The organism is Methylobacterium fujisawaense (assembly GCF_014138435.1).
GTDB lineage: Bacteria > Pseudomonadota > Alphaproteobacteria > Rhizobiales > Beijerinckiaceae > Methylobacterium > Methylobacterium fujisawaense.
In genome coordinates, this window is record NZ_JACJIM010000001.1 from 225,803 (window position 1) to 335,079 (window position 109,277).

A 109,277-nucleotide genomic window follows, 5' to 3' on the forward strand; every position below is an offset into this window, starting at 1 on the left:
GCCGGCCCTATCAGGTCGTGCTGTTCGACGAGGTCGAGAAGGCGCATCCGGACGTGTTCAACGTCCTGCTGCAGGTTCTCGACGACGGGCGGCTCACCGACGGCCAGGGGCGGACGGTCGACTTCCGCAACACGCTGCTGATCATGACCTCGAATCTCGGGTCCGAGTATCTGGTGAACCAGCCTGCGGGCGAGGACACCGACGCGGTCCGCGACGAGGTGATGGGCGTGGTGCGGGGCCACTTCCGGCCGGAATTCCTGAACCGGGTCGACGAGATCATCCTGTTCCACCGCCTTGCGCGGTCGGAGATGGGGGCGATCGTCGAGATCCAGCTCGGGCGGCTGCAGAAGTTGCTGGACGAGCGCAAGATCACCCTGGAGGTCGACGAGGAGGCCAAGACCTGGCTCGCCGACAAGGGCTACGATCCGGCCTACGGGGCGCGGCCGCTCAAGCGGGTGATCCAGAAGAATGTCCAGGATCCGCTGGCCGAGCTGGTGCTCTCGGGCAAGATCCATGACGGCGAGAAAGTGCCGGTTCGCCTGGGCGCGCTGGGCCTGATGATCGGCGACGTCACGGTCGGAGCCGAGCGGCGGCCGGTCAACGCGACGCTGAACTGATCCTGAGACAGACGATCGGGTGGCGCGCCCACACAGGGTGCGCCGCCTTTTCCGTCTCGGCTTCGTTCCACCGGCCCTCGCGACGCGATCGCGATCCCGAGTGACGACGCGTGCCGTATCGGCCGCCAGCGTCACGATGAGCTAGTTGCCTGGACAGCGCGGACGGGCCTGGGGATCCTGGCGGCATGCGTCGCGCCCACGCCGCCCTGATTCTCGCCGAACCCCGCGTCGCTGCGGCGGACCATCACCCGCCGCCCGTCGCGGCTGCCCTCGCCAGGGCCAAGGCCTCCTGCGGATCCGAGGCGGCAACGCACGAGCCCGATGTCATCACGCGGCGGGCCGTCAACGGCAGCGCTATGGCCGACGTCGTCCTGCGTTTGAGTGCCGTTCCGTGCGGTGATGACGCCGCATCGGACGGCGGCACCGCAGGCTGCGAGATGCGGGTCTCCGCATCGAAGAAGGACGAGTTCGTCGAGGCCGTCGATCCGATCGCCTTCTGGAGCGGGAGCACAGACAGCCGGATACGCTAGCGTGCAGCCGCGGGCCGCAGCATGTCGACGAGGCACTGCGCATTCGTTCAGCGGCATCCGTGCCGCATGGGGGCGTGCTCCGGTCCGGACAGCAGGCGAGCTCCGACCGCGATCGGTTTGCGGCCGCGGGCGTCACGCAGCCTTTGCCGGACGGCGCACGGTCGGCCAGAGTGGCATCGTGCTCGGCGGAGTGCCCCCTGACGGGAGACAGGCGAATTGATCCCATCGCATCTGATCTTAGCCGGAGCCCTGTTGGCCATGATCGCAGCCGCGCCGCCCCTGATGGCAGCCCCCGACGGCATCCGCGCCGTAACCCTTTCGAGCGGCGGCCTTGCCGAAGTGACCCTGGTTCATGCGGTCGACGGCGATACGACGATCGGGCTCAACGTCAGGCCAGAGCAGATCGACGACATCCTCAAGAGCCTCGTCGTGCGTGATCCGCTGGGCACCGTCGGTGCCCTGCGTCTGGACGGGGTGGATCAGGTCGACGAGACGCTGCGGACGATGCCGTTCACCGCGGACGATCTGTCCGCGCCGGCGCGCCTCGTGGGGAAGCTGCAGGGCATTCCAGTCAAGATCCAGAGCGCCGGGCGCACGCTCGAAGGCCGGGTGCTCGGCGTATCCGAGCGCAATGCCGGAACCGAGGCGGGCGAGGTCGCGATCCTGACCGTGCTGACCGGGTCGGGCACGCTCGAATCCGTGCCGATCGAGGACGGCGCGACCGTGACGATCCAGGATCCGGTCATGGCGGCCAGGATCGCCGCGGCCGTCGACGCGGCCGGCAAGGCCAAGGTCGGCGATGCCCACCGGGTCGAGATCGATGTCGCGGGACGCGGCCGGCGCGAGGTCCGGTTGACCTACGTCGTCGCCGCGCCCGTCTGGAAGACGAGCTATCGCATCGTCGACGGCGGCGAAGGCCGGGCGAATCTGCAGGCCTGGGCGGTCCTCGAGAATGCCCTCGGCGCGGACTGGAAGGGCGTCGACGTCACCCTGTCGTCCGGATCGCCGGTGGCGCTCCTCCAGCGCCTGCACCGGCGCTACTGGCGCACGAGACCGGAGGCGCCGGTGATGGTCGACGATGTCGGCATGCCCGATCTCGACCAGGGCACGGTCGCTCCGAAGACGCTGTCCCGTCTGCGTGCCCCCGCGGCGCCCGCTGCCGCTGTGCCCCTTCCGGCTCCGATGGCGCGCCTCGACGCGCGCCTGGACGCTGCGGAATCCGGCTACGAGGCGGCGGCCGCGACGGCGACTGCCGGGGCCAGCGAGGGAGATGTGTCGGCCAACTTCACGCTGCCGCATCCGGTCGATCTCCGCGCCGGCGGCACGCTGTCCGTGCCGTTCATCGATACCGAGATCGAGGCCGAGCGGATCGCCCTCTGGAAACCGGGTCAGGGGATCCATCCGATCGCGGCCCTCAGGATCCGCAACGGCACCGCCGCGATGCTGCCCGCCGGTCTCATCACCCTCTACGACCGCAAGGCCGGCTACCTCGGGGATGCGCGCCTGCCCGCGACCCCCGTCGGCGAGCAGCGGCTGGCCAGCTTCGCCGTCGACCGGAAGGTCGCCGTCCAGGCGGAGACGAAGCCGAGCGAGGCCTTGACCAAGATCACGGTGGTCGACGGCGTGGCGCGCGCGACGATGATTGCCCGTGAGGTCACCACCTACACGATCAAGGGTGCGCCGGACGCCGCCCGGGCCGTCATCATCGAGCATCCCCGACGCGATGGCTGGACCTTCACGTCCTCCGCCCGCGACAGCGAAACCCCCACGGCCTATCGTCTCAAGGTCGCGGTTCCCGCCGGCGGGTCGGCGGAGACCCAGGCCGTGTTCGAACGCGTTCAGATCGATGCCTACGATCTCGTCGATGCCGATGAGGCGCTGCTGGTCCGCTGGGCCTCCCTCGCCGCCGAACCGGACCTCGGCGGCAAGCTCAGGACCCTTTCGCAGGTCCGCGCGGAGGTTGCCGCGGCGACGCGCACCGTCGAGGAGATCGGCGAGCGCGCGGCGAAGGTGCAGGCCGAGCAGGAGCGCATCCGCAGCAATCTCGGCGCCGTCCCCAAGGACAGCGAACTGGCGCGGCGCTATCTCACCCGTATGGGCGCCCAGGAAGACGAACTGGCGAAGCTGGCCGCCGCCCGGGCCGGGGCCGAGAGCGAGCTGAAGGCCGCACAGGCGCGGATCCGGACGCTGATCGCGGCGCTCTGACCGCCCGTCCCGGATCCGTTCGCGGTCCGGGCCCGAAGTCCCGTCCGCGAAGGGCGTCCCGCGATCCGGGCGCCCGCCTCCGGGATGATGTCCTAGGCCCGGCGGATCGCCGCGGCCAGATCGGCCGCCTGATCGCGATCCCGACACACCAGCCAGAGATCGTCGTGAGCGGACAGCTCAGCGTCGAACAGGTCGACGAAGGCGGCCGGCGGATCCCCGAGGTCGGGCCAGTGATACAGGCCGAAACCCAGCGCCTCGAACAGGGGCAGGATCGGGCCCAGGTCCCACAAGCGGTTGTTGCTCAGGGTCGCGTCGAGGCGTCCCGTGGCCAGGAGCGCGGCATCCGAGATCGCGCCGCCCTCGCTCCAGGGGAACCAGCCGCAGCCGTAATCCAGGGTGTAGCGCTGCGCCGTGACCGACAGCCAGCCGACATGGCCGGTCCGGCGCTCCGGCCGGTGGAGCGGGCGCAACGCCGCAATCATGCGGCCGCCGCGGGTCGGCGCCCAGAAGGCCCGGCCCTCACTGGCCGCGAGCAGGATGCCCTCCGTCGCCTCCGCCGGGATGCTCCGGGCCGGCGCTGAGCGGTCTTCGTTCCAGGCCGGCAGGCTCATCACGCAGCTCCGGGGCCAGCCCGTGCGGCAGGCCGCAACCATCACGCCCCAGCCCGACAGGCCGCCCGCGAAGGGTCGGGTGCCGTCGATCGGATCGCCCACGAAGGTCCAGGCATCCCGGGCGAGCAGCGCCCGGGCCGCCGCCTGTCCCAGATCCTCGGCGGTCTCCTCCTCGATCAAATCAGGGCCGAACCGCGCGTGCATCAGCTGGCTGACGGCGAGGTCGGCCTCGGTCAGGGCCTGGCCGAGATCCGGGCCCTTGTTGGTCATGTCCAGGCCCGTCGCCCGCATGGTCAAGGCCAGGGGTGCGGCCTCCTCGGCGAAGGCCAGCATCTGCGCGAGGACATCGGATTCGGACGTGTCGGACGAGGTCATGCGGCGAACAAGTCGGGGCTTCGGAGCATCAGGGCCTGGACCAGGACCAGCGTCTTGAGATCGGGCAGGCGACCGGCACGGGCCTGATCGCCCAGCGTGGCGAGGGGCACTTCGAGGGCGAGAACCTGCTCGCCCTCTTCGTGGAGGCCGCCGCCGGATCCGACCCGGTCGGAGGCGCCGTAGGGCGCAAGGTAGAGCCAGAGCCGCTCCGAAGAGATGCTCGGCATGCTGTAGGCATGCACCACCGGCTCGAGATCCCGAAGGCGGACGCCCGCCTCCTCCATCGCCTCGCGGATCGCGGTCTCCTCCGGCGCGGCGCCGTCGAGGCCGCCCGCGGGCGCCTCGTCGAGATCGGCCGGCTCGCCCCAGAAAGCCGGGCCGACCCGCGCCTGCCGCACGAGCAGCGCCACGCGCCGAACGGGATCGTAGGGCAGCACGCAGGCCGCCTCGCCGTGATCCTCCAGCGCCCGCCGGACGGTGCTCCCGTCCGGCAGCGTCAGCGTGGCAATGCCGAAGGTGTTCCAGCCGCGGTGGATCACCTCCAGCGGCAGGGCAGGCGCGGCCTCGGTCATGTCCCGGTCAGCGCTTCGTGCTGGAAGCGGTCTGGCCGAACATCACCTTCTTGGCGTCCTCGCTCATGGTCTTGCCGTAGTCGGGATTGACCTCCGGGGCGCGGGCATAGGCCGCCTTCGTGGCCGGCCGCTCGGCGATCGCCGTGAACCAGCGCTTCAGGTTCGGATGCTCATCGAGGTTCTGGCCCTGCTTCTCGTAGGGCACGATCCAGGGGTAGCAGGCCATGTCGGCGATGGAATAATCAGGGCCGGCGACGAAGGCGCGATCGGCCAGGCGCCGGTCGAGGACGCCATAGAGCCGGTTGGTCTCGTTAACGTAGCGCTTGATCGCGTAGTCGATCTTCTCCGGCGCATATTGCGAGAAGTGGTGGTTCTGGCCGAGCATCGGGCCGAGGCCACCCATCTGCCAGAACAGCCATTGCAGCACCTCTGCCCGGCCGCGCAGATCCCCCGGAATGAAGCGCCCGGTCTTCTCGGCGAGGTAGAGCAGGATTGCTCCCGATTCGAACAGCGAGACCGGCGCGCCGCCGCCGGCCGGCTCGTCGTCGACGATCGCCGGCATCCGGTTGTTGGGCGCGATCTTGAGAAAATCCGGATTAAACTGCTCGCCCTTACCAATATTTACCGGGTGAATGCGGTAGGCAAGCCCCGCCTCTTCGAGAAACATCGTGATCTTATGGCCGTTCGGCGTCGGCCAGTAGTGGAGTTCGATCATCGGCTGGTGTCCCGTTATGCCCCGGCGGACGGGAAGTGGGTCGGCGCGGCGCTCCGGTCAAGCACGCGACCGGCGGCGCGGGCGAGCCGCGGTATCCCGGCGTGGCCTCATCCGCCGGCGCAGCCCTGGACCTCGACGTAGAGGGCATAGAGCGACTGGCTCGCCGCCATGAACAGGCGGTTGCGGTGCCGGCCGCCGAAACAGAGGTTGGCACAGCGCTCCGGCAGGCGGATGCGCCCGATCGGCCGGCCGTCGGGATTGAACACCATGACGCCGTCCAGGGCGTCGTCACCCATGCCCCAGCCGCACCAGAGATTTCCGTCGACGTCGCAGCGCAGCCCGTCCGGCGTGCCCGGCCCGGCATCGATCAGCACGCGCCGGCCCGAAAGGGCACGGCCGCCGGCCACGTCGTAGGCGACGATCCGCCGGGTCGGCCGCCCGCGCGACTCCACGAGGTAGAGCACGCGGCCATCGGGGGAGAAGCACAGGCCGTTGGGGCCGGCGAGGTCGGTGGCCACCGTCTCCAGCACGCCGGTAACCGGGTCGAGCCGATAGACGTTCTGCGGCAGTTCGGCCCCGGCGCGGGCGCCCTCGTAGAACCCCGCGATGCCGAAGGGCGGATCGGTGAACCAGACCGCACCGTCGGCGGCCGTTACGACGTCGTTGGGCGAGTTCAGCCGCCGGCCCTCGAACGCGTCCGCGAGCACGGTGATCGCGCCGTCATGCTCGGTCCGGGTGACCCGACGGTTCCCGTGCTCGCAGGTAACGAGCCGCCCTTGACGGTCGCGGGTGTTGCCGTTGGCGAAGCCGGACGGCTTCCGGTAGAGGCCGACCGCGCCGCTCTCCTCATCCCAGCGCAGGATGCGGTCGTTGGGGATGTCGCTCCACAGCAGGTAGCGACCGTCGCCGAACCAGACCGGGCCCTCGCACCAGCGGAAGCCGGTGGCGAGGCGCTCCACCGCCGTGTTGAACACCCGGTAACGGGCGAAGGCGTCGTCGAGGATCTCGACCGCCGGATCGGGATAGCGCGGGCTCGGTGTCCACACGGGAAGGTCCATGTCGCTCGCGGCAATCGTCGCGGTTTCGGCGCCCGCCGGCAAGGGTCATCAAGGGCCAACAACCGCCCCCGCATGGCCGAAGGCCCGACGGTGGCGACGAGGGCCGGTGTTCCCGGCGCGGCGATCCGTAACGCCCCATCCTCCACCCCCCAGTGATGGTGAACGCTGGTTCGTCAGCAGGGAGGCCCGGCCCTCGTCCCGAATCGGACGCTATCGCCCCGTGAATTGTCTGACAAGTCGGCCGGGCGCTGCAGGCGCGCCGGAAGCACGCAGGCGGGGGAATGGGCCACCGGCGCACCGCGCCTTGCGGGGGACCGGCGGAACCGCTACGGCATTGAGGCCGTGTGGCAGTCGGGGTGTAGCGCAGTCTGGTAGCGCACCTGGTTTGGGACCAGGGGGTCGTAGGTTCGAATCCTATCGCCCCGACCATTCGATCAGGAGCTTGTCGAGTCCGATGCCGAGCGCCCGCATCTTCCGTCCGTCTCGGGATGCCACGCAGTCGGGCCTCGCCCGGACCAAGCAGTGGGTTCTGGAATTCGACCAGACCAGCCCGCGCGAGATCGATCCGCTGATGGGGTGGAACGGCTCCTCCGACATGCTTCAGCAGGTCCGCCTGGAATTCGACACCGAGGCGGAGGCCGTCGCCTACGCGAAGCGCGAGGGCATCGCCTTCCGCGTCGAGCAGCCGGCCAAAGTGGTCCAGCGCAAGGGCCTGTCCTATTCCGACAATTTCAAATTCAACCGCACGGCGCCGTGGACGCATTGAGTCCGGCGAGTTCGGATCAGGCTGTCCGGCGCGCCTTCCAGGCCGGGTAAGGCGAATCGCCCGGCGGACGGATCTGGCTGATCCGCATCGGCTGCGCATCGAGGGGCTGGCAGAGTTCGGCGTAGATCGTCGCGCTGCCGGCACCGTAGGTCTCGGCCTCCTCAGCCGAGAAGGCGAAATAGCCTTCCTTGAAGCCGGCAAGCCGCATCGCCGCGTGACACATGGGGCACGGGCGGCCGCTCGCGTACATCACGCAGTCGCCGAGATCGCGCCGGCCGAGCAGGCGGCTGGCTTCGCGCAGCGCAACCATCTCGGCATGGGCGCTCGGATCGTTGGTGGCGTGCACGGTGTTGGCCGCGCGGACCAGCACGGTGCCGTCCTGCACGATCACCGCGCCGTAAGGGGCGCCGCCGGCCTCGACATTGGCCTCGGCGAGGGCGACCGCCTCGCGGATATGATCTTCGTGCATCCCCATGGACGATCCCCTCTGCGCTGGCGCGGCAACGCCGGGCGCGGCGGGAAGTTCAGCGACCGGGGCCTCAGAACGCGTAGCGCACGGTGCAGTAGGGCATGGCCTCGGCCAGCAGGGCCTTGAACCGGACGAGCCACCGGCCCTTCCAGCCGGCCCGGTAGCGCAGGTTCGTGCCCCCGCCCTCGGAAACCTTCGCCTCCTGAATGTCCGGCCGCCAGAGCAGGTCCTCGGCCTTCGGGTGCCAGCCGAGATTGACCGCATGCAGATCCGCATTGTGGGTCAGCATGATGATCTCGCACTTGAGCTGCGCCTTGGCGGCGTCGGACAGGGTCGCGTCGATCTCGGCAAACAGGGCCCGCCAGTCCGCCTCCCAGTCCTCGTACAGGATCACGGGCGAGAAATTGACGTGGACTTCGTAGCCGGCGGCCACGAAGTCGTCGATGGCGGCGATCCGCTCCGGGATCGGGGCGGTGCGCACGTCCACGATCCGGGCGATCCGCGCCGGCATGAGCGAGAAGCGGATCCGCGTCTTGCCTTGCGGATCGTAGGCCAGGAGATCGCGGTTCACGGCCTTGGTGGCGAAGGAGGCCTTGGCGTTGGGCAGGGTGCGAAACAGCGCGATCAGGGCGCGTACGCCGCCACTGACCGCCGCATCCACCGAGAGGTCGCCGTTCTCGCCGATGTCGTAGACCCAGTATTCCGGGTCGATCGGATCCGGCGCCGACAGGCGTCCCTGACGGCCGGCGTGCCGGGCGATCGCCGCGCAGGCCTGCTCGACGTTCACGAACAGCGAGATCGGGTTGGAGAAGCCCTTGCGGCGCGGCACGTAGCAATAGGCGCAGGCCATGGCGCAGCCGTTGGAGGTCGAGGGCGCGATGAAATGGGCGCTCCGGCCGTTGGGGCGCATCGCGAGACCCTTCTTCACGCCGAGGACCAGGGTCGAGCGCTTGATCCGCACCCAATCCTCCACCGATCCCGCATTGCCGTGGAGTTCCGGGATGTTCCAGTGCGACGGCACGACGATGCGCTCGGCGTCCGGGAAACGGGCCAGGATCTCCCCGCCGAGCGGAAAGTCGCGGACGGCAGGCTCGTGGTAGATCGTCCGGATATCGAGCAGGTCGCGGGTGAGGGCCATGGACGATCCGGGGCCCGGGAGCGGCCCGCGTGTCGATATGGTGCTTTCGGGCGCAACCGGAATGCCCCGCGCGCCGGCGCTTCTGCGCATCCGCAGCGCGAAAAGATCGAGATCGCTTGCGGTGGTCGATGATCGTTCAACGATATCTAACGATTCGCTGTCATGAGTCGCTCAGCTTTGAGTGGACATATGATGATCGCTTGGGACCAGGAGAGATCCGGGCCAGGCTCACCCGGCTCCGGTGAATCTCTCGACCCTGCGGATCCGAGGTGGGACGCGCTGGTCCGGCGGGACCAGCTCGAGGCCATGCGCGGGACCGTGCTGGCGGCCATCCCCGTCAACATGCTGCTCGGGCTGGCGAGCATCCTGGTCGCCTATCGGAGCGGGCACGGCGCCCTGGGGGCCGCCTGGTTTGCGGCATCGACCTGCGTCAATCTCCTGCGGATCGTGCTGTGTCGGATCCCCTGCCTCGGCCTCGCGCTGACCGCCGACATGACGCCGAGCCTGGCCGCGACCGCCGCGCGCTCCGTCGACCGGCACCTGCGCGTCTGCACGCTCGCGGCGTTTCTCTCCGGCCTGGTCTGGGCTTGCCAGCCGCTCCTGTCCGCCGGCTACACCTCGCCCGAGACCCTGTTCTATCTCACGATCACCTGCGGCGTGACCGCCGGGGCGGTGACGCACGGGATTGCCTATGCGCGCATTCCGATCGCCTTCATCGCTCTGCCGCTGCTGTCGGTCTCCGTCTGCCTGACCTATGCGGGTGACTTCGACCGTAACTGCCTTGCGGCCTGCGTCGCCCTCTATCTCATGGCGCTGACGCACACCGCGTTCCGGAGCCAGGCCGTGTTCCGCCAGGCAAGCCGGCTCAAGAACGAGGCCCATGCCCTCGCCCGGTCGCGGGCCGAAGCGCATGCCAGCGCCAGCGCCCTCGTCGACGAGATGCGGTGGCGCGCCACGCACGACGACCTCACCGGCCTGCTGAACCGCGCGGGATTCCTCCAGGCGGCGGAAAGCCGGCTCCACAGCGGGACGCTCAGCCTGCTGCTGCTCGACCTCGACGGCTTCAAGTTCGTCAACGACGTCTACGGACACAAGGCGGGCGACCGGGTGCTCGTCGAAGTGGCGCGCCGGCTGAGGGATGCGCTGCCGGAGAACGGCCTTGCGGCCCGGCTCGGCGGCGATGAATTCGCCGTGCTTTACGATCCTGCCACCTCCGGTCTGGCCCACGACGTCATGGCGGCCAACTTCATCACGGCCGTGGCACACCCGTTCGACGGTTTCGACGCGGGCCGGCTCGGGGTCAGCATCGGCGTCCATGCCGGTCCGGAGCCCAGTCTGACCGAGATGCTGAGCTGCGCCGACGAGGCCCTCTACGCCGCGAAGGCCGGAGGCCGGAATCGCTTCCGGGTGTTCGATGCGGGCCTGCGCGAGGGCCTGCAGATGCGGCGCGACCTGGAGCGCGACCTGTCGCAGGCCCTGGTCGAGAACGCGCCCAGGGTCTGGTTTCAGCCGATCTACGCCGCGGATGGCCACACGCTGGTCGGGCTGGAGGCGCTGATCCGCTGGGAGCATCCGCGGCTCGGCTGGATCGCCCCGCCGGACCTGATCGCCGCCGCCGCGATGGCGGGCCTGACCGAATCGCTGCTCCGCTACATCCTTGAGCAGGTCTGCGCGATGCTGGAAATCCTGCGCAGCCGTGGCCTCGATGGGGTCCGCGTGGCGATGAACGTCTCGCCCCGGGAGATGGCGCAGGTTCCGGTGGACGAGATCGTCATCGAGCGCCTGGGCCTGCTCGACCTGCCGCCCACCATGCTCGAGATCGAGATCACCGAGGAGACCGCCCTCGACATCGGCGCGGTTCAGGGGAAGCTGCAGGCCCTGTCGCGCGCCGGCATCCGGATCACTCTGGACGATTTCGGCATCGGCTACTCGTCGCTCTCCTCCCTGCGGCAGCTCAAGGCGGATCGGATCAAGATCGACCGAAGTTTCGTGACCGGGCTCGGCACATGCGACGACAAGCGCGGGCTCGTCCTCGCCGTCCTGGGCCTCGGGCGCCTGCTCGGTCTCGACGTCGTGGCGGAGGGCGTGGAATCGGTCGACGACCTGCACATCCTCCAGGCGATGGGTTGCCCGTTCCTGCAGGGCTATTATCTCGGCCGTCCGATGCCGGTGGAGGCCATGGAAGACACGCTGCTCGTCACGCGCATCGCGGCGGCCTGAAACCCGCAGTCGCCGCGGAGCTTCCGAACCGGATCAGAAGCGCTTCGCGCCCGCCGGCCGGCGGCGCAGGAACCGGCGCGTCGCCACGCGCCACAGGCGGTCGGGAATTCCGTAGAGCCAGACCAGCCCGGCGACCACGGCGACCGCCAGCAGGAACAGCCACGCCAGACATTCGAGGACGGGACCCGGTGCCGGCCCGGACTCCGCCCGGTCATACCAGAGGGGATCGGTGTCCCAGGGCGGATCGTTCTCGTCCACGATGAAACCCTCCACCACGGCGCCGCCCCGCTGACCCGGATGTTCGCACGGTGATGGCCGACGGATCGCCGGCCGCCCAGGCTTACAGGGCCTTTGGATCCGTTCCGCGCACCGACCCGAACGACCGGCACCGAACCGGCCCGGTGAGTGGACGCTACTGCCGGGGTCCGATTCCATCGAATACTCAATTCGGACGACACCCCGCGCCGGAACATCCTGTTCTGACCGGATCAACCCGTACGCTGTCGTCCCGCCCGCGTGACACGTCCCCTCGGTGGCCGGAATGGTCGCGGATCCTGCGAGATGCGACGACCGTGCGGCGGTCGATGGCGGCCGTGGATGGCGGCTCTGTCGGCCGCCTGTCTTGCGCGCCCGCGAGCCGGTCCCGAACCGGGCGGTGAACGCGACGCCCGACATCCGCCTCCCGCCACAAATCGGGGCCCGAAACCCGGCCCCCCTCCCGGGCGGCAAAGCTGGCCCCGTCTCGGGCAGCGCGCGGACGTTGCTGATCCACAGCCATTTATATTTGCACCGATACCGTATTCGGGACGGCACTTACCGTAACAGCCCAGCACGCGGGGTCACGGAGACCGGATGTGTCACCTTAATGCCCCAACGCCGGACTTTCCGCCGCCATCCCTAAGCCGGGGCGAGCCAAAGCGCCCGGTTTGCGCTAAGCGTGACGGTGGGGCGGGCTTGATCGGAGACGAGCGAAACGCCGTACCTTGGCCGTTTTCGTCTCGGACATCCGAACCGAAAGAGACCGCAAGGGCTTGTTCATCGTGACACGACGTCCACAAGCGAGTTGCTCGACATTCCGTTTGGTCGGGATGGTCTCCGGGCTCGCGATTCTGGCAGCGATGCCGGCGTCTGCCGAGACACTCGAAAGCGCGCTCGCGAAAGCCTATCAGGGCAATCCAAGCCTCAACGCCAGCCGCGCCGGCGTGCGCGCGACCGACGAGAGCGTCGCGATCGCGCAGTCGGGCTATCGCCCCCAGGTCAATCTCGGGGCGCAGATCGGCGTCCAGTACCTTCAGACCCGCAGTTCCAGCACCGCCGCGGCAGCGGCAGGCTCGGCCAGCACCGGGACGTCGGCGACCGGCACAGCCGGTCTCGGGGGCACCACGGGCGGCGTTACGGGCGGCACCGGGATCGGCGTCGGAACGAGCACGACGGGTGTCGGCACGACCGACATCGGGGCGGGCTCGTCCGGCGTGGCCGGCACGTCGGCGACCAGCGGAGCCGGGGCGACATCGAGCACGGCTGAGATCGCCTCGGCCCAGACCATCACCTCCAAGCGGACTGTCCGGACCACCTACCTGCCGAGCACCGCGAGCCTGACGGTCTCGCAGACGCTGTTCAACGGCTTCCAGACGGACAACCTGACCCGCCGCGCCGAGTCGACCGTGTACAGCCAGCGCGAGACGCTGCGCTACACGGAGCTGACCGTGCTCTACAACGCCGTTCAGTCGTACATGAACGTGCTCAGCAACACGGCGACGCTGGAACTCAACCGGAACAACGTCGAGGTCTTGGAGGAGCAGCTGCGCCAGACGCGCGACCGCTTCAACGTCGGCGAGGTGACGCGGACCGATGTCGCCCAGGCCGAGGCCCGTCTCGCGGGCGCCCGCTCGCAGGTGAGCGCGGCGGAATCGGCCCTGCGGACGAGCATCGGCATCTACCGGCAGAATATCGGTGTCGAGCCGCGCCAGCTTGCGCCCGGCCGGCCTCTGGACCGGTTCGTTCCGCACAGCCTGGACGCCGCCATCGCCATCGGCCTGCGCGAGCATCCGCAGATCGTGTCGGCGATCCACGCCGTCGACGCGGCCGAATCGCAGGTGAAGGTGCTGGAAGGTCAGCTGGCGCCGCAGGTCAGCCTGCAGGGCTCCCTCAGTCAGGTCTACGACCAGACCGGCCCGAACCAGAGCTTCTTCGTCGGATTCGTGGGCGGCCGGCTGAACATCCCGATCTACGAGGGCGGCCAGACCTACGCGCAGATCCGGCAGGCGAAGGAGACCGTCGGCCAGACGCGCATCCAGGTGGATCAGGTCCGCGATCAGGTCCGCGCCCAGATCGTCGATTTCTGGGGTCGCCTGGAAGCCGCCAAGGCCCAGGTCATCGCCGCCCAGGCCCAGGTCCAGGCCAACGAGGTGGCGCTGAACGGCGTGCGCGAGGAGGCCCGCGTCGGCCAGCGCACCACCCTCGACGTGCTGAATGCGCAGCAGGAATTGCTGAACTCCCGCGTGAACCTCATCGTCGCCCAACGCGACCGCGTGATCTTCTCCTACGGCGTGGTCCAGGCGATCGGGCAACTCACCGCGCGGTTCACGGCACTGCCGGTCGAATATTACAGCGCCAAGGTCCACTTCGATCAGGTCAAGGATCTGTGGTTCGGTCTGCGCACGCCGGACGGCCGCTGAGGGCTTTTCCACGGGGAGTGTGTTGCGGGCACGCTTGCCGCCACGAAACGGCATGGAATACTGATTGAACAACGATCCGATCGGGTCGCGTTCCAGTCTCCCATGCCCGAGTGCGCCTGCCGATGAGTGCAGCAAGCCCAAAGATCCCGGACACGAAATTCCAGGACAAGGCTGCCGATAAGGCGCACGAGCCTTCGATGGAAGAGATCCTCGCGTCGATCCGCAGGATCATCGCCGACGATCAGGCCGCCAAGCCCGCCGAGACGACGGTCGCGCCGGAGCCCGATGACGTGCTCGACCTCGCTGAGGTCGCCGAGCCGGTGACGCGCCCGCGCGTGGTCGAGCCGGAGCCGGAGCCGGAACCTGCTCCGGACCTGCTCGATTTCGACGCGATCGACTTCGAGGACCCGGTCGCCGCGGCACCGGAGCCCGATCCGATCCCGGAACCGCCGGCACCGCCGCGGCCGCAGCCCGTGCTCCAGGCCGTGCGCGCGCCGGAGCCGGAGCCGGAGCGGGAGGCCCTGGTCTCCCCGGCGACCGACGCCAGCGTCAGCGGCGCGTTCAACCTGCTGGCCCATACGGTGCTGACGCAGAACGCCCGGACCCTGGAGGATCTCGTCAAGGAGATGCTCCGGCCGATGCTGAAATCCTGGCTCGACGACAACCTGCCGGCCGTGGTCGAGCGCCTCGTGCGCGCCGAGATCGAGCGGGTCTCGCGCGGCCGCTGAGCCGGCGGCCTGGGTACGGTGGCCGCGAGCCGCCGTCCGCGTGTTGACGGGAGCGGCGTGACGGTCGAAAGCGGGGCCAACCCCGTTTGGACAAGCGCCGGCCCGTACCCGCGATGATGGACAAGACCTTCGAGCCCACCTCCGTCGAGGCGCGGATTTCCGCCGCCTGGGCCGAGGCGGACGCCTTCCGCGCCGGCCGGCCCGAGCGCGCCGGGGCTCCGCCGTACTGCATCGTGATCCCGCCGCCGAACGTGACGGGCTCGCTGCATATGGGCCACGCCCTCAACAACACCCTGCAGGACATCCTCTGCCGCTTCGAGCGCATGCGCGGCAAGGACGTGCTCTGGCAGCCGGGGACGGACCATGCCGGCATCGCCACCCAGATGGTGGTCGAGCGGCGGATGATGGAGCATCAGGAGCCCGGCCGCCGCGAGATCGGCCGCGCGGCCTTCGTCGAGAAGGTCTGGGCCTGGAAGGCGGAATCCGGCGGCGCGATCGTCAACCAGCTGAAGCGGCTGGGCGCCTCCTGCGACTGGTCCCGCGAGCGCTTCACCATGGACGAGGGCCTGAGCCGGGCCGTCCTCAAGACCTTCGTCGACCTGCACCGGCAGGGCTTGATCTACCGCGACAAGCGGCTGGTGAACTGGGACCCGAAGTTCCAGACCGCGATCTCGGACCTGGAGGTCCAGCAGATCGAGACGAAGGGCCATCTCTGGCACTTCGACTATCCGGTCGTCGACGAGACCGGAACCGAGACCGGGGCGGTCATCACGGTGGCGACCACCCGTCCCGAGACGATGCTGGGCGATACCGGCGTCGCGGTCCATCCCGAGGACGAGCGGTATACGGCGCTGGTCGGCAAGCGCGTGCGCCTGCCGCTGGTCGGGCGGCTGATCCCGATCGTCGCCGACACCTACTCGGACCCGGAAAAGGGGACGGGCGCGGTCAAGATCACCCCCGCCCACGACTTCAACGATTTCGATGTCGGCCGCCGCCAGGGGCTCGGCGTGATCAACGTCCTCGACCCCGAGGGGCGGATGCTGCTCGAGGGCAATGCGGCCTTCCTCGACGGGACCTCGCCCGAGCCGGAGGCCCTGGCGCTCCACGGCCTCGACCGGGCGCAGGCCCGCAAGGCGGTGGTCGCGCTGATGGAGGCGCGCGGGCTCCTGCGCGCGACCGAGGCGAACACCCACGCGGTCCCGCACGGCGACCGGTCCGGCGTGGTCATCGAGCCCTACCTGACCGACCAGTGGTACGTGAACGTCAAGCCGCTCGCGGAGCGCGCCCTCCAGGCGGTGCGCGACGGGCAGACCAAGTTTGTGCCCGAGAACTACGAGAAGATCTTCTTCCAGTGGCTCACCAACATCGAGCCCTGGTGCATCTCCCGCCAGCTCTGGTGGGGCCACCAGATTCCGGTCTGGTACGACGCGGAGGGCAGCATCTTCGTCGCCGAGAGCGAGGCGGAAGCGCTGGAAGCGGCCGAGGCGAAGCACGGCCGCTCCGTCGCGCTGACCCGCGACGAGGATGTCCTCGACACGTGGTTCTCCTCGGCCCTCTGGCCGTTCTCGACCCTCGGCTGGCCGGATTCGACCCCGGAACTCGGCCGCTTCTACCCGACCAACACCCTGGTGACCGGCAAGGACATCCTGTTCTTCTGGGTCGCCCGGATGATGATGATGGGCCTGCACCTCACCGACCGGGCCCCCTTCGACACGGTCTACCTGCACACCCTGGTGCGGGACGCGTCGGGGGCGAAGATGTCGAAGTCGAAGGGCAACGTCGTCGATCCGCTGGAGCTGATCGATCAGGTCGGCGCCGACGCCCTGCGCTTCACCCTCTGTGCGCTGGCCGTCCAGGGCCGCGACATCAAGCTGTCCACCGACCGGGTCCAGGGCTACCGCAACTTCGCGACCAAGCTCTGGAACGCCGCCCGCTTCGCCGAGCTGAACGGCTGCCGCCTGGATCCGGCCTTCGATCCGCGCTCCGCCACCGGCGCGATCAACCGCTGGGCGCTCACCGAGGCCGCGCGCGCAGTCGACGAGGTCACGGGTGCCCTCGAGGCCTTCCGCTTCAACGACGCCGCGGCGGCCGCCTATCGCTTCGTCTGGAACATCTTCTGCGACTGGTATCTCGAACTCGCCAAGCCCGTGCTCCAGGGCGAGGGCGTCGACCCCGCGATCCGGGCCGAGACACAGGCGAGCGTGGCGTTCCTGATCGATCAGGTCGCCAAGCTGCTGCACCCGTTCATGCCGTTCCTCACGGAGGAGCTGTGGGCGATCAAGGGGGCCGAGCTGCCGGAGCGGGGCCTTCTGACCCTGGCCTCCTGGCCGGACCTCGGCGGCCTCGCCGATGCGGCCGCGGAGGCCGAGGTCGGGTTCGTGGTCGATCTCGTCAGCCAGATCCGCTCGGCGCGGTCCGAGACCAATGTCCCGGCCGCCGCGCAGATCCCGCTGGTGATGGTCGGCGCGGCCCCGGAGGTCCGGGCGCGGGTGGAGGCATGGCGGGACACGCTGCTGCGCCTCGCGCGCCTGTCGGACATCACCTTCGCGGAGGCGCCGCCGAAGAACTCGGTTCAGCTGCTGGTGCGCGGGAGCGTCGCCGCACTGCCCCTGGAAGGCGTCGTCGATCTCGCCGCCGAGGTCGCCCGCCTGAAGAAGGAGCAGGGCAAGGCGCAGGGCGAGATCAAGAAGATCGACGCCAAGCTCGGCAATGCCGACTTCGTGGCCCGGGCGCCCGAGGAGATCATCGAGGAGAACCGGGAGCGTCGCGACAGCGAGGCGGCGCGGCTGGTGAAGATCGAGGAGGCTCTGGTCCGGCTCAGCGGGGACTGAGCGCCCGTCCCGGGCCGCTGAGGCCCGGGCTCGGCGCCCTGCGCCGGCGGGACCGGCAGCGCGCCGTCACCCGGACGGCCAAGCGTCAGCGGCGGGTGCCGAGGGTGCCGGTGAAGGCCCGCGGCCCGGCCCAGTTGGCGGCCGACGCGTCGTTCGGGCTCCAGAACCCGTCCTGCGACGCGGCCCGCGGATGCGTGGAATAGTCCGGCGGAACATAGCCGCCGGCCTGGTTCCAGTAGCCGGGCCGCAGGTGGGGCGCCGACTTGGCGGTGCGATCGTCGCCGGGGCGGCGCGTATCGACCCCGTATGTCCTCTTGGACCCGCCGCGCGGCGCGTGATCTGCCACGGCGGGCTTCGCGTCAAAGTAGTCGCGGTAATCCGCGTACGAGTCGGCCGCCAGCGCGCCGACAGTCGGCCCGAAGAACATGGCGGCGGCCAACAGCGTCTTCATTGCAATCCCCTCTGCCTGAACACTGGGATCGAGCAACGCCGAAACTTATGCCGGCCTGCCGAACTCAGCGGGATTTAAGGCCGACCCTCGGAAATCGCGGTGTCGGACAGCACAGGCCTGGGCCTGTCCCGTGCCGCATCGAGGCGTCGCACTCTTCCGATCGCAGGCCACCGCCGGGATCGCGATGGGGCTCCGCGACCGCTTGGCCACCTGTCCAAACGGTAATCTGACCGCCACGCCCGGGTCAGGCGGCGCTCTCTAGACAGATCCCATCGACGGCCGCGACCGCAGGCGTCGTCCCGATCAGTTTCGAGAGGTTGAGCCCCCATGACCGAGACCCGTCCCACTGGCCGCACCTCGCGCCGCGCCCTCGCCTCCGTGGCGGCGGCGGCGCTGATCGCCGGCGGTGCCATTGGCAGCGGCTATCTGCCGAGTGCGACTCCGGCCTACGCGCAGGCCCTTCCGAAATCCCCGATCGAGGCCCCCGAGCATCCGCCGGGCTCGTTCGCCGGCATCGTCAACAAGGTGAAGCCGGGCGTCGTCTCGGTGAAGGTCAAGCTCGACGACTCCGCGAGCAGCGACGACGATGACGGCCCGAGCCAGGGCCGCAACCTTCAGAATGTGCCGCCGCAGCTGCGCGAGTTCTTCAAGCGCTTCGGCCAGAACGGCCCCGGCGGGATGCAGCCCCAGCGCCAGGGTCCGCGCGGCGCGGTCGGCTCCGGCTTCATCATCTCGGCCGACGGCTACGTGGTCACCAACAACCACGTCGTCGATCACGCCAAGACCGTGCAGGTGACCCTGGACGACGGCCGCACCCTCGACGCGAAGGTCATCGGCAAGGATCCCAAGACCGACGTCGCTCTGCTGAAGATCACCGAGGGCTCGAACTTCCCCTACGTGCAGTTCGGCAAATCCGCGCCTCAGGTCGGCGACTGGGTTGTGGCGATCGGTAACCCCTTCGGCCTCGGCGGCACCGTGACCGCCGGCATCGTCTCGGCCCGCGGCCGCGACATCGGCGCCGGTCCGTACGACGACTTCCTGCAGATCGACGCGCCCATCAACAAGGGCAACTCAGGCGGCCCGACCTTCAACGTCAACGGCGAGGTCGTCGGCGTCAACACCGCCATCGCGTCCCCGTCGGGCGGCAGCGTCGGCCTCGCCTTCGCGATCCCGGCCGAGACCGTTCAGGCGGTGGTCGATCAGCTCCGGACCGACGGCAAGGTCGCCCGCGGCTACCTGGGCGTCCAGATCCAGCCCGTGACGCAGGACATCGCCGAGGGCCTGGGCCTCGACAAGGCCAAGGGGGCGCTCGTCGACCATGCCGAGAACGGCACCCCCGCGGCCAAGGCCGGGCTGAAGGCCGGTGACGTGATCGAGAAGGTCAACGGCGACACGGTGGACAGCGCCCGCGAGCTGTCGCGCAGGATCGCCGGCATGAAGCCCGGCGCCAAGGTCGAGCTGAGCTACCTGCGCGGCGGCAAGTCCGACACCGCCACGGTGACGCTGGGCACGATGCCGACCGACGGCACGAAGATGGCGAGCCGTGACGAGGATTCGAGCAACGGCCAGCCGCGGCTCGGCCTGCAGCTCGCTCCGGCCGGCGATGTCGGCCTGTCGGATCAGGGTGTCGCGGTGGTGCAGGTCGATCCCGACGGGCCGGCTGCCGCCAAGGGTATCGAGGCAGGTGACGTGATCCTCGATGTCGGCGGCCAGAGCGTGTCCCGTCCGTCGGATGTGGCGACGCAGATCCGGGCGGCCGAGTCGAGCGGACGCAAGGCCGTGCTGATGCGGGTGAAGAGCGGCAAGGGCCAGACCCGGTTCGTGGCGGTCTCGCTCAACAAGAAGGACGGCTGAGGCCGGCTCCTCCCGGCGCGGGGCCCCTCCCCCGCGCCGCCGCGTGGTGACCTCCGACTGGCGCCGGGCGAACAGGCCGGCGCCTTTTGTCGTCCCTCACGATGGTCCTGGCGCGCACTGGGAAGCGAGAAACCGGCCTGCTTCGCGTCCGCTGGCAGAAACGGGCTCTGACGTCTCAGCGCTCCGCAGCCGGTATTCCCAGCCCCGGTCCGAGCCGGGCGCGACAGCGTCCGAGCGACGCGAAGGCCGCATTGGAGTCACGGGCCAACCGCATCAGGTCCCCCAGCCGTGCCCGGCCGCGGGCGAAGGCGAAGAACACCGCCGCAATGTCGGGTTCGCCGTCCGCCGTGAGCGCCTGTGCGGCGAAGGCGGGCAGCGCCTGACCGGCCGGATCGCAGATCACGCGCAGCGCCGCGAAGGGCACGCCGTGCCGGCCCGCGAAGGACGCAGCCACGTGCGATTCCATGTCGACGGCGGCCGCGCCGGAGGTGGCCCGCAGATCGGTCTTGCCCTCGACGGAGAGCACGGCCGTATCGACACCGGCCAGATCGGCGGCGATCACCCGCGCGCCGGAACCGGACAGGAGATTGAGGAGCGCCGCCGAGAGGTCGAGATCGGCGGCACGCCGCCCGTCTTCGCTCACCACGCCGGTACCGACGACGACGTCACCCGGCTTGAGGGAGGGATCGAGGCCCCCCGCGATGCCGAAGCTCACAACCGCCCGGCAGCCGGCGGAGACGCGCGCGTCGAGGAGGTGACGCAGGCGATGCGGGTTGCCGCCGGCCCCCACCGCCTCGACCCCCTCCCCCGCCGCCATGCGGCGCTCGCGGGCGAGGCCGGTGACGGCCAGGACGGGTGCGGTAGGATCGATCATGGCCCGCTGGTGGACCAGTCCGGCCAGGTCCGCAAGCCGGCGCGGACGTCGCGGCGGCGTCTGGGCCGGCTCCGGCGCGGAACGCGGTTCGCCCGGTCCCGCGGGGTCGCTGTCTGAGGAGGCCACGTCTGGAATACCGGGCTCGCAGATCGGTCGTCGGAACGGTCGAACGCGCTGCGATCCGGCGAGGCGCGGCCGGCCCTGCGGGCCGGCCGCAGGCCGTCACATGCCGAACTGGACGCGCCGGCTGTTGCCGCGCTTGAGGTTGCGGAAGCGCGCCATCGCCCAGAGCGGGAAGAACTTCGGGTAACCATGATACCGCAGGTAGAACACCCGCGGGAAGCCCGTGGCCGTGTAGCGCTCTTCCTTCCAGAACCCGTCCGCGCCCTGCGTGCGGGTGAGGAAGTTGATGCCCCGGGTGACGGCCGGATCGTCGACCGCGCCGGCCGCCATCAGGGCGAGCAGCGCCCAGGCGGTCTGCGAGGCGGTGGACGAACCGGGCTCGAAGGCCGGGTCGATCTTGTACGAGGAAGCGTCCTCACCCCAGCCGCCATCCGGGTTCTGGATCCGGATCAGCCAGTTCACCGCCCGCTGGATGCGGGGATCGGCGGGATCGACACCCGCGGCGTTGAGGGCGCAGAGCACCGACCACGTGCCGTAGATGAAGTTCATGCCCCAGCGGCCGTACCAGGATCCGTCCTCTTCCTGGTCGTTCAGGAGGTAGTTCACGCCGCGGTCTAGGGCGCGGGAGGTCTCCCGGGTCTCGCCGAGCTGGGCCAGCATGCCGACCACGCGGGCGGTCACATCCGCGGTCGGCGGATCGAGCAGCGCGCCGTGATCCGAGAACGGGATGTGGTTGAGGTACATGTGGTTGTTGTCGGCGTCGAACGCCGCCCAGCCGCCGTCCTCCGACTGCAGCCCCTCGACCCATTCGCGGGCGCGGGCGATGGAGACCTTGTAGTCCGGCATGCCGGCGACCAGACCGTGCTGGCGCATGGCCCGGTCCATCGCCATCACCACCACGGCGGTGTCGTCGAGGTCGGGATAATGGGCGTTGGCGTACTGGAATGCCCAGCCGCCCGGCCGGACCTTCGGCTTGCGGGCCGCCCAGTCCCCGACGATGTCGAGCACCTGCCGGGGCTTCAGCCAGTCGAGCCCGGCGCGGGCCTGGGCCTCGGCCTCGGGGCCGCCGGCTTCCAGGAGCGCGTGGCTCGCCAGCGCCGTATCCCAGACCGGCGAGACGCAGGGCTGGACATAGGCCTCGTCGGCCTTCTCGACGACGAGCTTCTCGATGGCGTCGCAGGCGACGCGGACCTGCGGGTGATCGGGCCGGTAGCCCATCACCTCGTACATCAGCACCGAATTGACCATGGCGGGGAAGATGGCGCCCAGGCCGTCCTCGCCGTTCAGGCGCTCGCTCACCCAGGCACGGGCCATTTCCATGGCCCGCTGGCGGCTCTTGCGCGGCAGGTGGTTCTCGACCCGCTGGAGCACCCGGTCGATGAAGCCGAAGATCGGGGTCCAGGGCCAGGTGGCATGGGGCGAACCCGGCCACGAGCGGACGCTCTCCGGCGGCGTGATGAACAGCTCCTGCACGCTGATGCCCCGCGGGTTGCGGGCCCGGGGCTTGGTCGCCTGGAGCACGAACAGCGGCACCACGGTGGTGCGAGCCCAATAGCTGATCTTGTCGAGGTGGAAGGGGAACCACTTCGGCAGGAACATCACCTCGACCGGCATCACCGGCACGGCGCGCCACGGCACCTCGCCGTAGAGCGCCAGCATGAAGCGGGTGAAGACATTGGCGTTGGCCGCGCCGCCGCGGGACAGGATGCCCTCGCGCGCCCGGCGCATATGCGGCGCCTCGATGTCGTCGCCGATCATCTTCAGGGCGAAATACGCCTTGACCGTGCAGCTCATGTCGAACGGCCCCTCGTGGACGAGGGCCCAGCCGCCGTGACGGCCCTGGGTGCGCCGCAGGTAGGTGCCGATCTTGGCCTCGAGGTCGCCGGGGACCTGCGTGCCGCGGAAGTGGTGGAACAGGATGTACTCGGACGGGATGGTGGCATCCGCCTCGAGCTCGAAGCAGATATGCCCGTCGTCATGCGCCAGGTCGGTCAGCGCGCGCGTCGCCTGTGCCACGCCGCGCTCGACGTCCTCGAGCGCGATCCCCTGCGTCTTGGAGCGCTGCAGCGCCTCGACTTTGCTTACGGCCTCTCTCATAGTCCTCGCCTCGAACGACCGCCTCGCGGCGGACGCCATGCCTCAAGCTGCGCCGCGCGCTGGGGTTCCAGAGCGCACGACCGATGCCGCGCGCAAGGAACGCGCGGCCGTCTGGCCCGAACGGATCGCTCCCTCGATCGTCGATGGCAGGCCGGTCGCAGTCCAATCGCCTGCCAGGACGAGATTCTCGTAGGCGGTTTCGGCCCCCGAGCGCCGCGCGGCTTCTGCCGGCGTCGCCGCGAAGGTCGCACGCTTCTCCTTTACGATCTGCCAGCTGGGCAGATCCGGTGCAAGGTTGCACAACTGTGCGATCTCGGCCCAAATCTGCCGCGCGAGGTCTTCGCGGGGCACATCGAGAAGCCGGTCGGCACCGCTGATCGTGACCGAATACCGGTCCGGATAGGCGAAAAGCCACTCCGTGAGACTGTTGACGACGCCGAGGACGAGGGGGCTGCCGGGCTTCGGAGCGAGCGCGAAATGCGCGTTCACGATGGAGCGGAATTCCGTCGGGGCGAGGAGACCGGGCAACACTTCCCGGGCCACCCACGGGGGCAGCGCCAGCACGACGCCGTCCTCCGGGCCGAGGCTCTCGGCGCCGTCCGCGAACACGAGCTGCCCGACCCGGCCGTCCACGGTCTCGAGCCCGCGCAGGCGCCGGCCCAGGCGGATCTCGGAGCCGCGCGCGGTGAGATAGCGAATCGCCGGGTCGATGAAGGCGTAGGACAGGCCTTCCACGGCGACGAGGGGTCGGCAGGCCTTCCCGCCGGCGCCCAGGGTCTCGCGGAGGATCCGGGCCGCCAGCCCGACATCGCTGTCGCGGGGCTCGGTGTTGAGGGCGGCGAGCAGCACCGGATGCCAGAGGCGCCGGTAGAGCGGGCCCTCGCAGGCCATGTGCGCGCCGATGGTCCCGCCCGCGCCCTCCGCCTTGCCGGAGGCCGCCCGCAGGATGCCGAGGGGCGCCAGGTAGTCCCGCGCCCGGGTGCCGGGAACGCGGCGCGCCGGGCTCATCACCCACCAGGGCAGCCGCCCGGCGTTGGGCCGCAGGCGCCAGCGCTCGCCCGTCTTCAGATCGGCGAAATCGAACTCCGCCGTGTCCGGACCGGTCAGCGCATCGGCCGGGGCACCGACGGTCCTGAGGAAGCCCAGGGCATCGGCATTGCCGGACAGCAGCAGGTGGTTGCCGTTGTCGATGGTCAGGCCGAGTGCCGGATCGTAGTACGAGCGGCAGCGGCCACCCGCCTGCTTGGCGGCCTCATGCAGGACCACCCGGACACCGGATTCCGCGAGGGCGACGGCGGCGGAGAGGCCGGCCAGGCCGGCGCCGACGACGTGGACGGTGCCCATCAGATCAGGCCGTGCCGGAGGACGACGCCCAGCAGCGCGAGCTTGCCGGGCTTCACCCGCGCCCGGGGCATCGCCCAGCCGCGGTCGACGACCGCCTTGAGATAGAGATGATAGGCCGCCGCCATCAGCCGGGCGGCCTTGGTGGCCTTGCGGGGGCTGCGGCGGATGATCTCCCAGGTCGCCTCGTAATGCTCCTCCGCCTCGCGGGCGAGGGAGATGCAGACCTCGCCGATGCGCGGGTGGCTGATCGCCTGGACCGGCGTCGGCTCTGTGAGGCCGATCGCCTGGAGCTTCTCGCGCGGCAGGTAGAGCCGGCCGCGCTCCGCATCCTCGTCGATGTCGCGGAGGATGTTGGTGAGCTGGAGCGCCCGGCCCTGGTGCCACGCCAGCCGGATGCCGTCCGCCTCCGGCATGCCGAAGATCCGCACCGACAGCCGGCCGACCGCGCTCGCGACCCGGTCGCAGTAGAGGTCGAGGGTTTCGGCGTCGGGGGCGACGATGTCCTCGACGGCGTCCATGGCCATGCCGTCGATGACCGCCTGGAAATCCTCCCGCTTCAGGCCGAAGCGGCGCACGGGCTCCACGAGGTCGCGCACGCGCGGCGCGGGCCGGCCGGCGTAGAGCGCGTCGATATCGGCCCGCCAGCGGTCGAGCTCGGCCTGCCGCACGGCGCGGCTGCCGCCGTCATCGGCGACGTCGTCGACGGCGCGGCAGAAGGCGTAGACGGCATACATCGCCTCCCGCCGCTCCTTCGGCAGCAGGCGCATCGCCGTATAGAAGGAGGAGCCGGCGGCGGGCAGCGCCGGGGCGGCGCTCTCTGGGTTCTGGGCGGGCGTGGCGGTGGCGGTCACGAGCGGATTCCTTGAGCCGCGGCCCGGATCGTGCGCCCGCGGAAGGGCCGGCGTGCCAGGGTGGCGGCGACGCCACCCAGGGCCGTCAGGGCGAAGGCGGCCTTGCCGTGATGGACCTTCTCCGAGAGCGGGTCGCGCTCCAGCAGGCCCCGGCTCAGCACCACGGCGAGGCGGTGGATGGCGGCGATCTCCAGCGACAGGCGCAGGTCGTCGATCAGATCCGGCAGGACCGCGCCCTCGTCGAGGAGGTCGAGGCATCTCTGCGCCAGGTCGCGGATCACCGCCCGGAGTTGCGGCGGCGCCTTGGCCTCGCCGAGCATCGCCACCGTGGCGCCGTGCCGATCCAGGCAATCCTGCGGGAGGTAGACCCGGTCCAGGGCGGCGTAGTCCTTGCCGCAATCCTGAAGGTGGTTGATCACCTGAAGGGCCGCGCAGATGGCGTCGGAGGCCCCGTAGACCCGGGCCGGATCCTCGCTGTGCACGTCGAGGACGAAGCGCCCCACCGGCATGGCCGAATAGCGGCAGTAGTGGATCAGCTCATCCCAATCCGCGTATCGGCTCTTGCGGGCGTCCATGCGGAACGCGTCGAGGAGTTCCAGGGCGTGGCGGGGCGGCAGGCCGCGGGCGGCGAGCTCGCGCTTGAGCGGCTCGGCCTCCGGATCGGACGGGCCGGCGCCGGTCAGCGAATCGGCCAGGCTGTCGAGGAGCGCGATCTTGCGCTCCGGCGACAGCTCCGCGTGATCGGCCACGTCGTCGCCGGCGCGGACGAAATTGTAGAAGGCCAGGATCGCGCCGCGATGACGGGGATGGATCAGGTGCGAGGCGACGGGGAAGTTCTCGTCGCGGTGCCCCTTGCCGGAACGGGTCGCGGTGGCGGATTCGAGGGTGCTCATGCGAGGTACCCCGCTTCACGGAACCACGTGATCGCGTCCGACAGGCCCTCGCGGTAGGGCCGGGCCGTGTAGCCGAGTTCGGCGCGCGCCTTCCGATCCGAGAAGAACATCCGGTACCGCGACATGCGGATGCCGTCGATCGTCGCGAAGGGCTGGTTTCCGGTGACCCGGGCGGCGAGCTGGGCGAAGAACGCGACGGGATAGACCACGGCCCGCGGCAGGTTCACGGTCGGCGGCTTGCGCCCGACCATGCCGGCGATGTCGGCGAGCATCTGCGACAGGAACACGTCCTCGCCGCCGAGGATATAGCGCTCGCCCACCCGCCCCTTGCGGAGCGCCAGGAGATGGCCGTGGGCCACGTCGTCCACGTGAGCGAGGTTGAGCCCGGTATCCACGAAGGCCGGCATCTTGCCCAGCGCCGCCTCCTGGATGATCCGTCCGGTGGGCGTCGGCTTGACGTCGCGGGGGCCGATCGGCGTCGACGGGTTGACGATCACCGCCGGCAGGCCGTCCCGGGCGACCATCTCCTCGACCACCCGCTCGGCCACGACCTTGCTGCGCTTGTAGGCGCCGATGGCGGTCTCGGGCGTCAGCGGCATGGTCTCGTCGGAGGGCGTGACGCCGTCGGCCGGCGGCCGGATCGTCGCGACGCTCGATGTGTACACGACCCGCTCAACCCCGGCCTCCAGCGCCGCGCGCATCATCAGGCGCGTGCCGTCGCGGTTGGTGCGGACGATCTCTTCCATGTCCGGCGCCCACAGCCGGTAATCGGCGGCGGCGTGGATCAGGTAGCGCTGGCCGCGCATCGCCGCCGCCACGGCGGCCGGGTCGCGCATGTCGCCCTCGGCGATCTCCACGTCGGTCCAGGTGAGGTTGCGGCGCGGGCTCGACGCGCGCACGAGGATGCGCACCGGGAAGCCGGCCCGGCGAAAGACGTCGACCAGGGCTGAGCCGAGGAAGCCGCTCGCGCCGGTGATCAGCACGGGACCGACCTCGGAGGGGCCGGAAGATGGGGCCTCTGCCATCACGGATCTGGAGAATTACCGAACAACCAGCGCGGCCGGGGATCCCCAGCTGCGCCGCGCTTGTGTCATCGAACCGCCCGAGCGGCAAGCCGCGGTGCCCGTCGACGGATCCGGAGACCGATCGTGGCCGCCCCGCCGTCCGCTCGCAGAATCAGGCCCGGACGGCGCTGCCCCCGCGCGGTCTCCGGCACGAGCCCGGCCACGAGCCCGGCAGCGTGGCGCGCCAGATCCGAAGCCCGCTTCGACGCCGCACCGGGATGCCTGAAGCGCGCGGCGAACTTGCCAGAGCGGGAAAAACCGACTATGCGCCGCCCCTCGCGTTCGCTCCGGCCGGGGGCTGAACGGACAATGCTGCTTGCGGCATAGGGATCTTGTCGGATCCCGTCGTCCGGTGTCTCCGCCTTCGATCAACCGCTCGGGCCTGAAAATCGGCTCGAAGGGCTTGGCGCCGAGCGTCTCGCGAGATGAACCGGCCCGACTCAGCCGCCCTCCGGCGGCCGGGCTCCTTTTGACGATGAAAGGCCCGATATGCCTCTCTACGAGCATGTGCTCTTGGCCCGCCAGGACGTGACGTCCCAGCAGGTCGAGACGATGATCGACACCTACAAGGGTGTGATCGAGCAGAACGGTGGCCGTCTCGAGAAGATCGAGATGTGGGGCGTGAAGTCCCTCGCCTACCGGATCAAGAAGAACCGCAAGGCGCATTTCGCGCTCCTCAACATCGATGCCCCGCCGGCCGCCATCGCCGAGATGGAGCGCCAGATGCAGATCTCCGAGGACGTGCTGCGCTTCATGACCATCCGGGTCGAGGAGCTCGATTCCGAGCCGTCCGCCATGATGCAGAAGCGCGACCGCGACGACCGCAAGGATCGCGAGCGCGGCCGTCGTCGGGATGACGAGGGCTTCGGTGGTGGCGGCTTCGGCGGCGACCGGGGTGACCGCGGCGATCGCGGTGACCGCGGCGAGCGCAGCTTCGGCGGGGAGGGCTAACCCATGGCTTTCGGTGCTGGTGCAGGCGGCGGACGCCGTCCCTTCTTCCGTCGTCGCAAGACCTGCCCGTTCTCCGGCGCGAACGCGCCGAAGATCGACTACAAGGACGTCAAGCTCCTCTCCCGCTACGTGTCGGAGCGCGGCAAGATCGTCCCGTCGCGGATCACCGCGGTCTCGGCCAAGAAGCAGCGCGAGCTCGCCCAGGCGATCAAGCGTGCCCGCTTCCTCGGCCTGCTGCCCTACGTGATCAAGTAGGTCACCGAACCGACCGGCCCGGCTCTCGCCCGGGCCGGTCCTCACAGAGGGCGGCGCGCGCCGCCCGATCGTTGGGGCGTATCCGTGCCTCTAACCCTGCCGCACCGGCAGCGGGACAGCGGAATTCATGGCACAGCATATCGGCATCGGTATCGGCGCGGGCCTCGTCTCGGCACTCCTGTTCGGGGTGCTTCTGAAGGCGACCCCCCTCGCGATCCTGCTCTACCTCGTGGCACCGCTGCCGATCCTGATCGTCGGCCTCGGCTGGAGCCATAAGGCCGCCCTCGTGGCGGCGGCCACCGGCAGCCTCGTGCTGATCCTCGTGATCGCCCCGTTCATGGGGCTCGCCTTCGCGGCCTACATCGCCCTCCCCGCCTGGTGGCTCGCCTACCTCACGCTCCTCGGGCGCGAGACGCAAGCCGGCCTTGAATGGTACCCGACCGGCCGCCTGCTCGGCTGGATCGCCGCCACGGCCGCCCTCGCCTTCATCGCCATCGCGGTCCTGTCGTCGCCGAATCACGCGGCCTTCGATGCGCAGCTGCGCGGGCTCGCCCAGACGCTGGTGCAGACGCGGATGCCTGCAACCCGGAGCCCTGCCGAAACCCGACGCGCCGGTGCGCCGTCGACCGGCTCCGTCGCCGCCGGCCAGGACGCCGCCGGCCAAGGCACGGCCGGACAGGACGCGGGCGGACAGGACGCGGCGGCCGCGCCCGAGCCGGCGCCGCAGACCGGTGACGATCAGGCCGACGTGACGCGGACCGAGGTCGCGGATGCCCTCGCCCGAGTGGTGCCGGCCTTGGCGGCGAACGGTCTCGCGCTGCTGCTGGCCTTCTATCTCTGGGCCTCGGCCCGGATCGTGAAGATCTCGGGCCGCCTGCCGCGGCCCTGGCCGGACATCCCCTCCACCACGATGCCGCGCTCGACGCTCGCGGCGCTCGCGGCCGCCGTCGCGATGTGCTTCGCCCCCGGCTATGTCGGCGTCTTCGGCGTCGCGCTGGTCGGAGCCTTCAGCGCAGCCTTCGCCCTTCAGGGACTCGCCGCCTTCCACGACCGTTCCCGCGGCCGGCCCGGACGCGGGCTGATGCTGTTCGGCATGTATCTGATCCTGTTCGTGACCCAGGGTATCGCCCTGGTCGCCCTCACCCTGTTCGGCCTCGCCGATACAGCCCTCGATCGCCGGCGTCCCAAGGACAGCCCGGCGCCGTGAGACCCCGGCCTCAGCGGCCGACCACCTGAAGGAGAAAGACCATGGAAGTGATCCTGCTCGAGCGCGTGGCCAAGCTTGGCCAGATGGGCGAGACCGTGAATGTCCGCCCGGGCTTCGCCCGCAACTTCCTGCTCGCCCGCGGCAAGGCCCTGCGCGCGACGGAAGCCAACAAGAAGCATTTCGAGGCCCAGCGCGCCCAGCTCGAGGCCCGCAACCTCGACCGCAAGAAGGACGCCGAGGCCGTCGCCGAGAAGCTGAACGGCCAGAGCTTCGTCCTGATCCGCCAGTCGGGCGAGACCGGCGTGCTCTACGGCTCCGTCTCGACCCGCGACCTCGCCGAGGTCGTCTCGAAGGAGGGCTTCACGGTCGACCGCGGCCAGTTCACCCTGAACCAGCCGATCAAGACCCTGGGCCTCCACAAGGTCCCGGTTGTGCTGCACCCCGAGGTCGAGGTCGAGATCACCGTCAACGTCGCCCGCAGCCCCGAGGAGGCCGAGCGTCAGGCCCGCGGCGAGTCGGTCACCGAGCGCGAGGCGTTCAACCTCGACGACCTGGGTCTCGAGGTCGGCATGGCGCTGGCCGATGCCGGCGAGGGTGCCGACGACCGCGGCTGATTTCTTCCGCGAATGGTCCGACCGGCTTCGGGGCCGGTCGGGCGTGCGGGACATGGCGGGCCGGGTACCGGACCGGGCCACGCCCTAGGCCGAGCGCCGGACGCGCCGCGTTCGGGTTCGGCTGGGAACCGTGCCCAGCCCTGTATATCGGTGAACACTGGGGACGATTGCCCCCGAGACTTGACACGTTCCAGTTTTGTTCCAGCATGGACGCCCGCCGCTCGCGAGAGTCGGCGGGCGTCCGCTTTTCCGCGCCCCGGCCCGGGAGAACCGGCCGTCGGCTAAGCTTCGGTAACCATACCGAGGCCAAGGTCGTGCGGTGTGATCCTGGCGCGCCCGCCGCGGCGCCTGATACGGAGTCGTCCGCCGATGGCCCTGCCCAATGCGCTCACGGCCAAGCTCGAAACGGTCCAGGCCGAGTACCGCGTCGCCCCGCACAACATCGACGCGGAGCAGGCGCTGCTGGGCGCGATCCTGGTGAACAACGACGCCTATTACCGGGTGTCGGACTTCCTGCTGGCCGAGCACTTCATGGAGGATGCCCACCAGCAGATCTTCACGGTGGCGGCGTCCCTGATCAAGGCGGGCAAGCTCGCCACGCCCATCACCATGAAGACCTATCTGGGCGACGCCGATTTCGGCGGCCAGACGGTGATGCAGTACCTCGCCCGGCTCGCCGCCGACGCCACCACGGTGATCAATGCCGGCGAGTACGGCCGCACGATCTACGACCTCGCCATCCGCCGCCGGCTGATCACCATCGGCGAGGATCTGGTGAACGGCGCCTACGAGGCGCCCGTGGAGCAGGCGCCGCGCGACCAAATCGAGGAAACCGAGCGGCGGCTCTACGAACTGGCCGAGGCCGGACGCTACGACGGCGGCTTCCAGAAGTTCTCCGACGCGCTGACCGCCGCGGTCGACATGGCCGCCAAGGCCTATCAGCGCGAGGGCAAGCTCTCCGGCATCGCCACGGGCCTCAGCGATCTCGACGCCAAGATGGGCGGCCTCCAGCCCTCCGACCTGATCATTCTTGCGGGCCGCCCGGCCATGGGCAAGACCTCGCTGGTGACCAACATCGCCTTCAACATCGCCAAGGCCTATCGCGGCGAGAAGCAGGCGGACGGCACGACCAAGACCGTGAATGGCGGGATCGTCGGGTTTTTCTCCCTCGAAATGTCGGCCGAGCAGCTCGCCACCCGTATCATCGCCGAGCAGTCGGGCGTCCCCTCCTACAAGATCCGCCGCGGCGACATCCGGCCGGAAGATTTCTACAAGATCACCGATGCCGCCCGCGACATGCAGACGATCCCGTTCTACATCGACCAGAGCGGCGGCATCTCGATCGCCCAGCTCGCCGCCCGGGCCCGGCGCCTCAAGCGCCAGAAGGGGCTGGATCTGCTGATCGTCGACTATCTCCAGCTGCTGTCGGGCTCCGGCAAGCGCAGCGACAACCGCGTGCAGGAGATGACCGAGATCACCACGGGCATGAAGGCGCTCGCCAAGGAACTGGCGGTGCCGATCATCGGCCTGTCGCAGCTCTCGCGTCAGGTGGAGAACCGCGACGACAAGCGCCCGCAGCTCGCCGACCTTCGCGAATCGGGCTCGATCGAGCAGGACGCCGACGTGGTGATGTTCGTGTTCCGTGAGGAATACTACGTCGGCAACAAGAAGCCCCGCGAAGGGACCGAAGAGTTCTTCGCCTGGGAGGCCGAGATGCAGCGCGTCCACGGCAAGGCCGAGGTCATCCTCGGCAAGCAGCGTCACGGCCCGACCGGCACGGTGGAGCTGCAATTCGACGCCAACATCACCCGGTTCTCGAACCTCGCGCAGACGGATCGGATCCCCGAGCAGATGTGACGGCGCGGGCCGCTGGCGGGTCCGGCCTCGGGACGGCACGTCGGCCGTCCCGATCGCCGACATCCGCGCGCGAACCATCGCCAAGCCCGGCCGTTGTGGGACAACAAGTGTCCCGCCGCGGCAGGAGCGACGATGAGCGAGCAGACCCCTCCGAAGATGCCGTACTGGCACGTCTACACCGATGCGGAGGGGGTGAGCCGCCAGGAGCTGGTCCATCTCGAGCGGTTCAAGTTCGAGGGGATCAACCCCGAGACCGCGCCGCAGTGGAACGACAAGATGGATCCGGCCCCGTCGGTCGTGACCTTCACGGTCCTGCCGGTCGGGTGGGTGGGCGAGTGGCACGAGAACCCACGGCCGCAATGGATTGCCATCCTCTCGGGGCGCTGGTTCGTCGAGACCATGGACGGCCACCGGGTCGAGATGGGCCCGGGCGAGCTGATGATGGGCGAGGACCAGAACACGAAGGCGCGGGACGGCAAGAAGGGCCACCTGTCCGGCACGGTGGGCGACGAGCCCTGCACCATGATCGTGACCGGCCTGCAGGTCGAGCCGACCGTCAATCAGCCCGGCCGCTTCAGGTAGGCCCGGTCTGATGGAGGGCTTCGACCTCACGCAGCCGCGCTTCAAGGCCTACATCCTGCCGAACGCGCCGCTGGAGAAGCTCGCCGAGGGGTTCCGCTGGACGGAGGGTCCGGTCTGGTTCGGCGACCGCGACGAGCTGCTGTTCTCGGATCTCCCGAACAACCGGGTGATGCGCTGGTCCGACTCTGCCGGCCTGAGCGTCTACCGGGCGGCGAGCGACTTCGAGAACGGCCATGCCCGCGACCGCCAGGGACGGATGCTGTCCTGCTCGCATCGCGGCCGGCGCATCCACCGCACCGAACTCGACGGAAGCATCACCAGCCTCGTGGAGCGCTACCGGGGGCGGCGGCTGAACTCGCCCAACGACATCGTCTGCAAGTCGGACGGGACGATCTGGTTCTCGGATCCGCCCTACGGCATCCAGACCGACTACGAAGGCGGCAAGCAGGATTCCGAGCTGCCCGCCGCAGTCTACCGGTTCGACCCGCGCGACGGCTCGCTGCGGGTGGTGGCCGACGATTTCCAGGGGCCGAACGGGCTGTGCTTCTCGCCCGACGAGCGCAGGCTCTACATCGTCGAGACCGGCCTGCAGTTCGACACCGACCCGCTCCAGCACGTCCGCGTGTTCGACGTCGGCGAAGACGGCGGCCTGTCCGGGGGCGCCGTCTTCTGCACGATCGCGCCGGGCAATGCCGACGGGATCCGCTGCGACGAGCATGGCAATCTCTGGTCGAGCGCCGGGGACGGGGTCCACTGCATCGACCCGGGCGGCGAGCTGGTCGGCAAGATCCGCGTGCCCGCGACGGTCGCCAACCTGACCTTCGGCGGCCGCAACAACAGCCGCCTCTTCCTCTGCGCCTCGCAGGCGCTCTACGCGATCTACGTGAACGTGCGGGGGGCTCCTCTCCTGTGAGCGGGGTGCGGGCGCTCATCGGGTTCGGCCGCACCGTCGCGGACCTTGCCGTCACGGAAGCCTTCTACCGGGACGGACTCGGCTTCGCGCGGATCGCGCCGCCGGAACCCCTGCCCCCCGCGCAGGCGGAAGCGATGGGACTCGGGGACAGGCGCGCGACGCAGCTGCGCATGCGGCTCGGCGCGCAGACCGTCACCTTCCTCACGGTGGATCCGCCCGGTGCGCCCTACCCGGCCGATCCGGCGGCGACCGACCCGTTCTTCCAGCATCTCGCGATCCCGGTCCGCGACATGGCGGCCGCGATGGCGCAGCTCGCGCCGCTATCCCCGATTCCCATCAGCCGCGGCGGTCCCCAGCGCCTGCCGGAATCCACGGGGGGCGTGACCGCCTACAAGTTCCGTGACCCCGACGGGCACCCGCTGGAGCTGATCGTCTTTCCCGGCGGCCCCCCGGCCGACCGCTGGCGCGAGGCGCCGGGGCTGTTTCTGGGGATCGATCACTCGGCGATCACCGTCACCGATCTTGAGGCGACCCTGGCCTTCCTGACCGGCCCCCTCGGTCTCACGCTGGCGGAACGCGGCCTGAATCAGGGCCCGGAACAGGCACGCCTCGATGGCCTGGACGATCCGCAGGTCGATGTGCTGGCGCTGGAACCGCCGGAGCCGGCGCCGCACGTGGAACTGCTGCATTATCGCGTGCCCGCCACCGAACGGCGGCTCGTCTTCGGGCCCGCCGACCGGGCCGCGACCCGCTATGTTTTTGGAGCGACTGATTTAGATCGCCTGTTCGCGACGGACCGTCCGGAAAGCCCGCGCTTGCGAATCTCCGCCGATCGCACGGCGGCCTACTGTAGCGGGCCGGGCGGCCACGGTTTCCTGTTCCTCCGGAATTGAGGACGCAGCGCCGACTTGCTCGCCATCGTGGAGCAGGTAGGCTCTATTCGTAGATTCCGTGAGCGAGCGCCATCATGCGCATCAGCGTCGAGGCTGCCGGAGGCCGCCTTCCGCAACTTATTGAAGCCGCCGCACAGGGCGAGGACGTGATCCTTTCCCAGGCAGACCGGCCCGTAGCCCGCATCGTTCCCATTACGACGTCTTCGTTCCGCGTCGGCATTCTGCCTCCGCTTGCCCTGGGGCGAGGACCGGATTGGCTCGAACCGATCCCTGAGGACGAGATCGCGCTCTGGGAAGGCGATCTTTGACCGCCGTTCTCCTCGATACGCATACTTGGGCATGGAGCCTGACCGACGATCCGAGGCTATCGGCCCGCGCGCGGGCGGCGATCACCGGCGCGGGATCGGTTGAAGTCAGTCCCATCTCGTTCTTCGAGATCGCGCAGAAGGTGCGTCTCGGAAAATGGCCCCAGATGGCCGCGTATGTCGATCAGCTCGTCGCTCTCCTCGATCAGCAAGGCGGCCGGGTCGCCGACTTGCTGCCCGCCATCTGCCTCACCGGTGGCACGATGGACTGGCACCATCGTGATCCGTTCGACCGCCTCCTCGCCGCCACCGCACTCCACTACGCGTATCCGCTGATCTCCGCAGACACCGTCTTCGACGGTATCGTGGAGCGGATCTGGTGATCCTCCGCCGGGCTTGACGCGTCGCCCCTCCGGCGTCCAATCCGGCCGCCCCGGAGGTGAGACTGATGCCGTTCCTCGCCCTGCCCTTTCCGGCCATCGATCCTGTGGCGCTCGCGATCGGGCCGATCACGATCAAATGGTACGCCCTCGCCTACATCGCCGGCCTGATCGGCGGGTGGTACTACGCGCGCCGCCTCGTCATGGCCGACAGCCTCTGGGGCGTGGTGAAGCGCCCGCAGGTCGTCGACATCGACGACCTCGTCGTCTGGGTGGCGCTCGGCGTCGTGCTCGGCGGCCGGATCGGCTACGTGCTGTTCTACAATCTCCCGATGTACATCGCCGATCCGATGGAGATCCTGGCGATCCGCAACGGCGGCATGTCGTTCCACGGCGGCTTCATCGGGGCGATCCTGGCCTTCCTGCTGTTCGCGCGCGGCAAGGGCCTTAACGGCTACACGCTCCTCGACATCGGCGCGGTGGTCGTGCCGATCGGCCTGTTCTTCGGCCGGATCGCCAATTTCGTGAACGGCGAACTCTGGGGCCGCGTGGCGCCGGACTTCCCCTACGCCATCGTGTTCCCGAGCGGCGGGCCCGTGCCCCGCCATCCGAGCCAGCTCTACGAGGCCGCCACAGAAGGTCTGCTGCTGTTCATCGTGATGGCGGTGAGCGTCCGCCGGTTCGGCTTCCGCAAGCCCGGCCTCCTCGGCGGCATCTTCGTCCTCGGCTACGCCCTGGCGCGGACCTTCTGCGAGTTCTTCCGCGAGCCGGACCGCCAGCTCGGCTTCCTGTTCGGCGACCATTTCGGTCCGATGGGCGGCGGCGTGACCATGGGCATGCTGCTGTGCGTGCCGATGATGGTCGTCGGCCTCACCTACATCGTGCTGGCCGGGACCGGCCGGACGCGTCCGCGCCATCCGGTGGCGACACCCGCCGCCGAGGCGGACCGCAAGGCGGCCGTCGAGGCGTGAGCCCCCTCGGAGCCGAGATCGCGGCGCTGATCCGCCAGAACGGGCCGATCGGCGTCGATCGCTACATGGCCCTGTGCCTCGGCCATCCGGTCCACGGCTACTACCGCACCCGCGACCCTCTGGGCGCTCGGGGCGACTTCACCACCGCGCCCGAGATCAGCCAGATGTTCGGCGAGTTGATCGGTGCCTGGAGCGCCTATGTCCACGAGTTGATGGGACGACCCGATCCCCTGGTTCTGGTGGAGCTGGGGCCCGGCCGCGGCACGCTGATGGCGGACGCGCTGCGGGCGTTGCGGTCGGCGCGCCCGGGAATGCGCGTGGCACCGCATCTGGTGGAGACCAGCCCGGTCCTGCGGGCCGCGCAGGAACGCCTCCTCGCCGGGACCGGCGCGGCGTGGCACGCCGACATCGAGTCGCTGCCTCCGGGTCCCGCGATCATCCTGGCGAACGAGTTCTTCGACTGCCTGCCGGTGCGCCAGTTCGAGCGCCGGCCGACGGGCTGGCACGAGCGGCAGGTCGGCCTCGATCCGCAGGGCGGCCTCGCCTTCGGGCTGTCGCCGGAGCCGACCCCCGGCCTCGACGCGGACGGCCCGGACGGGGCGCTCATGAGCGTGCCGACGGCCGGGCTCGCGCTGATGCGCAGCTTGGCGCGGCGTCTGTGCACCCAGGGGGGCAGCCTGCTGGCCATCGATTACGGCCATGTCCGACCAGGCTTCGGCGACACCCTCCAGGCCCTGTCGGGGCATCGCTTCGCCGATCCACTGGCCGCGCCCGGCGAGGCGGATCTGACGCATCATGTCGATTTCGCCGCCCACGCGAAGGCGGCACAGGCCGAGGGCGCGGCGATCCATGGGCCGGTGGACCAGGGCGACTTCCTGGCAGCCCTCGGACTCGGCGCCCGTGCCGAACGTCTGAAGGCCCGGGCCAATGCGGCGCAATCCGCCGCGATCGACGCGGCAATCACCCGCCTCACGGATCCGAGCCGGGGCGGGATGGGCAGCCTGTTCAAGGTGATGGCGGTGAGCGGCCCGGCCCTCGGACCGCTCCCGGGGTTTCCGGCGGCCTGAGCCGCCGGGCCGATCCTCGGCCCCGCAGGGGGCCGGATTCGGTCAGCCGAAGGAGCCGAAGCCGGAATCCGTCTGGGTGGACGGCCGCGGTGTCGGCGGTGCAGGCGGGTTGAGGTCGGTCGGGTCGAAGGCGGCGGGCTCTCCCGTGACGGGGTGGGCGGGCGCGCTCGGGATCCGGGGCTCTTCAGCCTCGGGCGTCTCGGGCAGGACGTCGGTCTCGATCCCTCGTGACATTGCGATCCTTCTCAAGGCGGAGCCGGATCGGCTCCATACTGCAATGCAGCAAGAATCTGACGGTTGAACGACATCGTCAAGGGTCCGCCCTTGCGCTATCGGGGCGCGATACGAGCAACCGCGAGGCCGACCGTGACCGCAGGCATGATCATCGAGGCGCCGGAACTCTCCGCGCATGCGGGCGTGCGCCACGCCTTCTTCACCCGCGTCGGCGGGGTTTCGGACGGCCTCTACGCGTCGCTCAACGGTGGGCTCGGCTCCCAGGACGTGCCGGAGCGTGTCGCCGAGAACCGGGCGCGGATGTGCGGCCGGCTCGGCCTGCCGCCGGATCGGCTCGTCAGCCTGTACCAGGTCCACTCGGCCGATGTCGTCACCGTCGAAGCGCCCTTCGCGGCGGCGGAGCGGCCCAAGGCCGACGCCATGGTGACGCGGAAGCCGGGCCTGGCGCTCGGTATCGCCACGGCGGATTGCGGGCCGATCCTGTTCGCGGATCCCGAGAACGGGGTCGTCGGTGCCGCCCATGCCGGCTGGAAGGGCGCCCTCACCGGCGTGATCGGCGCGACGGTGGCGGCGATGGAGGCGCTCGGCGCGCGGCGGCAGCGGATCGTCGCCGTGCTGGGCCCGACGATCGGGCAGGCTTCCTACGAGGTCGGCCCGGACTTCATCACCCGGTTCCGGTCCGACGCCCCCGGCATGGAGCGCTTCCTCGCGGCCGGCACGCGGCCCGGACACGCGCAGTTCGACCTGCCGGGCTTCATCCTGGCCCGGCTCGCCGAGGCCGAGGTCGGGGAAGCCAGCGCGCTCAACCTCTGCACCTACGCGGATCCGGAGCGGTTCTACAGCTATCGGCGGACCACGCATCGCGGCGAGGCCGATTACGGCCGCCTCATCTCCGCCGTGACGCTCGTCCCCTGACGACACGGTCCGCCATCGGACACCAGAGGTGCGACACTTTGTCGATGCACGGGTGAGAAAAAAGCGTAGCCGTGAATGAACCTTGGCCATTCGCCCGCGTTGGGGGGTCAAGGTGCCGGGGATAAACGGCGGGTTGCCATAAGGGGCCGCGAATGCGGTCGGCGACACCGCGGAGCGCAAAGCAGCCCTGGAACCGCTGGAACGCAGCCAGATCCGGTTACGCCCCCGTCCGGCCACGGTCGGGGCGGACCACCAGTGAGGACCAGATGATGAAATCCCTGCTCCGTGTGACCACGGCCCTCGCGGGCGTCGCCTTCGCCGGCTCGGCCTTCGCCGCCGACCTGCCGCGCCGCGCCGCCCCCCCGCCGATCTTCACCCCCGTCCCGGTCTTCACCTGGACCGGCGCCTATTTCGGTATCAACGCCGGCTACGCTTTCGACGCCAGCGACCGCAACACCGGTTCCAGCTTCGGCGTGCCCTTCCCCTACGCCGCTCCCGGCACCGTCGCGACCTTCCGCAACCGCAGCCAGGACGGCTTCTCCGGCGGTGGCCAGGTCGGCTACAACTACCAGTTCACCCCCGGCTCCGGCATCGTCATCGGCGTCGAGGCCGACGCCCAGTACCTCGACTTCGGCCGCAGCCGGAACAACGCCTTCATCTCCGGCGCGCTGGCCCCCGGCTACTACGTCACCGACCCGCGCGGCCTCTCCAGCCTCGACTTCTTCGGCACCGTCCGCGGTCGTCTCGGCTACGCCTTCGACCGCACCCTGATCTACGGCACCGGCGGCTTCGCCTACGGCTCGGGCAGCGCCGACCGCTCCTTCGGCGGCTATGCCGGCAACGACAGCTTCCGCACCGGCTGGGCCGCCGGCGGCGGCATCGAGTATGCCCTTCCCACCGACTCCTTCCTGAACTTCTTCCGCTCGTCGGCCGTGACGCTCAAGGTCGAAGGCCTGTACGTCAATCTCGACCGCGGTACCCGCAACCAGGGCGCGCTCGTCGTCAACGCCGCCAACAACTTCCCCGTCGTCTACAGCGGCGTCGGCCGCCGCTCCGACGAGTTCGCCGTCGTCCGCGCCGGCCTGAACTACAAGTTCGGCACCTTCTAGGATTGCGCGACGGCGCGGCTACGGCCGCGTTCGGGATCCGCCTCTGGGAAGCCCGGCCGAAAGGTCGGGCTTCTCGTTTTTCGCGGCCGGCGGATGAAGTTTTCGCAATCCCCCTGACAAAGCGTCGCCGCGCACCCATGTCGTGTCTGCCATGCGGCGCGTTCGGGCCCGCGGGTGAGATTCGAGGAGGACGACTCCATGAACAGCGAAGAACGCGACGTCATTTCGGGCATCTTCCAGCGGCTGGAGCAGGCGCAGACCCAGCCCCGCGACGCGGAGGCGGAGCGCTTCATCGCCGACAAGATCCGCGCCCAGCCCTACGCGCCCTACGCGATGGCGCAGCTGATCTACGTCCAGGAAGAGGCGATCAAGAGCCTGAACCAGCAGCTGGAGCAGGCGCGCAGCCAGGCGGCCTCTGCGCAGCCCTCGGGCGGCGGCGGCTTTCTGTCGAGCATCTTCGGCGGCGGCAGCCAGCGCCAGGAGCCGCAGCCCGGCTACGCACAGCAGCGTCCCGCCGGACAACCCTGGGGCAATCAGGGCGGCGCCCCCCCGCAGGGCTATCCCCAGCAAGGCTACCCGCAGCAGGGGGGCTATCCCCAGCAGGGCGGCTATCCCCAGCAGGGCGGCCCGTGGGGCGGTCAGCCGCAGGCGCCGGCCCGCGGCGGCGGCTTCATGGCGACGGCGCTCCCCATGGCGGCGGGCGCGGCCGGCGGCATGCTCCTGGGCAGCGCCCTGTCGAACGCCTTCGCGGGCGGCCATTCGAGCCTCGGCAGCGCTGCGGCCGCCGGCCTGGGCGGCGGTGCCGGCGAGACCGTGGTCAACAACTACTACGGCGACGGTGGCAACCAGGATCTCGGAGCCGCCCTGGACAACAGCGGCGGCGACCTGGGTAGCTTCCAGGACGCGAACTACAGCGATCCGGGTGGCGATTTCGGCGGCGACCTGGGCGGCGGCGACGACAGCGACTGGACCTGATCGTCCAGCCCCGGCTCAGCCCCCAAAGAAAGAGGCCCGGTCGCGTCAGGCGCGGCCGGGCCTCTTCGTATCCGAAGATGCAGCTTTCGTGATGCCGACGACGTCAGGCGCTCACAGGACTTCGACGCGTGTTCCCACCGGCACGCGGTCGTAGAGGTCGACGACGTCGTCGTTCATCATCCGGATGCAGCCCGACGAGACCGACTGACCGATCGTGTTGGGCTCGTTGGTGCCGTGGATCCGGTAGAGCGATGAGCCGAGATACAGGGCCCGCGCCCCGAGGGGATTCTCCGGCCCGCCGGCCATGTGGCGCGGCAGGTCGGGCCGGCGGGCGAGCATCTCCGCCGGCGGTGTCCAGTCCGGCCACTCCGCTTTGCGGCTGACGGTCTTGAGACCGCTCCAGGCGAAGCCGGGACGGCCGACGCCGATCCCGTAGCGGAGGGCGCGCTGGCCGGCCTGCACGAGGTAGAGATGCTTGCCGGCGGTATCGATGACGATCGTCCCGGGCTTCTGCGGCCCCGCGAACGGAACCTCCTGGCGCTGGAATTCCGGCGCGACCGCACGAGCGATCCGGGCGGGATCCGCCTGGGATGCTCCGTAGGCGGCCGCGGGCGGCGCGCCGTAGGGCTGAGCCGCACCGTAAGCCTGTCCATAGGATTGTCCGTATGCCTGAGCGGCCTCCGGTTCGGCCGGCACCAGCTCCCCGGAATAGGCCGCGACCCGCTGGGACGTCGCCGCCCGCTGCGGGGCCGCGGAGCGCTGCGGCCAGCCGCGGCCGCCGCCCCCGGCGCTGCCGGTGACGAGGTACTCGATCAGGCCGCCGCCGTAGCCGCCCTCGGCGTAGCGCGCCTGCTGCGCGCGCGCAGGCCCGCACAGCACGAAAGCGGCCGCGGCCGCCGCCATTCCCAATCGGACCGAACCCCGCATCGTCGCATGCTCCCGAGCCGGCGCCCAAGCGCCCGGCCCGCGAACGATCCCGCGGCATTTTACCGAATCAGGTGAAGGAACGTGGTGAATCGCGCCGAGGCCGCGGTCTCTCCCCGGCCCGTCGGCGGCAGCGTGAATCGCCGGTTAACCGTTCATCGCAGCCCGCCGCGCCTTCGGGAAGGAGCCCGGAACGCTCGGAAAAAGCTTGGCAGTCACAGTCCGCTAACCGATGTGGTAGAGAGTTGCGTCGACGGAACCCGAACGCCCACGCCCGGACGATGACCCAGAAGCGCTATCGCATCGAAGACAGCCTCGGGATTCCCGCGGCTCCCCAGCCTGGTCCGGGCTCGATCGCCTCGAACGAGCGACTCGAAGAAATCTTCAGCGCCATCCAGGACTTGCGCCGCGTCACGCAGATGAGCGCCAGCGAGACGATCGAGTCGTGCCGGCGCGAGCTGCACGAAGCGCTCGCGATGCGCACGGAACTCGACGTGATGAAGGAGGCGATCACCCGCACCAAGTCGGAGCTGGCGACGCTGCATCGGACGGAGAATACCGGCAAGGGCATGCGCCGGGCGGCCGACGAACTCGACGCCGTGGTCGATTCGACGGAGCGCGCCACGACGCAGCTCCTCGGGGCGATCGAGGAGATCGAGAGCCACGCCGGCATGCTCAACGCCGCGACGCTGCCGCCCGGGCTGAAGCAGCACGTCGACGTGATCCTCGAGCGCGTGATCACCGCCTACGAGGCCTGCAACTTCCAAGACCTGACCGGCCAGCGGATCACCAAGATCGTCGGCGTGATGAAGTTCATCGAGGAGCATCTCGACCGGCTGATCGCCACGTGGTCGGAGCTCGACAGCTTCAAGGAGCTCATCACCGTCATGCCGGTGCCGACCTCCCTGGACGACGAGAGCTCGCTCCTGAACGGTCCGAAGCTCGACCACGATCCCGGCCACGTCGACCAGAGCGACATCGACTCGCTGTTCGACTGATCTCCGGTCCGGGCGCGCGATTTTTGTCGCCGCCCCGGTCCCGCTGGCGCTCAGGAACGCTTAGATCTGCGGTATGAGCCGCAGAGCCCTCTCAGACCTGCCCCCGGACACCTTCGACGACGGCCGCGACGCCGAGCGGGACGAGACCGCCGACGCGCCGGAAGCCGGCCTCCCCGACACGGAGGCGCCGGAAATCGATTTCGACTTCGAGCCGGGTGCCGTCCAGGCCGGCACCGAGGTGATCCGCCGGTTCTGGTCGACCCTGCCGTCCTCGCCCGGCGTCTACCGGATGTTCGATCATCGCGGCGACGTCCTCTATGTCGGGAAGGCCAAGAACCTGAAGGCCCGGGTCGGCTCCTATGCGCGGGGTCAGGCGCATTCGAACCGCATCGCCCGGATGATCTCGCAGACGGCGGCGATGGAGTTCGTCACCACCGCCACCGAGACCGAGGCGCTGCTCCTCGAAGCCAACCTGATCAAGCAGCTGAAGCCCCGCTTCAACGTGCTGATGCGGGACGACAAGTCGTTCCCCTACATTCTGGTCACCGACGACGGCCCCGCCCCGCAGATCGTCAAGCACCGGGGCGCCCGGCGCCGGAAGGGCAATTATTACGGGCCCTTCGCCAGCGTCTGGGCGGTGAACCGGACAGTGAACGCCCTGCAGCGCGCCTTTCTCCTGCGCACCTGCACGGACAGCTACTACGAGAACCGCACCCGTCCCTGCCTGCTCTTCCAGATCAAGCGCTGCTCCGGCCCCTGCACCGGCGAGATCGCCACAGAGGATTACGCCGCCATGGCGGATTCCGCCCGGGCGTTCCTGGCGGGCAAGTCGAACGCCGTGAAGGACCGGATGCGCACCGAGATGCAGGAAGCCTCGGAAGCGATGGAGTTCGAACGCGCCGCCCGCTTCCGGGACCGGATCGCCGCGCTGTCGGCGATCCAGGGCGTGCAGGGGGTCAACACCCAGGGCGTGGAGGAAGCGGACGTGTTCGCGCTCGACGAGCAGGCCGGCCAGTTCTGCATCGAAGTGTTCTTCTTCCGGAACTTCCAGAACTGGGGCAACCGCGCCTATTTCCCCAAGGCCGACCGGTCGATGACCCCCGACGAGGTGCTCGGGTCGTTCATCGGCCAGTTCTACGACGACAAGCCGGCGCCCCGGACGGTGCTGACGAGCCATGCGGTCGAGGATGCCGAGCTGGTGGCGGCGGCCCTGTCGAGCCGGGTCGAGTACCGCGTCGAGATCCACAAGCCGAGCCGCGGCGAGCGGAAGAACCTCGTCGACTACGCCCAGCGCAACGCCAAGGAAGCCTTGGCGCGGCGCCTCGCCGACACGGCCTCCCAGGGCAAGCTGCTCGCGGCGCTCGGCCAAGCCTTCGGGCTCGACGGCGCGCCCCGCCGGATCGAGGTCTACGACAACTCGCACATCATGGGGACGAACGCGGTCGGCGGCATGATCGTCGCCGGCCCGACGGGCTTCATGAAGACGCATTACCGAACGTTCAACATCAAGTCCGAGGAGCTCACCCCGGGCGACGATTACGGCATGATGCGCGAAGTCCTGCAGCGGCGCTTCAAGCGGCTGGTGAAGGAGTCACCGCGCACCGAACGCGAAGCCGCGGCCGCCGCCGTCGAGGGCGGCGTCCAGGAGCCGGTGCCGGCCGAGGAGAGCGAGGCGTTCCCGGCCTGGCCGGACCTCGTGCTGATCGACGGCGGCAAGGGCCAGCTCGACGCCGCGCGGACGGCCCTGGAGGAGGTCGGCGTCTCGGGCGTGCCGCTGATCGGCGTCGCCAAGGGCCGCGACCGGGATGCCGGGCGCGAGACGTTTTTCGTGCCCGGCCGGCCGCCCTTCAAGCTTCCGCCGCGCGACCCGACGCTCTACTTCGTGCAACGGCTCCGGGACGAGGCGCACCGCTTCGCCATCGGCAGCCACCGGGCCAAGCGGAAGCGCGAGATGGTGAAGAACCCCCTGGACGAGATCGCCGGCATCGGGCCCAGCCGCAAGCGCGCGCTGCTCCATCACTTCGGGACCGTGAAGGCCATCGAGCGTGCGGCCTTCGAGGATCTGGCCAAGACACCGGGCGTGAACGCCGCCACCGCGCGGGCGGTCTACGACTTCTTCCATGCCGGCGCCTGAGAACCCGACCGCGATGGCCGAGACCGAAACCAGGACGTTGACGCCCGGGCCCCGCTCTGATTTCACCCCTGCGATGAACGCCGTCCTTCCCCGACGACGGTCGCCGGCCTGGACGCTCGCGAATTGCCTGACCTACGGGCGCCTCGTTGCCGTGCCGGTGATGGTCGCTCTGCTGTTCTGGCCCGAATCCCACACCGCCCGGTGGACGGCGCTGGGCGTTTTCGTCGCGGCCGCGATCACCGACTATTTGGACGGGTACGTCGCACGCACCTACCATCAGAGCTCGGCGCTCGGCCGGATGCTCGATCCGATCGCCGACAAGCTTCTCGTCTCGGCGTGCCTGCTGATGCTGACGGCGGACCACACGATCGTCGGCTCGAATATCTGGGCGGCCATCGTGATCCTGTGCCGCGAGGTGCTGGTTTCCGGCCTGCGCGAGTACCTGGCCGAGCTGAAGGTCGGGGTGCCCGTCAGCAAGATCGCCAAATGGAAGACCACCGTGCAGCTCGTGGCTCTCGGCTTCCTGGTGGCCGGCCCGGCGGGCGAGACCCTGCTGCCGGGGACCGAGCCGATCGGCCTGACGCTGCTGTGGCTGGCCGCCGCCCTCACGCTCTGGACCGGCTGGGACTACATGCGGGCCGGGATCAAGCACGTCATCGACGATCCGCGCTGACGGATCGGCCTGCGGGACGTGCGGTCCCTGCCCTGTCTTCGCTACGGTGATGCGATGAAGCTCGTCTATTTCGCCTGGGTCCGCGAGCGGATCGGCCGCCCCGAGGAGGAGCTGGCACCGCCGGCGGAGGTCGCCACCGTCGCCGACCTCGTCGGGTGGCTCCGGGGCCGGGGCGAGGAATATGCCTACGCCTTCGAGGATCCGGGCGTCGTCCGGGCCGCGATCGATCGGGTCCACGCCAAGCCGGACGCGCCGATCGCCGGCGCCCGCGAGATCGCCTTCTTCCCGCCGATGACGGGCGGCTGAGGCCCGGCCACGCCGCGCACGTAGTCCACCGGGGTTGTCTTGGTCCCGGTTCCGCAGTCATTGGCGCCGTCGCTCCGGCTCTGCTTCGAACCGAACGGCGCGCGGGCCGAGCCAAGTTTTTTTACGGGTTCGGTCCGCCTTCGAGACCGACGGCTCTGCGGAACGCTCAAGCTGTGACCGCCGTTACCCGGTACCGAAACCGGTATTGGAGTTTCAGCATGCGCAAGACCTTGCTCGCGACCGCCGCCCTGTTGAGCCTCGGCGCCGCCGCACAGGCCCAGACCACCGTCATCGAGCGCGACCGGCCGGCCGTCGTCGTCGACCGCCCGGCGACCGAGTCGAAATCCGTGACCGTCCACGACCATGGCGACGGCTGCGTCACCAAGACGGTGCGCAAGGAGAACGACATGGGCGACTCCAAGACCGTCAAGAAGGAGACGTGCGACTGAGGCACGGAAGCGGGCCGGGCCGGAGCGCGGACCCGCGCCCCCTGTCCGGCCGGTCTCATGTCCGGCCGGTCTCCTGCCCGGCTCCCGATCAGCGCCACCCCGCGTCGATGACGTAGGGGTGGCCTGTACACATCCGGGCATCGTCCGAGGCGAGGAACAGGACCAGCGCGGCGACGTCGGCCGGCTGTATCCGGCCGTCAAGGCATTGCGCGGCGACGATGTCCGCCTCGCCCTCAGGCGTGTACCATCTCTCCTGCCGCGGCGTCTGGACGTTGCCGGGGATGATCGACACCACCCGGATCCCATCGCGGCCGAGGTCGCGGGCCAGGGCGCGGGTCATCCCCTCGATCGCCGCCTTTGCGGTCTGGTAGAGCGGCATCTCCTTCAGCCCGAGATGCCAGCTGATCGATCCGAAATTGAGGATCACGCCGCCGCCCGCACGCCGCATCGCCGGCACCGCCGCCTGGGCGGCGAAGAACAGGTGGCGCAGGTTCACCGCCATCCGGTCGTCCCAATAGGCGGGCGTCACCTCGGCGAGGCTGTGGCGGTCGTCGTTGCCGGCATTGTTGATCAGGATATCCAAGCCGCCCAGAACCGTATCCGCCTCGGCGACCAGCGCGCGAACCGCATCGACATCCGTCAGGTCGCAGCGCCGGTAGAGCGGGGCGTGCGCGGCGCCGGGCGTCAGACGCGCCACCACTGCGTTCGCCGCATCATCCGCGATGTCGCAGAACAGGACGCGGGCCCCCTGGCCGACGAAGGCCTCGACCAGACCCGCGCCGATTCCCGAGGCGCCGCCCGTGACCAGGACGCGCTTGCCACCGAGGCTCGGATACCGTGCGCGCCGATCCGTCTGCGCCGTCATCGGACCTCCCCGACACGCTTCACCCGGTCGTCATTTGTGGGAGTTTATCACGGCACCCGCGTGGTGCAACGGCTGCGCTCGGGGCGGGAATTCTCGAAACGTTAACGGTTCGCGAATGAGATCGCCGGGTCTTCTAGAAAGGAACGCCCGATGCCCCTGCGTCTGGAACTCAAGCCCTTCGAACGGCTGATCATCAACGGTGCCCTGCTGCGCAACGGCGACCGGCGCTCGACCTTCTTGATCGAGACGCAGTGCAAGTTCCTGCGCGAGAGTGAGATCATCACGGAGACCGAGGCCGACACGGCCTGCAAGCGCCTCCACCTGACCCTGACGGTCATCTACCTCGCCGACGATCCGACGCAGGGGATCGACCTGTTCTTCCGGCAGGCGACGGATCTGCTGGGGCTCGCGCCGGCGGCGGCCCCTCACATCGCGGGGATCGCCCAGGCCGTCGAGACCGGCGCGTATTATCGGGCGCTCAAGCTGAGCCGCAAACTCGTCGAGTGGGAAGCCGCCGGCGCGGTGTCCCAGCCGGACCTGCCGGAAACGTCGGCGGCTTCCTGACGGCTCTCGGGCCTCAGCCGGGATTGCCCTGCAGGCCGGCGGCGATGTGGTTGTTGATCGACACGAGCGTCGCGATCTTCTCGGGCGTCGGCGCGATCATCGTGTCGATGCAGCTCTGGAGCACGAACACGCCCAGGCGGCCGACGCCCTGCTTGACGTCCGAAGGGAGCGGGTTCAGGTCCGACGTGGCCTCGGAGGTCAGCAGCGTCCAGACGCGCTGGTTGAACGACAGGGCGTCGTTGAGGCGCCCGGCATCGCCCTCGGAGAGCCCCTGGCTCGCACCGATCAGCTTCTGCGCCGCTTTCAGCAGAACCGCGGATTCAGCTTCGCGCGGCGAGAGGGCGCTGTGGGATGTCTTGGCGTAGGCGTTGGCGGCGTAGTTCATCGGCGGTCCAGCCCCGTCGTCAGGCCTGCCTTGGCGGCAAGCTGGCGCGTAGCTGTCGCAGACCAGGAGTTAAAAGCGCGTGAGCGCCAGATCCGCCATGATGCCGCCGGGTTGCTTATCGACGACGCTGTGTGGCCCAAAGGAATCGGGCCCCGGATCCCAGGCCCGATGTTGAATTTCGTTCTCGGAACTGTTGCCGGCGGCCTGATCGCCTGCGTGCTGACCATCGCGGCGGCGCGGCAGCCCGAGGTTCAGACGCGCCTGGGCCTGATACCCGTGCCGGCCCACACGACGCTCGCGGCCGTCACGAAGCCGGCCGAACCCGATTGCGGGCGGCGGACGGAGCCGGCACCGAAGGTCGGCTCCCAGGATATGTTGTTCAACCGTCAGCGATTCTGGTCGGTCGCGCCCTGATCAGAACGCACCGATCAGCATGAGCAGCATCGTCGTCGCGACGGTGGTGCTGACGAAGCCGCACAGGGCGGCCGCGAAGGACGGGCCGGTGCGGACGACGGCGGGCTCGATGTCGTTCGAAAGCGTGGCGGGGGTCATGGGCGCAGAACCTTTTCGGCGACCGGCGTCGCGCGTGACGGGGTGATGCTGCAGGAACGGGACGTCCGAGGTGCGGATGCGCACCCGATCAATCGCAGCGGTTAATTTTCTTGGCGATCCGCAGGCCCCGCAGTTCGCTGCGGAGATCGATCGCCACGACGCCCTCGCCGCATCGCTCGAAGGCGTCGCGGGCATCGTCGTAGCGGTCGCCCACTTCATCGAGCGTGTCGCAGACGCGGTCATGATCGCCCAGACGGGCCTCCTGACGCGCCTGGAAGCGCAGGGCATTCGCCTCGTCGACCTTGCGCTGGGCTTCGATGCAGGCCGGCACAGCCGACGCCGCGGAAGTCATCACGAGGCCTGCCACGAGGCTGGCGAGGCAACGGGTCAGAGTGACCGACATGGCACTCACTTCAACACTCACACACGGTTTGGGATGGCCACTCCGAAGGCGGACCGGCCGGGTTTCTCGGAGCGGCACGAGTCCACTCCCTTCCTGTCCGCTGAAACGGTGAAGCTGACGTGAAAGTTCCGCCCCGACTCACCGCCCCCGACGCCGGCGGGACGCGAGGATTGCGGAGAGCGGCACGGGTGCCGGCCCCATCGGGTCGACGCCCACGTCGTACTGCTTCGGCATTGGCTTGAGCTTGCCGTGGCTGTGCCCGTGGAGGTTGAGGGCACCCCGGCTCATGCCGTTCCAGGTGCGGAACGCGTAGTGGCAGAGCACGACCATGCGGCCTTCGACCTCGATTTCCGCGTAGTGCCGAACCGACGTCCAGCCGGGTGCATCCAGAGTTTCTGGCCCGTCGTTGTTGCCGACGATCAGGTGCTTCTCGCCGTTCAGCCCGGCGAGGATCTCGCGAATCCGGTCCCCGCTCGGCCCGAGGGCGAAGTCGCCGAGGTGCCAGACCGTGTCGCCGGGCGAGACCGCGGCGTTCCAGGCCGCGACCAGCCCGGCATCGTGGGCCTCAAGATCCGGATAGGGCCGGTGGTCGAAGCGCAGTGCCCGCGGGTCGCCGAAATGCGTGTCGCCCGTGAAGAAGATGGTCACCGGTCTGCTCCGCCTCGCCCGGGAACGCCACCGGACTGCCGCCGAAATCGGCTGGCCGCCGCCTTGTTCCCGCACGCCCGCGGCCGCCTGGCGCGTTGACCGCCCGCGCGGCACGGAGGAGACCTCCGCAGGGCGAACGGGATCGGGAGCGCGAGGGCATGCTGGGAACGGTCGGATTCGCCTTCCTGGCCGGGCTTCTGTCGGTGCTCTCGCCCTGCGTGTTGCCGCTGATCCCGATCGTGCTCGGCACCGCGGCCGCGGAGCATCGCCTCGGCCCGGTGGCGCTAGCCGGCGGGCTGGCGATCGCCTTCACGGCGATCGGGCTGTTCGTCGCCACGATCGGCTTCACCATCGGCCTGGACGGCGACGCGTTCCGGCGCGCCGGCGCGGTTCTCCTCCTGCTTCTGGGCGTGGTGCTGATGCTGCCGCGGCTCCAGGCCCGGGTCGCGACGGCGGCCGGCCCGGTCGGCGCCTGGGCGGAGGAACGCTTCGGCGGCTTCGGCTCCGGCGGATTGTCCGGCCAGTTCGCCGTGGGCCTGCTGCTCGGCGCCGCCTGGAGCCCCTGCGTGGGACCGACCCTGGGCGCGGCCTCGCTGATGGCGGCGCGGGGCGAGCATCTCGGGAGCGTCGCCCTGACGATGCTGGCTTTCGGGATCGGGGCCGCGGCCCCGCTGATGCTCCTCGGCTTCGTCTCCCGCGAGGCGCTGCTGCGCTGGCGCGGCGGCCTCGCCGCGGCCGGCCGGGCCGCGAAGGCCGCGCTGGGCGCCGTGATGGTGGTCCTCGGCCTGCTGGTGCTGACGGGACTCGACAAGCAGGTCGAAGCTGCGGCCGTCGCGGCTTCGCCGGACTGGCTCAATGCGCTGACGACGCGCTACTGAGTCGCCATGGTCCCAGGACGTCCGGAACGGAGATCAGCGATGACCGATGCCCCCCGCCTGACCAGTCTTGCCCATGGCGGCGGCTGCGGCTGCAAGCTCGACCCCGCCACCCTGCGCCAGCTCCTCGCCCAGCAGCCGGCGGCCGGGCCGTTCGAGCGGCTCCTCGTCGGCAACGAGACGGCGGACGATGCGGCCGTATGGGAGCTGGAGGACGGCACCTGCATCATCGCCACCACGGATTTCTTCACACCGATGGTGGACGACCCCGTCGATTTCGGCCGGATCGCCGCGACGAACGCCATCTCGGACGTCTACGCCATGGGCGGCCGGCCGCTCTTCGCGCTCGCGATCCTCGGGATGCCCCTGGGCAAGATCGACCCGGAGGTGGTCGCGCGGATCCTGCGCGGCGGCGCAGAGCAATGCGCCGAGGCCGGCATCCCGGTGGCGGGCGGCCACTCGATCGATGCCCCCGAGCCGATCTACGGCCTCGCGGTGATCGGCACCTGCCGCCGGGAGGCGGTGCGACGCAACGCCGACGCGATGGCGGGAGATGCCGTCCTGCTCACCAAGGCCCTCGGGGTCGGGGTCTACTCCGCGGCGATCAAGCGGGAGACCCTGGACGACGCCGGCTACCGCGACTTCATCGCCACCACCACGCTGCTCAACCGGATCGGACCCGACCTAGCCGCCGAGCCCGCCGTCCACGCTCTCACCGACGTGACCGGCTTCGGCATCCTGGGCCACGGGCTGGAGATCGCCCGCGGCGCCGGTCTCACGCTGACCCTCGAGGCCGACGCCCTCCCCCTGCTGCCGCAGGCGGAGGCGCTGGCGCGCGCCGGCGCCGTCACCGGTGCCTCGCACCGGAACTGGTCGGCGTTCGGCGAGGCGGTCGACCTGCCGGAGGGTTTTCCGGACTGGCGCCGCCACATCCTCACCGATCCGCAGACCTCGGGCGGGTTGCTGGTGACCTGCTCGGCCGACCGGGCCGACGCGCTCCTCGCGCGCATCCGATCGGCGGGCTACCCGGCGGCCGCCCGCATCGGCCGGATCGAGGCCGGTCCGGCGCGGATCCGGGTGATGGGCTGAGACGCCGCCGGCCCCGAGAGGCAATCTTCAACCTTCCCGTCCACTCTGTCGCCCCGCACGAGACCCAAGCCGCCGCCAGAGCCGCCGTGACCGAGGCCGCAGACATGTCACCGCCTCCCCACGGCGTCGCCGGCTGGCCGTACGGGCGCAGCCCCCCCGGACCCGCCCGTCCGCGGTCGCTGCCCGACGGGCGCCCCTGGCCGCGGATCCGGATCATCACGGTGGCCCACGCGGATGCCGCCCTGGCCGGGACCGTCGCGTCGGTCCTGCGCCAGGACTATCCGGAGTTCCGACACGACGTGCTGGCGCCCACGACCGGACGCGCGGCCGTGGAGCGGATCCTGACCGATCCCGGTCCGGATCATCTGCTCTGGCTCGCTGCCGGCGACCTGCTCGCCCCGGGTGCGCTGATCGCTCTGGCGCTGGAGGCCTCGCTCGCCGAGGTCGACGCGGTCGCGGGGTTGCGCGTCCTGTTCGACCACGCCGTCCGGGGCCTCGACGGGCCCGATCGTGCGGCGGAAGCCGGTGGCCGCAGGTCTGCGGGGGGCGGGATCCTCTGGCGGCGCGACGGGCTGGCGGACCATGCGGTCCTCGACGCCGACGGCATGCTGAACGAGGGGGCCGCCTGGTCGACGACATCCGAGAACCGGCGCAGCCTGATCGGTCGTCCCGCCCTGCTCCACAGGCTGCTTTCGGACCTTCCTCCGCCCGCCAGCGGTCTGTCGATCGTTTCGCTCACCGGGACGGGCACCCAGGGCGGGGCCGGCGTGGCCCAGCGCCGGCTCGCCGAGGCACTGACTCTCGCCGGTCACCGGATCGCGGAGGTCACCCTGAGCGGCCGTCCCGAGGCCGCCGAGTGGCGCGACGTCTTCCCCCCGGCCGAGGCCGCGATCGCGGCGACCGCACCGGATCTCGTCCTGGCCGGCAACCTGCACGGCGCCACCCGCAGCCTCGACGTCGTCGGCCGTCTGGCCCGGCAGGGACCGGTCGGCCTCGTGCTGCACGACCTCTTCCCCCTCACGGGCCGGTGCGCCCATCCGCGCGCGTGCGGCCGCGCCGCGATCGGCTGCGATGCGGCCTGCCCCACCCCCGACGAGTATCCGCAACTGGCCCCCGGCCGGATCGCCGGCATGCACGACCGCAAACGCGCTGTGCTCGCCGGCGCCCCGGTCGGGCCCGAAGTGCGATCCCCGGCCCGATCTCCGGCTCCCTGGCTTCTCGCCAATTCCGACTGGACGCTGGCGCGGGCTCGCGAACTCGCGCCGCCCGGCACCGTGGTCGAGCCGATCCGCCTCGCCTTCCCGACCGCCGTCTTCCGGCCCGGCGATCGCGCCGGCCTGCGCGCCCGGCTCGGCCTGCCCCCCGATGACGTGCTGATCCTCGTATCCTCGGTCATCGTCGACGGGCCCGACAAGGGCTTTGCCGATCTCCGGGCGGCGCTTCAGGCCGTGGCAAAACCGGGCGTCGGCGTCGTGGCGATCGGCCGCCTCGACGATCCGGCCCGGCTCGGGATCGCGAACCTGTTCGCGCCCGGCCTCATCGCGGACGAGGCGATGCTGGCGGCGTGGTACGGCGCCTGCGACCTCCACGTCACCGCGAGCCGCCACGAGACTCTCGGACAGACGCCCATCGAGGCCGGCCTGTGCGGGGTCCCGACCCTGGCCTACCGCACCGCCGGGCTGACCTCGGCGGTGATCGACGGCGTCTCGGGCCGCCTCGTGCCGATGCGGCCCGGCGCCCTCGCCGACGCCCTGGCCGCCCTGGTCGATGACCGGGCGACCCGCACCCGCCTCGGCGCCTTCGCGCGGATCGCCCTGGAGAGCCGCTACAGCCCGGCCGCGGCGGCGCTGTCGCTGGAGGCGGTCTTCCGGCGGCAGGGCCTGGGGGACGGCGCGGCCCATCCGCGCTTCGCCCCCGCGATGCTCGGGCATTTCCCCTTCGCGGCCGATCTGCGGATGGGCGCGACCGGCACTGTCCCGGCGGTCTCGCCTCCGCTCGTGCGCCGGCTGCGGCGGGCCAAGCAGATGGTGTTCGGCCGCCGGATGCCGCTCTTCGTGCGGCGGTGCCTGTACTTGGCCGGCACGCTGCGGCGCAGGGTGCCATGACGGACCACAAGGCGAAATCCGGCATGGCGCAGCGGCGGATCTACCTGGACCAGACCCATCTGCGGGCCCATGTCACGGGGATCGAGCGGGTCACCTTGGACCTGTTCGCCCCGGAGAAGCTCGCCCCGCACAATGTGCGGCCGGTGACCGCCGGCTCCCTGCCCGGCATGATCGCCGCCCAGCAGATCGGCCTTCCCGCGCGGGCGCTCACGGACAGGGACGCCCTGTTCCTGTTCCCGGGTTTCCCGCCCGGGCCGCTCTGCGCCATCGCGGCGGCACGGTGCCTGCTCTACGTCCACGACACCTTCCTGCTCACGCGGAAGGCGGATCTGAGCCTGCGCAGCCGGATCTACATGAGCCCGAGCTTCGCCCTCGCCCTGCGCTGGTGTCCGAACCTGTTCGTCAACAGCCGCACCACCGGCGCGGCCGTGCGCGCCCTCTGCGCGGAGCATGCCCGCGTCGCCCTGCTGCGACCCGCCGTCCGCGACGCCTTCGGCCTGGCCGACCTGCCGGGGCCGGCGGCCTACGAGCCCGGCGCAACGCTGCGGCTCCTCGCCATCGGGACCATCGAACCGCGCAAGAACTATCCGGCGACCCTCGCCCTGACGGCGGCATTGATCCGCGCCGGCATCCCGGCGGAACTCCATCTCGTTGGCCGGGTCGGATGGGGGCGGCACGACTTCCTGGAGGCACCACCGCCGTTCCTGCACCGGCACGGATACCTCGCCGACGCGGAGCTGCGGGCCCTCGTGGGGTCGTGCCACCTGCTGGTCTCGACCTCCAAGGCGGAGGGGCTGGGGTTGCCGCTCCTGGAAGTCCAGCATGGCGGCCTGCCGGTCGTGGCGCCGGACGACCCGGTGTTCCGTGAGGTGCTGGGGACGTCCGGCCTGCTGATCCGGCCGGAGGATCCGGACGGCGCCGCTCGGACCATCGCCGCCTGGCTCCGGGATGGCGGTCTGACCCGCGCGGCGGCGGCAAGCCGGGCCAACGTGGCGTGCTGGAACGCCACAGCGGCCGAGGACGGGCTGCGCTTTCAACGCTTCCTGTCGGGCGACCCGACAGCCTACGCACCGTTGGAGTCAATTGTCGCATGCGACCGCAGCGCCTGAGGCGGCCTGCGTAGTCCCCAACAAATCGGAGACTTTTCACGTTCGATTGTCGTGACAGTTAGGATTACGTCTGTATGCGATATCTGCGGGCTTCCTGAAGCAGGAACCGCAGCGGGGCGATACTACTGGTCCGGTATGCTGATTGCTGGACTCCCGACGAAGACGGCGCCTCGGGCGAGCACCTGTTCCAGACCGGCACGAAGCTGGTCAGAAAGGGAACAGGCGACGAGGTTGGCGGCGGGCGGTTGTCTCCGTCCCGACAGGTCAGGGAGCGAGGCGTATGTTCGACTTCTCGACACGGATGAGCGGTGAGCAGCCCGTCCGAATGGTGCTGCCGCAGGTGACCCCGCAGACGGACGGTCGCGTGATCCTCCGGCGCCTGTGGCGCGGCAGCGGCTTCATCGTGCTGGGCGGCCTGTTCATGGTCGCCGTGGCGGTGGCGCTGCTCGGCCTGATCCCGCCGCGCTACACGTCCAGCATCCAGGTTCTCGTGGATCCGAGCGATCTGCGCGTCGTCGAGAACGACGTGAACGCGCGCCAGCCCCAGGCCGACAGCGGCGTCTCGATCGCCGAGAGCCAGGTGCGGGTGATCCAGTCCGACAGCGTCCTGCGCCGGGTGATCGCCAAGCTCCACCTCGATCAGGACGACGAGTTCGTCCTGCCGGACGGCAACAACCCGACCCTCACCTGGGTGAAGGGCGCTCTGGGCATGCTTCCGCCGGCGGCGAGTCGCGATCCGGTCATCACCGCTCTCGACACGCTTCAGAACCGGCTCACCGTCCGGCGGGCCGAGCGGACCTTCGTGATCGATGTCGCGGTGCAGTCCCGCGATCCCGAGAAGGCCGCGCGCATCGCCAACGCCGTCGGGGACGCCTACTTCGCCGAAGAAGCGGCGGCCCGCACCGAGACCGCGCGCCGCGCGTCCAGCGCCCTGGCCGGACGGCTCGCCAGCCTGAAGCGGGATGTCGAGCAGGCGGAGGGCGCGGTGGTGCGCTACCGTGAGGATCACAAGCTCGTGGCGGCCAGCGGCCGCCTGCTCACCGACCAGCAGCTCGGCGACCTCAATCAGCAGCTCGTTACCGCCTCGATCAAGACCGCCGAGGCCAAGTCGCGCCTCGATCAGGCGCGCCGGATGCGCTCGTCGGATCCCAGCACCGCTTTGCCGGAGATGCTGCAATCCCTGGAGATGCAGGCTCTGCGGCAGCAATACGCCACGCTGTCCCGCAACACCGCGGAGCTCGCCACCCGCCTCGGCGAACGCCACCCGGCCATGGCCGAGCAATACGCCCAGCAGCGCGACCTGCAGCGCCTGATCCAGCGCGAGAAGGAGCGGATCATCGAGACGACCCAGAAGGATTACGACCGCGCCGCCGCGAGCGAGGCGGCGATCCGGACGAATCTCGACCGGGTGAAGACCGAGACGGCGAGCAGCGACCGGGCCTATGTCGGTCTGCGCGAACTGGAGCGGACTCTCGAGGCCCGCCGCGGCATCTACGAGGCCTACCTGAAGCGCGCCCGCGAGGCGAGCGAGCAGGAGCGGCTCAACACCACCAACGTCCGCATCATCTCGGCCGCGACACCCGCGCGCCAGCGGACCTTCCCGCCGTCGCCCAAGATCGTCCTGCCGGTGGCCCTGATCCTCGGCCTGCTGCTCGGCGGCGGCATCGCCCTGCTCCTCGGCGCCGACAGCGACCGTCGCCGCACCCTGCGCGCCGCCACTCGGCCGGCGGCCAGCTTCCGGGCCGCCGATGCGTGACATCGGAGAGATGAGCCTCTACCTCGGCGCCATGGATCCGGTCCGCGGGGAAGCACACACGGTGAGCGGCCCCGCCTGCGCGGCGTCCGGGTCGCCGCAGGCGGAGGCGACCGTCGAACTCTTCGGATACCAGTTTCACACCGGACCCGTCGCGGCCCTCGTGGCCGCCGTCGCGGCCCGGCGAGACGGCCGGCCCCGGATGATCGTCACGGCGAATGTCGATCATGTCGTCCAGCTCAGCGAGAATGCCCCCTTTCGCGAGGCCTACGCGCGTGCGGCGGCCAGGACCCTCGACGGGATGCCGCTGGTCTGGCTGGCCCGGAGGGCCTGTCGCCGGCCCGTGCATCGGATCACCGGGCACGATCTCCTCGGCTGCGTCCTCGCCGATCCGCCGGCCTTCGCGCAGCGGGTCTTCTTCGTCTCCGCCCGCAAGGATGCGGCGGACGCCCTGGCCCTTCGCCTGCAGACGGCGGGCCTTCCGGCCGGCGCCGTAGCCAGCGCAGTCCCGCCCTTCGGCTTCGAGCACGATGCGGCCTACAGCCGCGCGCTGGCGGAGCGGATCCGCGCCCACGGTACGACACTGCTGGTGATGGGTGTGGGCGCGCCCAAATCCGAGATCTGGGTGGATCGGCACGGCCAGACGCTCGGTGAACCGGTGGTGTTCTGCGTCGGCGACGCCCTGAACGTCGCGGCCGGGTTCCTGCCGCGCGCGCCGCAGCTGATGCAGCGCCTCGGCCTCGAATGGATCTACCGGTTCCTGCAGGCGCCGCGGCGGCTGTTCCGCCGCTACTTCATCAAGTCCTGGCGCTTCATCGGCCTCGCGATGCGGGAGCAGATGGGGCGGCGCGCCGGCTGATCTCAGCGCGTCGCCTCGAAGAGGTCCGGCCGCCGCAATTGGAGCGCGAACAGAAGCGTCAGCGATTTCATGTCGGTGATCGTGCCGCGGCGGCCCATGGCGGCCAGCTCCGGCAGCGGGATCTCATGCACCGCCACGGCCTCGCCCTCCGCGGCGAGGCCGCCGCCGCTTCCGGTCCGGTCGGCCTCGCCGTAGGCGGCGAGGAACAGGTCCATCCGCTCCGTGGAGATGCCCGGCATCGACCACGCGCTGGCGACGAAGTCGAGCGCCCCCAAGCGCAACCCCGTCTCCTCCAGGGCCTCGCGCCGCGCCTCGTCCTCCGAGGCGCCCTCGTCGAGGAGGCCGGCCGGGACCTCGATATGGCTCGGCGGCCCCCCCGAGTAGAGGACCGGCGCCCGGAACTGCGAGACCAGCGTGGCGACCCGCCGCTCCGGATCGTAAGGCAGCACCGCGACCGCCCGGCCGTGATCCTCCATCTCCCGCGTGAGGCGGGTTCCGTCCTCCTGCATCACCTCGGCCACGAGGTAGCGCGCCCAACCGTCGTGCACGAGGCGCACGCCCCCGATCCGCGGTGCCATACCGATCCTGCCTTGCCCCTGGAAGGCTCACGGATCGTTCAGGAATGCGGCGGCCTTGCGGACACGGTGATGCGGAAGCGCAGGCGTTCCGCGCGCCGCTCGACAGCGTCGAGGCGCGCGCCCTCCTCCCGTACGAGATTCGGGATGTCGAGGGCAGCCAGCGGATCCGTGCACGTCACCACCAGCGTGCGGCCGGCAGGAAGGCTTCGCAGGGCCTTGCGCGTGCGCAGGACCGGGAGGGGGCATTTCAGCCCGCTGAGGTCGAGATCGACGCAATCCGGATCTTCGTCCCGCACGCCGCAAGCTCCCGAACCGGCGCAGCGACCGGCAGAGCGACCGGCACCCGGCGCGTCATAGGCATCGCCGGCCCGCGAAGCCAGCGGATCCGCTCACCATTCGTAATAACCGAAGGCAGGCCCGTAATAGCTGTCTGGTGCAGACCAGAGATAGCGCGGACCGGAATAGCCGTAGTCGAAGCCGTGGCTCGGCACCGGCGCGTAGGCATAGCCGTAACCGAAGGGTGCGGGATAACCGTACTCGCCATAGTAGCTGTATTGCGGACGCCCGCGGGCCGCCACGGTTCCGGCGCTGCGTCCGCCCGCCCCGTAATGCCAGCGGCCGGGGCCCGGCGCCGGGCCTGGAGCCTCGAACCGTGCCAGATCGGCCGCCTGACCTGCGCCCCCGCTCGCCGACAAGGAAGCCATCGCCAGAAGGATGACGGCGGTGACACGGGTCATGGTACGGTCCTCCAGCGGCAACACGCCCTGCTGGAACGTTCCAATAGCACGCTCTGGACGTGATTCGCGCCCGGTGCGTCGGTCGATCAGGGAGGCGTCAGAAGACGCATTCGGCGAAGGCCGGCCGCACGCAGGCGCCCCAGCGGCCCTCGTAATCGGCGAGCAGATCCTCCGCCCGCGTCCGGCCGGCCGCGACGATGGCCTCGAGAGGCTGCAGGTAGATGGTCTCGTCCCGCCCCTCGGCGTCGCGGCGGCCCCGTGCCCGCAGACCCGACCGGGCGATCGCCAGGGCCTCGGCGGCGACCGCGCCGAGGGTGGTGTTGGCCACCGGAGTCGCGAGCCCGAGGCGCGGTGCGGTGGCCCGCGCAGCCTCGCGATTGGCCGGGCTCCACCCCTTCACGAGGTCGAGGGCCGCGTCGAGGGCCGCCTCGTCGTAGAGGAGGCCCGCCCAGAAAGCGGCCTGGGCGGCGATCATGCCGGAATCGCCGACATCGGCGCCGCGCATCTCCAGGAAACGCTTCAGCCGGACCTCGGGGAAGGCGGTGGAGGCGTGATTGGCCCAGTCCGAAACCGTCGCGAACTCTCCGGGCAGCTGCGGCAGCTTGCCGGCCATCAGGTCACGGAACGAGGCGCCCGACACGTCGTGGTAGGTGTCGCCCCGCTTGACGAAGTACATCGGCATGTCGAGCAGCCAGTCGACATAGGCCTCGTAACCGAACCCGGCATCGAAGGCGAAGGGCAGCATCCCCGTCCGATCGGCATCGGTGTCGCGCCAGATCTCGGACCGGCGCGACAGGAAGCCGTTCGGCCGGCCGTCGGTGAAGGGGGAGTTGGCGAAGAGCGCGGTGGCCACCGGCTGCAGCGCCAGGGATGCGCGCATCTTGCGCACCATGTCGCCCTCGGAGGCGAAATCCAGATTCACCTGCACCGTGGCGGTGCGCAGCATCATGTCGAGGCCGAGCGATCCGACCTTCGGCATGTAACCGGCCATGATCCGGTATCGGCTCTTGGGCATGACCGGGGTCTCGTCCCGGCGCCATTTCGGACTCATGCCCAGCGTCAGGAAACCGATTCCCAGAGGATCGGCCACCCGCTTCGTGGCGGCGAGATGCGTGGCGAGTTCCGCGGCGGTGGCGTGCACATCGGGCAGCGCGGCGCCGGACAGCTCGAACTGGCCACCGGGCTCGATCGAGATCGCACCGCCCGCCTCCGCCGACAGGCCGATGATGTTGCCGAGATCGACAATCGGCTCCCAGCCCGTCTCGCCGGCAAGGCCCTCCAGTAGGGCCCGGATGCCGCGATCCCCGTCATAGGGGACGGGCGCCCGGCTCTCCCGGTAGAACGGGATCTTCTCGTGCTCGGTGCCGATCGCGAAGCGGGCGCGCGGCTTCTCGCCCGCCGCGAACCATTCGATCAGTTCGGCGCGCGTGGTGAGCGGCGTGGTGTCGTTGCTGTCGCGCGCCATGCGCTGCCTGCCCGTGCGTCTGACTTATGCGTTGGAACGGGCGCGCCGAACTGCTTCGGCGGATCCACCCAGTATCGACCCGCTCTCGCGAGCGGGCTCCGGGCGGACACCCGCCCCCGACCCCGATGAGCCCGCGGCGCAGGCGGCGTCCGTTCCGGGACATAATCGAGCCGCCGGGAACCCACAACGCGGCGGCCTCGGCCGGCGCGCCGCTTCACGTCCGATCCGGGGAAACAATCGTTCGGGCTGACGCCTTCATGTGCGCGGGCACACATGGATCAGGCCGGCCCGTCTTCAGCGCGCGTCGCCGAGGACCGCCTGCACCAGGGCCAGCACGGCGACCGCGGCCGTGTCGGCCCGCAGGATGCGCGGTCCCAGGGAGAGCGCGACGGTGTTCGGCCGCGCCCGGATCAGCGCACGCTCCTCCTCCGAGAAGCCGCCTTCCGGACCGACCAGCACGGCGAGCGGTGGCGGGACCTGCGGATCGGCGGCCGCCCGCAGCGCCTGCACGGGATCGCGCACCGGCGCGTCCTCGTCGCAGAACGCCAGGAGCCGCTCGGGGGCGAGCCCCGCCAGGGCCGGGGCGAGACGCTCGGGGTCGGGACAATCAGGAATCGTCAGGATGCCGCATTGCTCGGCCGCCTCGACGGCATTGGCCCGCAACCGGTCCATGTTGATTCGGTCGCCCTGCGTGTACCGGGTGATGACCGGGCGGATCGTCCCGGCGCCCATCTCGACCGCCTTCTGCGCGAGGTAGTCCAGGCGCGCGCTCTTCAGCGGGGCGAAGAGATAATGCAGGTCGGCCGGCTTCGTCTGGGCGCGCGTCAGTGCGGCGACGTGGAGGTCGGCACCCTTGCGCCCGGTCTGGACCAGATGCGCGCGCCACTCGCCGTCGCGTCCATTGAAGACCAGGACTGGATCGTCCGGCCCCCGGCGCAGCACGTTGAGCAGATAGTTGGCCTGGGCGCGATCGAGGGGGAGAATCACGCCCGCGGCAAGATCGGCCGCGACGTGAAGGCGCGGGGCGGTGAAGTCATAGGCCGGCATGGCGGCGTGGTCGCGCGGGGCGGCGAGCCTGTCAACGCGGGGGGGCGCGCCCGAAAGTGTTGCCGAATGGTTACGAGCCCCGGTTTTCGGCAGCCAGTCCACCGGTGCATGGCGCAGCCGGTTTGCCGCTCGATTGACGCCACAATCCTATGGCGAACCCAGGGGAACGGAAGAAAGCCGGCCGCTCGCGGATTCGGCAGGGGCGTCGAGGGAGTCTCGGAATGGCGAAGGGGAGTCTGAAGCTGGGGGCGGCGGTGCTGGTCGGCACCGTCGTGTTCGGTACCGCCGCGTTCGCGCAGAGCGCGGCACCGGAATGCGGCGCCATCCAGAAGACCCTGGCCGAGCGCAAGGCACTGGTCGGCCGCGCCAATGCGGCGTCGCAGTCCAAGAAGAAGATGACCCCGCAGGAGGCCTGCGCCCTGTTCGGGAAGCTCCAGGCCAACGGCACCGAGGGCATCAAGTGGATCGCCGCCAACAAGGAATGGTGCTCGATCCCGGATTCCTTCGCGGAAGGCTTCAAGGCCGACCACGTGAAGGTCAGCGGCATCCGCACCAAGATCTGCAGCGTCGCCGCTCAGGCGACCAAGATGGAGGCGCAGGCCCGCGCCCAGGCCCAGGCCCAGGCCGGCGGCGGTGGCGGCGGCCTGCTCGGCGGACCGGGCTTGACCGGCAGCTTCAAGCTGCCGCAGGGCGCTCTGTAAGATCGTCTGAGAGGATCACGGATCCGGCGCGGGTCCCCCCTCTGCAGCGATGGGGGACGCACGTGTGGCACGACCGGAGATCCGACCGATGAACGGGACGGCGCTTGACGACGGGCGGCCAGCCGATGCCGTCTCCGGTCACTGGGTCGACCGGCTGGCGCCCCGTTCCTGGCGTCCATACCTGCGCCTCGCCCGGATCGATCGGCCGATCGGCTGGTGGCTCCTCCTCCTGCCCTGCTGGTGGTCGGCCGCCCTGGCGGCGATCGCCGCGGATCAGGCCTTTCCCGATCCCTGGCACTGCCTCCTGTTCCTGATCGGCGCGGTGGCGATGCGCGGGGCGGGCTCGACCTACAACGACATCGCCGACCGCGACCTCGACGCGCAGGTCGAGCGCACGCGCCTGCGCCCCCTGCCCTCCGGTCAGGTCCGTCCGCGCCATGCTGCCCTTTTCCTGGTGATCCAGGCTCTGATCGGGCTGGCCGTCCTGCTGCAGTTCAACGCCGAGGCGGTGATCATCGGCCTCTGCTCGCTGCTGCCGGTGGCGATCTACCCGTTCATGAAACGGGTCATGCCGATGCCGCAGGCGGTTCTGGGCCTGGCCTTCGCCTGGGGAGCGCTGATGGGCTGGGCCGCCGTGTTCGCCCGCCTCGATCCGCCGGCGCTGCTGCTTTACGCGGGCGCCCTGTGCTGGATCATCGGATACGACACGATCTACGCGGTGCAGGATATCGAGGACGACGAGATCGCGGGGATCCGCTCGTCGGCGCGCCTGTTCGGCCGGCATGTGCGTCTTGCCGTCGGGCTCTGCTACGCGCTGGCGGCTGCCTTCGTGATGCTGGCGGCGCGCGGGGCCGGTGCGGGATTCGTCGGGTATCTGGGCGTCGCGGCCTTCGCCGGGCACCTGGCCTGGCAGGTCCTGTCGCTGCGGGAACGCGATGGGCGCGGGGCTCTGGCGCTGTTCCGGTCGAACCGGGATGCCGGGCTGCTTCTGTTCGTCGGCCTCACCGCCGACCTCGTGCTGCGCAATCTCGTCTAAGAGCGGTCGGCGCCCTCAGGTGCGGGCGATGATCTCGTTCTCGCCGCGGAAGATCTGCGGACGCGCCGGCAGCCGGCCGGTCTTGCGGCGGGCCAGGAACCGCGGGCGGCGGCGGCCGAGGCCTGCATGACGGCGGCGGATCCGGACCTGGCCGAGAATCAGCCGGCCGATCTGCTGCGAGACCGGGACCAGGAGGCCGTCCTCGCGGACGATCATCCGCGTCAGTCCGGCCCGCGCCGCGATGTCGCGCCACACGGCGACGACGTCGTCCTCCTCGAAGCTGCCGAGGCGCTGGAGCACGTCGCCTTCGGCATCCACCAGGATCAGGCTGAACCGGTCGGCCCCGGTGATCTCCGCATCCTCGGTGGCATAGGCGAGCGCGATCCCGACGGCGCGGCGCGCACCCGCGCCGCGACCGATCACCGGAAGCGGCGAAGCGACGAAACGGGGCGCGGTGTCGGCACCGTGCATCGGGTGTCCTGCGTGGCTTTTGTCCGTGGCCGGGGAAGTGTTCATCAGTCCGAGTCCCTGGAGCAAGTGGCCGTCCCTGTCGGGCCGTCCGTTATGCCAAGCAAAATCGCACCCGAACTCCTCCGCACCGCTTAAGAGCCGTCGTTAAGCGAATCTGGACAGCGCTGTCATTTGCGGAATGCTCAATGCTTCCTTGAATGCTCAACATTTCCTTGCCCAGACCGGTCGTTATCGAACGATCAACCAGCATCCTTGTGGCGCTGCGGGAGGCGCCGTACAACGAGGCGACCGGGCGCGCGATCCTCCGTGCCGGGTCTTCTCAGCCCGAGCGGGTGAGCCCAGGCGGGCCCGGACGTCCGCGTCACCGGACGGACGGGACAGCAAGGCCCTCGCGGGCCGCACGGATTCCACGCGGAGCGCGATGCCCGACTCTCTCACCGACGATGCCGTATCCGCCCTGATGCCGGAGCTGCGCGCCGTGATGCGCGAGGCGGCCGACATCGCGCGGCCGTTCTTCAGGCTCGGCGGTCAGACTTCGGCCCGCATCTGGTCAAAGGCCGGCGGCTCGCCGGTGACCGAGGCGGACGTCGCGGTGGATGCCTTCCTGAAGGTGCGCCTGAGCGCCCTCGTGCCGCGCGCCGCGTGGCTGTCGGAGGAGACGGCCGACGACCCGGCCCGCCTCGGCCACGACCTCGTCTGGATCGTCGATCCGATCGACGGGACGCGGGCCTTCCTGTCGGGCCATCCGGATTGGTCGATCGCGGTTGCGCTCCTGTCGGGCGGCGAACCGCTGATCGGGTTCGTGCACGCGCCGGTGGGCAACGCCGATTACGAGGCGGTGCGCGGTCGCGGCGCGACGCGGAACGGCGAACCGATCCGCGTCGATGCACGGCAGCACCTGACGGGCGCCCGCATCACCGGCCCGAAGCCGATGCTCGACCGTCTGACCCGCGGCGCCGGTACGGAACCGGATTTCGAGGTGATCGCGCGGATCCCGTCTCTCGCCTTGCGGCTCGCCCGCGTGGCGGACGGGACGGTCGATATCGGGATGATTTCCGGCAATGCCCGCGATTGGGACCTTGCCGCGGCCGACCTCGTCCTGCGCGAGGCAGGGGGCGTGGTCTGCGATTTCGGGGGGGCGGCGACGCTCTACAACCGCCCCGACCCGGTGCACGGCGAGTTGCTCGCGGCACCGGTCGGCCTGCGCGACCCCGTCCTGTCCGCCTGGGACGTCTGAGGACGAGGCCCTGCGCAGACCGGCGGTCCGGTCTCTCAGGCCGCCGCCGCCTCGCGAAGCTTCACCGCGCCGGGCGCGAGCCCGAGGCGCTCGGCGAGATGCCAATGCAGCTCGCGCGGGGAATGGTAATTGTAGGATCGGTCGATCAGGTCGCTGACATCGACCCCGGTCTGCTCCGCGGTCTTGGCCCGGGCCAGCTTGCCCACCCGGAAGGTCGGCGCATCGGTCACGGGGGAACGGACGCCGCGGCGCCGTGTAAACTCGAACAACATCTGTGTCTTTTCTTCTCTGGACCGAACGTTGGCTCCGTCCGGCGTCGTTTCTGGGATATTGCCTCCGACGCGACCCGGACCGGGCGATCTTGCCCGGAATGGCAGCGTCGGAAGGGGGAACCGCTTCGGGCGGCCGCTTCGCGCGTCATGCGCGCCTTTCACCTGTACCGGCTGGCGCAAGGAAAGCCGCGTGAGGCGCCTTCAAATCCTGCGACGGTCAGGCCGCCTGCAGGTTGCCGGCGGCGTCCTTGCCGCTGCGCTTGTCCGTGAGGATCTCGTAAGTGATCCGCTGGCCTTCGATCAGGTTGCGCATCCCGGCGCGCTCGACTGCCGAGATGTGGACGAACACGTCCTTGCCGCCATCGTCGGGCTGGATGAAACCGTAGCCCTTGGTCTCATTGAACCACTTTACAGTGCCGGTATTCACGTAGTGTACCTCGTTCGTCCATAGGCCATCCGCGCGGCACGAGGGCCGCGTGATGCACCACGGTCTTTCTGGATTTGGCCAGTGCGGCGGGGCGCGAGTCGCTGAACCTTGAGCAGCGTCAGCCTCGGTGGAAAAGCCCCCCGAGGACGTATTTAAGCGCAGGCTGCGGCCGCAACAAGGCATGAGCGGCGTATCATCTGCGTCGCAGGCCGGGATCGGGAGGCGGCCGAGAGGCCCCGCCCCCTGTGATTCCGGGCGTTCACGATGCATATACGGAATGCGCTCAAGCAGTTAAGGCGCGTGGCTCTGGACGATACATGGCAGGCATCTCGGTCTCGCTGGACGGTGCGAACATCCAGCTGTCCTTCCAGAAGGACGATCAGGCGACGGCAGTGGTGATGGATGCCCGCGCCGCTCGGGCGCTGGTGCGCGCCGTCGGGCAACTTCTGACGGCGATCGACGACACGGACGAGCCCGACATGGCCGACGAGATGGGCGACGAAGAGGTCGCAATGCTCGACGTGACGTCGTCCGCGATCGAGATCGGCACCGATGACGAAGGCCAGGCCGTGGTCGCCCTCCAGGCCGGCGCGCTACCGCCCTTTCAGCTTCGCCTCACGGACGAAGAGGCCCGCCACGTGGTGACGAGCCTCTCCGAAATCCTCAGCGCGCCGCGCGACGTGCGAACCTCGCACGGCGGTCACTGACAGCATTTCACATGCGGGTGCCGGGATCGGTCGGCGTGCCCGGGAAGACGTCGGGTTCGGAGCCCGGGCCGCCGGGCTCTCCGATCCCCGGATCGTTCACCGGATAAGGCGTGCGCGGACCGGTCGGACCGATATCGGGCTCCTCATCGGGCGCCGGCGGGGGTGGCGGCAGGTCGCCGGGCGTGGGCTCGGGAAGACCGGGATTGGCCATGACGCGACTCCTGGCGGTTGGGGTGGTGACCAACGGGTCGCCCTCGCGGGAGTTCCGTTGACCGCACCGACATCCGGTTTCGGACGCGGCCGGGCGGCCGAGGGCCGCAGGAACAGGGCGAACGACCCTCCGTTAGCCGGGCAGATCCCCAAAGAGGACACCCGCCATGCCCGACATCCGCCAAGCCAAGATCCTGATCCTCGCCACCGACGGCTTCGAGGAGAGCGAATTGACCGTCCCGCAGGCCAAGCTGGCCCAGGCCGGCGCCGCCGTGACCGTCGCCGCCCCGCAATCGCGCCAGAGCAAGGGTACGATCCGCGGCTGGGACAAGACCGACTGGGGCAAGGAGGTCGCGGTCGATACCGATCTGGAGCAGGTCGATCCCGCATCCTATGACGCCCTGGTCCTGCCGGGTGGTCAGATCAACCCGGACAAGCTCCGGCTGGAGCCCCGGGCGCTCGACGTGATCAGGAGCTTCCTCACATCCGGCAAGGTCGTAGCCGCGATCTGCCACGCCCCGTGGCTGCTGATCGAGACCGGCGCGGCCAAGGGCCGCGATCTGACCTCGTTCAGCTCGATCCGGACCGACGTGATCAATGCCGGCGGCCGCTGGCACGACAAGGAAGTCGTGACCGATCACGGCATCGTCACGAGCCGCAACCCGGGCGACCTCGACGCCTTCTGCGCGAAGGTCATCGAGGAGATCCAGGAGGGCGGCCACGGCGCCCGCCAGCTGGCGGCGTGACCCGCACGGGCGCCGCCGAGCACGCGGCGCCCGGATTCAGCCGCGGCTGCGCTCGCCGGTGACTTCCAGCACCGTGCAGCCGCGGATCGGGCGGCCGTACTCGTCCGTCCCCTCCACGATCACCCGGTGGGCCCCAGGGGCGAGATCGTCCGGAAGCCGCGCCGTCCAGATATGGGTCGAGGGCGTCGCCTTCACCCAGCTTTTCTTGGTCTCCGGGTAGCGCTCGTAGAGCTCGGTGACGAACGGGTCGAGGCGGCGGGTGCGCGCCATCGGCCGGGCCGGCGCCTCGCCGACCCGGAACGCGAGGTGCGTACGCGGACCGCCGTCGAACACGTTCACCACCAGGGTCGTGTCGGGGAGCGCGTCCTGCGGCACCGGCGGCCGGAGGCCCTGCACGGGCCGGGTCCAGCGCACCACCTCCGGCGCGCCGGCCCGCAACTCGCTTTCGAACAGGATCCGCATGGTCTCGTCCGGCTGACCCTGCGCGGCGACGTAGCGCGACGTGTAGTCGGCGCCGCGGATCGACAGGACGTGGAACCCGTTCGGCGTGCCGTCGCGGCTGTCGGCGGAGGGGATGCCGGTGCGGGCGTCGGGACCGCTCCACCACGAGCCCGAGACGGCGGTCAGCACGTGATGGTGGTGCCCGTCGGCGAGGTAATGGTGCTCGGTCGTGTGGGTATGGCCGGCGAGGCTCAGAACCTTGCGGCCGGCGAGCAGCTCGAGGAGCGCGGCGCGGTCGGTGGTGGTGTTGCGCGGATCGTCCGGCGCGGTGTCGGTGTGCAGCGGGATGTGCATGGCCAGCACGATCAGGTCGTCCCGGGGGATCTCGGCCAGGAGGTTGCGCAGGAAGGTGAGGCTGCGTTCGCCGATCCGGCCTCGATAGGTGTTGGCGCCCACCGGCACGGGCGGTCCGAGCCACTCGACGTTGTCGAGCATCACGAACCAGGCCCGGCCGTGCCGGAACGCGCATGTCGGCGCGCCGAACACCCGCTTCCACGTCTCGCGGCTGTAGCGCGCGTCCGGCGCCTGCATGTTGAGGTCGTGATTGCCCGGCAGATTGTACCAGGGCAGACCGATCCGCCCGACGATGCGGTTGGACCGCCCGTAGAGCGACAGGTCGTCGAACAGCACGTCGCCGGTGGTCAGGCCGAAGGCCGCCGGGATCGCCATGGCGCGGGCGACCGCCGTGTCCCGCACATGGTCGAGTTCGAACCGGCTCTCGGGCTGGGGATCGGTGAACAGCACGACGTCGAAGTCCGTCGTCTCGTCCACGCGGGTCAGGGTGAAGTCGATCGAGGCCGGGAGCGGCCCGGTGGGCGCGAGCCCGCGATAGCGCAGGCCCAGCTCGGCGGGCGTGCCCCCGGGCTGGTGGATGTAGGAATGGCGCGGCACGTTGTCGGCGTCGCGCGGCAGGGCGTAGCCCGGCGGCTTGATCACGAAGACCGCCCCGTCGCCCGACATCGGCAGGCGGTAGCGGCCCTGATCGTCCGTGCGCACGACCTCGCGACCGTTGGACACCAGCACACCCGGCAACGGAGCCGGGTCCCCGCCGGCCGCATCGCGCGCGGAGACGATCCCGGTGGCCTCGGCGGTCTCCTGCGCGCCGGCCCGGCCCGCGACGAGGCCCAGGGCGGCGGCGCCCGCCATGGTGCTCCGGCGGGTCAGGCCTCCGGGTTGAGTATCGCGCGACATGGATGGCTCCTGCACGGCTTCGCGGCGCGTCGTCTCGCGGGAGGCCGGCAACCGGCATCCTGGACGTAGCGACCCGCGGCCAAGCAGACGCGTTTGACTTCCGGATGACAGAAGCGGCCCCGAACGCACGAGGCCCGCGCCTCGGCGGAGGTGCGGGCCTCGGATCGGGTTCGATGGGCGGGCGCCGCCGGAGGCGGCCGGCGCCCGCGGAACGACTATTCTTCGTCGCCGGGCTCGAAGGTCTGCGGCATCGGCTCGGCGCTGGCGACCGGGGTCGGTGCGCCGATGGTCGAGGGGACGTTCACGCCGTCGCGCTTGTAGATGTCGTCGCGGAACTGGACGATGCCGTCCGGGGTCGACCAGGCGGTGATGTAGGTCCAGTAGACCGGCACCGGCTGGGCGATGTTGGCGTCGACGCGCTTGCCGCTCTCGATCGCCTCCTCGACCTTCTGGCGGTCCCAGCCGGGCGTGTCCTTCAGCAGCCACGTGATGTACTCGCGCACGTTCTGCACGCGCACGCAGCCCGAGGAGATGAAGCGGAAGTCGTCGCCGAACACGCCCTTGGTGTTCGTGTCGTGCATGAACACGCCGTAGGGGTTCGGGATGTTGATGCGGACGATGCCCATCGAGTTGAAGTCGGCGCCCGAATCCTGCCGGTAGGTGTAGCGGGTGCCCTCATCCGAGAACCAGTTCACCGACTTCGGCGAGATCTCGGAGCCGTTCGACAGGATCCGGATCTTGTTGTCCGTGAGGTAGTTCGGATCCTTCTGCATCTTCGGGATCAGGTCCTTCTTCACGATGGAAGCCGGGACCGTCCAGGTCGGGTTGAAATTGATCTGCGTCGCCTTGGTGTTCATGATCGGCGACTGGCGGTCGATCTTGCCGACGCCTGCGGCGTGGAGCGTCACGACCTGACCGTTCTCGACCGTCTCGACGAGCGCGGCCGGGATGTTGGTGATCACGAAGCGCCGGCCGAGATCGCCCGAGTAGGAGCGCAGGCGCACGACGTTGATCTCGAGCTGGCGGAGGCGCACCTCGGCCGGGACGTTCATGGCCTGCTGGGTGGCCATCGTCATCGCGCCGGTCTGGCTGAGGCCGTGACGGGCCTGGAACCGCTTCACGCCCGCGGCGACGTACGAATCGTACACGCCCGAGCCACCGGCGGCCGGATCGAGGTCGCCGGTGACGATCAGGCGCTGGCGGATGGCCGCCACGGCCGGGCCGCGCGAGCCGACCCGCAGATGGTCGGCGCCGGAAACCTGACGCCAGCCGCCGCGGGCGACGATGTCCTTGTAGCGCTCCACCATCTGCTCGGTGGACGTCACGGTCTGCGGCGAGAGGATCGGAACCGTCTCGCGCTGCACCTGCATGCCGGCGGGTGAAGCGTAGTCCTGCGCCCACTCGGCCTGGGCATAGTTGCCCTGATCGCGGGCTTGGGCGGCGCCGAAGCCCAGCGCGCCGAAAGCGGCGACGCTCAGGATTGCGGTGAACCGGTTTTGTGCCTTCTTGCGCATCGGTCGCTGGCTCTGGTCCGGGGTTCGTCAGATCGTGACGGGAGCGGATTGTCTCGTGCGCCACGGTGTCGGGATGGCGTTAAGACTCCCTATCGAAGGGGCCGGAATGTGGCATCGCCGTGCGCCAGCGCACGCAGCGTCCCGGTGCGGCACCCTGGCAACAGCCTAAGGCCGCCCGGTGTGGCAGGGATGCCATAGCGGTCCGGTTCGGACGGTGCGCGGGAGCAGCATGGATTCGGGCGAGGCCCTTTCGGATCGACGTGTCGGGCCGGCCCTGCGGGCCGTGATCGCCGTGCTGGCGCTCTACGCCCTGCTGCTCCAGGCCTTCCTCGGCGGCCTGATGCCGTGGCCGGCGACGACCGACGGCCTCTGCGCGCAGCATTCCGACCCGGCGGCCATACCGGGAGCGCCCGTTCCTCACAGCCATGCCGATTGCTGCACGGCGGCCCAGGCCACCGGGCCGGCGCTTCCGCCGCGACCGGCCGTGACCGCACTCCGGTGGGCCGCGGCCGCGGATCTTCATCCGGCCTGGCCCCTCACCGGCAGCGTCGGTGCCCGCGCCCCGCCCGGGACAATTGCCTCCCCCCGGGGGCCGCCGACCGCCTGAGCGATCACCACCTCTCGGATCCCTCAGGACGGATAAACTCCCATGAAGACCCTTGTCTCGGCCGCCCTCGGCCTCGGGCTGCTCGCTTCCGCGGCGCAGGCTCACGCAGTGCTGGAACGCAAGCAGGCCGCCCCCGGCGCCGCGTATCGCGGCGTCGTCCAGATCATGCACGGCTGCAACGGCAAGCCGACCACCCGCGTGAGCGTCAGCATCCCAGAGGGCCTCGTCGGCGCCAAGCCGATGCCGAAGCCCGGCTGGACCCTCGCCACGACGCGCGGCCCCTACGCCAAGACCTACGCGACCCATCACGGCACGGCCTCTGAGGGCGTGACGGCGATCACCTGGAGCGGCGGCTCCCTGCCGGACGACCAAGTCGACGAGTTCACGTTCCTGGCGCAGGTGGCCGACACCTTCGAGCCCGGCGCGACCGTCTACGTCCCGGTCCAGCAGGATTGCTCGGAGGGCGGCTATTCCTGGTCGGAGATCCCCAAGGCCGGCCAGGACGCCCATGACCTGAAGGCGGCGGCACCGTCCTTCCGGATCGTCCAGGTGGCTCAGGCCGGCGGCGCACCGGCCGCGGCGACGCCCGCCGCCGGCTCGACCGTGAAGGCCGGGGACCTGACGATCGAGACGCCGTGGCTGCGCGCCACGCCGAACGGCGCCAAGGTCGCGGGCGGGTATGTGCGCATCACCAATACCGGGAGCACGCCCGACACGCTCACGGGCGCGACGGTGCCCTTTGCCAAGAGCAGCGACATCCACTCCATGTCGATGGAGGGCGGCGTCATGAAGATGGCACCGGTCTCGGACGGCCTGACGATCAAGCCCGGCGAGACCGTGGAGCTCAAGCCCGGCGGCTACCACCTGATGTTCGAAGGTCTCACCGGCGCGCCGAAGGCCGGCGAGACCATCGCGGGGACGCTCACCTTCCAGCGGGCGGGCGCCGTGCCGGTGACCTTCACGGTGGCCCCGATCGGCGCGGGCGCGCCGAGCGGCCAGCATCAGCACCAGCACTAGCCGCCCGACAGGGAGCATCGGCCGCCGGGCGACCGACGTGAGAAGGGAGAACCCACGAGGCCGGGCCGCCACGGCGCCCGGCCTGCGCGGCCGCGCGGATCGTCGGGACGTTCCCGCACGGTCGGTCCGTGCATGCGCTCGGGTCGTGGCGTTCCTCGCCCTCTACGCCCTGGCGCTGCAGGGCATCCTCGGCGGGATCGCCTCGGCCAATGCGGGACCGGACCATATCCTGTGCCTCGCCGATGGCGGCCAGGCAGATCGGGCACCGGCCGGCAAGCAGTTGCCGGCTCATCACCACGGGGATTGCTGCGTCGCCTGTCACGCGGCGGGGCCAGCCACCCTCCCCGCGCCCTCGACCGTGACGGCCGTCCCCCTCGCCCGTCCGGTCGCGGCCGCCGGCCCGCGGCCGCAGCGCGTCGCTTTCCCGCGGGCGCCGCCACGTCCCGGTCTCGGAGCCCGCGCCCCACCCGTCGTCTGACCGATCGCCGCCCGCCCCCGATCATCAGACACGGATTCTGCCCCATGCCCCGCCTGTTCCGGGCCGGCCGACGCGCCGCGCTCCTGCTCTCCGCCTGCGCGACGCCGGCCGCAGCGCAACCTCAGTCATCGGCCGCCTCGGTCACCCTGTCCGAACTCAGCGTCGTCGGCGCCGCCGCGACGGACGCTCCGTCGGGCGAGACCCGCGGCTCGCTCTCGGTGCCGAGCGTCGACCGCCAGCGGGCCGCCCTCGCGGGAACCGTCGGGTCCGTGGCCTTCGTCGACGCCGCGACGCTCCAGGACCGCTATGCCAACACGCTCCGCGACGTGCTCAAGGACGTGCCGGGCGTCTACGTGCAGGAGCGCTACGGGCAGGAGCTGCGCCTGTCGGTCCGCGGCTCCGGCATCGCCCGCGCCTTTCACCTGCGCGGCATCGAGCTGCTGCAGGACGGGATCCCGCTCAACCTCGCGGACGGGAGCGGCGACTTCTATCAGGTCGATCCGCTCGCCCTGCGCTCGGTGGAGGTCTACAAGGGCGGCAACGCCCTCACCTTCGGGGCAACGACCCTGGGCGGCGCCGTCAACGTCGTGACGCCCACGGCCTACACGGCGCTGGCGCCCAACATCCTGCGGGTCGATGGCGGCAGCTTCGGCACGATCCGCGAGCAGGCCCAGATGTCCCGCATCGACGGGCCGCTCGACGTGCTGGTCAACGCGACGCTGACCAACTCCGACGGTTTCCGTGCCCACGAGGCGCAGGCCACGAAGAACTTCAACGTCAATATCGGGTACCGGATCGCCCCCGACATCGAGACCCGCTTCTTTCTCGGCACCTATCTCACCGACCAGAAGCTCCCGGGCACCCTGACCCTCGGCCAGAGCCTCACGACGCCGACGCTGGCCAATCCCGCCGCCATCTCGGGCAACCAGTCCCGCAAGGTCGAGACGGAGCGCATCGCGAACCGCACCTCGTTCCTCCTCGACGTGGGCAAGCTCGACGTCGACACCTGGGCGATCCACAAGAGCCTGTACCATCCGATCTTCCAGGCGATCGACCAGGATGGCTGGACCTACGGGATCAGCCCGCACTGGGCCGGGACCTTCGATCTCGGCGGCTTCCGCGACGACGTCGTCCTCGGGCTGCGCGCCTTCGCGGGCCAGAACTCCGCGCTGCAATTCGTCAATGTCCGCGGACAGCGGGGGGCGCAGACGCTGAATTCCCTCCAAAGCGCGTCGAGCGTCGAGGCCTATGGCGAGAACCGCTTCTGGTTCCTGCCGGACGTGGCGCTGATGACCGGCGCGAAGGCGTTCTCGTCGAACCGGACCTTCAGCGACAAGGGCGGCCTGCCGGGCAACCCGAGGCCGCGCTTCGCCGATGTGACCTACGAGGGGCTCAACCCGAAGGTCGGCCTGCTGTGGCAGCCGCGGCCCGACATCCAGGTCTTCGGCGACGTCGTCCGGTCCCGGGACGTGCCGGATTTCTCCGATCTCGTTCAGCAGAACCTCTTGAGCACCACGTTCGTACCCCTGCGGGCGCAGCGCGCCTGGACCTACGAGGCCGGCGCCCGCGGGCGCTTCGGCCCCCTCGCCTTCGACGTGACGCTCTATCGGTCGGACCTGCGCGACGAGCTGATCAACTTCGCGACCAATCCCGGCCTCAACATTCCGGCCGCCACCTTCAACACGCCCCGCTCCGTCCACCAGGGCGTCGAGGCGGCCGTCACCCTGGACCTCGTCCGCGATCTCGCCGGGACCGGCGACGGGGTCAGCCTGACCCAGATCTGGACCCACAACGACTTCCGATTCGTCGGCGACCCGGTCTTCGGCAACAACCGCATCGCCGGGATCCCGTCGGACGTGCTGCGGACGGTCCTGAGCTACCGGCACCCGAGCGGCTTCCACGTCGCGCCGTCGCTCGACTGGGTCCCACAGGGCGCCTTCGCGGATCACGCCAACACCCTGCGGGTGCCGGGCTACGCCCTGCTCGGCGTCGAGGCCGGCATCGATTTCGCCGACGGCGTCGCCCTGTTCGTGGATGCCCGCAATCTCACGAATGCCCGCTACGTCTCGGACATCGCCGTGGTCGCAAACGCCGCCGCGACGGCCGGCGGAGCGGGCGCGCTGGCGGCGTTCTATCCCGGCAGCGGCCGCAGCGTCTTCGGAGGGATCCGGGCCGCGTTCTGAGGCGTTCTCCGCCCCCGGACCCGAAACCCTTCTCCCAACCCTTCTCCAGGCACCGGACGGCGGGTTAAGGTTAAAAAAACATGAACCCTGCTGTTCGGGCCAATCGGCGCTAGGATTGCGGTGTCGTCCGAAAGCCAAGGACGGAGCGTCCCGGATCGGAACGAGCCGGGCCGTCGGACGGCACAGGAGAGGCAGATGAACGGCTTCGATGTCACGTTTCGGGACGATCAGGACTGGATCGATTTCGGCAGGTCCTACGTCAACTCGGACGCCTTCAAGGCGCTGTTCCGCGACGGGATGACCCTGGTCGAGGAGACCGCCGCCTATCTCGACGGCGAAGGCCGCGACGAGTCGCGTCTGGTCTCCCGCGACGCGACCCTCAGCTACGCGGCCGAGAGCATGCGCCTGACCACGCTGCTGATGCAGATCGCCTCGTGGCTCTTGGTGCAGCGCGCGGTCGCTGAAGGCGAGATGACCCCGGCGGAGGCCCTTCAGGAGAAGCACCGGGTCAAGCTCGGCACGGCGGAGCCGCCGAAGCAGCAGGATTTCAACCTGCTGCCGATGCGTCTCCAGCAGCTGATCGTGCGCGCCCGGCGCCTGCACAGCCGCATCCTGCACCTCGACGCGCTGATCGCCGAGGACCGGCCGACCCCGGTCCCCGTCGAGAGCCCGGTGGCCCAGCAGCAGGGCCTGCTGCGGATGGCGTTCCGGATGGCCGAGGGCTGATCGCCTGAGGCCTCAGCCCGCGAATCGGAAGGTGTTCCGGCCCTGCGCCTTCGCACGGTACAGGGCGCGGTCCGCGCTGTTGTAGAGGCTCAGCGGATCGTGGCCGTCGGCGGGCGCCAGGGCGATCCCGACGCTGAGGCTCACCGAGAGGGTATGCCCCTCGAGCTCGATCGGCTGCTCCACGGTGCCGATCAGGCGCTCGGCGAGGGCGGAAGCGCTCTCGGGCTGCTCGGCCTGGGTCTGGATGATCACGAACTCGTCGCCCCCGATCCGCGCCAGCATGTCTTCCGTGCGGATGACGGCCTGAAGTCGGGCTGCGACGATCCGGAGCAGCGCGTCGCCGACCGAGTGGCCGTGGGTGTCGTTCACGGCCTTGAAGCGGTCGATGTCCAGGCAGAACAGCGCGAAGGTGGCGCCGTGCCGGCGGACACGGGCAATCTCCGCATCCAGACGGTCGTGGAACAGCGTTCGATTGGCGAGCCCGGTCAGGGGATCGTGGCACGCCATGTGGGCGATCTTCGCCTCGGCCTCCTTACGGGCGGTGATGTCCAGGCTGAGACCGACGACCGCGGTGACGGCACCGGCCGCGTCGGTCTCCACCTGCCCGAGGCCGGTGATCCAGCGCACCCGGCCATCCGGCATGAGAACGCGGAAATCCGTGACGACTTTCGTTCGCCCGGCAATGGCCGCCCCGAGATCCCGCAAGGTCCGCTCGGCATCGTCGGGATGGATACGCGGTCGCCAGTCTCGCTCGACGTCGATCTCGATGGGCTGGTCGCCGAAGCCGTGGTGACGCGCCATCTGCTCCGAGAGCTGGGCGCGCCCCGTCCGGACACAGTAGCGCCAGGTTCCGGCATCGGCGGCCTGCAGGGCGAGATCGAGAAGCAGCGTCTTCTCGGCGAGCTGCTCGTTGGCCATGCGCAGGCTGGTCTCACGCTGGAGCTCGACCATGAGCTGCCGCGTGGATTGCGCCAACGCCGCGTTGGCGTCCGAGGCCCGCCGCATCCTCTCGATGAGGATCAGGTTGATGCCCACGACGATCCCGAACAGGATCAGGGCGATGGCGGCCGACGATGCGCCCGTGGCTGGAAGGTTCGACGGCAGCACGGCGTACCACACGGCCACGCCCGATAGGATCGTGCAGACGAGTGCCGGACCGAGACCGCAGAAATAGGCGGTCAGGATGACCGCGGGATAGAAGGTGATGAACGGAAGGCCGGGCGGAAGCGCCGCACGCGCAGCCAGCGCGCAGAGCACCGCGGCAATCGCGATGGCGTAGCCGTAACGTGCCGCCCGCGGCTCGCGGCGCTCGATCGAGAGAGTCCGGTCGACGTTTGCGCGGTCGACATGCTCTATCGACGGAGCCCCACTCATCGTTGCAACCGTTCCCTGACGCAGAAACCCCGCCCGCGACGGCAGCCGCGCTGCCTCTGGTCAGATCGCGCTCGATCTCCCTATGTTTTTCTCCGCAAAAAATCAATAATTCTTAAGTCTAAGTCCAAAAACAACTTGCGCGAGAAGTCTCCACTCCGAACTGAAGACCATCCGCCGGACAGGACCACGCGCCCCGCTGTGCGAGGACGTGCGCTGGGCAGCGCGCACGAAAACGGGCGGCCCCGAAACGAGACCGCCCGCCTGATTGCGCGATTCGCGTGAGCGAGGTGTTCGGGACTCAGCGCTTGCCGAGATTGCCGAAGCGCGAGTTGAAGCGCGACACCCGGCCGCCGCGGTCGAGCATCTTCTGCTCACCGCCGGTCCAGGCCGGATGGGTCAGCGGATCGATGTCGAGATTGAGGGTGTCGCCCTCCTTCCCGTAGGTCGAACGGGTCTGGTACTCGGTACCGTCCGTCATCACGACCTTGATGAAGTGGTAATCGGGGTGCTCGGTCCCCTTGGCCTTTGCGGCCGCGTCCTTCGCCATGACCTTGGTCCCTGTCTGGCACGCCGGCGGGAAGCGCAGGAGGCGCCGCCCGGCCCGGAATGCGGAAGATATCACCGGTTGCACCGAACCATGGGTTCGTGGCAACGGCACGTCCAAGCCGACCGTGGTGGCGGCCCGCGGCCATTGAACACACGCAATCGGATGAGCGGCGGCCTATACCGCAGCCGCTCCCCGGTCACAAGCGCCGCGGACCGGGACAAAGAAAACACGTGAGGCGTGATGGCCCGTAAGACCAAGGCGGCCGCGGATGGCCGACCCAAAGCCCCGCTGAGCGCCCTCCGGCCGCTCATCCCCTTCGCCCTGCGCTACCGCGTGCGGATCGCCGCGGGCCTGATCGCCCTCGTCTGCGCCTCCGCCTCGACGCTGGTCGTGCCGATCGCCATGCGTCGGGTCATCGACCACGGGTTCACCGCCGACGGTTCGGGGGTGATCGACGCCTATTTCCTGGCTCTGCTCGGCGTCGTCGCGGCCTTCGCGCTGTCGAGCGCGGCCCGCGTCTACACGGTGGTGTCCCTGGGCGAGCGGGTGGTCGCGGATCTCCGCAGCGCGGTCTTCGCCCGGCTGACCCTGCTCGACCCTGCCTTCTTCGACCGGTCGCAATCCGGCGAGATCGTCTCCCGGCTCACCGCGGACGCGACGCAGATCAAGTCGGCCTTCGGGGTCTCGGTCTCGATCCTGCTGCGCAACCTGTTCCTGTTCGTGGGCGCCACGGCCATGATGGTCGTGACGAGCCCGCGCCTGTCCGTGATGGTGCTGGCCGCAATCCCCATCATCGTCTTCCCGCTGATCGTCTCGGGCCGCGGCGTGCGGCGGCGATCCCGTGCGGCCCAGGACCGCCTCGCCGACGCCTCCGCGTACGCGGCCGAGGCCGTCGGGGCGGTGCGCACCATGCAGGCCTTCGGCCGCTCGGCCGCGACGGCGGCCCGGTTCGCCGCAGCCTCCGAGGAGGCCTACCTGGCCGCCCGCGCCTCGATCCGCGCCCGGGCCCTGCTCACGGGGGTCGCGATCTTCCTGATCTCGGCCTCGGTTGTCGGAGTGATGTGGTACGGCGCCCAGGGCGTCCTCAATCACACGATGACGGGCGGCGAACTCTCGCAATTCGTGCTCTACGCCGTATTCGGCGCGGGCGCCCTCGGCCAGCTCTCCGAGGTCTACGGCGACCTCGCCATGTCGGCCGGGGCGGCCGAGCGGCTCACCGAGATCCTCGCTGCCGAACCCGCAATTCGCGCGCCGTCGCCCGTCATGGCGCTTCCCGAGCCCGCGCGGGGCGCGGTGTCGTTCGAGGAAGTGCGCTTCGCCTATCCGACCCGACCGGAACATGCCGCCCTGGGCGGGTTGAGCTTCACGGCCGCACCCGGCGAGCGCATCGCCATCGTGGGCCCGTCCGGCGCCGGCAAATCGACGGTGTTTCAGCTGCTGCTGCGCTTCTACGATCCGCAGAGCGGCCGGATCCTGGTGGATGGCACGGACATCGCCCGGGTCGACCCGGAGCGCCTGCGTTCCCGCATCGCCCTGGTCCCGCAGGACCCGGTGGTGTTCTCCGGGACCGTCACCGAGAATATCCGTTACGGCCGACCGGAGGCCGGCGAGGCCGAGGTCCGGCGCGCGGCCGAACTCGCCAACGCGCACGGTTTCGTCACGGCACTCCCGCAGGGCTACGCCACCCAGGTCGGCGAGCGCGGCGTGACCCTCTCCGGCGGTCAGAGGCAGCGCATCGCCATCGCGCGGGCAATCCTCAAGGACGCGCCGATCCTCCTCCTCGACGAGGCGACATCGGCGCTGGATGCCGAGTCCGAGCGCGCGGTCCAGGCCGCCCTCGCCACGCTGATGCAGGGCCGCACCACTCTGGTGATCGCTCACCGACTCGCGACGATCCGCGCCGCGGACCGCATCCTGGTCCTCGACGACGGCCGAATCGTCGAGACCGGAACCCATGAAAGCCTTCTGGCGCAGGGTGCGCTCTACGCCCAGCTCGCGAACCTGCAATTCACCGATGCGCTGGACGAAACGGCACGGGGCAAGGAGCCCCGCAGCCGCGGCGAGCGCCTGCCGGTCGCGGACTAGCCGGAGCGGGTCTGGACATCGCCGCGACGGCCGGCGCCGCTCACTGGGCGGAGGCCTGCGCGACGCGGCGATGACGATGCCCAGCCCCGCCCTGCGCCCGCTCCGCCGCGGCCTGGATCAGGCCGACCTGCGCGACGATCGTATCCGTCGCCCGTGCCATCTGACCGGCCAGATCTTTGACGTCCGCGGCGGCGACCGCGAAGCCCTTCCCCTCCCCGCCGTCACGGACCGCCTCGATTGCGGCCCGGAGTGCCATGAGGCTCGTCTGACCGGCGATGCTTGCGAGGAGGCCGGTCGCCTGGTCGGCCACAGCCTCACCCGCGTCCGCCGCGCCGGCAACCCTCGCGCTCGCCTGCATTTGCATCAGCCCGTCCTCGAAGACCCGCACGGCCGCCGCGATCGCGCCGGCCTCGTCATGCGGCTCCTGGTCACCCAGACACTCCATCGTATCGCGGCCCACCGGAGGGCGTCGAGCGGCGTGCCCGTCCGTGGCCGGACCGGGCAGATCGCTGACGTCGCGCCGAGCGGCGTTCGGGAACAGGTTGAGCTTCGACATCGATGACACTCCCCGGATCGCCGGCACCCTGGAGCATCAAAGATAATGAGAGGTTAAATCGATGGGCTGTCAAGACGGTCGCGAATGAACCGCAAATACAGGAGGCAAAAAACGCCCCGATGATAACATGTAAAAATCATACAGATTGAATTGACCACAAATTTTGCGTCTTTATAGCCTTCTTCGACAGGGAAGACTGAACGATCCCGACGTCGCCGGGGGAGCCGGCTCAGATCCTGAGGCCGGATGCGCCTGAGGCCACCGGGTGGGCCGCGCAGCCCTACCGCTCGGTGAGCTTCATCTCGATCCGGCGATTGCGGGCGTAGGCTTCCTCGGTCGCCCCGGCCTCGAGAGGCTGGAATTCGCCGAAGGCACCCGCCAGGAGATGCTGCGGCGGGATCCCCTTGCCGGCGAGGTACTGGACCACCGCGATGGCGCGCGCCGCCGAGAGCGACCAGTTCGACGGGAATTGCGACGTGCTGATCGGGCGCGCATCGGTGTGCCCATCCACCCGCAGCACCCAGGGCAGATCCGCCGGGATCTGCTTGGCGAGATCCGAGATGGCCCCGGCGATGCGGTCGAGTTCCGGCCCGGCCTCAGGCTTGAGGGTCGCGGAGCCGCCCGGAAACAGCACCTCGGATTGCAGCACGAACCGGTCGCCGACCACGCGGATGTCGGGCCGGTTGCCGAGGATCTGGCGCAGGCGGCCGAAGAAGTCGGACCGGTAGCGGGCCAGTTCCTGAACTTTCTGTGCAAGGGCGACGTTCAGCCGGCTGCCGAGTTCGGCGATCCGCGCCTGGGATGCCCGGTCGCGGCTCTCGGAGGCCGAGAGGGCGTCCTCCAGGGCGGCGAGCTGCCGGCGCATGGCGCTGATCTGCTCGTTCAGCAGGTCGATCTGAGACAGCGCCCGCTTGGTCGCCCCGCGTTCGGCCTCCAGCTGCTTGTCGAGCGTACCCGCGGCGCCCTGGCTGACGGTCGCGGCCTCGGCCTGCACCTTGGCCCGGTCGCGCTCGGCCTCGACGCCGGCGAGGGTCGTGCGGAGGTTCCGCGCCTCCTCCTCCTGATTCCGGCGGTTCGTCCGCTCCAAGGCGAGCAGATCGGTGAGGTCGGAGATCTGGCGGTTGAGCTTGGCCAGCGTCTCGTCCCGGCCGGTCAGCTCCTGCGACAGGAAGAACTGCCCCACCACGAACACCGTGAGCAGGAAGACCACCGAGAGGAGCAGCGTCGCCAGCGCGTCGACGTAGCCGGGCCAGACATTGAGCGTGCGTCGGGTCCGGGTCGCCGTGGAGGCCACTAGACGCGCTCCCGGCCCAGCCGGTCGAGCACCTGCTTCAGCTCGCGCTCACGGCTGGCCTGCGCCTCCACCCAGTCGCGGATCATCTGCTGCTCGGCGCGCATGTGCTGGACGAGACCTTGGATGCCCTCGGCGAGATTGGTCATCGCCTGCGTCGCCGCGCGGCTCCCGCCGCCCTCGGCCACCAGAGCCGTCAGGCGGTCGACGGCGTCCTTCAATTCCTGCGTGCCCGCGGCAGGCCGCACCGCCGCGACGGTCGCCACGGCCTCGGGCGCGGTCGCGCCGGACATCAGCCAGTCCTGCAATTCGTTGTGGAACCGGGCATGGGCCTGCCCCGCCTGCAGTTCCAGGAAGCCGGTGATCAGAGACGAGGCCAAGCCGAACAGCGAGGCCGAGAAGGCCAGGCCGATGCCTGAGAGCGGCACCGCAAGACCGGATTTCAGTTCGTCGAACATCACGCCGGCATCGCCGCCACCGCGCATACCCTTGATGACGCCGCCCACCGCCGACAGCGTATCGATGAGGCCCCAGAAGGTCCCGAGCAGGCCGAGTAGGATCAGGATGCCGGCGATGTAGCGCAGGATGTCGCGGCCCTCGTCGAGGCGCACCGCGATCGTGTCCAGATAGCCGGTGGTGCCCGGCAGGGTGGCGCCTCCAGCCCGCGCGGCGATCATCGGCGCCATCGGCGCCAGCAGGGCCGGCGGCCGTTTCACCGGCCCGCCGTTGGCGACGGCGTTGACGTAGGCGGTCTCGCGGAAGAGCCGCACAACCTGACCGAAGGCGATCAGGACCGCGATCAGCAACACCCCGAGGATGAGACCGTTGAGTCCGGGATTGGCCAGGAAGGCCGGGGTGATCTGCCTGAACAGGATGAAGGCCAGGAAGCCCACCAGGATCAAGAAGATGACCATGCGCCCGAGATAGATCCCGGGTTGTGCCAGCGGCCCCTTGTTAACGTCGCCGGTTTCTCGGGCGGCCATCCGTCGCTCTAACCTGATCTCATTACGCGGCAGCCGGATGCCGGCGCCGATCGTGGGCACTGTGGGGGTAGGCCCGCACGCGATCAAGTCTCGCGAAGGTCAGCGGGAAGCTATGCCCACCCCCTTCGGGACCGGCGACGCACAAAAGGCTTAAGACCGCCGCCTCGTCCTAAGCCGAACCGGCATCCGCAGAACCGGACGGGACGCTAATCCCAGAATTGCGGCCAGCTTTCCTCCAGATTCGGCCCGAGGCGGAGGGCTGCGACCCGCGTGGCGAGGCCGCGCGCATCCGTCTCCACCGCGATGCCGCTCAGGGTGCCCTCACCGACCGCGACCTCCCATCGGGAGCCCGGCGTCTTCTGGATCATGCGCCGGATCGGCTCGTCCTTCTGCATGCCGATCACCGAATCGTAATCGCCGCACATGCCGGCATCCGACATGTAGGCCGTGCCACCCGGCAGGATCCGGTGGTCCGCGGTGGGCGTGTGCGTGTGCGTCCCGACGACGAGGCTCGCCCGCCCGTCGAGGTAATGACCGAAGGCCTGCTTCTCGCTCGTCGCCTCGGCATGGACGTCGACGATCACGGCGTCGGCCGCCGCGCCGAGGGGGCAGGCGGTGAGTTCCCGCTCCACGGCCGTGAACGGATCGTCCATCGGGTCGAGGAAGACGCGGCCCATCACATTGACGACGAGGACGCGGGCGCCTCCCTGCGTCTCCACGACGGTCGCGCCGCGGCCCGGCGTACCCGGGGGATAGTTCGCCGGCCGCACCAGGCGTGGCTGGCGGGCGATGAAGACCATCGCCTCGCGCTGGTCGAAACTGTGATTGCCCAGCGTCACCGCATCGGCACCGGCCTGGATCAGTTCGTCGCAGATGGCCTCGGAGATGCCGAAGCCGCCGGCCGCGTTCTCGCCGTTCACCACCACGCAGTCGAGGCGCCACCGCTCACGCAGGCGCGGCAGGCGCTCGCACACGACGGTGCGGCCCGAGCGCCCGACGACGTCGCCGAGAAAGAGCAGGCGCATGGGTCAGGCGGTCCTGTCGCAGCGGATCACGCCGGACTCGGTGATCACGAACTGGAGGGGTCGGTCGTGCGGCTCGGCCGGCACCCGCTCCACCTCCTGGGCGGCGAAGCCGATGCCGACGGTCAGGACCGGACAGGTCCGGGAGAGGCGCGCGATCGCGCCGTCATAGTAGCCGCGGCCGTATCCGATACGCTGACCGGTCCGGTCGAAGGCGGCGAGCGGGACGATCAGCGCGTCGGGCTCCACCGGCGGAAGCGAAGGATCGGGCTCGCTGAGACCGAATCGGCCGGCGATCAGGTCGTCGCCGACGCGCCATTCGCGGAACACCAGGCCGTCCGGCGTGACGTGCGGCAGGGCCACGGCCTGGGCGCGGGCGCGCAGGCCCTCGACGGCGGGGCGGGGATCGACTTCGCTGCGGATCGGCCAGAAGGCCCCCACCAGACGGGCCTGGGCAAGCTCGGGCAGCGCGAGCAGCGCGCGTCCGATCGCCGCCGAGGCGGCCTGCCGAGCCGCGGGATCGAGGGCGTCGCGGGCTGCGAGCGCCGCGCGGCGGAGTTCCGCCTTTCGGGCGACGTCCGGAGCTTCGGCGCTGGCCTGGGGAGGGGTCGGGTGCGGAGCCACGTGAGCCGTTGGAGGATCGATCCCGGGAAACCTACAGCGTAGGTGGGCGCCGTGTTGGCCAAGTCCAGGGACGAGGCCAGGGACAGCTCCCGAGGGAGTCGATAAGGCCCCGGGGATAGTGCTCCTGACGAACTCTGCAGCCCCGCTGTCATCATGTAGCGGTCCTGACCCGATCCCGCCAGGGCCGTGCGTACCAAAAACCGCAGCTCGTCGCTTCAGGCCGGCGCCGCTCCGCCGTCTTTCGCGCCGGCCGCTCGGGCCCGGGCCACCGCGAGAATCTCGATGCGGCCCTCCTCGTCGGCGACCGACTGCCACAGGCGGATCAGCTCGATGAGATCGGCCAGCGGGCGCGATGCCGGAGTCCCGAAGAAGGCCGCGACCGGCACCCCGGTCACGTCCGCGATCCGACGCAGATGGGCACTGACATCGCGCCGCCCACCGGCCCGGTCCTCGAAGCTGGCTGTCTGCATAAGAGCGCACCCAAAATTGGATCGCAGGCCGCGAAGTCAGACAATGCTACGTCGACACGTGATCAATACAATTTATCCGATGGGATAATAGAGTATGCCGCAGCGGTTATCCACGCCGATGGCGCTCCATATCGGTAAAAGCCGCAGCACGAAGGCGCCATCTTTGCGTGGCTGGCGAGCCGGCTAGGTCGGCCTGCCGACAGACCCCCGCGATGCGGCGACGTGTGCGAGCCGCGCGCCACCGACATGCTGTAGCAACAATCGGAACGACGCAGTCATCCGGGACCGCGCCGCGTGCCGATTGTTTACCATGCCCCCAGTCATCCGCGCGATTGAGGCGCTGATCGGGGGCCCGATACATTGTCCGCAGACTGCGCGACTCTTGCAGTAGAGAAGGCGCCCGCGAGGGACCGACCAGGATTGAGACGACGGTGACCGATCGTGGCACAGATCGACCATAACATCGCTGTCGCGACGTGGCTCGCCCCCGTGCAGCCGGCTCATCCCGAGCGTCCGGGCCCGAACCGTCCGGACACGACGGCCGAGCTGGGCGACCTGTGGCGGATCCTGTGGCGGCGCAAGTGGCTGGTCTTCGGAACGGCGCTGCTGCTCGGACTCACCGTGCTGGCCTATGCCCTGATCACGCCGTCGCTCTACACGGCCACGGGACAGATCCTGATCGATCCCCGGGACCGTCAGGTCGTCACCAACGACGTCAATCCCGCCGCATTGTCGCCGGATGGTGGCATCGCGCAGGTCGAGAGCCAGGTGAAGGTGATCGAGTCGGACGCCGTCCTGGGGCGGGCGGTCGATCAGGCCGGCCTCGAGCGGGTGCCGGGCTTCGGCGTTCCGCAGGAGAGCGGCGTCGCCCGTGCGTTGGCGTCCCTTCGCGAGATGCTGACCGGGCCGAGACCGGAACGCCGCGCCGATGCGCGCGGCCGCGCCCTCGACCAGCTGCGACGCCGGCTCGCGGTCAAGCGCGCCGACAAGGTGTTCGTGATCGATCTGGTCGTCACCACGACCGATCCCGATCTCTCGGCGCGGATCGTCAATGCCATCGCGGGCGCCTACCTGACGGACCAGACCGAGGCCCGCTCGGACGCCGCCAAGCGCGCCGCGGGCGATCTGCGCGGGCGCCTCGACGAGCTGCGGAACGCCGTGAACACCGCCGACAAGAAACTGGAGGATTACAAGGCGCGCAACGGCCTCATCGCCTCCAGCGGCCGGCTGGTGAACGAGCAGCAACTCACCGACCTGAATGCGCGGCTTGTCGCGGCACGGGCTCGGACCGCCGAGGCCAAGGCGCGCCTTCAGGGGATCCGCGACGCGCGCGGGCAGGCGATCGGGTCCGGAGCGATGCCGGAAGCCGTCCAGTCCTCAGTGATCGACCGGCTCCGCGGCCAGTACGCGGAACTCGCGGCCAAGGAGGCGGACCTCCGCACCAATCTCGGCGAGCGCCACCCGTTCATCGCCGCCGTGCGCACGCAGATGCAGGACGTCCGCCGGCTGATCGACGCCGAGCTGAACCGGATCGCGGGCGCCGCCGAGACCGAGTCCCAGCGGGCCCAGGCCAACGAACGGACCCTCGCGGCGGAGCTGGAGCGCCTGCAGCGGCAATCGGCGGTCAACGCCCAGTCGTCGGTGCAGCAGCGCGAGCTGGAGCGGGAGGTCGACGCGGCGCGCTCGGTCTACAACGCCTTCCTGGTCCGCGCCCGGGAGATCAAGGAGCAGACCAGCATCGACAGCTCGAACGCGCGGATCATCACCGCGGCGCGGCCGCCGCAGGATCCGAGCTGGCCACCGCGCCTGATCCTGGTCGCCGCCGCCCTCGCCGGCGGCCTTGGCCTCGGCGCTGGTCTCGCGCTGACGCGGGAATACCTCGCGCCGACCGTGCTCTCGTCCCGGCAGTTGGAGCGCCTGTCGAACGCCCCGGTCGTCGCGGTGCTGCCCGGCCTGCGGCCGGGCGGCGCGAGCGCGAGCGCGGCGAGCATGACGCTCGATCACCTCGCCGCGACCTCAAGCAGCCGCGGCCGCTCCCTGGCGCTGCTCGTGACTTCGGGCGAATCCGACGATGCGGAGCGCCGGGCCGTGATCGCGCTGCTCGCCGCCGTGGCGGTCGGGCGCGGCGACCGGGTTTTGCGGATCGATGCCGATCTGCGATCCGACGGCTCCGGCACCGGCGGCCTGCTCGACGTGCTGCGCGGCGAGCAGAGCCTCAACGCCGTGACGCAGACCGACCCGGCCTCCGGTGCCCGCCGGATCGGACTCGGCGATACGGTGAAGCCCCTGCGCGACGCCCTGACACCCGCCAACATCGAGCGCTTCATTGCAGGCGTGAAAGGACGCTTCGACCTCGTGATCGTGGATGGCGGCGTGCTGACCGAGAATCTGCGGCTCGGCCCTCTGGCCGCCGCCGCGGACCGGCTGCTGCTGGTCGCCTGCAACGGTGCGACGCGCCAGCGCGATCTGATCGACCTCGTCGACACGTCGGAGGCCCTCGGCCGACCGGTCTCCGGCTCCCTGCTCCTCACCCGGCGCACCGCGTGAGGACCCTCCGGCAGACCGCCGTCGCGCGCCGCCGCGCCGCGGTGGCGCGCCCGGGTCCGGTTCTGCGGGTCCTTCTGCGGGTGGAAGCGGCGGCGCTGTCGCTCTGGGCCCTCCTCCTCGTCGGGGTCTCCGGCGGCCTTCTGTGGGTGCTGGGGCTCAACTACGAGGGGATCACCGGCTCGGCCGCCTCCAAGATCCACCCGGCCACCTATCTGGCGGTAATCCTGATCGGCTGGACGCTGGTGCGGGCGGGCAATCCCGTGATCCCGGTGGCAGGCGCGCTGAACCGACGCCCGGCCAGCGTGCTCCTGGCCGCCTGCGGCGTGGCGCTCCTCGCGCTGATCGCGGCCCGGGGCGGCGCGGGCCTCGCCGGCTCGATCGATACCTTCGTGCTCGCCGGCCTCATCCCGATCCTGCTGATGGACCGCGACGCCGCCACGCTCGGCCGGCTCGAGACCGTCTTCCACGCGGTCATGCTCGCCAACGCCCTGCTCGGCCTGTTCGAACTGGCGAGCGGCCAGCGGTTCTTCCCCTATCGGTTCGACGGCGTCGCGTTCGAATCCGACACCCGCTCGGCGGCGTTGCAGGGGCATCCGCTGGCCAACGCGACCTTGACGGCCTGCTACATCCTGGCGCTCGCCAAGGGTGGTGGCCGGCTGGTGCCGATGGCCCGCGCCGCGATGATCGGCCTCCAGCTGGTCGCCCTCGTCACGTTCGGCGGTCGCTCGGCCACCGTCACGACACTGGTTCTCGGGAGCGGCGTGGGCCTCGTGGCCCTGAACCGCACCCTGCGCACCGGCCGCATTCCGCTGGCGGCGGCCGCCGGTGCCTGCTTCGCCCTCACCCTGCTGCCGGTTCTGGTCGCTATCCTGGCCGCTGCCGGCTTCTTCGACACCCTCCTGGACCGGTTCGTCTCGGACGGCGGCAGCGCCAAGGCCCGGGTCGACATGCTCTCGGTCTTCGACGCGATCCCGTTCCGGCAGCTCCTGCTCGGCCCCGACTTCCTGCAGGTGAACACCCTGCGCCGGATCTACGGGCTGGAATGGGGTATCGAGAATTCGATCATCTCGGCCGTGCTCTATCACGGCATCCTGGTGACGGCGGTGCTGGTGATCGCGGTGGGGCTCTACCTTGCGGAGGTCGCGCGGGACTGTCGGCGCGGGGTCTGGCTGCCGATCCTGGCCTTCGTGATCCTGGTGAACACCTTCGAGGGCTTGGCCGGCAAGACCACCCTGCTCGCCAAGTTCGCCCTGATGCTCATCGTGCTGTTCCCGCCCCTCCCCGCCCGGGGGCGCGTCTGATTGGGAGCGAAGAGCGGCCCAATCGGCGGCCGTTTCAGGACCGGCTCCGGAGCCCGAGCGCTGCGACGAGGGCGGGATCGGCGACGTGCGCGTCGTCCATGAAGCCGAGGCCGTCGAAGAGATTCCAGAACGACCAGGCGAACCCATTCGTCTCGGCCGCCATCCGGACGTCGCGGATATAGGCGGCCCGGTCCGGAGCCCGGGACGCCGTGAACCGGGCATCGGTGCGCAGGGCCCCGAACTCGCCCATCAGAACGTGTCCCGGGGCGATGCCGTAGAGGTCCGCCCAGGTCGAAACCGGCGCCATCGCGTCGGCGATGTAGGCGGGGCCGGGCGCGGCCTCGAAATAGTCGCGCAGCTTCGCTTCAATCACCGCCCGATCGCGCGCCTTCTCGGCCTGCGTCACCGTGCGGTCCGCGTCCATGCGCGCCTCGATCGCCGCCAGCGTCTCCCGCAGCGTGCCGCGCGTCCCGGGCCAGGGAACCGCCGTGAGCCAGCGATAGAACGGCTCCTCTGTAAGCCACGTCGCCCCCTGATGGGAGAACAGGTACGGCTCGTAGAAGTGGAACGTGAAGAGCAGCGGCGAAAACCGCGCGAGGGTGCCCGGATCGAGCGCGGTCAGGCCGGCGACGAGACTGCCGCAGGATCCCGTCGCCACCAGGGTCAGCGCCGGTGCCGCCGCCCGGGCCGCCTCGAGGAGCCTGTTCTGGACCCGATTCCAGGCGAGCGCGCCGCAGGCCTGCGGCGGCTCGTTCACCGGTTCCAGGGCCACTTGGCCGGCATCCTTCCGGGCACACAGGCGCGCGAGGGCGCCGACGAGGTCGCGATAGGCGGAGAACAGCGGCGCCCGGTCCGAACCGTAGAACGCGTCGGGCGTGTAATGGTGAGTCGCGGCATTGGCCTGGACATTGACCACGACGCGCAGCCCGGCCGCCAGGATCGCATCGATGGCGGCGGAGAGCGCATCGAACAGTTCGGTGCGCCGCGTGCCCGTGAAGGCCACGAAGGGTCCGGGATCGAGGGGCAGTCGCACGAAGTCGAAGCCGAGATCGGCGAGCTGCCCCAGGTCGCGGGGCGTGGGTATCGGCCGGCCGGCCTGGAAGGGCGGCCAGGCATAGTCGGTCCGCGGAGGCGGATATTCGGTGGTCAGCGAGAACCACGGCCACAGGGCGATGCCCCGACGCAACGCGATGGGCGCAGGCGTCGCTCGGACGGGTCGCGCCCCCGCCGCTGCGAGGGCACCGACGAGCAGGGAGCGCCGGCTTGGGCCTACCATTCCGGACCGGCTGCGGCGCCGACGAGAACGGCGCCGGGTTCGGTGGCCGAGACGTCTGGCGCCGGCGGGTAGCCGCCGACCCGGCGCAGCGTGTCCTCATAGGAGGCCAGCACGTCGTCCCAGCGGAAGCGCTCGGCGCGCCGCCGTGCGGCCTTGCGGGCCGCCGCGACCGCGGCCTCGTCGGCGAGGACATGCGCGATCGCTGCGGCGCAGCTGTCCCGATCCGAGAAGTAGAACTGATCGTCGCCGGCCGTGCCCCGGTTGAACGGATTGTCGTGGGCGATCACGGCGTTGCCTGCCCACAGCGCCTCGACCAGCGACGGGTTGGTGCCGCCCACGGTGTGACCGTGGAGATAGGCCCGCGCATGAACCCGAAGGGCCTGAACCTGCTCGGGCTCATAGATGGCGCCGGGGAACAGCACCTCGGGCGAGGCGGCATCCTCCACGGCGCGGTGGTACGGGTTGCCGACATTCAGCGTGCCGAGGACGACCAGCCGCATGCCCCGGGCGCGGCGTGAGAACGCCTCGACGAGCGTCAGGATGTTGTTGTCCGGCTCGATGCGAGCGATCGAAATGAGGTAGCGATCGGGCTCGAGCCCGAGGGGCGGCGGTCCGGTTTCGGCCGGAGGGTCGCCGCCATACGGAATGGTCGTGATGGCCGCGCGCGGTCGGCGTCGGGCGAGATGGTCGGCGATCCCGGGATGGTCGGCCACCAACCGCTGCGAGGACCACGCGGCGATCCACTCGCTGACATAGAAGAAGGCGCGGACGGGCAGCGACCATTTCGGACGGCGCCACTCGATGCCGTCCATGTTCGTCACGATCCGTCCGCCGCGCGCCCGCAGGTAGGGCAGGAACACTGCACCGTTGTACCCGAGCACCAGGCACACGCCGCCGCGTGTCGCCGCATGGTGCGTGCAGATGGCGTCGAAGGCGAGAGTCGCGGCAGGGCCGCTCAGGCCGGTCTCCACGGTGATCAGTTCGACGCCGTTCCAGAGGCGAGTCGAAATGCGCTCCCGCACCGTCTCGACGTCGCGCTGACAGTACACCCCGACCTGCCATCCGCGACCGGCCAAGAACAGCGCCAGACGTTCGGCAAAAGTCTCGAAGCCGCCATGCGCAGCCGGAATTCCGCGCGTGCCAAGAATAAGTAGTTTCGGTGCGCGGTCAGCCATGGACCTTCCTTCCCAATTAAGGGCCCCTATTGTAAAGCCCGAGGATACAGTCACGGCGCCCTGCGATTACAACCGCTAGTTGCTGTAAAAATTCAGAAATAGACTTATGGTTGATAGCCCAGGATTCAAGTCGGGTCGCGTCAGCGACGACGATCGCGCCTTCGCAGCCGCCATGCGCGCGGAGGGCGACGCCACGTCGCGTCTGCGGATCACCTGCGTCCATCAGGGCTTCGAGTTGTACGGCTCGGATCGCTGCTTCATCGAGACCGTCCGGACCATCCGGGCCGCCCATCCCACCGCGCGGATCGACGTGGTGCTCCCGCGGCGCGGGCCGATCGTCGCCGGGCTGGAGCCGTTCGCCAACGACATCGTCATCGCACCGCTCTGGATCCTGCGGCGCAAGAATCTGGCGCGCCTCGCAACTCTGGGTCTGTTGACGCTGCCCATCGCCATAATCCGTGCGTTGCGTCGCATCCGCGCGAGCGACCTCGTCTACATCAACACCACCGTGGTGGCCGACTATCTGCTGGCCGCCCGGCTCGCGCCCGGCCGGAGCATCGTGCATGTCCACGAGATCCCCGAAGGCGTTGTGCTGAAGGTCCTGCGTGGTCTGATCCGCTGGAGCGGCGCCAACGTGGTGTTCAACTCGCGGGCCACCGAGCGAACCTACGCCCTGCCCCACGGGACCACAGCCCGCGTCGTCTATAACGGCATCGCCGGTCCGGCGGAGCCGAACCGGCCTGCGTATGACGGGTCTCGGCCGCTTCGGGTGCTGATGCTCGGCCGGATCAGCCGGATCAAGGGACAGGACGTCCTCGTGGAGGCCCTCGCCTCGCTGCCCGAACCCGTGCGCCAGCGGATCCAGGTGCGCATCGTCGGCAGCGCCTTCGAGGATGACGCCCGCGAGCAGGCCCTGGTGAAGCGGATCGCCGAGGCGGGTCTCGCCGATCAGGTCACCCTCGCGCCGTTCGTCGCCGATCCCGCGGCGCTCTACCGCTGGGCCGACGTGGTCACGATGCCGTCGCAGCGACCGGAATCCCTCGGCCGCGTGGCGATCGAGGCGATGTCCTACGGCGTTCCGCCGCTCGTCACCGCCATCGGCGGCCTTCCGGAGGTGGTGGAGGCCGGGAAGACCGGTTGGATCGTTCCGTCGGGCGGCCCGGAGCCGATCGCCGCCGTGCTGGCGGATCTGGTCGCTGACCCGGCGCGCTGGCGCGATTTCGGCCGTGCGGCGCGGGCACGCTACGAGAGCCTGTTCTCCGAAGCCTCGGCGGCCGAGGGTATCGAGGCGATCGTCCGGACGACGCTGCGCCGCCCGCGGGCGACGGATGCCGCGCGCGCCGCGGACGTTCCGGCCCGCCCGGCAGCTTAGAGCCGGCGTCCTCGCATTCGCCTCGGTTCCAATCCGGCGACGGAGCCGGTCGTGGGACCGGGCTCGCCCTCAGCGATCGGGGCCGAGCGCCGCAGCCGCGCGGGGCGGGGCGGACCATACGGCAACTGACGGTCGTCCACCGCTTCGCGGATTCGCCCCGAGGCCTCGAAGGCCCGCTGGACACGACGGGGATTCGGCGCGCAGTGCGGCAGTCACCCTGTGGACGATCGGCGGCGCAAGGATGCAATGCGACCGCGCCTGATCGATGAGCGTGCAGCGCGGACAACCCTGCCTGGGCAGGACGAGGAGCGACATGGCAGCCAAGCTCGCAGTTCAGGAGACTGCGGATGCCCTGGACTGGGACAGACGGATCTGGGCTTGCCCGGGCGCCAACATCTATTGCGGCAGTCCCTGGGGCGCCTACAAGGTGCGGCGCGGATTGGCGGTGCGGCGCGCGGTGGTGACCGGCGACGGCGCGGATCTCGCCTTCATCCAGTGGCAGACCCGTCGCAAGGGGCCGGCGCGGTTCATCCACGTCCAAGGCGGCCCCTTGCTGACCCAGGCCGGGACACACCGCGCGGAGGCGGTGTTCGCGGCGTTCATCGATCACCTCGCCCTCGGTCGGCTCGACATCCTCGCCATCGACTACGAGCAGTTCGAGACCCGGGATGCGACGCTGGCTCTCCTGATGCATGGCTTCACCCCGGTGATCGGCGCCCACGATCACACTCTCGAACTCGACCTGACGCAGGATCTCGACGCCATCCAGGCCGGTATGGAGCAGCGCTGGCGCAAGGCCCTGCGCAAGGTGGAGCGCAACACCGAGGTCACGACGCATTTCCTGACAGACCGAGCCGAGCGCCTGTCGGCCTTCGACGATTTCACCGCGATGTTCGCGGCCCTGCGGGAGCGCAAGGGTTTCGCCACGACGCTGCAGCCGAAGGCCTACCGGGACATCGCGGCTGAGGACGAGCACCTGCTCTTCCTCGACGTCCGCGAGAAGGGAGAGCGCATCCTCGTGCGCATCGCGCATCTGTCGGACACGCGCTGCACGGATTTCTACACGGCCTCGAACGCGCGGGCCCGGGCGACGGGCGCCGCCACCCTCGCCGTCTGGCGCTTCGTGGAACGAGCGAAGGCGGAAGGCTGCCGCGTCTTCGATTTCGGCGGCATCGATCCGGCGGTGAACCGTCCCGTCTTCGACTTCAAGCGCGGCCTGTGCACCCACGTCGTCCAGCACAACCCGCTCTGGATCTACAGCAAGACGCCCGCGCTGCGGAAACTGGCGCCCATCCTGCTCTCCCTCCGCTGAGCGCCGCCGCCGCGCCCTTCACAGGACGCCGACGGGCCGCGCCGGCCTCGGATGCCGGGCCAGCGTCCGAAAGGCCGAGACCGACCAGACCAGCGTGGCCACCTCGGAGGACAGCAGGCCGACGAGCGCCGTGGCGGGAGGCATCAGCAGCAGCAGCACCGGCACCATCACGGCCATGCCGAGGGCGGCGCTCGCCACCGCACCCGCCGTGATGGTCCGGAACGCCGCGGAGGCCTCCAGATAGGCCCGCGGGATCGCGTAGAGCAGCGACACGGTCACCACCGCCCAGACGCCGAGCCCGATCCAGCCCATCGGCTGGTCGGCGAACCGCCCCTTGAACAGGATGTCCTCGATCAGCGGCAGGGCGGCCGCCATCAGCGCTCCATAGGCGAGACAGGCGCTGCCGAGCAGGATCCCGTTGCGGATGACGAGCCGGCGTGCGGCGTCGACCTGCCCGGCCGCGAGCAGCCGGCTGATCTCCGGCAGGATCATGTTCAGCAGCGCGCTCGCCGGGATGCGCAGCGGCGCATAGAGCACGATCGTGGCGGCGATCGGCGCGTAGGCGGCAGGCCCGGCCAGGAGCGCCAGCAGCAGGGTCAGCCCCTGCCCCTGCACGGTCAGGCTGGTGACGCCGGCCAGAGACCAAGCGAGGGTCCGCCAGATCGCCCGGTAGCGCGCCCGTGCCCGCGCGTGGAGGGAGAAGCGGATCCGCTCGCGGAGTGCCCCGTACGCCACGGCGATCGCGATCGCGTGGGCGAGTGCGATCGCCGCGAAGGCCCGATCCAGGAGCGCCGTGCCCTCGCCGTTCAGCCAGCGGGCGACCAGGAGACCGCCGCAGACCGCGTAGACCAGATCGCTCAGGCCGGCGATCCGGGGACGGCCGCGGGCGAGAAGCACGATCCGCAGATAGCTGCGGAAGGCGTAGAGGCCCACGAAGGCTCCCGCCGCGAGCGCGCCGAGGCCGATCACCGGGATCAGCACCAAGCCGACGCCGGTCGCCATGACGCCCGAGACGAGCACCGCCCCCGAGCCGAACATCACGTCGTAGCCGAGCGCCGCGGGCCGCCCCAGGCTCCGGGCGACGTGGATCGTCGCCGGGACCGCGACCAGGGCCCGGATATAGGTGATGCCGACCGCACCGACCGCGAAGACGATGGCGAACAAGCCGTAATCGTGCGCGCCGAGTTCGCGCACCAGCAGGATGTTCAGGAGGAAGTGGAACAGGCTCTGGATCAGTTCGCCTGACAGGATCACGGCGAACCGCCCGGAGAGGACGGCGCGCATCGGTCCGGGCAGGCGGCGACGGCCGGGACCCGGGATCCGGAGCCAATCACCGGGACGCGGCATCGAATCGGGCATGTGGGTGTGGACAGTCTCCGTATGGGCGCGCCGACGGTGTTCCGGCACCGTCATCGAGAGCCGGCCGGTGGCGCAGCATCCGCATTCCTCCGGCTCTGCGCACGCGTCGAAGGATCCGCGCCCGATCGGTCTCAGATGACGCCCTGGCACGCGGCGCGCAGTGCGGCAATGCAGCGCGTGAGATCGTCGTCGTTCGCCCAGACATGCGGGCTGATGCGCAGGGCGCCGGAGCGCTCGCTGACGAAGACCTTGTCCTGGTGCAGGCGCCCGACGAGATCGGTCGGCATCCCCGCAGGCGGCCGCAATCCCAGGATGTGCGGTGCCCGCAAGGCCGCCGGCATCGGCGTCAGGCCGAACGCGGCGACCCCGTTCGCCAAGCGGTCTGTCAGCCCGCGCAGGCGGGCGGCGATGGCCGGCACGCGCCATTCGGCGATCAGCTCCAGCCCGGCTACGGCCATGGACAACGCCACCGGATCGTAGAGTTCGCCCCGGTCGTAGCGGCGTGCGCCGACGGCCGGCGGCCGGTTGCCGACATTCTCCTCGATGGCCGCCCCGTCCTGCCGGTGCGGCGCCGCGTACAGGAAGGCGAGGCCATAGGGACCGAGGGTCCATTTGTAGGTGGGGAAGGCCAGGAAATCGGGGCGCCACCGGGCGACGCTCACCGGAACGGCGCCCACGGCCTGCGTCGCGTCGATCACCAGGGCCGCGCCCGCCGCATGGACCAGGGGGGCGAGACGGTCGAGGTCGATCAGGCTGCCATCGGTCCAGTGCAGCGGGGTCAGGGTGGCGAGGGCGAGCGGCGCGGCACCCGGCCGCGTGATCGCGGCCGCGATGGCTTCGGTCCAGTCTCCGTCCGAAGGGCGCGGGATCTCCTCAACCACGAGGCCCTGTCGCTCGGCCAGGCGGTCGAAGGCGAAACGCAGGGACGGAAACTCGTCGGCCACGCGCAGCAGGCGCCCGCCCGGTCTCAAAGTCAGGTTGTGCGCGGCCACCGCCATGGCGTGGCTGACCGCGCCGACGATCGCGATATCGTCCGCGCCGGCCCCGATCAGCCGGGCGGCCGCTGCGCGCGCCCGCTCGGCCCAAGCCGGGACCACCGCGCGGGGATGGTCCCAGGGTCGGCTCTTGACCAGAATTCCCGCTTCGCCCGCCTCGCGCACGGCCCGCGGAAGCGGCGACCACGCCGCCGCGTCGAGATAGCAGATGTCGGCAGGCATCTCGAACAGGTGGCGCTGGCAGGGAAGCGCGACAGAGACGGATTCGGGAAACGCCATGATGCGCGGGAGCCTAGAGGATCTGACCTGTCGGGACCAAGGCCCGGGCTTGATCGCGCGGCGCCGATGCCGCAAGGCGACTCGTCCCAGCCCGCGAGGCCGCCTGTGCCGACCCGCCCGCCCCCGTCTGAGCCCGCAGCGCCATGGGCCGCCTGAGCCCCGACTGCTTCGACGCCGCACCCGCGCCGATGCGGGTCGCCGACGCGGTGGCGCTGATCCGGGCGCGGCTTCCGGTCCTGTCCGGAATCGAGACGGTTCCGCTCGCGGGTGCGGATGGCCGGGTCCTCGCGGAGAACCTGATCGCGCCGCTCGATCTGCCCCCCTTCGACAACGCCGCGGTGGACGGCTACGCCCTGCGGGCCGGCGATCTCGCGGTCGAGGGCGAAACGCGCCTGCCCATCGGCGGACGCGTGCCGGCCGGCCATCCGGCCGCCGATCCGGATCCGGGCGCGGTGGTTCGGATCTTCACCGGGGCGCCGATGCCTCCGGGGACCGACACCGTCGCCATGCAGGAGGACGTGCGGATCGAGGGCGGTACCGTTGTCCTGCCCGAGGGCCTGCTACCGGGCTCCAACCGGCGGCGGGCCGGCGAGGACGTCGCCCGCGGCAGCATCGTGATCCGCGCCGGGACCCGCCTCGGGCCGCAGCACATCGCGCTCGCCGCCGCCTGCGGCATGCCCGCGCTGCCCCTGCGGAAGCCCCTGACGGTCGCGTTGTTCTCCACCGGTGACGAGCTGACGCCGCCCGGCCAGCCGCTGTCGCCGGCCGGCATTTTCGACGCCAACCGGCCGATGCTCGCCGCGCTCCTGAAACGGCTCGGCACCAACCCGGTCGATCTCGGCATCCTGCGCGACGAGCCGGGGCCTCTGCGGGCGCGCATCGCGGGCGCCGCCGCGTCCCACGACCTGATCCTGACATCGGGGGGCGTCTCCGTCGGCGAGGAGGATCACGTCCGCGCCGCGGTCGAGGCTTCGGGCGCGCTGACCTTCTGGCGGCTGGCGATCAAGCCCGGTCGCCCGGTGGCACTCGGAACCGTGGCCGGCACGCCCTTCATCGGCCTGCCGGGCAATCCGGCCGCTGCCTACGTGACCGCCCTTGCGGTGCTGCGTCCCCTGGTCCTGCATCTCTCCGGGGCACACGACACGGCGCCCGAGATGGCGGTCCGCAGCGGCTTCGCCCGCGAGAAGCGTCCCGGGCGGCGCGAATATCTGCGCGTCTGCCTGCGCGCCGGCCCGGACGGTCTGCCTGAGGCCGTGCCGGCGCCCGGCGGAGCTCTGTCGGGCCTTGCGGGAAGCGACGGGCTGGTCGAACTCGCCGAGGATCTGACCGCGATCCGCGTGGGCGACGCCCTGCCCTATCGGCCGCACGGGGCGTTCGGCGGAGACACCCGCTGAGCTGTTGTTCTGGTCCGCGAGGCTGTAGAGCCTCGGGACAAACCGCCACGACCCGACCGAGACCCCGTGCCCCTTCTCGCCGATCGCGCCCCCGCCAAGGTCAACCTGACGCTCCACGTCCTCGGCCGCCGCGTCGGCGACGGCTACCACGTGCTTGAGAGCCTCGTCGCCTTCGCGGGGACTGCCGACCGCCTGACGCTGGATCCCGCTGCCCCGCTGGGCCTGACCGTCAGCGGGCCCACCGCCGGCCCGGCCGGTCCCACGGACGACAACCTCGTCCTCCGGGCCGCCCGGGGGCTCGCCGCGCGGGTGCCGGGGCTGCGCGTGGGCGCTTTCCATCTGGTGAAGCGCCTGCCGGTCGCGGCGGGGATCGGCGGCGGCTCCTCCGACGCCGCCGCGGCCCTGCGGCTGCTGGCGCGCCTCAACGGGCTGTCCCTCGACCACGAGGCCGTCGGCGCGGTGGCGCGCGAGACCGGCGCCGACGTGCCGGTCTGCCTCGTCCCGCGGGCCCGGATGATGCGCGGGGCCGGCGAGGAGATCGGCCCGGCCCTCGGGCTCGCGCCGCTGCCCGCGGTGCTGATCAATCCCGGCGTTCCGGTGCCCACCGCACCGGTCTTCAAGGCGCTGGGCCTCGCCGCCGGCCAGGATCTCCCGGGCGCGCCGCATCCGACGATCCCGCAAGACATGGCGACCGGCGCGCTGCTGGAAGCCCTGGCCGGGGCCCGCAACGATCTGGAGGCGCCGGCTCTGACCGTGGCGCCGGTGATCGGCGACGCGCTCAAGGCCCTCCGCGGCCAGGGCTGCCGCCTCGCGCGGATGTCGGGCTCGGGTGCGACCGTGTTCGCGCTGTTCGCCGACCGTCGCGCGGCCGTGCGGGCCGCCGCAGCCCTGCGCACCGCCCACCCTGCATGGTGGGTCGCACCGACCTTCCTGCGCTGAGCCAACCCGCGGCAGGCGTTCAGGCCGGCTCCGCCGCGTAGACCGTCACGACCCCGTTCCCCTCCGGCACCATCACGCGCCAGCGGCTTGCCCGCGGCAGGTCGCCGGGATCCATCGCGCTGACCCGGCCGCTCCCGACATCGAAGGCGGCCAGCCGGCCGTCCCTGTCGCAGCCGCACAGATACGCGCGGCCGTCACCGAGATGGAGCGCAGCCGGAGCGAGGGCGGCGTGGCCGACGGCGATGTCCGCGAGGGCACCGCTGGGCGCCAGGAAAGCGCCCCGCAGCGCCAGCACGTCGGCGTCGGGGGCGATCTCAGAGACGATCCGCAGGTGGCCGTCGGCCTCGTGACGCCGGTTCAGCAGCAGGGCCTCCCGCCGTCCGTCACGCAGGACGACGAGGGCGAGATCAGGCCCGTCCGGGCCGGCGATCAGGTAGCAGCTGCCCGGCCCGAGCTGGTCGAGGCGGGTGGTCCGGCCAGGAAGGCGCGGCTCCATGGTCATGCCTCCATCCGTGCGCGCCGCTCACCCCGCCCCTTCCGGTAGAACGCGCGGCGCTCGGCTTCGGCCCGCACCACGGTGGCGCGCACCTGAAGCAGGTCCTTGCGGGTCAGGAGCCCGACGAGGCTGCCGGTCTGCGGATCGGTGACCGGCAGGCGGCCCTGCCCGGCCGACAGCATCACGTCGAGGGCGTGCGAGACCACGTCGCCCGGATGGACGACGGCCAGATCGGCGTCGGAGACGCGCTCGCCGAGGGTGCCCGCCTCCGTCTCACCCTCGCGCACTTCGAGGGTCCAGCGCAGGGCGTCTTTGCGCGAGACGAGGCCCACCGGCCGACCCGCGCCGTCGACCACCGGGTAGGCGTGGTGGAGGCCGGTCTCGATGGCGGCGAGAGCCTCGGCCAGGGGCAGGTCCGCGTCCAGGGTCTCGACGGTGCGGGTCATCACCGCCTCGACCCGGGCCAGATCGTAGGGATCGATCCCGTATTCCCGGGTGACGTGCTGCCCGCGCCGGGCGATCTTCTCGGTCAGGATCGAGCGCTTGAGGAGGAGCACGGTCACCGCGTAGGCCGCCATGGTGGCGGCGAGCAGGGGCGCCAGGGCGGCGACGTCGCCGGTCACCTCGACGGCGAAGACGACGCCGGTGAGGGGCGCCGGCAGCGTGCCGCCGAGCATCGCCGCCATGCCGAGCAGCGCCCAGAAGCCGTGGGCGCCGGGCAGGAGCAGGCCGATCAGCCAGCCGACGGCGCCGCCAAGGATCAGCAGCGGCGCGAGCACGCCTCCGGACGTGCCCGACGACAGGGCGGCGAGCCAGATCACCGCCTTCACCCCCAGGATCAGCACCACGGCGCTCGCCAGCATGTGGCCGGAGAGCAGGTCGTGGATCACGTCGTAGCCGACGCCGAGCGCCCGGGGCTCCGCGAGGCCGCCCAGGCCGACCACGACGGCGCCGAGGGCGGGCCACCACATCCAGTGGATGGGAAGCCGCCCGAACCCGTCCTCCAGCGCGTAGAGTGCCCGGGTCAGCGCGCCGGAGATCAGGCCGCAGGCGACGCCGAGCAGCGCGCAGGCGGGAAGCCCCCACCAGGGCAGGGCCGGATTGTCGGCGAAGGGAAACAGCGGGCCGGCGCCGAACAGGGCCGGCCGCCAGCAGGCCGCCGTGACCGCCCCGACGGTCACCGGGACGAGGCTCCGCGGCCGCCACTCGAACAGCAGGACTTCGACGGCGAGCAGCACGGCCGCCACGGGCGTCCCGAAGATGGCGGTCATGCCCGCCGCCGCGCCCGCCACCAGCAGGGTCTTCCGCTCGGCGGCGCTGAGATGGAAGAACTGGGCGAAGAGCGAGCCGACCGCGCCGCCCGTCACGATGATCGGCCCCTCGGCGCCGAACGGGCCGCCGGTGCCGATCGCCACCGCCGAGGAGAGCGGCTTGAGCACGGCCACCTTGGGCGACATCCGGCTCCCGCCGATCAGGATCGCCTCCATCGCCTCCGGGATCCCGTGGCCGCGGATCTTCTCCGAGCCGTAGCGCGCCATGGCGCCGACGATCAGCGCCCCGATCACCGGGATCGCCACCATCCAGGGCCCCGGCGTCGCGCCGGCCAGGGAGGTCAGAGCGGTATCGAAGCGGCCATACCACGCGAGATTGGTCACAAGGCCGATGAGCGTGAGCAGGATCCAGGCGGTGACGCTCGCGGCCGTGCCGGTGACGACAGCCATGCCGGCCAGCGTCAGGACCCGCCGATCAGCGCTGAAATCCCGCAGCGCACGGCGCAACGGCCTCTCACCCCCGCGCTCCCCTTCCTCCCCGCCGATCATCCAGGCCTCCCTTCCTCACGACCGCATTTATGTCGTGATCCGATATAATCCACAACGGCACGGTCGTGGCGAGGCTGCACAAGCCTGTCGATCCGGGGCATCGTCGGCGGATCACAGGCCCCATCACGGAGGCGATCATGGACACCGACGCGTCCGGGACGGAGGCGCTGTCGCGGGAGCAATATGCGGCGCTCGCGGATTTCCGGTTCCGGCTCCGCCGCTTCCTGGCGTTCAGCGAGGCCGCGGCGGCCCGGGCGGGGCTGCCGCCACAGCAGCATCAGGCCCTGCTGACCCTGGCAGGCCATGTCGGACGCGCGCCCGCCACGGTCGGCCTTCTGGCCGAGCAGCTGCTGATCGCCCCGCACAGCGCGGCCGAACTGGTGTCCCGCATGGTGGAGGCCGGTCTGCTGACCAAGACACGCGCCGTGGAGGACCGGCGGCGGAGCGCGTTGTCGCTCACCCCCCGTGCCGAGGGCCTCCTGCAAAGCTTGACGGCCGCGCATCTGGACGAGCTGCGCAACCTCGCCCCCGCCCTCACCGACGCCCTCGGACCCGCGACGCGCTGACGCGACCGGCGGCCGATGGGTCGTTCAATCGCAGGGGACCGGCATCACCGACCCGCCTGCGGGGACGGAGCGCGAGGGATACCTTCGCGGCGGGCCGCGGTCCGATCAGCCCGGGGCGACGCGCTGCCGATCCGATGGTGGGGCGGTCTGGCTGTCGATGCGGGAGCCGTGAGGCCCCGCCTCAGCGCGCCCGCGCCACGCAGAACTCGACGGCCCCGAGGAGCGCCGCCTTGACGGGCCCGTCGGGGAAGATGTCGAGGGCGGTCCGGGCCTCTGCGCCGTAATGGTGGGCGCGGGCGACGGTCTCCTCCAGGGCGCCGTGGCGCTGCAGGAGGTCGAGGGCCGTTTCCAGATCGTCGGCGCCGATCTCGCCCTGCTGCAGGGTGCGGCGCCAGAAGCCGCGCTCGCCCTCGCTGGCGCGGCGGTAGGCCAGCACGATCGGCAGGGTGATCTTGCCCTCGCGGAAATCGTCGCCGACGTTCTTGCCGAGCTCGGCCGAGGTGCCGCCGTAATCGAGCACGTCGTCGATCAGCTGGAAGGCGATGCCGAGATTCATCCCGTAGGACCGGGCGGCCGCCTGCTCGGCCTCGGGCCGTCCGGCGAGCACCGGCCCGACCTCGCAGGCGGCGGCGAACAGCTCGGCGGTCTTGCCGCGGATCACCGCGAGGTAGGCGGCCTCGTCGGTCTCCAGGTTCTTGGCGTTGGTGAGCTGCATCACCTCGCCCTCGGCGATCACCGTGGCGGCGGCCGAGAGGATGTCGAGCGCCCGCAGGGAGCCGACCTCCACCATCATCCGGAAGGCCTGGCCGAGCAGGAAGTCGCCGACCAGCACGGAGGCCTCGTTGCCCCACTTGATCCGGGCGGCGACGCGGCCGCGGCGCATGTCGCTCTCGTCGACCACGTCGTCGTGGAGGAGCGTCGCGGTGTGCATGAACTCGACGCTGGCGGCGAGCTTCACGTCGCCGTCGGTCGCGCCCGCGTAGCCGCAGAGCTGGGCGCAGGCGAGCGTCAGGATCGGGCGCAGGCGCTTGCCGCCGGAGGCGATCAGGTGGTTGGCGACCTCGGGGATCATTGCCACGTCCGATCCCGTCCGCGACAGGATCGTGGTGTTGACCCGCGCCATGCCGTCGGCCACCAGCGCGACGAGGTCGTTGAGCCCCGCCTCCGCCTCGGGCTTCGGATTCTCGATGGAGAGGGCCATACCCAAGATCCGTGACCTCCAGACCGGTCGCCCCTCAGGGGGCGGGCGATCCCTTCGCACGCGCCCCGCGGCGCCGCAACATCGTCGCCGTCCGGATATGGGGTGCCGCCAGCGCGGGGCTCACGCGACGAAACCGCCGATCCGAGCCCGCTTCGGAGCGAACACGCGATGATCGAGCTGATCCGGGCCAACGATGTCGTGCTGATCGGGTTCGCCCGATCGGTCCTCGAGGCGGCCGAGATCCCGGTCCTCGTCGCCGACAGCCACATGAGCCTGATGGAGGGATCGATCGGGGTCTTCGGCCAGCGCCTTCTCGTCCCGCGCGACCACGAGGCCCAGGCCCGCCGCCTGCTCACGGATGCCGGCATCGCCCACGAGCTGCGCCAACCGTGACAGAAGAGGCCGACACCGGCGCCGATTCCTTCCTCGGCGGCCTCCTGCGCCTGCACCAGCCGCCGCGGGGGGCGCATCGCGCCGGGACCGACGCGGTGCTGCTCGCCCGGCTGCTCGCGCCGCAGGCCGGGGAGCGGGTCTGCGATGTCGGCGCCGGGACCGGTGCCGTCGGTCTCGCCTGCGCGGCCCTGGCGCCGGGCCTCCGGCCGACGCTGGTCGAGCGCGACCCGGTGCTCGCCGGGCAGGCCCGCGCCAACGCGGCCCTCAACGGCATCGACGCGCAGGTTCTGGTAGCCGACGTCCTGGCACCCGCGGCGGAACGCCGCGCCGCCGGCCTGGCGCCGGACAGTTTCGACGTCGTGCTCACCAACCCGCCGTTCTTCGCACCCGGCAGCCACCGCGCCTCGCCGCATCCGGGCCGCGCCGCCGCCCACACCTTCGCGGGCGGGGATCTCGAGACCTGGATCCGGACCTGCACGGCGATCCTGCGGCCCGGCGGCCGCCTCGGCCTGATCCACCGGGCGGACGCCCTTCCGGCCTGCCTCGACGCCCTCAAGGGCCGCTACGGCGGGCTGGCGATCCGCCCGGTCCATCCCCGCGGCGACGCGCCCGCGATCCGTGTGCTGATCGCCGCGGTCCGCGGCAGCCGCGCCGCCGCGAGCCTGCGCCCGCCCCTCGTGCTGCACGGTTCCGACGGCACCTTCACGACCGAGGCCGAGGCGCTCCATCGCGGCGCACCCTGGCCATCGCTCTGAGCCGTCAGCTTACGCCGCCAGCGCGGCGGGCTCGGCATCACGGATGCCGAGGAACCGCTCGACCTCCGGAAGATCCGGGAAGGCGAGGAATTCCGGACGCAGCGGCTCGGGCAGGCCCTCGAAGTTGAGGCCCGGGAACGTGTCGGGATGCGGGTAGAGCTGCCAGGCCGCGCCGGGCTCGACCGGGGGGAACAGGATGGCGACCTTCTCGGCGCCGAGGCGCACGATCCGCGTCGGGCTGTAGGACAGCGTCTCGATGCTCCAGCCGTGGTGGGAATCCCGGCGGGCCTTCATGGTGCGGCGGCTCGTCGCGCGATGCATGGCGGTCTCCTTCGGTGGGGTGGAAGCGGGATTAGGCGGCGCTGCGGCGTCCGGCGCGCTTCGGCCAGCCGAGCGCCACGAGGCGGGCCTTGGCGTAGTCGCGCACCTCGTCGCGGGTGCCGGGCGGCATCGTCGCCAGGACGGCCTGGGTGGCGCCGTCCAGCATCAGGTCGGTGACCGCGTTGATCGTCGCGGCCTCGTCGATGCGGCGCTTGAGGTCGCCCTCGGCCTCGGTGACCTCGTCGAAGGCGGGCGCCTCCTCGAAATCCTCGTCGACGGCGCGGACCGGGATCTGATGGGCGCGGAACTCGTCGGCCTCCTCCTCCGAGTAGACGAGACCGTGCAGCTCGATGAGCTTGAGGATGACGCGGTCCTTCCCGCGCTTCTCGGCCATGGCGTAGACGTAGGCCGCCTGCTTGCCGGAGACGCGGTAGTTCACGTTGACCAGCGCCTCGCCCATCGACCACTCGACCCGCTCGGTCCCGGGCTTCGCGCCGGGCAGGCGGCCGGTCACCAGGATCACGGCCTCGTCGCGTTCGGCCCGGATGACGGTCGGCGGCTCGAACACGATGCCGGCCTGGGCGGCGATGCGCTCCAGGGTCTTGTGGTAGATGACGGCGGTCCCCTGAACGCGCCAGACGTTGCCCCCGAAGGGCTCGCCGTAGCGGACGAGGATGTCGGCGATCTGCTTGTCGGCGGTTCGCATGAGGCGCTCGTTCCGTCAGGAGGGAGGCGGGTCGTCCACAGCTTTTCTCAGGGACGCTCTTTCGTTCTCTTTTTGTTCACGTCTATATGCGCAATCTGCCCGCGATGCGCAAGGCTCGGACGCCAAAACCTGCGGTTGCGGACATGCGTCATCGTCCCCGCGCGCCGGTGGCACCCGGGGCATGGCCCGGGACGCCTCGAACAGGCGCGGTCAGGAAGCTCGAGATAGCGATACTGTCCAGACCGGCGAACGCTGGGAGGCTTAGACGCGTGTGGGCGTAGCGCGGGCCCCCTCTCCCGCACGGGAGAGGGGGCGCGTCGCGGATGTCACAAGAAGACGGTTGGGTGTCGACGCGATCGTCCAGGAGCGCGTCGGCTCCGACGCCCCGTCAGCGTTGGCACCGTCTGCGACCACATTCCGGCGACCCCGCCGCCTGCGCCGCCGTCCCGCATTGTTGCTGCACCGCACCCTAGGCTAGACCGCTTCCACGATGTCCGAGACAGCTGCCGCGATGACGCCTTCCCTCTGGACCCGCCTGTCGAATCCCAGCCATTTCATGCGCTGGTCGGGCGCGCTGGTGCCGTGGCTCACGGCCCTGTCGCTCGCCGTCCTGGCCCTGGGGCTGTACCAGACCTTCTTCGTGGTGCCGCCCGACTACCAGCAGGGCGAGACCGTGCGGATCATGTACATCCACGTCCCGGCGGCGTGGCTCGGCGTGTTCTTCTACGGGGCCATGAGCGTGTCGGCGATCGGCACCCTGGTCTGGCGCCACCCGCTGGCCGACGTCGCCCAACGGGCGGCGGCGCCGATCGGGGCGGCCTTCACGCTGATCTGCCTCGTGACCGGCTCCCTGTGGGGCAAGCCCATGTGGGGCACCTACTGGGTCTGGGATGCCCGCCTGACCTCCATGCTCATTCTGCTGCTGATCTATTGCGGCATCATCGCCCTGTGGCGCACGCTGGAGGATCCGAACCGTGCCGCGCGCGCGGTGGCGATCCTGACCCTGGTCGGGGCCGTGAACCTGCCGATCATCAAGTTCTCGGTGAACTGGTGGTCGACCCTCCACCAGCCGGCCTCGATCCTGCGCATGGGCGGCTCGACCATCGATCCCTCGATGCTCTACCCGCTGCTGGTCATGATCGGCGCCGCGACCCTGGGGGGGACCACCCTGCATCTCTACACGATGCGCACCGAGATCATGCGTCGCCGGGTGCGGACGTTGACGATCCGCGAGGCCGAGCGCCTCGACCGCGCCCAGCCGCACATCACTCCGACGCCGGCCGCGATGCCGGTCGGCCAACCGGTCTAGGGGGCCGCAATGGATCTCGGGTCTCACGGCGGCTTCATCCTGCTCGCCTACGCCTTCACCGCCTTCGTGATGGTCGCCCTGGTCGGCAACGCCCTGCGTGATCGCCGGACGCAGCTGCGTGCCCTGAAGGGCTTCGGCGAGGATCGGCGATGACCGCGCCCCTCGACGAGGCGACCGGGCGGCCGCCGCCGGTCCGCCGCTCGCTGCTGCTGATCGTGCCGGCTCTCGCCTTCGCGGCGCTCGCCGCCGTGCTGTTCCTGCGCCTGCGCTCCGGCGCCGATCCGGCGGCCCTGCCCTCCGCAATGATCGGCAAGCCGGTGCCGCAGTTCGATCTGCCCGCCGTGCCGGGGCTGACCGCCGGGGGCGCGCCCGTGCCCGGCCTGTCGAGCGCGGATCTGAAGGGCCAGATCACGGTGCTCAACGTCTTCGCCTCCTGGTGCGCGCCCTGCCAGGTGGAGCACCCGATGCTGATGCGCCTAGCGAAGGAGCCCGGCATCCGGCTCGTGGGCATCGACTACAAGGAGCCGAGCCCCGAGGCTGGCCAGCGCTTCCTGGCCCGGCACGGGGTCCCGTTCAGCGCGGTGGGGGCCGATGCCGGAGGGCGTGCGGCGATCGATTTCGGCGTCTACGGCGTGCCCGAAACCTTCATCATCGGGCCGGACGGCATCATCCGCGACAAGCTCGTCGGCATCCTCACGCCTGAGAATTTCGCGAGCGTGCTGACGCGGATCCGCGCCGCCGGCAAGGTCGCGGCGGCGCAGTAGACCCTAGAGTTCGGGCTGCGGGGTCTTGCGCTCGTAGCGGGTCAGCAGCGGCGTCTGCGCCAGGGCGAACAGCACGGTGATCGGCATGATGCCGAACACCTTGAAGTTCACCCAGAAATCCTCCGTCTGCGTCCGCCACACCAGCTCGTTGAGCGCCGCCAGCACGAAGAAGAACACGCCCCAGCGGAATGTGAGCTTGCGCCAGCCCTCCTCGGTGAGGCTGAACATCGAATCGAGCACCACCGAGAGCAGCGAGCGCCCGAACAGGAGGCCGCCGAGCAGCACCGTCCCGAACAGGGCGTTCACGATGGTCGGCTTGACCATGATGAAGGTCTTGTCCTGCAGCGCCAGGGTCAGGCCGCCGAACACCACCACCACCACGCCGGACACGAGCGGCATGATCGGCAGGCGGCGCACCATGACGTAGTGGATCGCCAGCGCCACCACGGTCGCCGCGATGAACACGCCCGTGGCCACGAACAGCTTCTGGTCCGGGGCGACGCCGAACTTCTCGGAATACGCGTTGCCGAGGAAGAACAGCACCAGCGGGCCGAGTTCCAGCGCCAGCTTCACGAGCGGCGGCAGGTGGCGGTGCGGGGGGACGGATTCGATCTGCATACGCTCGGTCGGCTCGGCTGCGGCGCTCACGGTGGGCCGGGAGCGTCGAACGGGATTTGCGGGGTGTGTGGTACGCCGAGCGCGCGATGTCCATGACATCGCGCACCAAAGGTCGGCGGGCGCCCGCGTCCTAATCCTTCTCCAGCCCGGCGATGGCCCGGGCGAAGTCGCGGGCCGCGAAGGGCTCCAGGTCCTCGACGCCCTCGCCGACGCCGATGAAGTGGACCGGCAGGCCAAATTTCGCCGCCAGCGCCACCAGGATGCCACCCCGGGCGGTGCCGTCGAGCTTGGTCATCACCAGGCCCGAGACCGGCGCGGCCTGCGAGAACAGCTCCACCTGGCTGAGGGCGTTCTGGCCCACCGTGGCGTCGAGGACGAGGATCGTGGCGTGGGGCGCCTCCGGATCCTGCTTGCGCAGCACGCGGACGATCTTCTCAAGCTCCGCCATCAGGCCGGTCTTGTTCTGGAGCCGGCCGGCGGTGTCGATCAGCAGCACGTCGGTCCCGGCGGCGGCCGCCTGCTTGAGGGCGTCGAAGGCGAGGCCCGCGGCATCTGCCCCCTGCGCGCCGCTCACCACCGGCGTGCCGGTGCGCGCGCCCCAGACCTTGAGCTGGTCGATCGCCGCCGCCCGGAACGTGTCGCCCGCCGCCAGCATCACGGTGCGCCCCTCCGCCCGGAGCTTCGAGGCGAGCTTGCCGAGGGTCGTGGTCTTGCCGGCGCCGTTCACGCCGACAGTGAGGATCACGAAGGGCTTCCGGCTCGCGTCGATGGCGAGCGGCACCGCCACGGGCTCCAGCGCCCGCTCGACCTCCGCGGCGAGGATCGCCCGCACCTCGTCCGGCGAGATGCCCTTCTCGTAGCGGCCCTTGCCGACGGCCTCCGAGACCCGCATCGCGGTCTCGAGGCCGAAATCGGCCTGGATCAGCGCGTCCTCCAGGTCCTCCAGGGTGGTGGCGTCGAGCTTGCGCTTGGTGAACAGGCCGGTCACGCGCTCGGAGAGCGCCGACGAGGTCCGCTTCATCCCCGAGGTGAGCCGGCTCCACCAGCCCTTGGCCTCCGGCTCGCGGTCCGGCCCGGCACCCGCGTCGTGGGCCAGGGCAGCGGCGCTGTCGACCGGCTGGATGTCGGGCATCGGCGCGACCACCGGCTCCCGGTTCACGTCACCGGTATCGACCGGGTCGGCCCCGTGCGCGGGGTCGTCGCCGGCGGTGCCGGCCGGCGGACGCTCGGGCTCGCCCGCGACGGGCAGCAGATCGGCGCCCTCGACCACGTCCGGGACCGGCTCCCCGGTCTCCTCGGGCGGCAGCGGAACATGCGCGACGTCCTCCGCGGCGGTGGCGAAGTCCGGCTCACCCTCGGAGGGCGAGGCCGCCTCCGCGGGCAGCTCGGCCTCGGGCTTGTCTTCCGGCTTGTCCTCGGGCTTGTCCTCGGGCGCGGGCTGGCCTTTGCGCCCGAACAGGCGTCCGAACCAGCCGGGCTTCTCCTCGCTCGCCATGAAATCGCGTCCTCGCCCCACCTTGCCCCGCCGACACCGACCCTCTAGCCGATCCGGATGTCCAACGCCTTCGACATAGGCGCGCGCCTCCTCTACCGCGATGCCCTGCTGCTCGTCATCGACAAGCCGGCGGGTTTACCGGTCCATCCGGGTCCCCGCGGCGGCGAGACGCTCACCGATCACCTCGACGCCCTGCGGTTCGGCCTGCCGCGCCGCCCGGAGGCCGCGCACCGGCTCGACCGCGACACCTCCGGCTGCCTCGCGCTCGGCCGCCACGCCAAGGCGCTGGCGCGGCTCGGCAAGCTGTTCTCCGGCAGCGGCGTCGACAAAACCTACTGGGCGATCGTGGAGGGCGGCCCCGCCGAGGAGGCCGGCCGCATCGACCTGCCGCTGGCCCGCCGCTCGGACGATCCGCGCTCCTGGTGGATGAAGGCCGACCCGGCGGGCGACCCGTCGCTGACGCACTGGCGGGTGCTCGGCCGCGCCGGGGGGCGGACATGGCTGGAGCTGAAGCCGGTGACCGGCCGCACCCACCAGCTCCGGGTCCATTGCGCCGCCTCCGGCTGGCCGATCCTGGGCGACGCGATCTACGGCGGGGCGCCCCGCGGCAGCGCGCTGCACCTGCACGCGCGGACCCTGTCGATCCCGCTCTATCCGAAGCGCGACGCCATCACGGTGACGGCCCCGCCGCCGCCGCACATCGCCGAGGCCGTGGCGCCGCTCGCGGCTCAGGCCGCGATCAGCCGCGCCCCGTCGTGAGACGCGATCGCGACGCTGTGGAACGTGCCGGGGGCAGGCGCGTCTGACAGGCGCACGGCGGTGAAATCCGCGCTCCGCCCGGTGCCGCCGCGCTCCGCCAGCACGGTCAGCCGCCGCCCGACCTGTGCGTCGAGGTGCCGCCGCAGGGCGTCGGCACCGGCTGCGCGCAGCCGCGCCGCCCGCGCGCGGATCGCGTCCGCCTCCACCGGCGGCATCCGCGCGGCGGGTGTCCCGGGGCGCGGAGAATACGGGAAGACGTGCAGGTGCGTCAGGCCGCATTCCGCCACGAGGTCGAGGGAGCGGGCGAACTGCGCCTCCGTCTCGGTCGGAAACCCCGCG

The 109,277-nt window shown here is 70.5% G+C and carries 113 protein-coding genes, 1 tRNA gene and 1 other RNA gene (2 of these 115 running past the window's edge); 62 read left to right on the forward strand and 53 right to left on the reverse strand.

The features are described 5' to 3' along the window. From clpB to GGQ91_RS01030, 3 genes are all read left to right on the forward strand, one after another. Positions 1-617, forward strand: partial view of an ATP-dependent chaperone ClpB gene (gene clpB / locus GGQ91_RS01020; RefSeq protein ID WP_182591184.1) — the final stretch only. The gene continues 2,020 nt to the left of window position 1, outside the view; only the last 617 of its 2,637 coding nucleotides appear in the window; the start codon falls outside the window, past its left edge; it ends in the stop codon at positions 615-617. A 185-nt stretch (positions 618-802) separates the two neighbouring features. Beyond that, a complete protein-coding gene (locus tag GGQ91_RS01025) occupies positions 803-1,147 on the forward strand; it encodes a hypothetical protein (protein WP_075381364.1) in 345 nt (114 codons plus the stop codon). 258 nt (positions 1,148-1,405) lie between these two features. Next, a complete protein-coding gene (locus GGQ91_RS01030; protein ID WP_246410528.1) occupies positions 1,406-3,352 on the forward strand; it encodes a DUF4139 domain-containing protein in 1,947 nt (648 codons plus the stop codon). Between the two features lie 92 nt (positions 3,353-3,444). On the opposite strand, the gene GGQ91_RS01035 is transcribed toward GGQ91_RS01030, so the two are convergent. From GGQ91_RS01035 to GGQ91_RS01050, 4 genes are all read right to left on the reverse strand, one after another. Then, positions 3,445-4,338, reverse strand: coding sequence for an inositol monophosphatase family protein (locus GGQ91_RS01035; RefSeq protein ID WP_179697734.1), 894 nt, complete (start codon positions 4,336-4,338; stop codon positions 3,445-3,447). After that, the gene (locus GGQ91_RS01040; RefSeq protein WP_182591186.1) at positions 4,335-4,910 is read right to left on the reverse strand and encodes an NUDIX domain-containing protein; all 576 of its coding nucleotides are present in this window, start codon (positions 4,908-4,910) and stop codon (positions 4,335-4,337) included. Before GGQ91_RS01040 ends, GGQ91_RS01035 begins: the two co-directional genes overlap by 4 nt. Before the next feature lie 7 nt (positions 4,911-4,917). After that, positions 4,918-5,625, reverse strand: a complete 708-nt coding sequence (locus GGQ91_RS01045) for a glutathione binding-like protein (RefSeq protein ID WP_179697733.1) — start codon at positions 5,623-5,625, stop codon at positions 4,918-4,920. Positions 5,626-5,732: 107 nt separating this feature from the next. Next, a complete protein-coding gene (locus GGQ91_RS01050; protein ID WP_182591187.1) occupies positions 5,733-6,683 on the reverse strand; it encodes an SMP-30/gluconolactonase/LRE family protein in 951 nt (316 codons plus the stop codon). A 352-nt stretch (positions 6,684-7,035) separates the two neighbouring features. Here GGQ91_RS01050 and GGQ91_RS01055 point away from each other — a divergent pair. Further along, positions 7,036-7,112 (forward strand) — tRNA-Pro (locus tag GGQ91_RS01055). Positions 7,113-7,137: 25 nt separating this feature from the next. Continuing rightward, the gene (locus tag GGQ91_RS01060; protein ID WP_043355257.1) at positions 7,138-7,449 is read left to right on the forward strand and encodes an ETC complex I subunit; all 312 of its coding nucleotides are present in this window, start codon (positions 7,138-7,140) and stop codon (positions 7,447-7,449) included. 16 nt (positions 7,450-7,465) lie between these two features. Here GGQ91_RS01060 and GGQ91_RS01065 read toward each other — a convergent pair whose 3' ends face one another. Both GGQ91_RS01065 and GGQ91_RS01070 read right to left on the reverse strand, forming a co-directional pair. Then, positions 7,466-7,924, reverse strand: a complete 459-nt coding sequence (locus GGQ91_RS01065; RefSeq protein WP_043355254.1) for a nucleoside deaminase — start codon at positions 7,922-7,924, stop codon at positions 7,466-7,468. A gap of 64 nt (positions 7,925-7,988) precedes the next feature. After that, entirely contained in the window at positions 7,989-9,056 is a 1,068-nt protein-coding gene (locus tag GGQ91_RS01070; protein ID WP_043387022.1) for a spore photoproduct lyase family protein, read from the reverse strand. A gap of 306 nt (positions 9,057-9,362) precedes the next feature. Between GGQ91_RS01070 and GGQ91_RS01075 the strand changes: the two genes are divergently transcribed. Then, positions 9,363-11,276: a putative bifunctional diguanylate cyclase/phosphodiesterase gene (locus GGQ91_RS01075; protein ID WP_246410529.1), complete on the forward strand. Its 1,914-nt coding sequence runs from the start codon at positions 9,363-9,365 to the stop codon at positions 11,274-11,276. 33 nt (positions 11,277-11,309) lie between these two features. On the opposite strand, the gene GGQ91_RS01080 is transcribed toward GGQ91_RS01075, so the two are convergent. Then, positions 11,310-11,534, reverse strand: a complete 225-nt coding sequence (locus tag GGQ91_RS01080; protein WP_182591188.1) for a hypothetical protein — start codon at positions 11,532-11,534, stop codon at positions 11,310-11,312. Between the two features lie 830 nt (positions 11,535-12,364). Between GGQ91_RS01080 and GGQ91_RS01085 the strand changes: the two genes are divergently transcribed. The 3 genes from GGQ91_RS01085 to GGQ91_RS01095 all read left to right on the forward strand — a co-directional run bounded on the left by GGQ91_RS01085 (position 12,365) and on the right by GGQ91_RS01095 (position 17,513). Further along, complete coding sequence (locus tag GGQ91_RS01085; protein WP_051045025.1) at positions 12,365-13,954, forward strand: TolC family outer membrane protein; 1,590 nt, start codon at positions 12,365-12,367, stop codon at positions 13,952-13,954. Between the two features lie 197 nt (positions 13,955-14,151). Then, complete coding sequence (locus GGQ91_RS01090) at positions 14,152-14,682, forward strand: PopZ family protein (RefSeq protein WP_043355243.1); 531 nt, start codon at positions 14,152-14,154, stop codon at positions 14,680-14,682. Positions 14,683-14,795: 113 nt separating this feature from the next. Continuing rightward, positions 14,796-17,513, forward strand: coding sequence for a valine--tRNA ligase (locus GGQ91_RS01095; protein WP_182591189.1), 2,718 nt, complete (start codon positions 14,796-14,798; stop codon positions 17,511-17,513). Between the two features lie 85 nt (positions 17,514-17,598). Here GGQ91_RS01095 and GGQ91_RS01100 read toward each other — a convergent pair whose 3' ends face one another. Next, a complete protein-coding gene (locus tag GGQ91_RS01100) occupies positions 17,599-17,964 on the reverse strand; it encodes a hypothetical protein (protein WP_182591190.1) in 366 nt (121 codons plus the stop codon). Between the two features lie 327 nt (positions 17,965-18,291). On the opposite strand from GGQ91_RS01100, the gene GGQ91_RS01105 reads away from it, so the two are divergent. Then, entirely contained in the window at positions 18,292-19,818 is a 1,527-nt protein-coding gene (locus tag GGQ91_RS01105) for a Do family serine endopeptidase (protein ID WP_043355239.1), read from the forward strand. Between the two features lie 175 nt (positions 19,819-19,993). Here the strand turns inward: GGQ91_RS01105 and GGQ91_RS01110 are convergent, their stop codons facing one another. The 6 genes from GGQ91_RS01110 to hpnA all read right to left on the reverse strand — a co-directional run bounded on the left by GGQ91_RS01110 (position 19,994) and on the right by hpnA (position 27,025). Further along, a complete protein-coding gene (locus GGQ91_RS01110; protein WP_182591191.1) occupies positions 19,994-20,692 on the reverse strand; it encodes a phosphorylase in 699 nt (232 codons plus the stop codon). A gap of 222 nt (positions 20,693-20,914) precedes the next feature. Further along, positions 20,915-22,912 carry a squalene--hopene cyclase gene (gene shc, locus GGQ91_RS01115; RefSeq protein WP_043387030.1) on the reverse strand — a complete coding sequence of 666 codons (1,998 nt, stop codon included), beginning with the start codon at positions 22,910-22,912 and terminating at the stop codon, positions 20,915-20,917. Positions 22,913-22,954: 42 nt separating this feature from the next. After that, the gene (hpnE, locus tag GGQ91_RS01120; protein WP_182591192.1) at positions 22,955-24,256 is read right to left on the reverse strand and encodes a hydroxysqualene dehydroxylase HpnE; all 1,302 of its coding nucleotides are present in this window, start codon (positions 24,254-24,256) and stop codon (positions 22,955-22,957) included. Beyond that, complete coding sequence (gene hpnD, locus GGQ91_RS01125; protein ID WP_182591193.1) at positions 24,256-25,107, reverse strand: presqualene diphosphate synthase HpnD; 852 nt, start codon at positions 25,105-25,107, stop codon at positions 24,256-24,258. Before hpnD ends, hpnE begins: the two co-directional genes overlap by 1 nt. Continuing rightward, a complete protein-coding gene (gene hpnC / locus GGQ91_RS01130; RefSeq protein WP_182591194.1) occupies positions 25,104-26,000 on the reverse strand; it encodes a squalene synthase HpnC in 897 nt (298 codons plus the stop codon). Before hpnC ends, hpnD begins: the two co-directional genes overlap by 4 nt. Further along, on the reverse strand, positions 25,997-27,025 hold the full coding sequence (gene hpnA / locus GGQ91_RS01135; protein WP_043346872.1) for a hopanoid-associated sugar epimerase: 1,029 nt from the start codon (positions 27,023-27,025) through the stop codon (positions 25,997-25,999). The genes hpnC and hpnA overlap by 4 nt, the downstream gene beginning before the upstream one ends. 528 nt (positions 27,026-27,553) lie before the next feature. On the opposite strand from hpnA, the gene rpsF reads away from it, so the two are divergent. The 12 genes from rpsF to GGQ91_RS01195 all read left to right on the forward strand — a co-directional run bounded on the left by rpsF (position 27,554) and on the right by GGQ91_RS01195 (position 37,059). Beyond that, a complete protein-coding gene (rpsF, locus tag GGQ91_RS01140) occupies positions 27,554-28,015 on the forward strand; it encodes a 30S ribosomal protein S6 (RefSeq protein ID WP_020090632.1) in 462 nt (153 codons plus the stop codon). A gap of 3 nt (positions 28,016-28,018) precedes the next feature. Beyond that, positions 28,019-28,270 carry a 30S ribosomal protein S18 gene (gene rpsR, locus GGQ91_RS01145; protein WP_007561044.1) on the forward strand — a complete coding sequence of 84 codons (252 nt, stop codon included), beginning with the start codon at positions 28,019-28,021 and terminating at the stop codon, positions 28,268-28,270. Positions 28,271-28,397: 127 nt separating this feature from the next. Beyond that, entirely contained in the window at positions 28,398-29,477 is a 1,080-nt protein-coding gene (locus tag GGQ91_RS01150) for a DUF2232 domain-containing protein (RefSeq protein WP_182591195.1), read from the forward strand. A 41-nt stretch (positions 29,478-29,518) separates the two neighbouring features. Continuing rightward, complete coding sequence (gene rplI / locus GGQ91_RS01155) at positions 29,519-30,091, forward strand: 50S ribosomal protein L9 (protein ID WP_043346875.1); 573 nt, start codon at positions 29,519-29,521, stop codon at positions 30,089-30,091. Between the two features lie 369 nt (positions 30,092-30,460). Continuing rightward, positions 30,461-31,948 (forward strand): replicative DNA helicase, encoded by a 1,488-nt coding sequence (locus GGQ91_RS01160; protein ID WP_043346877.1) that lies wholly within the window; start codon positions 30,461-30,463, stop codon positions 31,946-31,948. Positions 31,949-32,080: 132 nt separating this feature from the next. Next, positions 32,081-32,530 (forward strand): cupin domain-containing protein, encoded by a 450-nt coding sequence (locus GGQ91_RS01165; protein WP_182591196.1) that lies wholly within the window; start codon positions 32,081-32,083, stop codon positions 32,528-32,530. A 10-nt stretch (positions 32,531-32,540) separates the two neighbouring features. Next, positions 32,541-33,443: an SMP-30/gluconolactonase/LRE family protein gene (locus tag GGQ91_RS01170; protein WP_053611134.1), complete on the forward strand. Its 903-nt coding sequence runs from the start codon at positions 32,541-32,543 to the stop codon at positions 33,441-33,443. 5 nt (positions 33,444-33,448) lie between these two features. Beyond that, complete coding sequence (locus GGQ91_RS01175; protein WP_251982210.1) at positions 33,449-34,336, forward strand: VOC family protein; 888 nt, start codon at positions 33,449-33,451, stop codon at positions 34,334-34,336. Between the two features lie 74 nt (positions 34,337-34,410). Then, the gene (locus tag GGQ91_RS01180) at positions 34,411-34,644 is read left to right on the forward strand and encodes a type II toxin-antitoxin system Phd/YefM family antitoxin (protein WP_043346886.1); all 234 of its coding nucleotides are present in this window, start codon (positions 34,411-34,413) and stop codon (positions 34,642-34,644) included. After that, a complete protein-coding gene (locus tag GGQ91_RS01185) occupies positions 34,641-35,024 on the forward strand; it encodes a type II toxin-antitoxin system VapC family toxin (protein ID WP_043346889.1) in 384 nt (127 codons plus the stop codon). The genes GGQ91_RS01180 and GGQ91_RS01185 overlap by 4 nt, the downstream gene beginning before the upstream one ends. A 65-nt stretch (positions 35,025-35,089) precedes the next feature. Then, positions 35,090-35,992 (forward strand): prolipoprotein diacylglyceryl transferase, encoded by a 903-nt coding sequence (lgt, locus tag GGQ91_RS01190; protein ID WP_374701296.1) that lies wholly within the window; start codon positions 35,090-35,092, stop codon positions 35,990-35,992. Further along, positions 35,989-37,059, forward strand: a complete 1,071-nt coding sequence (locus GGQ91_RS01195; RefSeq protein WP_182591197.1) for an SAM-dependent methyltransferase — start codon at positions 35,989-35,991, stop codon at positions 37,057-37,059. The genes lgt and GGQ91_RS01195 overlap by 4 nt, the downstream gene beginning before the upstream one ends. A 42-nt stretch (positions 37,060-37,101) precedes the next feature. Here the strand turns inward: GGQ91_RS01195 and GGQ91_RS01200 are convergent, their stop codons facing one another. Continuing rightward, complete coding sequence (locus tag GGQ91_RS01200; protein WP_043346894.1) at positions 37,102-37,293, reverse strand: hypothetical protein; 192 nt, start codon at positions 37,291-37,293, stop codon at positions 37,102-37,104. A gap of 144 nt (positions 37,294-37,437) precedes the next feature. Between GGQ91_RS01200 and pgeF the strand changes: the two genes are divergently transcribed. The 3 genes from pgeF to GGQ91_RS01215 all read left to right on the forward strand — a co-directional run bounded on the left by pgeF (position 37,438) and on the right by GGQ91_RS01215 (position 40,292). Next, positions 37,438-38,208 (forward strand): peptidoglycan editing factor PgeF, encoded by a 771-nt coding sequence (gene pgeF / locus GGQ91_RS01205; protein WP_182591471.1) that lies wholly within the window; start codon positions 37,438-37,440, stop codon positions 38,206-38,208. A 269-nt stretch (positions 38,209-38,477) separates the two neighbouring features. Continuing rightward, positions 38,478-39,317 (forward strand): outer membrane protein, encoded by an 840-nt coding sequence (locus tag GGQ91_RS01210; RefSeq protein ID WP_043346898.1) that lies wholly within the window; start codon positions 38,478-38,480, stop codon positions 39,315-39,317. Between the two features lie 198 nt (positions 39,318-39,515). After that, the gene (locus GGQ91_RS01215; protein ID WP_043346900.1) at positions 39,516-40,292 is read left to right on the forward strand and encodes a DUF2076 domain-containing protein; all 777 of its coding nucleotides are present in this window, start codon (positions 39,516-39,518) and stop codon (positions 40,290-40,292) included. A 111-nt stretch (positions 40,293-40,403) separates the two neighbouring features. On the opposite strand, the gene GGQ91_RS01220 is transcribed toward GGQ91_RS01215, so the two are convergent. Continuing rightward, positions 40,404-41,219 carry a L,D-transpeptidase gene (locus GGQ91_RS01220; protein WP_043382726.1) on the reverse strand — a complete coding sequence of 272 codons (816 nt, stop codon included), beginning with the start codon at positions 41,217-41,219 and terminating at the stop codon, positions 40,404-40,406. 278 nt (positions 41,220-41,497) lie between these two features. On the opposite strand from GGQ91_RS01220, the gene GGQ91_RS01225 reads away from it, so the two are divergent. From GGQ91_RS01225 to GGQ91_RS01245, 5 genes are all read left to right on the forward strand, one after another. Then, a complete protein-coding gene (locus GGQ91_RS01225) occupies positions 41,498-42,214 on the forward strand; it encodes a protein phosphatase CheZ (RefSeq protein ID WP_043382723.1) in 717 nt (238 codons plus the stop codon). Between the two features lie 73 nt (positions 42,215-42,287). Beyond that, on the forward strand, positions 42,288-44,348 hold the full coding sequence (uvrC, locus tag GGQ91_RS01230) for an excinuclease ABC subunit UvrC (protein WP_043382720.1): 2,061 nt from the start codon (positions 42,288-42,290) through the stop codon (positions 44,346-44,348). A gap of 73 nt (positions 44,349-44,421) precedes the next feature. Further along, positions 44,422-45,021 carry a CDP-diacylglycerol--glycerol-3-phosphate 3-phosphatidyltransferase gene (pgsA, locus tag GGQ91_RS01235; protein ID WP_043355549.1) on the forward strand — a complete coding sequence of 200 codons (600 nt, stop codon included), beginning with the start codon at positions 44,422-44,424 and terminating at the stop codon, positions 45,019-45,021. Positions 45,022-45,075: 54 nt separating this feature from the next. Further along, the gene (gene moaD, locus GGQ91_RS01240; protein WP_043355564.1) at positions 45,076-45,327 is read left to right on the forward strand and encodes a molybdopterin converting factor subunit 1; all 252 of its coding nucleotides are present in this window, start codon (positions 45,076-45,078) and stop codon (positions 45,325-45,327) included. Between the two features lie 218 nt (positions 45,328-45,545). Beyond that, complete coding sequence (locus GGQ91_RS01245) at positions 45,546-45,776, forward strand: hypothetical protein (protein WP_043355551.1); 231 nt, start codon at positions 45,546-45,548, stop codon at positions 45,774-45,776. Positions 45,777-45,864: 88 nt separating this feature from the next. On the opposite strand, the gene GGQ91_RS01250 is transcribed toward GGQ91_RS01245, so the two are convergent. Then, entirely contained in the window at positions 45,865-46,641 is a 777-nt protein-coding gene (locus tag GGQ91_RS01250; protein ID WP_043355553.1) for a D-xylose 1-dehydrogenase, read from the reverse strand. Positions 46,642-46,791: 150 nt separating this feature from the next. Here GGQ91_RS01250 and GGQ91_RS01255 point away from each other — a divergent pair, with 150 nt between their 5' ends. Continuing rightward, entirely contained in the window at positions 46,792-47,205 is a 414-nt protein-coding gene (locus GGQ91_RS01255; protein WP_043355555.1) for a flagellar biosynthesis repressor FlbT, read from the forward strand. A 13-nt stretch (positions 47,206-47,218) separates the two neighbouring features. On the opposite strand, the gene flaF is transcribed toward GGQ91_RS01255, so the two are convergent. Continuing rightward, positions 47,219-47,590 carry a flagellar biosynthesis regulator FlaF gene (flaF, locus tag GGQ91_RS01260; protein WP_043355557.1) on the reverse strand — a complete coding sequence of 124 codons (372 nt, stop codon included), beginning with the start codon at positions 47,588-47,590 and terminating at the stop codon, positions 47,219-47,221. A 168-nt stretch (positions 47,591-47,758) separates the two neighbouring features. On the opposite strand from flaF, the gene GGQ91_RS01265 reads away from it, so the two are divergent. Next, a complete protein-coding gene (locus tag GGQ91_RS01265) occupies positions 47,759-48,004 on the forward strand; it encodes a hypothetical protein (RefSeq protein WP_043355558.1) in 246 nt (81 codons plus the stop codon). On the opposite strand, the gene GGQ91_RS01270 is transcribed toward GGQ91_RS01265, so the two are convergent. From GGQ91_RS01270 to GGQ91_RS01280, 3 genes are all read right to left on the reverse strand, one after another. Continuing rightward, a complete protein-coding gene (locus GGQ91_RS01270) occupies positions 48,005-48,226 on the reverse strand; it encodes a hypothetical protein (RefSeq protein ID WP_139231596.1) in 222 nt (73 codons plus the stop codon). It lies immediately after the preceding gene. Positions 48,227-48,230: 4 nt separating this feature from the next. Then, positions 48,231-48,545, reverse strand: a complete 315-nt coding sequence (locus tag GGQ91_RS01275) for a hypothetical protein (RefSeq protein ID WP_043355560.1) — start codon at positions 48,543-48,545, stop codon at positions 48,231-48,233. A gap of 138 nt (positions 48,546-48,683) precedes the next feature. After that, positions 48,684-49,193 (reverse strand): metallophosphoesterase family protein, encoded by a 510-nt coding sequence (locus GGQ91_RS01280; protein ID WP_182591198.1) that lies wholly within the window; start codon positions 49,191-49,193, stop codon positions 48,684-48,686. A gap of 158 nt (positions 49,194-49,351) precedes the next feature. Between GGQ91_RS01280 and GGQ91_RS01285 the strand changes: the two genes are divergently transcribed. The 6 genes from GGQ91_RS01285 to GGQ91_RS01310 all read left to right on the forward strand — a co-directional run bounded on the left by GGQ91_RS01285 (position 49,352) and on the right by GGQ91_RS01310 (position 56,983). Beyond that, the gene (locus tag GGQ91_RS01285) at positions 49,352-50,071 is read left to right on the forward strand and encodes a cytochrome c biogenesis CcdA family protein (RefSeq protein WP_043760334.1); all 720 of its coding nucleotides are present in this window, start codon (positions 49,352-49,354) and stop codon (positions 50,069-50,071) included. Positions 50,072-50,110: 39 nt separating this feature from the next. Next, positions 50,111-51,157: a selenide, water dikinase SelD gene (gene selD, locus GGQ91_RS01290; RefSeq protein WP_043760332.1), complete on the forward strand. Its 1,047-nt coding sequence runs from the start codon at positions 50,111-50,113 to the stop codon at positions 51,155-51,157. 104 nt (positions 51,158-51,261) lie between these two features. Next, positions 51,262-53,262, forward strand: coding sequence for a glycosyltransferase (locus GGQ91_RS01295; RefSeq protein WP_182591199.1), 2,001 nt, complete (start codon positions 51,262-51,264; stop codon positions 53,260-53,262). After that, on the forward strand, positions 53,259-54,371 hold the full coding sequence (locus GGQ91_RS01300; RefSeq protein ID WP_182591200.1) for a glycosyltransferase: 1,113 nt from the start codon (positions 53,259-53,261) through the stop codon (positions 54,369-54,371). Before GGQ91_RS01295 ends, GGQ91_RS01300 begins: the two co-directional genes overlap by 4 nt. Positions 54,372-54,651: 280 nt before the next feature. Next, positions 54,652-56,127, forward strand: coding sequence for a GumC family protein (locus tag GGQ91_RS01305; RefSeq protein ID WP_043760326.1), 1,476 nt, complete (start codon positions 54,652-54,654; stop codon positions 56,125-56,127). Positions 56,128-56,137: 10 nt separating this feature from the next. Beyond that, complete coding sequence (locus GGQ91_RS01310; protein ID WP_236961732.1) at positions 56,138-56,983, forward strand: WecB/TagA/CpsF family glycosyltransferase; 846 nt, start codon at positions 56,138-56,140, stop codon at positions 56,981-56,983. Positions 56,984-56,985: 2 nt separating this feature from the next. Here the strand turns inward: GGQ91_RS01310 and GGQ91_RS01315 are convergent, their stop codons facing one another. The 5 genes from GGQ91_RS01315 to GGQ91_RS01335 form a co-directional block, all read right to left on the reverse strand. Next, complete coding sequence (locus tag GGQ91_RS01315; RefSeq protein WP_043382695.1) at positions 56,986-57,561, reverse strand: NUDIX domain-containing protein; 576 nt, start codon at positions 57,559-57,561, stop codon at positions 56,986-56,988. 38 nt (positions 57,562-57,599) lie between these two features. Then, complete coding sequence (locus GGQ91_RS01320) at positions 57,600-57,857, reverse strand: sulfurtransferase TusA family protein (protein ID WP_043353112.1); 258 nt, start codon at positions 57,855-57,857, stop codon at positions 57,600-57,602. A gap of 93 nt (positions 57,858-57,950) precedes the next feature. Continuing rightward, a complete protein-coding gene (locus GGQ91_RS01325; RefSeq protein WP_053611124.1) occupies positions 57,951-58,298 on the reverse strand; it encodes a hypothetical protein in 348 nt (115 codons plus the stop codon). Between the two features lie 97 nt (positions 58,299-58,395). Next, on the reverse strand, positions 58,396-59,763 hold the full coding sequence (locus GGQ91_RS01330) for a glutamate--cysteine ligase (protein WP_043353108.1): 1,368 nt from the start codon (positions 59,761-59,763) through the stop codon (positions 58,396-58,398). A gap of 294 nt (positions 59,764-60,057) precedes the next feature. Then, positions 60,058-60,810, reverse strand: a complete 753-nt coding sequence (locus GGQ91_RS01335; protein WP_182591201.1) for a 16S rRNA (uracil(1498)-N(3))-methyltransferase — start codon at positions 60,808-60,810, stop codon at positions 60,058-60,060. 221 nt (positions 60,811-61,031) lie between these two features. Between GGQ91_RS01335 and GGQ91_RS01340 the strand changes: the two genes are divergently transcribed. Further along, positions 61,032-61,511: a hypothetical protein gene (locus GGQ91_RS01340; RefSeq protein ID WP_043353104.1), complete on the forward strand. Its 480-nt coding sequence runs from the start codon at positions 61,032-61,034 to the stop codon at positions 61,509-61,511. A gap of 88 nt (positions 61,512-61,599) precedes the next feature. Beyond that, a complete protein-coding gene (gene ubiA / locus GGQ91_RS01345) occupies positions 61,600-62,547 on the forward strand; it encodes a 4-hydroxybenzoate octaprenyltransferase (protein ID WP_043353102.1) in 948 nt (315 codons plus the stop codon). Between the two features lie 15 nt (positions 62,548-62,562). Here the strand turns inward: ubiA and GGQ91_RS01350 are convergent, their stop codons facing one another. After that, positions 62,563-63,018: a DUF6101 family protein gene (locus GGQ91_RS01350; protein WP_182591202.1), complete on the reverse strand. Its 456-nt coding sequence runs from the start codon at positions 63,016-63,018 to the stop codon at positions 62,563-62,565. Between the two features lie 421 nt (positions 63,019-63,439). On the opposite strand from GGQ91_RS01350, the gene GGQ91_RS01355 reads away from it, so the two are divergent. Continuing rightward, positions 63,440-64,255 (forward strand): inositol monophosphatase family protein, encoded by an 816-nt coding sequence (locus tag GGQ91_RS01355; RefSeq protein WP_043353099.1) that lies wholly within the window; start codon positions 63,440-63,442, stop codon positions 64,253-64,255. Between the two features lie 35 nt (positions 64,256-64,290). On the opposite strand, the gene GGQ91_RS01360 is transcribed toward GGQ91_RS01355, so the two are convergent. Both GGQ91_RS01360 and GGQ91_RS01365 read right to left on the reverse strand, forming a co-directional pair. Then, on the reverse strand, positions 64,291-64,527 hold the full coding sequence (locus tag GGQ91_RS01360; protein WP_043353097.1) for a hypothetical protein: 237 nt from the start codon (positions 64,525-64,527) through the stop codon (positions 64,291-64,293). A 217-nt stretch (positions 64,528-64,744) separates the two neighbouring features. Then, complete coding sequence (locus tag GGQ91_RS01365) at positions 64,745-64,954, reverse strand: cold-shock protein (RefSeq protein ID WP_010682786.1); 210 nt, start codon at positions 64,952-64,954, stop codon at positions 64,745-64,747. Positions 64,955-65,271: 317 nt separating this feature from the next. Between GGQ91_RS01365 and GGQ91_RS01370 the strand changes: the two genes are divergently transcribed. After that, positions 65,272-65,661, forward strand: a complete 390-nt coding sequence (locus GGQ91_RS01370) for a hypothetical protein (protein ID WP_043353095.1) — start codon at positions 65,272-65,274, stop codon at positions 65,659-65,661. Positions 65,662-65,668: 7 nt separating this feature from the next. On the opposite strand, the gene GGQ91_RS01375 is transcribed toward GGQ91_RS01370, so the two are convergent. Next, the gene (locus tag GGQ91_RS01375; protein WP_043353093.1) at positions 65,669-65,872 is read right to left on the reverse strand and encodes a hypothetical protein; all 204 of its coding nucleotides are present in this window, start codon (positions 65,870-65,872) and stop codon (positions 65,669-65,671) included. Between the two features lie 166 nt (positions 65,873-66,038). Here GGQ91_RS01375 and GGQ91_RS01380 point away from each other — a divergent pair, with 166 nt between their 5' ends. Then, positions 66,039-66,617 carry a type 1 glutamine amidotransferase domain-containing protein gene (locus tag GGQ91_RS01380; RefSeq protein WP_043353091.1) on the forward strand — a complete coding sequence of 193 codons (579 nt, stop codon included), beginning with the start codon at positions 66,039-66,041 and terminating at the stop codon, positions 66,615-66,617. Between the two features lie 36 nt (positions 66,618-66,653). Here the strand turns inward: GGQ91_RS01380 and GGQ91_RS01385 are convergent, their stop codons facing one another. Then, the gene (locus GGQ91_RS01385) at positions 66,654-68,309 is read right to left on the reverse strand and encodes a calcineurin-like phosphoesterase C-terminal domain-containing protein (protein ID WP_182591203.1); all 1,656 of its coding nucleotides are present in this window, start codon (positions 68,307-68,309) and stop codon (positions 66,654-66,656) included. Positions 68,310-68,524: 215 nt separating this feature from the next. After that, positions 68,525-69,823 carry a L,D-transpeptidase family protein gene (locus tag GGQ91_RS01390; protein WP_043760317.1) on the reverse strand — a complete coding sequence of 433 codons (1,299 nt, stop codon included), beginning with the start codon at positions 69,821-69,823 and terminating at the stop codon, positions 68,525-68,527. Positions 69,824-70,052: 229 nt separating this feature from the next. On the opposite strand from GGQ91_RS01390, the gene GGQ91_RS01395 reads away from it, so the two are divergent. The 5 genes from GGQ91_RS01395 to rcdA all read left to right on the forward strand — a co-directional run bounded on the left by GGQ91_RS01395 (position 70,053) and on the right by rcdA (position 74,834). Further along, positions 70,053-70,430 (forward strand): hypothetical protein, encoded by a 378-nt coding sequence (locus GGQ91_RS01395; protein WP_182591204.1) that lies wholly within the window; start codon positions 70,053-70,055, stop codon positions 70,428-70,430. A 42-nt stretch (positions 70,431-70,472) separates the two neighbouring features. Next, positions 70,473-71,447, forward strand: a complete 975-nt coding sequence (locus GGQ91_RS01400; protein ID WP_182591205.1) for a copper chaperone PCu(A)C domain-containing protein — start codon at positions 70,473-70,475, stop codon at positions 71,445-71,447. A gap of 145 nt (positions 71,448-71,592) precedes the next feature. Continuing rightward, positions 71,593-71,925, forward strand: a complete 333-nt coding sequence (locus GGQ91_RS01405; RefSeq protein WP_343066741.1) for a DUF2946 family protein — start codon at positions 71,593-71,595, stop codon at positions 71,923-71,925. 44 nt (positions 71,926-71,969) lie between these two features. Further along, a complete protein-coding gene (locus GGQ91_RS01410; RefSeq protein WP_182591206.1) occupies positions 71,970-74,108 on the forward strand; it encodes a TonB-dependent receptor family protein in 2,139 nt (712 codons plus the stop codon). Positions 74,109-74,303: 195 nt separating this feature from the next. Next, on the forward strand, positions 74,304-74,834 hold the full coding sequence (gene rcdA, locus GGQ91_RS01415; protein ID WP_043353077.1) for a protease adaptor protein RcdA: 531 nt from the start codon (positions 74,304-74,306) through the stop codon (positions 74,832-74,834). Between the two features lie 12 nt (positions 74,835-74,846). On the opposite strand, the gene GGQ91_RS01420 is transcribed toward rcdA, so the two are convergent. Continuing rightward, positions 74,847-76,208 carry a diguanylate cyclase domain-containing protein gene (locus GGQ91_RS01420; protein WP_182591207.1) on the reverse strand — a complete coding sequence of 454 codons (1,362 nt, stop codon included), beginning with the start codon at positions 76,206-76,208 and terminating at the stop codon, positions 74,847-74,849. 298 nt (positions 76,209-76,506) lie between these two features. Continuing rightward, complete coding sequence (rpmE, locus tag GGQ91_RS01425; RefSeq protein WP_012322259.1) at positions 76,507-76,755, reverse strand: 50S ribosomal protein L31; 249 nt, start codon at positions 76,753-76,755, stop codon at positions 76,507-76,509. Positions 76,756-76,995: 240 nt separating this feature from the next. Here rpmE and GGQ91_RS01430 point away from each other — a divergent pair, with 240 nt between their 5' ends. Further along, positions 76,996-78,840: an ABC transporter transmembrane domain-containing protein gene (locus tag GGQ91_RS01430; RefSeq protein ID WP_182591208.1), complete on the forward strand. Its 1,845-nt coding sequence runs from the start codon at positions 76,996-76,998 to the stop codon at positions 78,838-78,840. A gap of 40 nt (positions 78,841-78,880) precedes the next feature. Here the strand turns inward: GGQ91_RS01430 and GGQ91_RS01435 are convergent, their stop codons facing one another. From GGQ91_RS01435 to GGQ91_RS01465, 7 genes are all read right to left on the reverse strand, one after another. Beyond that, positions 78,881-79,396 (reverse strand): methyl-accepting chemotaxis protein, encoded by a 516-nt coding sequence (locus GGQ91_RS01435; protein ID WP_246410530.1) that lies wholly within the window; start codon positions 79,394-79,396, stop codon positions 78,881-78,883. Between the two features lie 280 nt (positions 79,397-79,676). Continuing rightward, positions 79,677-80,690: a peptidoglycan -binding protein gene (locus tag GGQ91_RS01440; protein WP_182591209.1), complete on the reverse strand. Its 1,014-nt coding sequence runs from the start codon at positions 80,688-80,690 to the stop codon at positions 79,677-79,679. Further along, the gene (locus GGQ91_RS01445) at positions 80,690-81,670 is read right to left on the reverse strand and encodes a MotA/TolQ/ExbB proton channel family protein (RefSeq protein WP_043382654.1); all 981 of its coding nucleotides are present in this window, start codon (positions 81,668-81,670) and stop codon (positions 80,690-80,692) included. Before GGQ91_RS01445 ends, GGQ91_RS01440 begins: the two co-directional genes overlap by 1 nt. A 206-nt stretch (positions 81,671-81,876) precedes the next feature. Next, positions 81,877-82,695: a TIGR00282 family metallophosphoesterase gene (locus GGQ91_RS01450; RefSeq protein ID WP_043382652.1), complete on the reverse strand. Its 819-nt coding sequence runs from the start codon at positions 82,693-82,695 to the stop codon at positions 81,877-81,879. A gap of 3 nt (positions 82,696-82,698) precedes the next feature. Then, entirely contained in the window at positions 82,699-83,316 is a 618-nt protein-coding gene (locus GGQ91_RS01455; RefSeq protein ID WP_053611112.1) for a 5-formyltetrahydrofolate cyclo-ligase, read from the reverse strand. Further along, a non-coding RNA gene (ssrS, locus tag GGQ91_RS01460) (6S RNA) lies at positions 83,306-83,462 on the reverse strand. Before ssrS ends, GGQ91_RS01455 begins: the two co-directional genes overlap by 11 nt. 69 nt (positions 83,463-83,531) lie before the next feature. After that, on the reverse strand, positions 83,532-83,786 hold the full coding sequence (locus GGQ91_RS01465) for a hypothetical protein (RefSeq protein ID WP_043760305.1): 255 nt from the start codon (positions 83,784-83,786) through the stop codon (positions 83,532-83,534). Between the two features lie 441 nt (positions 83,787-84,227). Between GGQ91_RS01465 and GGQ91_RS01470 the strand changes: the two genes are divergently transcribed. Together GGQ91_RS01470 and GGQ91_RS01475 are read left to right on the forward strand one after the other, a co-directional pair. Beyond that, positions 84,228-86,333 (forward strand): Wzz/FepE/Etk N-terminal domain-containing protein, encoded by a 2,106-nt coding sequence (locus GGQ91_RS01470; protein ID WP_182591210.1) that lies wholly within the window; start codon positions 84,228-84,230, stop codon positions 86,331-86,333. After that, positions 86,330-87,634, forward strand: coding sequence for a VpsF family polysaccharide biosynthesis protein (locus tag GGQ91_RS01475; protein ID WP_182591211.1), 1,305 nt, complete (start codon positions 86,330-86,332; stop codon positions 87,632-87,634). The genes GGQ91_RS01470 and GGQ91_RS01475 overlap by 4 nt, the downstream gene beginning before the upstream one ends. A gap of 34 nt (positions 87,635-87,668) precedes the next feature. Here the strand turns inward: GGQ91_RS01475 and GGQ91_RS01480 are convergent, their stop codons facing one another. Both GGQ91_RS01480 and GGQ91_RS01485 read right to left on the reverse strand, forming a co-directional pair. After that, complete coding sequence (locus GGQ91_RS01480; RefSeq protein WP_182591212.1) at positions 87,669-88,910, reverse strand: glycoside hydrolase family 5 protein; 1,242 nt, start codon at positions 88,908-88,910, stop codon at positions 87,669-87,671. Beyond that, complete coding sequence (locus tag GGQ91_RS01485; protein WP_182591213.1) at positions 88,904-90,085, reverse strand: DUF1972 domain-containing protein; 1,182 nt, start codon at positions 90,083-90,085, stop codon at positions 88,904-88,906. Before GGQ91_RS01485 ends, GGQ91_RS01480 begins: the two co-directional genes overlap by 7 nt. 106 nt (positions 90,086-90,191) lie before the next feature. Between GGQ91_RS01485 and GGQ91_RS01490 the strand changes: the two genes are divergently transcribed. Further along, on the forward strand, positions 90,192-91,457 hold the full coding sequence (locus GGQ91_RS01490) for a glycosyltransferase family 4 protein (protein ID WP_078947351.1): 1,266 nt from the start codon (positions 90,192-90,194) through the stop codon (positions 91,455-91,457). Between the two features lie 313 nt (positions 91,458-91,770). Next, positions 91,771-92,769 (forward strand): lipid II:glycine glycyltransferase FemX, encoded by a 999-nt coding sequence (locus GGQ91_RS01495; RefSeq protein ID WP_182591214.1) that lies wholly within the window; start codon positions 91,771-91,773, stop codon positions 92,767-92,769. A gap of 18 nt (positions 92,770-92,787) precedes the next feature. On the opposite strand, the gene GGQ91_RS01500 is transcribed toward GGQ91_RS01495, so the two are convergent. Then, entirely contained in the window at positions 92,788-94,053 is a 1,266-nt protein-coding gene (locus GGQ91_RS01500; protein WP_043761720.1) for an MATE family efflux transporter, read from the reverse strand. A gap of 206 nt (positions 94,054-94,259) precedes the next feature. Further along, positions 94,260-95,402, reverse strand: coding sequence for an aminotransferase class V-fold PLP-dependent enzyme (locus GGQ91_RS01505; RefSeq protein ID WP_053611108.1), 1,143 nt, complete (start codon positions 95,400-95,402; stop codon positions 94,260-94,262). Between the two features lie 143 nt (positions 95,403-95,545). Here GGQ91_RS01505 and GGQ91_RS01510 point away from each other — a divergent pair, with 143 nt between their 5' ends. Next, entirely contained in the window at positions 95,546-96,796 is a 1,251-nt protein-coding gene (locus GGQ91_RS01510; RefSeq protein ID WP_053611107.1) for a molybdopterin molybdotransferase MoeA, read from the forward strand. Positions 96,797-96,862: 66 nt separating this feature from the next. After that, a complete protein-coding gene (locus GGQ91_RS01515; RefSeq protein WP_043382624.1) occupies positions 96,863-97,735 on the forward strand; it encodes a 4-(cytidine 5'-diphospho)-2-C-methyl-D-erythritol kinase in 873 nt (290 codons plus the stop codon). Between the two features lie 19 nt (positions 97,736-97,754). Here the strand turns inward: GGQ91_RS01515 and GGQ91_RS01520 are convergent, their stop codons facing one another. Then, positions 97,755-98,237: a hypothetical protein gene (locus GGQ91_RS01520; RefSeq protein WP_182591215.1), complete on the reverse strand. Its 483-nt coding sequence runs from the start codon at positions 98,235-98,237 to the stop codon at positions 97,755-97,757. Continuing rightward, complete coding sequence (locus GGQ91_RS01525) at positions 98,234-100,051, reverse strand: chloride channel protein (protein WP_182591216.1); 1,818 nt, start codon at positions 100,049-100,051, stop codon at positions 98,234-98,236. Before GGQ91_RS01525 ends, GGQ91_RS01520 begins: the two co-directional genes overlap by 4 nt. A 137-nt stretch (positions 100,052-100,188) precedes the next feature. Between GGQ91_RS01525 and GGQ91_RS01530 the strand changes: the two genes are divergently transcribed. Continuing rightward, positions 100,189-100,617, forward strand: a complete 429-nt coding sequence (locus GGQ91_RS01530) for a MarR family winged helix-turn-helix transcriptional regulator (protein WP_043347176.1) — start codon at positions 100,189-100,191, stop codon at positions 100,615-100,617. A gap of 181 nt (positions 100,618-100,798) precedes the next feature. Here GGQ91_RS01530 and GGQ91_RS01535 read toward each other — a convergent pair whose 3' ends face one another. Continuing rightward, positions 100,799-101,818 (reverse strand): polyprenyl synthetase family protein, encoded by a 1,020-nt coding sequence (locus tag GGQ91_RS01535; protein WP_182591217.1) that lies wholly within the window; start codon positions 101,816-101,818, stop codon positions 100,799-100,801. A 168-nt stretch (positions 101,819-101,986) separates the two neighbouring features. Here GGQ91_RS01535 and GGQ91_RS01540 point away from each other — a divergent pair, with 168 nt between their 5' ends. Both GGQ91_RS01540 and GGQ91_RS01545 read left to right on the forward strand, forming a co-directional pair. Next, positions 101,987-102,211 carry a putative signal transducing protein gene (locus GGQ91_RS01540; RefSeq protein WP_026604550.1) on the forward strand — a complete coding sequence of 75 codons (225 nt, stop codon included), beginning with the start codon at positions 101,987-101,989 and terminating at the stop codon, positions 102,209-102,211. After that, positions 102,208-102,966, forward strand: a complete 759-nt coding sequence (locus GGQ91_RS01545; protein WP_043760289.1) for a tRNA1(Val) (adenine(37)-N6)-methyltransferase — start codon at positions 102,208-102,210, stop codon at positions 102,964-102,966. The genes GGQ91_RS01540 and GGQ91_RS01545 overlap by 4 nt, the downstream gene beginning before the upstream one ends. 9 nt (positions 102,967-102,975) lie before the next feature. On the opposite strand, the gene GGQ91_RS01550 is transcribed toward GGQ91_RS01545, so the two are convergent. Further along, positions 102,976-103,287 carry a hypothetical protein gene (locus GGQ91_RS01550; protein WP_020090705.1) on the reverse strand — a complete coding sequence of 104 codons (312 nt, stop codon included), beginning with the start codon at positions 103,285-103,287 and terminating at the stop codon, positions 102,976-102,978. A 31-nt stretch (positions 103,288-103,318) separates the two neighbouring features. Further along, positions 103,319-103,993, reverse strand: coding sequence for a hypothetical protein (locus tag GGQ91_RS01555; RefSeq protein WP_043382610.1), 675 nt, complete (start codon positions 103,991-103,993; stop codon positions 103,319-103,321). Between the two features lie 511 nt (positions 103,994-104,504). Here GGQ91_RS01555 and GGQ91_RS01560 point away from each other — a divergent pair. The 3 genes from GGQ91_RS01560 to GGQ91_RS01570 are packed head-to-tail and all read left to right on the forward strand — an operon-like array spanning position 104,505 to position 106,066. Beyond that, entirely contained in the window at positions 104,505-105,302 is a 798-nt protein-coding gene (locus GGQ91_RS01560) for a heme ABC transporter permease (RefSeq protein ID WP_043382608.1), read from the forward strand. 9 nt (positions 105,303-105,311) lie between these two features. Then, positions 105,312-105,455 carry a heme exporter protein CcmD gene (gene ccmD, locus GGQ91_RS01565; protein ID WP_043347163.1) on the forward strand — a complete coding sequence of 48 codons (144 nt, stop codon included), beginning with the start codon at positions 105,312-105,314 and terminating at the stop codon, positions 105,453-105,455. After that, positions 105,452-106,066, forward strand: coding sequence for a DsbE family thiol:disulfide interchange protein (locus tag GGQ91_RS01570; protein WP_053611104.1), 615 nt, complete (start codon positions 105,452-105,454; stop codon positions 106,064-106,066). The genes ccmD and GGQ91_RS01570 overlap by 4 nt, the downstream gene beginning before the upstream one ends. 3 nt (positions 106,067-106,069) lie before the next feature. On the opposite strand, the gene GGQ91_RS01575 is transcribed toward GGQ91_RS01570, so the two are convergent. Then, positions 106,070-106,684: a septation protein A gene (locus GGQ91_RS01575; protein WP_043347159.1), complete on the reverse strand. Its 615-nt coding sequence runs from the start codon at positions 106,682-106,684 to the stop codon at positions 106,070-106,072. A 130-nt stretch (positions 106,685-106,814) separates the two neighbouring features. Next, entirely contained in the window at positions 106,815-108,179 is a 1,365-nt protein-coding gene (gene ftsY, locus GGQ91_RS01580; RefSeq protein ID WP_043382603.1) for a signal recognition particle-docking protein FtsY, read from the reverse strand. Positions 108,180-108,236: 57 nt separating this feature from the next. Here ftsY and GGQ91_RS01585 point away from each other — a divergent pair, with 57 nt between their 5' ends. Next, positions 108,237-108,938, forward strand: a complete 702-nt coding sequence (locus GGQ91_RS01585; RefSeq protein WP_043347155.1) for an RluA family pseudouridine synthase — start codon at positions 108,237-108,239, stop codon at positions 108,936-108,938. Here the strand turns inward: GGQ91_RS01585 and mtaB are convergent. Next, positions 108,908-109,277: the 3' portion of a tRNA (N(6)-L-threonylcarbamoyladenosine(37)-C(2))-methylthiotransferase MtaB gene (gene mtaB / locus GGQ91_RS01590; RefSeq protein ID WP_043760280.1), read on the reverse strand. 851 nt of this gene lie beyond the right edge of the window; only the last 370 of its 1,221 coding nucleotides appear in the window; the start codon falls outside the window, past its right edge; the stop codon is at positions 108,908-108,910. The two genes, GGQ91_RS01585 and mtaB, sit on opposite strands and share 31 nt — an antisense overlap.

Excerpts from the sequence above, each read along its gene's own strand:
- GGQ91_RS01025 (WP_075381364.1), top strand. The coding sequence starts at position 803 with ATGCGTCGCGCCCACGCCGCCCTGATTCTCGCCGAACCCCGCGTCGCT.
- GGQ91_RS01030 (WP_246410528.1), top strand. The coding sequence starts at position 1,406 with ATGATCGCAGCCGCGCCGCCCCTGATGGCAGCCCCCGACGGCATCCGC.
- GGQ91_RS01035 (WP_179697734.1), bottom strand. The coding sequence starts at position 4,338 with ATGACCTCGTCCGACACGTCCGAATCCGATGTCCTCGCGCAGATGCTG.
- GGQ91_RS01040 (WP_182591186.1), bottom strand. The coding sequence starts at position 4,910 with ATGACCGAGGCCGCGCCTGCCCTGCCGCTGGAGGTGATCCACCGCGGC.
- GGQ91_RS01045 (WP_179697733.1), bottom strand. The coding sequence starts at position 5,625 with ATGATCGAACTCCACTACTGGCCGACGCCGAACGGCCATAAGATCACG.
- GGQ91_RS01050 (WP_182591187.1), bottom strand. The coding sequence starts at position 6,683 with ATGGACCTTCCCGTGTGGACACCGAGCCCGCGCTATCCCGATCCGGCG.
- GGQ91_RS01060 (WP_043355257.1), top strand. The coding sequence starts at position 7,138 with ATGCCGAGCGCCCGCATCTTCCGTCCGTCTCGGGATGCCACGCAGTCG.
- GGQ91_RS01065 (WP_043355254.1), bottom strand. The coding sequence starts at position 7,924 with ATGGGGATGCACGAAGATCATATCCGCGAGGCGGTCGCCCTCGCCGAG.
- GGQ91_RS01070 (WP_043387022.1), bottom strand. The coding sequence starts at position 9,056 with ATGGCCCTCACCCGCGACCTGCTCGATATCCGGACGATCTACCACGAG.
- GGQ91_RS01075 (WP_246410529.1), top strand. The coding sequence starts at position 9,363 with ATGCGCGGGACCGTGCTGGCGGCCATCCCCGTCAACATGCTGCTCGGG.
- GGQ91_RS01085 (WP_051045025.1), top strand. The coding sequence starts at position 12,365 with ATGGTCTCCGGGCTCGCGATTCTGGCAGCGATGCCGGCGTCTGCCGAG.
- GGQ91_RS01090 (WP_043355243.1), top strand. The coding sequence starts at position 14,152 with ATGGAAGAGATCCTCGCGTCGATCCGCAGGATCATCGCCGACGATCAG.
- GGQ91_RS01095 (WP_182591189.1), top strand. The coding sequence starts at position 14,796 with ATGATGGACAAGACCTTCGAGCCCACCTCCGTCGAGGCGCGGATTTCC.
- GGQ91_RS01100 (WP_182591190.1), bottom strand. The coding sequence starts at position 17,964 with ATGAAGACGCTGTTGGCCGCCGCCATGTTCTTCGGGCCGACTGTCGGC.
- GGQ91_RS01105 (WP_043355239.1), top strand. The coding sequence starts at position 18,292 with ATGACCGAGACCCGTCCCACTGGCCGCACCTCGCGCCGCGCCCTCGCC.
- GGQ91_RS01110 (WP_182591191.1), bottom strand. The coding sequence starts at position 20,692 with ATGATCGATCCTACCGCACCCGTCCTGGCCGTCACCGGCCTCGCCCGC.
- shc (WP_043387030.1), bottom strand. The coding sequence starts at position 22,912 with ATGAGAGAGGCCGTAAGCAAAGTCGAGGCGCTGCAGCGCTCCAAGACG.
- hpnE (WP_182591192.1), bottom strand. The coding sequence starts at position 24,256 with ATGGGCACCGTCCACGTCGTCGGCGCCGGCCTGGCCGGCCTCTCCGCC.
- hpnC (WP_182591194.1), bottom strand. The coding sequence starts at position 26,000 with ATGAGCACCCTCGAATCCGCCACCGCGACCCGTTCCGGCAAGGGGCAC.
- hpnA (WP_043346872.1), bottom strand. The coding sequence starts at position 27,025 with ATGGCAGAGGCCCCATCTTCCGGCCCCTCCGAGGTCGGTCCCGTGCTG.
- rpsF (WP_020090632.1), top strand. The coding sequence starts at position 27,554 with ATGCCTCTCTACGAGCATGTGCTCTTGGCCCGCCAGGACGTGACGTCC.
- rpsR (WP_007561044.1), top strand. The coding sequence starts at position 28,019 with ATGGCTTTCGGTGCTGGTGCAGGCGGCGGACGCCGTCCCTTCTTCCGT.
- GGQ91_RS01150 (WP_182591195.1), top strand. The coding sequence starts at position 28,398 with ATGGCACAGCATATCGGCATCGGTATCGGCGCGGGCCTCGTCTCGGCA.
- rplI (WP_043346875.1), top strand. The coding sequence starts at position 29,519 with ATGGAAGTGATCCTGCTCGAGCGCGTGGCCAAGCTTGGCCAGATGGGC.
- GGQ91_RS01160 (WP_043346877.1), top strand. The coding sequence starts at position 30,461 with ATGGCCCTGCCCAATGCGCTCACGGCCAAGCTCGAAACGGTCCAGGCC.
- GGQ91_RS01165 (WP_182591196.1), top strand. The coding sequence starts at position 32,081 with ATGAGCGAGCAGACCCCTCCGAAGATGCCGTACTGGCACGTCTACACC.
- GGQ91_RS01170 (WP_053611134.1), top strand. The coding sequence starts at position 32,541 with ATGGAGGGCTTCGACCTCACGCAGCCGCGCTTCAAGGCCTACATCCTG.
- GGQ91_RS01180 (WP_043346886.1), top strand. The coding sequence starts at position 34,411 with ATGCGCATCAGCGTCGAGGCTGCCGGAGGCCGCCTTCCGCAACTTATT.
- lgt (WP_374701296.1), top strand. The coding sequence starts at position 35,090 with ATGCCGTTCCTCGCCCTGCCCTTTCCGGCCATCGATCCTGTGGCGCTC.
- GGQ91_RS01200 (WP_043346894.1), bottom strand. The coding sequence starts at position 37,293 with ATGTCACGAGGGATCGAGACCGACGTCCTGCCCGAGACGCCCGAGGCT.
- pgeF (WP_182591471.1), top strand. The coding sequence starts at position 37,438 with ATGATCATCGAGGCGCCGGAACTCTCCGCGCATGCGGGCGTGCGCCAC.
- GGQ91_RS01210 (WP_043346898.1), top strand. The coding sequence starts at position 38,478 with ATGAAATCCCTGCTCCGTGTGACCACGGCCCTCGCGGGCGTCGCCTTC.
- GGQ91_RS01215 (WP_043346900.1), top strand. The coding sequence starts at position 39,516 with ATGAACAGCGAAGAACGCGACGTCATTTCGGGCATCTTCCAGCGGCTG.
- GGQ91_RS01220 (WP_043382726.1), bottom strand. The coding sequence starts at position 41,219 with ATGCGGGGTTCGGTCCGATTGGGAATGGCGGCGGCCGCGGCCGCTTTC.
- GGQ91_RS01225 (WP_043382723.1), top strand. The coding sequence starts at position 41,498 with ATGACCCAGAAGCGCTATCGCATCGAAGACAGCCTCGGGATTCCCGCG.
- uvrC (WP_043382720.1), top strand. The coding sequence starts at position 42,288 with ATGAGCCGCAGAGCCCTCTCAGACCTGCCCCCGGACACCTTCGACGAC.
- pgsA (WP_043355549.1), top strand. The coding sequence starts at position 44,422 with ATGAACGCCGTCCTTCCCCGACGACGGTCGCCGGCCTGGACGCTCGCG.
- moaD (WP_043355564.1), top strand. The coding sequence starts at position 45,076 with ATGAAGCTCGTCTATTTCGCCTGGGTCCGCGAGCGGATCGGCCGCCCC.
- GGQ91_RS01245 (WP_043355551.1), top strand. The coding sequence starts at position 45,546 with ATGCGCAAGACCTTGCTCGCGACCGCCGCCCTGTTGAGCCTCGGCGCC.
- GGQ91_RS01250 (WP_043355553.1), bottom strand. The coding sequence starts at position 46,641 with ATGACGGCGCAGACGGATCGGCGCGCACGGTATCCGAGCCTCGGTGGC.
- GGQ91_RS01255 (WP_043355555.1), top strand. The coding sequence starts at position 46,792 with ATGCCCCTGCGTCTGGAACTCAAGCCCTTCGAACGGCTGATCATCAAC.
- flaF (WP_043355557.1), bottom strand. The coding sequence starts at position 47,590 with ATGAACTACGCCGCCAACGCCTACGCCAAGACATCCCACAGCGCCCTC.
- GGQ91_RS01265 (WP_043355558.1), top strand. The coding sequence starts at position 47,759 with ATGTTGAATTTCGTTCTCGGAACTGTTGCCGGCGGCCTGATCGCCTGC.
- GGQ91_RS01275 (WP_043355560.1), bottom strand. The coding sequence starts at position 48,545 with ATGTCGGTCACTCTGACCCGTTGCCTCGCCAGCCTCGTGGCAGGCCTC.
- GGQ91_RS01285 (WP_043760334.1), top strand. The coding sequence starts at position 49,352 with ATGCTGGGAACGGTCGGATTCGCCTTCCTGGCCGGGCTTCTGTCGGTG.
- selD (WP_043760332.1), top strand. The coding sequence starts at position 50,111 with ATGACCGATGCCCCCCGCCTGACCAGTCTTGCCCATGGCGGCGGCTGC.
- GGQ91_RS01295 (WP_182591199.1), top strand. The coding sequence starts at position 51,262 with ATGTCACCGCCTCCCCACGGCGTCGCCGGCTGGCCGTACGGGCGCAGC.
- GGQ91_RS01300 (WP_182591200.1), top strand. The coding sequence starts at position 53,259 with ATGACGGACCACAAGGCGAAATCCGGCATGGCGCAGCGGCGGATCTAC.
- GGQ91_RS01305 (WP_043760326.1), top strand. The coding sequence starts at position 54,652 with ATGTTCGACTTCTCGACACGGATGAGCGGTGAGCAGCCCGTCCGAATG.
- GGQ91_RS01310 (WP_236961732.1), top strand. The coding sequence starts at position 56,138 with ATGAGCCTCTACCTCGGCGCCATGGATCCGGTCCGCGGGGAAGCACAC.
- GGQ91_RS01315 (WP_043382695.1), bottom strand. The coding sequence starts at position 57,561 with ATGGCACCGCGGATCGGGGGCGTGCGCCTCGTGCACGACGGTTGGGCG.
- GGQ91_RS01325 (WP_053611124.1), bottom strand. The coding sequence starts at position 58,298 with ATGACCCGTGTCACCGCCGTCATCCTTCTGGCGATGGCTTCCTTGTCG.
- GGQ91_RS01330 (WP_043353108.1), bottom strand. The coding sequence starts at position 59,763 with ATGGCGCGCGACAGCAACGACACCACGCCGCTCACCACGCGCGCCGAA.
- GGQ91_RS01335 (WP_182591201.1), bottom strand. The coding sequence starts at position 60,810 with ATGCCGGCCTATGACTTCACCGCCCCGCGCCTTCACGTCGCGGCCGAT.
- GGQ91_RS01340 (WP_043353104.1), top strand. The coding sequence starts at position 61,032 with ATGGCGAAGGGGAGTCTGAAGCTGGGGGCGGCGGTGCTGGTCGGCACC.
- ubiA (WP_043353102.1), top strand. The coding sequence starts at position 61,600 with ATGAACGGGACGGCGCTTGACGACGGGCGGCCAGCCGATGCCGTCTCC.
- GGQ91_RS01350 (WP_182591202.1), bottom strand. The coding sequence starts at position 63,018 with ATGCACGGTGCCGACACCGCGCCCCGTTTCGTCGCTTCGCCGCTTCCG.
- GGQ91_RS01355 (WP_043353099.1), top strand. The coding sequence starts at position 63,440 with ATGCCCGACTCTCTCACCGACGATGCCGTATCCGCCCTGATGCCGGAG.
- GGQ91_RS01360 (WP_043353097.1), bottom strand. The coding sequence starts at position 64,527 with ATGTTGTTCGAGTTTACACGGCGCCGCGGCGTCCGTTCCCCCGTGACC.
- GGQ91_RS01370 (WP_043353095.1), top strand. The coding sequence starts at position 65,272 with ATGGCAGGCATCTCGGTCTCGCTGGACGGTGCGAACATCCAGCTGTCC.
- GGQ91_RS01375 (WP_043353093.1), bottom strand. The coding sequence starts at position 65,872 with ATGGCCAATCCCGGTCTTCCCGAGCCCACGCCCGGCGACCTGCCGCCA.
- GGQ91_RS01380 (WP_043353091.1), top strand. The coding sequence starts at position 66,039 with ATGCCCGACATCCGCCAAGCCAAGATCCTGATCCTCGCCACCGACGGC.
- GGQ91_RS01385 (WP_182591203.1), bottom strand. The coding sequence starts at position 68,309 with ATGTCGCGCGATACTCAACCCGGAGGCCTGACCCGCCGGAGCACCATG.
- GGQ91_RS01390 (WP_043760317.1), bottom strand. The coding sequence starts at position 69,823 with ATGCGCAAGAAGGCACAAAACCGGTTCACCGCAATCCTGAGCGTCGCC.
- GGQ91_RS01395 (WP_182591204.1), top strand. The coding sequence starts at position 70,053 with ATGGATTCGGGCGAGGCCCTTTCGGATCGACGTGTCGGGCCGGCCCTG.
- GGQ91_RS01400 (WP_182591205.1), top strand. The coding sequence starts at position 70,473 with ATGAAGACCCTTGTCTCGGCCGCCCTCGGCCTCGGGCTGCTCGCTTCC.
- GGQ91_RS01410 (WP_182591206.1), top strand. The coding sequence starts at position 71,970 with ATGCCCCGCCTGTTCCGGGCCGGCCGACGCGCCGCGCTCCTGCTCTCC.
- rcdA (WP_043353077.1), top strand. The coding sequence starts at position 74,304 with ATGAACGGCTTCGATGTCACGTTTCGGGACGATCAGGACTGGATCGAT.
- GGQ91_RS01420 (WP_182591207.1), bottom strand. The coding sequence starts at position 76,208 with ATGAGTGGGGCTCCGTCGATAGAGCATGTCGACCGCGCAAACGTCGAC.
- rpmE (WP_012322259.1), bottom strand. The coding sequence starts at position 76,755 with ATGGCGAAGGACGCGGCCGCAAAGGCCAAGGGGACCGAGCACCCCGAT.
- GGQ91_RS01430 (WP_182591208.1), top strand. The coding sequence starts at position 76,996 with ATGGCCCGTAAGACCAAGGCGGCCGCGGATGGCCGACCCAAAGCCCCG.
- GGQ91_RS01435 (WP_246410530.1), bottom strand. The coding sequence starts at position 79,396 with ATGTCGAAGCTCAACCTGTTCCCGAACGCCGCTCGGCGCGACGTCAGC.
- GGQ91_RS01445 (WP_043382654.1), bottom strand. The coding sequence starts at position 81,670 with ATGGCCGCCCGAGAAACCGGCGACGTTAACAAGGGGCCGCTGGCACAA.
- GGQ91_RS01450 (WP_043382652.1), bottom strand. The coding sequence starts at position 82,695 with ATGCGCCTGCTCTTTCTCGGCGACGTCGTCGGGCGCTCGGGCCGCACC.
- GGQ91_RS01465 (WP_043760305.1), bottom strand. The coding sequence starts at position 83,786 with ATGCAGACAGCCAGCTTCGAGGACCGGGCCGGTGGGCGGCGCGATGTC.
- GGQ91_RS01480 (WP_182591212.1), bottom strand. The coding sequence starts at position 88,910 with ATGGTAGGCCCAAGCCGGCGCTCCCTGCTCGTCGGTGCCCTCGCAGCG.
- GGQ91_RS01485 (WP_182591213.1), bottom strand. The coding sequence starts at position 90,085 with ATGGCTGACCGCGCACCGAAACTACTTATTCTTGGCACGCGCGGAATT.
- GGQ91_RS01490 (WP_078947351.1), top strand. The coding sequence starts at position 90,192 with ATGGTTGATAGCCCAGGATTCAAGTCGGGTCGCGTCAGCGACGACGAT.
- GGQ91_RS01495 (WP_182591214.1), top strand. The coding sequence starts at position 91,771 with ATGGCAGCCAAGCTCGCAGTTCAGGAGACTGCGGATGCCCTGGACTGG.
- GGQ91_RS01500 (WP_043761720.1), bottom strand. The coding sequence starts at position 94,053 with ATGCGCGCCGTCCTCTCCGGGCGGTTCGCCGTGATCCTGTCAGGCGAA.
- GGQ91_RS01505 (WP_053611108.1), bottom strand. The coding sequence starts at position 95,402 with ATGGCGTTTCCCGAATCCGTCTCTGTCGCGCTTCCCTGCCAGCGCCAC.
- GGQ91_RS01510 (WP_053611107.1), top strand. The coding sequence starts at position 95,546 with ATGGGCCGCCTGAGCCCCGACTGCTTCGACGCCGCACCCGCGCCGATG.
- GGQ91_RS01520 (WP_182591215.1), bottom strand. The coding sequence starts at position 98,237 with ATGACCATGGAGCCGCGCCTTCCTGGCCGGACCACCCGCCTCGACCAG.
- GGQ91_RS01525 (WP_182591216.1), bottom strand. The coding sequence starts at position 100,051 with ATGATCGGCGGGGAGGAAGGGGAGCGCGGGGGTGAGAGGCCGTTGCGC.
- GGQ91_RS01530 (WP_043347176.1), top strand. The coding sequence starts at position 100,189 with ATGGACACCGACGCGTCCGGGACGGAGGCGCTGTCGCGGGAGCAATAT.
- GGQ91_RS01535 (WP_182591217.1), bottom strand. The coding sequence starts at position 101,818 with ATGGCCCTCTCCATCGAGAATCCGAAGCCCGAGGCGGAGGCGGGGCTC.
- GGQ91_RS01540 (WP_026604550.1), top strand. The coding sequence starts at position 101,987 with ATGATCGAGCTGATCCGGGCCAACGATGTCGTGCTGATCGGGTTCGCC.
- GGQ91_RS01550 (WP_020090705.1), bottom strand. The coding sequence starts at position 103,287 with ATGCATCGCGCGACGAGCCGCCGCACCATGAAGGCCCGCCGGGATTCC.
- GGQ91_RS01555 (WP_043382610.1), bottom strand. The coding sequence starts at position 103,993 with ATGCGAACCGCCGACAAGCAGATCGCCGACATCCTCGTCCGCTACGGC.
- GGQ91_RS01560 (WP_043382608.1), top strand. The coding sequence starts at position 104,505 with ATGACGCCTTCCCTCTGGACCCGCCTGTCGAATCCCAGCCATTTCATG.
- ccmD (WP_043347163.1), top strand. The coding sequence starts at position 105,312 with ATGGATCTCGGGTCTCACGGCGGCTTCATCCTGCTCGCCTACGCCTTC.
- GGQ91_RS01570 (WP_053611104.1), top strand. The coding sequence starts at position 105,452 with ATGACCGCGCCCCTCGACGAGGCGACCGGGCGGCCGCCGCCGGTCCGC.
- GGQ91_RS01575 (WP_043347159.1), bottom strand. The coding sequence starts at position 106,684 with ATGCAGATCGAATCCGTCCCCCCGCACCGCCACCTGCCGCCGCTCGTG.
- ftsY (WP_043382603.1), bottom strand. The coding sequence starts at position 108,179 with ATGGCGAGCGAGGAGAAGCCCGGCTGGTTCGGACGCCTGTTCGGGCGC.
- GGQ91_RS01585 (WP_043347155.1), top strand. The coding sequence starts at position 108,237 with ATGTCCAACGCCTTCGACATAGGCGCGCGCCTCCTCTACCGCGATGCC.